Below are 115,343 nucleotides of genomic sequence, written 5' to 3'. Positions count from 1 at the left end.
AAAAATGTGAAGGGCTTGATTGGTTGATTTATAATCAATTGCATATTTCTTGGTTGGAAAACGCAAAGGCGCAATTGAGATGAAGAGAACTTGTTTTAAGGCGCGAGGATTTTATCTTCGATAAAATTGACATTGGATAATATGAGGTTCTGACCTTTTAAATTGATTATTTTTTTTAACCAAAAAAGTAAAAGCCCCTTTACTGAGGCTTTTGTTAATGATGAGAAGGAAAAACTATTTTGTTTGTCTTATGTTTTGGTTTCTTTTTTTTTTGTTTAAATAGATGATAAACCCGGTGATGGGAAGTGAAGTTGCGATAACAGCTGCCAGAAAATAAATAATCCTGGTGGTTAATCCCAGGATACTTCCGGTGTGAAGGGCATAATTTCTTTCTCTTAATGCGGTTCCATATCCGATATTTTTGTTTTTATAAGATTGGGATTTTACAATAGTCCCTGAATACTGATCAAAATTAAACTGTTCATTTCTGTATTGTCTTCCGTCATAAGCGAGCTCGGCATAATACGTTCCTTCTTCCGACCTGGGAAAATTGATAAAGGCTGATTTCTTATCTTGAAGTCTGTTTTCCATGGTATTTCCAATCAGATTGAGAATATGCTCCCGGTTTGAAAGTTCTTCGGAAGGAATCATGCTTTTGACTTTCTTCTCTGTGGGGATGTTTCCATTTAATGTGTTCTTTACCCATTTATCTGCATCCTCAAAATTCCATATCAATGCGGAATAAGAAATAATAAGCAAAGGAATCACGGAATAAAATCCCAGCACATTATGAAGATCATAATTAATTCTTTTCCAGTTGGCTGATAATTTAATGAAAAACATTCCTTTCAGCATACTTTTGCTCATTTTACGGGGATACCATATCACAAGCCCCGAAAAAAGAATAATCGCCAGTACCAATGTGGAATAACCGGTAATTGTTTTTCCTATTTTCTCACCCAGCAGAAGTCTTCTGTGAAGATCCAGCACAATTTCAAAAAAATCCTTTTTCGCATCTTCCACTTCCTGTACTTTTCCGGTGTAGGGATCAACATATATGCGGTAATAATAAAGGTAGGTTCCCCAATACGTCCATGCTTCGTTGTCCATTTTGAGGGTTCGGAATACATAGGTTTGCGCAGGATCAGAAGGAATTATTACCCTTTTGATCTTCAGCCCTTCAGGAAGTGTTTTTTCTGCTTTTTCCGTAAGCTCAGACAGTGAAAGTCTTTTTTGGCCGATATTTTCAACAAAATATCTGTTGGGGTGAACAATATGTTTTAACTCTTCTTCAAAAGACAGGATACATCCGGTAGCTGACATAATAACAACGATAAGCCCGGACGTGAGTCCGAGCCATAGATGTAGCTGATAGGCAATTTTTCTCAATTTTAACTTCATCCTTAAAATTTAAAGCTTACCTCAGCGACGAAATTGCGGGGCATCTGAGCTACAATAACTCCCTGCCCTGCAAAATACTGTACATTACCCAGGTTATTCATTTTAAATCCTAATCTGTATCTTTCTTTTTCGAGGGAAATGGAAGCATTCACCAAAGTATAGGCAGGAAATATAAACTGTCCGGTAACCACTTTGTTTCCGGTAATCTGTTTTCCAACACGGTTTACCCCGAAACCTACTCCTAATCCCTGAAGTCCTTTGATCGGAAGGATATAACTGATCCATGAATTGAATACATTGGCAGGACCTGCAGAGTCCGGACGGCGCCCGTCTACAGCAGGATCAGCTTTTTCATATCTGCTGTGGTTATAGCTATATCCGGCCATAATGTTTAGCCCCTGAACAGGATTCATGATGGTTTCGATTTCAATTCCTTTGCTTCTTTGCTTTCCGTCCTGAACAACAATATTGTACTCTTTTCCGTCACGGATCACTCCGGTTCCTCTCTGGATATTGTCAACAAGGATGTCATAATAAGAAACAGTAAAATTAATCCTGTTTCTCCAAAGGTTTCCTTTCACTCCTACTTCCCACTGATTGGCCATCTGAGGTTTCATTTCTCCGCTATAATCTGCCAGCTGCTGTGTAACGGGTGCTGTATAGCTGAAACCGTTCATATAATTCCCATAGGCAGATAACTGATCTTTAAGAATCTGGTATACAATCCCTACTTTCGGAGACCATGCGGTCTGCTTGAAGTCATCTTTACGTTTGTTATCATTTAAATTCAACTGTCCTTTACTTTCGTAATGATCCATACGTAAGCTTAAAAGCGTAATTAAACGGTCTGTAATATAGGTTACATTTGAAATATAGGCTCCATAAAGGTTTGATGAAGAATTATTTCTTACCAAAGGTGTCTTACCTGCCTTGATCGCTATATCAGTAAAGGCCTGTATTTTCTGAAGTGCCAAATCTCTGGATATGTTACTATATATTCCTGTCACTGGTCCTGCTACAGGCCTGGTAAGATTTGTACCGTCAATAGTATCAAATACCACAATTGGAGAGTGGTTATTATTGATAGACTGGTTGAGATAATCCAGACCGATCAAGACTTTATTTTTAATTTTGCCGATTTTAAATTCTCCATTAAAGTTCTGCTGAATGCTCGTAGAAGAAGCTTCCGTGTTCTGCCATTGTACATTACGTTCCAGCATGGCATCACTTGTATTTCCTCTGATGAACTGGTACTGATATAATCCTTCTGTCTTTCTGAAGTTTCTTGAAAGCAAGGTTTGTGAGGTCCATTGATCCGAAATTTTGTAATTCGCCTCAGCTTTTACATTGATAGACGGAGCTTTTAGCTTCATGTCATTATTGGAATAAGACTTTTTCCAGTCGAAACCAAGTTCATCAGGATTATGAGTAAAATAAACTCTTGATCTCGGAAGGAAGATGATTGGGGTGTTTGTTCCTTCATAATTGTAAATCTGGGCTCCTAAGTTAAATTTAAGCCTTTCATTGACCTGATAACTAACTGTAGGGGCTACAAAGAATGATTTTCTGAATTCGGAATCCCTGAAACTATTCTGATACTGATAGGCTGCATTCAAACGGAATAACATATTTCGGGATTCTGTAATCGGTCCGTAAACATCAGCTGTGACACGGTTCAGATTATAGCTTCCCATGAGATAAGAAGCTTCGCCTCCGAAATAGTCTTTCGGTTTTTTGGTTACAGCGTTGATCAAACCTCCAAAGGAAGTTACCGCGCCTCCATACAATGTTCCGGATGGGCCTTTGACCACTTCCAGACGTTCAAGATCGGCAGGATCTATTTCTCCGTTGGTAGTTGCCGGAACACCGTCTACCATAGATACTTTAGTAGGAAAACCTCTGAGGCTGTAGTAGAAACTTCCGTCTCCGGAACCTCTTCCCGGACTTCCCTGCATTTTTACCATCCCCGGAACATTTTTCAATACTTCCGAAATATCGTAAGTAAGCTGTTCTTTCATGATCTGCTGGTTGATGCTTGTGTAGGCCTGTGGATTTTCAAGAACTTTCAAAGGCATTTTGGCCACCGAAGTGCTGTCTTTATCCAAAAATTTATTTCTGCTCACTGCATATACGGTAATCCCCTCAATCACATTATTGTGTAACGGGGCGTAGATTGCAGGAATTTCATAAACATCTTTCTGAATGTGGATAGGTTCCCTCATCAGTTCAATGTCATTTAAAACCACCTGAAGCGTATATTCTCCAGGCGGTACATTTTCAAAGTAATATTCTCCTGAATTATTGGTTTTTGCCTGATAAGATGTATTGACAAGTCTTAAAACAGCGTTTTTTACCGGTGTTTTTTCAGACAGCATGATTTTGCCATGAATTCTGTCCCCCTGCTGTGCAGAAAGCGGGTTGGAAGATAAAGCAAGACCAAGAAGTAATATAAGGGTTTTAGATGTTTTCATGCTGTAATTTTTGTAACAGGGGATAGTTTATTTTACCGTTTTGTGATAATGGGAATGAGTCTATACGTTCTGTGCATACATATTGTGGATTGATACGCAGTTTATTTTTAATGGTTCCGGTGATGATCTGAGGATCAATGTCCGGATTGTCATACAGCACCACGATTTTTTTATCATTGGCATTCAGGCATACGAAGGTATTGCCCTGCATTTCATTTTTAAGAATGAATTCTACCTCATCCAGATTCAGGCGTATTCCGAAAAGCTTCATGATACGTTTTATTCTTCCTGTGATATAATACATTCCGTTTTCACTTTTTCTGGCAGTATCTCCGGTATGCAGTACAGGAGGCTGCTCATATGCAGTCAAATCTTCCAGCTTATTGGCGTAACCTCCGAAAATACTGATGTGTGAAAAGAGAAGTTCATCGGTTTCAGGATCAATTCTGAAACTTCCGTTGTGTACAGGTGTTCCGATAGAAGTTTCCCCTTCCAGCAAACCTTCTGTAGTAAGATACGCCATTCTTCCTCCTGCTTCAGTCTGCCCGTATTGTGCAAAGAATTCTTTTTTAAATTCATGGCAGTAAGAGAAAATAGTCTTTCTCAATTCAGCATTGATTACACCTCCGGTGTGGGTAAAATATCTCAGACTTGGAGAATCTTTTCTGAAGAATCCTATTCTGTTCAGGTTTTCATAGAGAAAAGGTACTCCACCCAAAGTGCTGTAGCCGTACTCCTCCATTTCGCCCCAGAATGCTTTCTGCATAATGTCTTTATCCGTACAGACAATTCTTCCGGAACGCATACAGTTGGTCGTGAAAATAGAGAATCCGTATACAAAGTTGATAGGAACGTTTAAAGGAACCACATCGGATTCTTTAATGGGCATGTATTGAAGGATGCTCAATGCATTCTGATAAAGACTTTCATCAGATAATTTAACCAGCTTCGGAACACCTGTAGTTCCTGAAGTACTTAGAAGGATTTTAATTTCAGGATGAATGGTAATCTCAGGTTTATAATCATCCTTTGCAAAAATTCTGATATGGTCTGAGAATTCTTTCAGGCTGTATCCTTCAATGGTTTCTCTCTGTGGATCAAAGATATATTTTGGACGGTATTCCGCTTCAATACGTTCTTTGAATTCCTCATGCAGTTTCTGTCCAAGTAACGCAATGGTGTGCGCTGTTCCGTAAAAATTGAGGAGCACCTCAATACTGGGTAGCTGATTGTCATTGTACAAAAAGAGCAGGCCTTTTTCTACGGGGTTTAATCCTAAAGACCGGTACAGTGTTCCCACCGGTATTGTTGTACCGGTGGAAGCATCTGTAAACTCCAAGTTTTTATTGGCAATTACATTTTCTAAAATTTTCATAGGCTTAGTTTTCTACGAATACTTCATATTTTTTCATTTTTTCCCGAATCTTTCCAACGGTTCCCATCTCCAGAATATCATTAAAATCAAATTTGATCTGATAAAACTGTTCAAGTGCTTCTACAATCAGAAGATGAGACATAGAATCCCATTCCGGGATTTCCTGATACGTTAGTTTTTCGTCTACCAATTCTTTTTTTATGGCGATGGCAGAGGCGATAATTTCATAAAATTCTTCTGTAGTGTTCATTTTAAATTTTTATAGTTTTCCATTTTCCATTTCTAAAAATCATTAGGAATAGCACAGCTAAAACAATTTCCGAAGAAACGATAGCGGTAAATATTCCTCTCAGCTCCCATTGAAACCTTACTCCTAAGAGATAAGCCAGAGGAAGCTGTATCACATAAAACATGATGATATAAAGCAGTGTGACCTGCATAATATTTCCGGCTGCATTCAATGCACGGCTGATCACCATTGTGAATCCTAACAGCAGATAAGCCATAGAAACCACATGGATGTATTGCACAGCATATCTTGCAACTTCAGGTTCGGTAGTGAAAAATTTCACCACATATTCAGCAGCAATCTGCCAGAATAAGGCTACAATGACCAGATAAGCCATATTGATTGTTCCTGCTCTCCAGACTGTTTTTTCTGCACGCTCCGGTTCTCCGGCACCCAGATTCTGGCCTGTAAGAACTCCTGCTGCATTTCCTATTCCCCAGGCAGGCATTGTTGCGACCGAAGCAATACGCTGGGCAATAATGTATCCTGCCAGCGCTGTTGTTCCGAAAGTAGAGATAATTTTTACCATAATCAGCCAGCTGGATGTTGGAATGATATACTGAACCAATCCTCCAAAGGCGAGTTTCAGAATCTTCTGCAACAATGGAATATCAAGCTGAAAAGGAACTCTGATGCTGATGCTGGTTTTTCCGGACAGAAATATAAAAGCCTGATATAAAACTCCCAGAACCCTTGATAAAACAGTAGCATATGCCAATCCCATCAATCCGAAAGCAGGAATAAATCCTAATCCGAAAACAAGGATTACAGCCAGTATGATATTGGAAATATGACAGATCCAGAGTGATTTCATGGCAATATCGGCATCGCCGGCACCTCTGAAGAGTCCATTCACCGAAAGGCGGAGAATCACAAGCCCGATGCTCAGAAAGACCAGTCTTGAAAAAGAAATTCCATCTGTTACCGTACTGGCATTAACACCAAGGAAATCAACAATTTCAGCAGAGAAATAGCAGGAAATACCACCAATTAACAGGGCAAAAAACAGGGCGAGCAGGATAATGTACTGAGCCGTTCTGCCCATTCCTTCCTGATCTTTTTCTCCGGCTCTTCTTGCAATAAGGGTTGCTGCTGCGATGCCAAGTCCTACGGCAATGGCATAAGCGAAATTGATGTAGTTATCTGTAATTCCCACAAGACCAAGAACCTTGTCTCCTAATTTTGCAATAATCAATAGATTGACGCTCACAAAAACAGATTCCATGACAAGTTCCATCACCATGGGAATGGCAAGGCTAAAGATGGAACGGTTGATGCTTCCGGAAGTCAGTTCCACTTTTTTTCCGGCGATAGCTCCATAGGCAAAAACCACCCCCTCTTTCAGGATATGCAGGAATTTCCTCATATTGCTGCTACTGAGTTTTTATTGGCAATCTGATACAGTGGATTAGGCAGTGCACCATCTTTTCTGGGAATGGCAAATGCTTTATTCTCACTGTAACCATTGTTTTTCAGACGCAGACTGTTGATATAGAATCTTTTGAATGCAGGCACATACAGGTCGTACTTTTCAAATCGTTCCTGAAGGTGAGTGTTCTCCGCCTTATAATTTTCTACACAGTTGTGAACAAGCTCCCAGAACTTTTCTTCATTAAAGTCAGAATACGTATGTAATGCATTAGACAGATATCTGAAAAAGGCATCAAAAACGCCAAGCAGAATAAATAACGGGATGTTTTCTTTGTTGGAAGACTGAATCAAACCGTCTGCAAGGTGTGCAGGAAGTTTTTCTCTTGCTTCAGTGGTCAAAACAATATCATCTACGAAGTCTTTAATCACAATTCTCTGCGGAACTCCGTTTTTCAGAACAACCATAATATTTTCTCCGTGCGGCGTTACACATAATGAATGCGTGTAATAAATATGTAATAATGGAGTAAGATAAGCATCGAGATAGCTTTCAATCCATTTTTCAATACTCAGACCTGCTTTTTCCGCAAATGCCTGAACCAATGGAACCCCACTTTCGTCTACATACAGTAAAGAAGCCATGGTTACCATTTGCTCATCTTCTTTCAGATAGTTTTCAGCACTTTCTCTCCATAATGCCCCTAGGAATTCATTATATTGGTAAGGAACGCTGGCAATAGCTCCGTATTGAGGATGCAGATAAGTAATAGCAGCTTCTTCTCCTAAGAAAATAGTTTCTTTATTTTTCAGATAGACATCATCTTTTATTAAACCTTTTACCCAATCTGTAATGGCAGGCGCAATTTTCATCTGTTTAGGCGATAATCCCCGGATATTTCCTGTACTCAGAATGGAAACTGCTGTTTTCAGGTATCTTTTCTTCGGATGATCCATATTGAATAAAGTACGGATACTCTGCTGCGGGCTGTAGGTATCACTTCCCTCTCCCAACCGGATTAAAAGTCCGGAAGCAATATCCCCGGCAAAATGAATCTGAAGCTTATGCTCCCACTGCCACGGATGTACAGGAATAAAGTGATAATCTTCTCTGTTTTTACCTTCACTGATAAGTTGCTGTTGAAAATTATTATATAAATCTTCTCCTATTTCAGAACGATAAAACTGCTCTCTGTCAATATGTTCCAGAGACTGGAATGAAGACCTGCTTGTATGGGAAGCCAGCCAGATTACTTTTAAGTTTTCATCGGCTTCAGGGGCAAATGTTTTCAGATCACGCGGCGAAAAACCTAACCGGCTTTTGTTCACAATAACCCACGGATGGCCGGTCATATTGTGCTCTACAGTCTGGTAGTCCGCATCCGCAAGGTCTTTTGAAGACATTACTCCTTTGGATAAAATTAAAGCATCACAATACAGCGTATGCAGTAATTCTTCCGTGTATCTTGCAATTGTATAAGGATCTAAGTCAAAAACCGACTGCATTTCCAGGAAGAAAGCCGCTACATCTACTGAAGACAGGTCTTCACCGTTTTCGGTTTTTGTAATGCTGTTCTTATCAATATGCCAGTAGTCCATCATTCTTTCCTGTCCGCGGAAGCGGTATGAAATATTTTCAAATCCTGTTTCAAGGTTGAAAACGGTATATCCTTCTTTATCTTCAAAGGTTATCACAGGTTTCAGAAGCTCTTCATGCATCAGTTCTGCGATGGTTTTGGCCATTAGGTTTCTGTTGGCCTGATTCCAGTTTTCCTGGCTTACTGTATTTTTTAAGTTGGTGTTCATTGTATGATTAAATTTTGGCAATTGGTAAATCAGCATATTTTTCCACATCGAAATCCTGGAAAGCAATTTTCTTTTCAATTGTATAATGCTCTCTTCCCAGAATATCATTGATGATATAGGAGTTACGGTAAGCAGCCATTCCTAAATCGGTAGAAATATAGCTGTGGGTGTGTACTTCAGCGTGCAGCACATAAATTTCGCCTCCGTTGTGGTCTATTGAATAATTCCTGCTCACATCAAACAATCCGCTGGAATCTCTTTTGATTCTGGACTGGATATTCTTAAGGAATGCAGGCTCGTGATAACGATATCCGGTCCCCAGAATCAGATAATCCGCTTCCTGGTCATAAGGTACCTCCTGTTCCAGCTGTGTGAATTCAAGGTTGATGAAATCCGGATTACTGTTGTCTACTCTATTCAGCTGGCTGTTAGGAATAATTGTAAGATTGGGATCTTCATTATCAATATTCAGATCATAGATAAAATCGTAGATATCATTGATCAGATCGTAGTTGATTCCTTTGAACTGAGCTTGCTGTTTGCTTAAAATAATTTTTCTTGCAGACTCACTTCTGTTATAAAAATATTCTACATAATCCGGAGAAGTAAGTTCCAGTGTCAGCTTAGAATATTCCATAGGGAAAAACCTGTCCGGACGGGAATACCAGCCCAGATGCGTTTCTTCTTTTCTGTTTTGAAGCAGATCATAAAAAACCTCCGCAGCACTCTGCCCGGAACCGATAATCGCAATCTTTTTCCCCTGGGATAACAATTCTTCTTTTCGATACAGATAAGAACTTGTGTGAATAATTCTGGAATCATCTTTCGGAATAAAAGAAGGAATATGAGGCTGTGTTCCCGTTCCCAGAATCAGTCTTTCCGTTTTAAAAACAGTCGTTTCTTTGGTTTTGGTGTGAACTGTAGCCACATGATATAATCCTTCTTCATAAGTGATATCCACTACCTGCATTGAAAAACGGCATTGCGGAAGCTGTCCGATGACCCATTGGCAGTAGCGGTTGTATTCTTTTCTCGGAATGAAAAAGTCTTCTCTGATAAAAAACTTATACAGTCTTCCGGATTCCTTCAGATAGTTCAAAAGGCTTAAAGGATTTGTTGGATCCGCCATGGATACGCAGTCGCATAAAAATGGAGTCTGCAGGGTTACATGGTCGATCATTAGCCCCGGATGCCAGTCGAAACCATCCCGCTGGTCCAGGAAAAGAGTTTTCAGTTCTGAAATCGGATTGGATAATGCGGCAAGTCCCAGATTGAATGGTCCAATACCTATGCCTATTACATTGTATACGGCTTCGTTAGTCATTTTTTGTGATGTTTGTGGTGATTTGTACCTCTTTATTCTGTGGGAATTTTTCCCAGTACCATTCTCTGTAACAGAAGTTCAGATTGGCTTTTTTATGAGGCATTTCAATTACTTTTTCTACCTTGAAGCCTACATGGGCTTTGTTCATCATAGAAGCGAGAGAGTCTACGGATCCTTCTCCTACCATTTTTCCTACCTGTGGCTGTGCAAAAACATAATCAACCATAGATTGTGTGGATGGAGAAACGAATTTTTTCTTTGGATCTGTAGGTGCAATAAACTGGTGCGTTCCGTAATCCGTGGGTAATACGTCATAATAATCTCCCACGATATCTCTGCATGCCCAATACACCTCGATATTACAGGAAGGTTCATCATTTCCGGCAATGATATAGCTATGAGCTTCATCACCTGGAAGCATGAGTCTGTAATAGGTTTCCAGTTCGTCAATAGGCCAGTTCATCTGCCAGATTTTCACGGCATGTTCACGGTTGAACCATTCATGAAGCATTTCAAGGTCATTGTCAAGATCTATAGGGCGCATACTCATGGTCACATCTTCTTTCTGGAAATACCTTGTAAAGAAAACTTCTGTTCCCTGAGGATGGATCAGCTGATCTGAGAAGAAATGCTTGTGAAGAAGGTTCGGAACTTGAGCATAAGAAATCGAAGAAGCATTCACACCTCCGTCTACATCAGACACGGCCGACTGAAGATTTGATTTTACGGCCCAATATCTTTGATTCAGTGCATAATCCGTTAAAGATGATGGCTCAGACTCATGAAGATTTTCAAATTCCCTGTACAGAATATGGATCAGTTTTCGTTCTTTAACCAATCCTGTTTTACCTATGGAAGCGATCAGTGCGCTCAGATTACTCACCAGAAGATGGTGGGAAATAATGTCCAGAAGACGCTCATCCCTAATGAAAAGATCTTCAATTTCAGGATAATTTTTGACCAGAGATTCATATTTCCCTTTAAAGCTTTCTTTGATCAGATATCCTTGTCCGTCTCTCACATAAATAGATTGAGGAAGAAGTTGATGATCCAATTGTACAAGCAGATTCTGCTGATGCACTTCCGGAGCCATTCCCAATTGATTGTACAACCTGTTTAAAGGCGAAAGCAACAGATTTATATATTTTTCAAACCAGATAATTGCTGCTTTTTCCGCATCCAGCCCCAATTGATTCGCAACATTTTTAAAAAAATGGGTTGTGAAGTTGAACCCGTCTGTAGATTCATCCTGGCAAAGTCTTGCTAATAAAATGATTTTATCTTCATTTGTAAAAGGATTTTCACGAAGCAGAATGTTCAGACTGTCTAAATTCTTTCCTTCATAATGAACACTTAATGTTGAAGGTTCCAGCAATAATTTAAAATCCGGGAAATTTTGTTCAAAGGAAGCCTTTACATTTTGCCACCAGATGGCAGAAGCATACCCTCTGTTAAGGTCTTTTAAACTGTTGGTTCTTACAGAGCCTGTCATTAAAATATGCAGAGAGAATTTCAACATCCAGCTGAAATCAGGATTATACACCGTTCTTATGGAAGATGTTGCATAAAAATCCTCACCCAATGGTCCTATATGAATGATTTTCCCTGAACCGAGCATTTCAGGATATTCTTCTGTAGACAGAAGATATTGTGCTTCCCATGGATGACATGGAACAATGTAAAAATCATTGATATTTTCAAAATCGTAACTTTCCGGTATTGATGCCCATTTTTCGAAGATTTCTCTGGCGGAAATGCCGGGAAGAGATTTTTCCATAATGCAGTCTTTATGAATCAGGAAATAGTCCAGCTGAAATCCTTTTCCGAGCTCAGGACCGTATAACAACTGTTCTTCCTCAGAAAATCCCATTCTTGATTTGGTGAAAGGATGCAGATTATGTCCGGCAGGAAGCATTTGCTCAGATTCAAGAAAAGAATAAGTTAAAAGCTGATCATCTTGCAGACATGCTTCTGTGGTCAGTTCCAGATTTCTTAAACTGCTTTGAATTCTTTCTACAAAGTTTCTGAAACCCGTATCGTTTGTAGTTTCAGAAAATTCTTTGTAAACCAATTCTGTCAGTTTTTGATCATTAACTTCAAAAACTTCTTGATTTTGATGGTCTACAGCCCATAAAACAGGTCCATATTCATGAAAAAGAGTTTCTGAACGATAAGAAACCGGAGCAAATAAAAACAGTCCGCTTTTTTTCATTTCAAATCTCATGAACAGTGGATAATCACTGTTCTGAAGAGCTTTTGCTGTGAGAAGATCATATTTCGGAACGCCCTGATAGAATTTTCCGTTTCCCAGTTCTCTCAGCATTCCGTTCAGCAGAATTCTAAAAGTAATTTCCCGGGCTTTTTCTCCTGTTTTATTTTTCTGTATTAAAGTCTTTTCCATGATTTTTGATTGTGGTGAGAATCTGATGAATGTCTTCTGTCGTGGTAATCGGGTTCAGGAAGGTGAATTTCAGATAGAAATTTCCGTCAACCTTTGTACTGGCTACAAGGATTTCTCCGCTGTAGAACAATTTCATCTTGATGTACTGATTCAGGGCATTCAGATCACTGATTTCCGGATTTACATATCTGAAAACAAGAACACTTAAGTCAGAATCTGAAAGAAGTTCAAAATCGGCATCTTCAGTGATCATTGCTGCGGCGTCTTTGGTAAGATCAATGACGGTATCCGTGTACTCTGCCAGCTGTTCTTTGCCCATCATTCTTATGGTAAACCAAAGTTTTAACGCATCAAATCTTCGGGTACTTTGGGTAATGGATTTATTGATTTGTGCCGGAATTTCCTCTTCGTCCATTTCTTTCGGATTCAGATAATCGGCGTGATGTTTTAGAATCAACAGTTCTTTCTTGTTCTTAACAATAAAAGCACTGCTGCTGATAGGCTGAAAGAATGACTTGTGGTAATCAATCGTTACAGAGTCTGCTCTTTCAATACCGTTGATCAGATCACGGTATTTTTCGCTCAATAATAATGCACATCCATACGCTGCATCTACATGCATCCAGATGTTATAATGTTCTGCAATATTGGCAATATCATCCAGTGGATCAATGTTTCCAAAATCTGTAGTGCCGGCTGTTGCTACGATTCCGATAGGAATATTTCCCAGCTGTTCTTCCCTTTTAATATATTTCTTTAAAAGAGTGATATCCATACGAAAACGGTCATCAGTAGGCACTTTAACAATACTTTTCTCACCTAATCCCATAATGGAAGCATTTTTAAGATTACTGAAGTGAGATTTATCCGAAACAAATATTCTGAAACGGCTGGCTTCTGCCGGCAGACCATCCATTTTAATATTGTGATTGTATCTTTTCTGAGAAAAGCAGTCACGCATCATGACCAATCCCATTAAGTTGCTCTGTGATCCTCCTGCTGTGAAAACGCCATCACTTTCATTAGTGTTATATCCAATCTGACCTGCAGTCCAGTCGATCAGTTTTCTTTCCATGAAAGTTCCTCCGGCACTCTGATCATAAGTATCCTGAGAAGAATTGATCGCACTTACAAGGATTTCTCCTGCCAATGCCGGAATCACTACAGGACAGTTAAGGTGAGCTACATATTGTGGAAGATGAAAAGCGGTGGCATGTTTCACATAGATTTCATCTACTTCAGCCAGAAGCTCATTATAATTGGAAAGTTTTTGATTAAGATCAATCTGTTGTACCATTCCTTTCATTGTTCTGGCTTCTATACCACTGAAAGGCTTGTTGTTTCTGTAAAGAAATTCCCGGACAAGGTCTAAAGTACTGTTGACAGCATTACGATAATGATCATAATTGTCAGGGTGAAAAATATTCCCAAAATTCCCCGAAACATGAGGTGAAGTTGTGCTTGTGAGCTCTTCTAGGGATATCAAATTGTTGTTCATAAATGTTTTGTAATGTGATTTTTTTAATCTGTGAATTGTTGTTTTTTTTCAGATATATGATTATATATATCTGATAGTCAGGTTTTTAATTTTTACATTTTTTATTATATTTAATTTGGTGGTTGCGAAATTATTACTAAATTTGACCCGGTTATTGTTATTTAGAATAATTAAAAACAAAGATAAAAATTATTATTAAACACCAAATTTTTTTTAATGAATTCTACAGAAATTTTAGATAAAGACTGTTTAACAGCGGTAAAACTGCTTCCTACGGTCATAGAAGTTACCCCGGAGGAGAGAAGAATGATAAAAGATGCAGCAGTACATCTTCAGAAAAAATATGACACTTATGAAAACCGTGATTTTATAAAGCATGTGCACCAGCTGGCCTCTTATTTCTTACCGGAAAGAATTTTAAGCATAGCAGCTGATTTTGCGAGTGACTTTTCTGAAAATCAGTATGGGGCGCTGATCTTTACAGGATTAATGGATATAAACCAGGAGGAAATAGGTTCTACCCCACCGAACTGGCAATCGGCAGATTATTCAAAATTTAACTTATATGGTTTTGTATGTGCTCTAATTCATGGAGCACTTCCCTCAAAGCCCGTACAATATTATTCACAGCGTAAAGGCGGCGGATTGATCCATGCCATCATTCCTGATGAAAAAATGAAGGAAACACAGACAGGATCAGGGTCTTCAACTGATTTATATGTACATACAGAAGATGCTTTTCTGAAACATCAGGCTGACTTTTTAAGCTTTATGTATATTCGAAATGAAGAGCAGGTACCTTCAACGCTATATTCTATCCGTTCTCATGAATCGATTGGGGAAAATTATAAGCCTCTTTTTGAACCAATTTATAAAATCCCGAAGGACGCCAATCTTGAAACGGGAGAAAATGAAGAAGAAACCCTGGATTCTGTCTTGTACGGTAATACCAATCTTCCTTTTATGCGGTTTGATGCGGCGGAACAGCTTTTCAATTCCAGCATAAGACAATCTGATGAAGCGCAGCATACACTGCATGAATTCTGGGAAGAAGCCAGACATTTGATTTATTCGGGATTTACTCCTCAGGCCGGTGATGTTATTTTGGTTAATAATCACTTATGTGCTCACGGAAGATCGGGCTTCCGTGCGGGAGTAAGAAATATTGACGGTGTAGAACAGCCATGCGAACGAAGAATCATGCTTCGTATGATGAGCAAAGTAAGTCTTATCGATATGAGAGCACATACCCTTACGGAAGATCCGTTCTTTGTGATCGAGGAACATCTGGGGAAAAACTTTCAACATTTTTAATAGAATGCCTGGTTAGTTGGCATTTTTGAACATTCAATCAATCGAAAACCTTTTTGGGCATTGCTCAAAAAGGTTTTTTTCTGGTTAACCCTTTTTAAAGGTTAATAAGGTAAATTTCGGCTAAAGCCAATGGATTTGTTATCTGATTATTTAAACGGGCTAAAGCCCGTTCCTATTGAATATTGATAGTTTTTATATCAATAGAAGCGGGCTAAAGCCCGCTTGTTTTTTTATTAATAATATTGGCTTCAGCCAAAACTTAAAAAAAGGTTTATTGTTTAAAAAATCTGTCAAACAAAGACAACTGTTCAGATAATGATCTGCTCCAATATTCCGGAACATGTCCTCCCAAAGATTCCGTGTAGAGGTGCTGGATCTTCATTTCAGTCAGCTTTTTATGAAAATTCCGGTTCATAGTGATCATTTGTGTGTCTTCCGTTCCGCAGTCGAAAATGTATTGCTGATCTGCTCCGGCCATCAGTTTTATTTTGCTGTCAGTAAGGAAAGCAGGATTAATAGATTCCAGTGGGCCTAAAACCTTATTCACCATATATTTCTGATATCCTTCCCCGAAAGAATTAAAATCCAGGGCACCGCATGAACTTCCCACAATACCGAATGTTTTGTTATAAGTAACTCCGATATTCGTTGCACCATAACCTCCCATGCTCCATCCCATAATTCCGCGGAATTTTTTCTCAGCTTTCACAGGATAATGTTTATCAATGAATTCTACCAGTTCTTTTCCGATAAAAGTCTGATATTGCGAATCTTTAACAACCGGACTGTCTACGTACCACGAACTGTAATGGCCATCAGGAAGTACATAAATGGTTTTAAATTCCTGAGCTTTTTTAACCAGATCCGGAATATCCTGTTTGATAATTCTGTCCGGATTACCGCTGAAACCATGAAGAATATAAACAGACGGATATTTCATATCAGGCTGAAGGTTTGGAGTGATGATCACTGTTTTGATCTTTTTATTCATTTTCGGACTGAAAATTTCCTGATGAATAATTTTTTGTGCGGATAACTGTACAAATGCAGTCATTACAAATACAATGTTGATAAGCTTTTTCATACTGAAAAGTGTTTAATTAATAATAGCTACAGGTATATTTTCTTAAACATATAATATACCAATGGTCTTTAGACAGGACAAAATTGTGAAATTAAAAAAGGGAAAGCCTCAACATATGTTGAAGCTTTTGTAATTTATTTTCCGTTTATATTTATAGTCTCAGCTGATTTCTTTTTTTATGCGGCTGAGCTGTGTAGGTGTAATTCCCAGATAAGAAGCAATGTGATGCTGTTTTAACCTGTTATAAAGAGAGGTATTTTCAAGCAATTGCAGATATCGTTTTTTGGCTGTTTCGTATTTGAGGGAAACTTCCAGAGGTTCTTTGTTTACCACCCAGTTTTTCTCAAGATAGTACATATGAAAAAGGGCAAGGTCATGATGCTTTTCAAGCAGTTCCCGATAGGCTTTTGCAGGATATTGTATTACAGAACAATCTTCCAAGGCAATGATATTGAAATCACTGGGTTCATTTTTAATAATAGCAGCAGTGGAAGCAACAAAACTATTTTCTTCAAAGAAGATTTTGTAAATGGTATTTCCCTGTTCATCTGTTGTGTAGTACCCTATTAATCCAGACTTAAGAAAATAATAATATCTGGCCATGGCACCGGATTCCAGCAGAAGATCATTTTTATGGTAGTATTCTTCCGTACAGATATACAATAAATCTTTAATTGTTTTATCAGATAAAGGGTAATATCGGTTGATCTGATTTACAAATTCAGAGTTTTTCATTTTAATATTCAGAAAGTATAAGAATTATTATGTAATCATCTGGAAAAATCTGTGCAATTTGTGGGTAAAAAATTAATCCAGTATCTTTTTCATCATCAAATCGGTCTGCTCTTCTTCTCCCAACCTGAAAATATGTTTGTCAAATTCAACAAATCCGTTTTTACTGTAGAAATTGATAGCCCTAAGGTTTTTCTCCCACACTCCAAGCCAAAGGTATGATTTACCCAGCTGCTGAGCCGTTTCCAAAGCCTGGTTATAAAGAAGCTGCCCCACTTTTTTCCCGTGATGGCTTTTCTTTACATAGATCCTTTCAATTTCCAGGCTGGTATCGTCCTGAAGCTCGGTCTGCGCCTTCCCGGAATTCACTTTCAGATAACCTACCGGATTGTCTTCTTCCCAGGCAATATAGAAAAGAGAATCAGGATTATTCAGCTCTGATTTCATCTTTTCCGTATTAAAGCTGTCTTCCAGATATTTTCTCATTGCCTCTTCAGTATTATCTTCTGCAAACGTTTCCGTGAAAGTCTGTATACCAATATTTTGTAATATTTCAAGGTCTTCTGTTCCTGATTTACTAATGATTATCGATGACATAATAAGTATTTATTGTTCTAATTTATAAATAAGATTTTTTATTTCAGGCAAGGTTAGTTCTGTTTTTGTTTCTGATGTTATTATATTTTTTAAAATTTTGATGTGAGCCGTCTTTAAAGCATCTTCACTTTTTACTTCCTGATCAGGAATTATACCTGTATGTTCCCAGTTCTTACCATTTGCTAAAGAAGTTATTTTTCCTGCCGGAACAAGCAGTAAATACTGATTTTGAACCATAAAATGATCTACAGGGTTGGCTGCACCACCTGTTTTTTCACCAATTACTTCTGCAAGTTTATATTGCTGCAAAAAATAGGCTACAGCTTCTCCGGCTGAAAAAGTCTTTTTACTGGTAAGAATATAAACCTTTTTATGAAGATATTTTTGTCCTGAAACTTTGGATTGAGTACTGTCGGTAACCGTTTTCTGATCATGTCTGAACCAGGTGGTATAAAGATCTTTTTTCTGATCAAAAAAATAGCTTAAAAATAAAAGAAGCATCCCGTTTTCTCCACCTCCGTTTTCTCTGAGGTCAATAATCAGAGAATGGGTATTGGCAACAAAGTCCATGGTGGCGGCTAATGTTTTTTCACTGGCTTCAGGAGAGGCAAAACCTTTATAATTGATGTACCCGATATTCCCCGGAAGTCGCTGAACTGTTTCAAATCCGAAATTTTCAAGACTATTGTGTTCATTGTTCAATTTCTCTTTCTCTTTTTCACTCATCTGTTTTTCAGGCGTGTAGTTTTCGAGATATTTAACAAAAAAATGTTCGTCTTTAATGGTTGTTCTTAACTTCTGAGTAAGAAGATCCGCAAAATCTTTTTTATTGAGGGCTTTAAAAGTTCCTTTTTTAAGTTCACTTTGAAATAAAGAGTCCACTTTTTTATAAGTTTCTTTATCAATATAATGACTTTTTACTTTTTCTGTAATATCAGAGAGTACTGCTGAAACATCATTTTTCTGGGCAGCAGTGAATAAGGGGATAAAAAAGCAGGCCCCAATGCATATTTTTTTCATTGAAATAAAGATTTAATATTTCAGCAAATGTATTTTAATGAAGTCTGTGGGAATTGTAAAAATGGAAACTCAGATAAACAGCCAGATATTATTTTTCCCAGTATCTACATCATCAAAGAATTTTCCGGGATTTATTCTGGTAAGTTCTTTAAAATCTTTAATAAGGTGGGACTGGTCATAAAACAGGTTCTCATAAGAAAGTTCCGTAAGGTTTCTGAAATTTTTGTTGGTGATCAGCACATTTCGGAAACGCTGGATTTTTCTGAATTCTGAAGCGGGTTTAGCAAGATAGCGCCTGGAAATCTTATTGACATATTGCCTTGTTATTTTGTTTTTGACTGCAATTTCTTCAATGCTCAACTCGGTTTCAAAATCATTCAAAATTGTATAAGCCAACTGTAAATCTTTCTTTATGAATTTTGAAAGCCAGTAATTTTCCAGCATTTCAATTTGTATATTTCTGTCAGATTCTTTCAAAATGGTATTCATCGTTTCTTTAAAATCTGAAATATGAATTTCCTGCTGCAGATCATCACTTTTACCGGCATTATAAAAATGATAAATTCCTAATGGTTTAAAGTAAACGGTAACTTCATTAACGGATTGCTGATAAAGAATTTCAGTTGGAACAGAGCATCTGAATACAAAATCAATCACGATATTCTCGGATAGAGACCTTCTGATTTCAACCCATCCTTTATTCTGGATAATAGAAACATCCTGACAAGCTGACACGATAAAATAATTATCCGGAAACGTAAGGTATCTGATTGGCTGATGACTGTCATCTTTTTCCACAAAATAATATCCTTCAATATATTCTTTAAGAACGGAATGTAAAGGTTGATAAAAAGTAACTTTCATACTAAAGGATTGAAGATAAAAAATAAACAGAAAACAAAATCCTGAATGGTGTTCAGGATTGTATTATTTTATGAAAAGAGTATTTTTTTAAATGCTTCAGAAGCCAGATGCACCTGTACACTCCAGTCTTCTGCGGCATCACTTCCTGCATCATCAGAGATGTATTTCAGGCATAGGAACGGAATGTTTTCCTTTTGGGCAATCAATGCCAGTGGATAGGCCTCCATGTCTACAATATTATAATCTGTTTCTGAGTGGTTCATTTCAAAACTGTCACCGCTACCACAGATTCCTTCTTTTAAGGTATCCATCTTAAGACCGTATTCCAGTACAGGAGGCACTCCGGATAATGGAGTTTCATACAGTTTAAATCCAAGCCCTCTTACATCCATATCTCTCTGGATAAACTTTGTACAGCACACTACTTCTCCTTTATGAAATCCTTTGCTTCCTGCAGAGCCTAAATTCACGATCAGTTTAGGTTTCCTGATATGAATTTCTTTGGTTAGTTCTATAGCAGCATTCACTTTTCCAATGCCTGTAATTAATTTGTTTTTATCATCGAATACAGTTCCTGCTTCAGAATCTAATGCAAAAACAAAAAGAGTATCATCAATTGAATAGTGAGTGTTGTCGTTAATTTTTATCATTGAGAAATCAGATTTACACAGCTATTGGCACTGTATGGCAAAGATACGATACTCTATTAAATTAAAAACCCCAAAACAAATATTTGTTTTGGGGTCCTCATATCTTAAATACTGCATCCGTCAGCATCGCATGCTGCTCCGCTGCCACCGGAAAGATCCTTAAACGGACTCACTGTTTCTTTATAGGTCTGCTGAAGTGCATTTTCAAATACCTCTGCAGGCTGAGCTCCGGAAACGGCATATTTACCGTTCAGCACAAAGAAAGGAACTCCGGAAATCCCATTGTTTCTTGCTTCCTGAATATCCTGATTAACCTCATAAGAGAGCTGATCTGTAGTAACGGCTTCTCTGGCTTCATCTTTATCAATTCCAAGACTTTCTGCAAGAGCAATTAAAACTTCAGTATCACCTACGTTTTTGCCATCAATGAAATGGGCAATAAATAATGCTTCTTCCATTTCATTGGATTTGTTGTGCTTCTTAGCTAAATGAAGCAGCTTATGAGCACTGAAAGTATTAGTGATGAGTGTTTTTCCGAAATTGAAATCAATTCCGGCTCCTTTTCCCATTTGGGTAACCTGCCCCAGCATTTGACTGGCCTGGGCTTCAGCGACTCCTTTTTTCTCTCTGAAATACTGAATGGTATCCTGTGTTTCATTGGGATCTAAAGTAGGATCCAGCTGAAAACTCTTCCATTCCACTTCTACTTCATCTTTGAAAGGTAGTTTACTTAGAGCCTGTTCAAAATTATTTTTTCCGATATAGCAAAACGGACACATTACGTCCGACCAGATTTCTATTTTCATTGTATTTAATTTTAAATCAAGAAACTGTTTAAACTTATATTCAATATATATTAAAACCATTAAGAATCATTCTGATTTTTAAGCCTTATGTGAAGCTTATCTTAATACGCTCATCAACTTACTACAATCTTAATGTTTCAGAAATAAAATTTAAACACGTTTCAAATTAATAGTACAAAGTTACTAAAATTTATTCAATGTAATAAAAATTGTTACAGTTTAATTCTGACAAATGGAAACAACCTGGATTCGTTTTTCAACTCTGCTTTTTAAGATCATCATCAGAAATGCAAGAATCCCAAAAACAACACCTATCCAGGGAATATATGCGACTCCTTTTGTCACAATGATCCATCCTCCTATCGTAGTTCCCAGCGTTACTCCCAGATTTCCGAAAGATGTAGCCAGGCTGTTGGCAAATTCCAGTGAATCCGGTGCGGAAGAGATCATATAAGCTGATGCATTCAGAAAACTTGGTGAATACAGAAAACCCCAGATCCCGATTACCAGAATTGTTGCGAATAAATTTCCATCAGAAAAATATAAAAGTACAGGTACTAAAATGGTTCCCGAAAGAAAAATAGCTGTAGTACCCGCAATATTTTTATTAAGCATTTTTCCGGCAACTCCATTGGCTGCAACTCCGATAAGCCCAAACAGCAGCAGCATATAGCTTACCATTGATGTATCCATTCCTTTGGCTTTATTCAGATAATCAGCAAAATAACTGTAGGTAGAAAACCAAGCCGTAATCATGAAAAAGTTAGTCAGAGTACTTAGAATAAATGGAGGCTGCTTCAGGATTCTAACCTGGTTTCCATAGGATTTCTTTTCTTTCACAGGCATCGGAGGAAGAAGGAAGTAAATGACCCCTAAAGCAATCAGACTTACAGCAGTCTGTATCATAAATGAATATTCCCAGGACCAAAGTCCCGCAATCCATGTTGCAAAAGGAACCGTTGTAACCATCGCAATGGCTACTCCATTAAATACAATTCCCATCAGCTCATTTTTTTTCCGGTCATCTGCCTGGGAGACTGCCACAGATAAAGCTGTTGCAATATATACAGGCTGTAGAAATGCCGGTAAAATCCTAACCAGCATCAATAGCCAGAAAGGAGGTGAAAAAGAAGATACAAAACCTGTAATCAGAAACATAAAAATGGCTGCAAGCATTATTTTTTTACGGTCAAAACCTGAGGTAAGTAAGGTCATAAAAGGGCCTGTAAGAGCAATAATTAATGCAAAAGCACTCAAAAGATACCCTGCTTTGTCTATACTTATTTTGTAATGTTCTGCAACCTGCGGGAGAATTCCAATGACGCCAAATTCTGTTGTAATAACGGCTATAAACCCCAGACATCCAATATATGCGTATTTTTTCATTATACTTTTTCTTCTACAGAATTTAAATTTCGGTGAGCAAAAACAGCCATTTCATCTATTGCAGATTGTACTTCTTCCAGGATTTCTCCCATATGCATAAATCCGTGGACCATATCTTTGTAAAGACTTGTTGTAAGTGTAACGCCTGCATTTTTCATATTTTCAGAAAGCTGTTTCCCGTCATCAAGCAAAGGATCATGCTCTGCAAGAATTATTAAAGTGGGTGGAGTTTCTTTAAAATCTTTGATTAAGACAGGAATTGCCAAAGCATTATCTTTTTCTTCTTTGGGAAGATACCAGTCCCATGCTTCAATCCCGCCCTGCTTATTAAGAACAGGCCCGTTTTCATAAGTTTCCCAGGATTTTGAATTGAGCTGATTATCGGCTGCAGGATAAATTAATACCTGAAATTTCAGATGCTTTCCTATCTGAGTAGAAACAGCCGCAGCCAATGCTGCGCCAGCGCTATCTCCTATTATTCCTATTTTATCAGGATCAATTCCTAAAGATTCTGCCTTTTCTATGACCCATTTTATGCTGTCAAGAGAATCATTTAAGCCTGCAGGAAAAGGATGTTCCGGAGCAAGACGGTAGTCTATAAAGATAACCGCAGATCCGGTTTTATTAGCCAGTTTACGAACTACAGCATCATGGGTTTCATATCCTCCAGCGATGAACCATCCTCCATGAATATAAATAATGGCCGATGAATTCTGAATATCTTTTCCGTTAGGACGATAAATCCGAACAGGAATCTGATGGTTTTCTCTTTGAATCTCCAATTCTTCAATCATTGCAACGGATTCTTTTTTTCCGCTAAGCTGAAAGGACATTGTTTCAAGATATTTACGGGTTCCGTCTAAGGAACTCTGAGGATTGAAAGGTTGTATTTTTTCTAAATGATTTAGAATCTGTGTTATTTTAGGTGTTAATTGCATTATTATTTTGATTTGAGTTACTATTATTTTACAGGGAACGTGAGCGCTATTGTTCCTTACTGCCGCATATTTTCTGCTTTCTGTGTGTAAAATTAAATCTCAAACCTTACATTTGCATTGTATACAGCTAAATGTATGGTACTAACAAATTTGTAAGTAATGGGAAAGCTAAAAGAAAATTCGACGAATAATATCAACAGACAATATATACAGGGATGTGATTTGAGCTATGCTGTATGCAAAATCGGAGGCCGGTGGAAACTGATTATTTTAAACAAACTAAAAGATGAAAAATTACGTTTCAGCGAGCTTAGAAACTCTATTTCAGGAATCACGGAAAGAATGCTTACCCTGCAGCTGAGAGAGTTGGAGAAAGAAAGCTTGGTAAAAAGAACTGTTCATGCAGAAGTTCCCCCAAGAGTAGATTACGAGCTTACTGATATTGCCCGGGAACTGATTCCTATATGGAAACTGCTTGATGAATGGGGAGGAAAACACAGGGAAATGATGCAGGCACAGGAAACAACCGAAGCATAATAAATTCTGCGGATTTTGAATCTGAATAGACTTGAAAATAAAAGGAGCGGGATTTTATCTTTGATAAAATCCCGCTCCTTAAACAAATCCGAAATATAAAAATTTACATCTCTGCGTTTGCTTTATTTACTCTTTTTGAAAACAGAATATGGGCGATCAGAGCCAATACTCCAAATGTAGTTCCTACGAAGCATACACCACCCCATTGAGCTTTCTGCCATGCAATAGAAGCCAGCCAGGTTCCCAGTGATCCGCCAATAAAATAAGATACCATATAAACTGTATTCAGCCTGTTTACGGCATTGGATTTAAGTAAAAAATAATTGGTCTGGTTCATAATATGACTGGACTGTACTCCCAGATCAACAAGAATTACCCCGACAATAAGTCCCCAGTAGGTTTTTCCTGCAAAGTAGGTGAATCCCCAGCTCCCAATAACAATCAGCAGGGAATACAATATAATCCGGTTAATATCAAGGTATTTTTGCAGTTTCCCTACCTTTGCAGCTGCCAAAGCTCCTACCGCGCCGGCCAGTCCAAAACTTCCCACTACAGAAGAACCTGCGTTGAAAGGCGGTTTCTCCATATGGAAAACCAATGTGGTAAACAAAGCACACATGGATCCGAAGGCCATTGCCCCACGGAAAGATGCCAGCTGAAGAACCGGCTGGGTTTTCGCAAGATGGGCAACAGAACGCATCAGTTCTTTATAAGTCCCCTTAAAGTTCGGAGATAACTCAGGCAGCATTTTATACACAGCCAGCCAAACCAGGATCATTAATCCTGCCGCGATACCGAACATAGCTCTCCAGCCCCATACTTCGCCAACAATTCCTCCGACAAAACGGGATAAAAGAATTCCCAGCAGCAATCCTGACATTACCAGCCCGATATTGCCCGATTTTTCTTTATCTGATGAAAGTTCTGCAGCAATAGGCACAAAAAGCTGCGGAATAACAGACGTTGCACCAATCAGCAGACTGGAGGCATACAGCATCCATAGCTGAGTGGCAAAAGTCATCCATAAAAGTGATCCGAAAACAAGAAATAAATCAATTAAAATCAATTTTTTACGAAAAAACTTATCTCCTAACGGCACAATCAGTAATAATCCCAATGCATAACCGATCTGAGTAAGTACAGAAATTTTACTCGCTGAACTCTCAGGAATCTGAAGCTCTTCTGAAATGAGGGCTAACAGCGGCTGATTATAATAATTATTGGCAACTACAAGTCCGGAAATAATAGCCATAAGCCAGATAACCGTCCGGGAAATACCATGGGTAGAACTCTCCTGCATTACGTATAAATTTTTATTTGAAATGAAAACCATCTGACCGTTGATATCGCCAGATTTTTAAGAGTTCAAAGATAATCATTAAAAAAAGAAATTCCCCGGTTTACATTTTTACATTTTTATAAAATAAGGCAGGAACTGCTGTAAGTAAAATGATTTCAATAAACTGCCGGATCATTGTTTTTATTGATGATGTATATCGATGAAAAACCTTTTACATATTGGAAATATTAAAGAAATTTGCAGCATGAAAATCATTCCACTTAAAGAAGGCAATTTTTCGGCAAGCAAAACCAAGGATTTTACACTTTTAACCGATGAAAACTTTGAACAGGTTGGAGGAATTAAAATGTCTGTACAGCCTTTTCTCATCATTACTGAAAATGATTATATTCTTCTGGATGCAGGCATTGGCTGGAAAAACAAGTCCGGGACAACTGTAATTTCCGAAATTCTGGAAAGGGAAAATATTCATCCCGGCCAGATCACTAAATTATTATTTTCCCATCTTCACAAAGATCATATCGAAGGAGCAGTGACACTTACGGATAACGGCTTTGAGGCAACTTTTCCCAATGCTCAGATGTATATACAAAAACGTGAGCTGGATTTTGCTATGGAAAATAAGGGTAATCCTTCCTTTAATTTTGATATGCTGGAAAAATTGATTCAACTGCCTGATATCATCTGGATGAATCAGGATAAAGGACAGATTACAGATGAGATTTCATATGAAGTGGCGGGCGGACATACTCCGTTTATGCAGGTATTCTGGATCAGAGAAAATGAGGAAACGGTGTTCTATGGCGCCGATGATCTTCCACAGGCTTCCTATCTGAAGTATCATCTGGCTTATAAAAGCGATTTTGATGGCAGGAAAGCAATGGAATTAAGGCTTAAATGGGAAAAAGAAGCACAGGAAAACCATTGGAAAGTTCTTTTGTATCATGACCTGGATAAAACCGTTATAGAATTTTAAATAAAAAAATGGTTTAAATTTCATTAAACCATTTGTAGATATCAAATTCCGAAGGAATATTGAGCTTTTTTCTTATCCTGTTTTTCCTGTTTTGTATGGCTTTGGGCGTTACAAAAATACAGGTTGCAATTTCCTTGGTGGTCATATTGAGCTTAAGATAGATACAAAAGATCAGTTCAGAGTTTTTTAACGAAGGCTGTATAGCTGATAACTTTTTAAAAAAATCAGGATAGACAAGTCTGAATTTATTCAGCAAACGGGGAGAATTTGCTTTGGCAAGTGCCATAATTTCGTCTTGTACAAGAATTTTCTGATTCAAATCCTCTATATTCGGTTCAGGGTTTCTATTTTTCATAATACTTTCTCATCTCTACTTATTTCAGATACGGCATCTCTTGCGCATCAGTACAAAGTCTTTTTTTTCTCTGATATCTGTGTTTTGCTGATTAATATTGGAAACAGGATAGTTTTTATATGTTTAAAATTTTATTGTTTTTAATTAATATAATGTAATGTTTCATAGTGTATAGGTTGTAATTATTGAATAAATATGTTAAAAAATCATACATGTGAATTTTATATCATTTTTACATTGGCAAAGAAAGAAAAAATGATTAAAATTTTATTAAAACCGCGTACCACATAGATACCACGTTATTTTTTTCAGTAAATATCATAATAGCTTTTATCAGCCCGTTTCCCACTATTTGCAAGGGTACTTTCTGACAGGCTGTAAATGTAGCAGATTGGCAGTATAACTTTTTATGATCTCAATCAATAACCTGCAAAAGAATTTCTTCAAAAAAAGCAAGTATGTGTGGTATATGAATGGTACCACGTTCTTCAGAAAATAAATAAAATCCATGTTCCTTTATTTTAAGAAAGTTTTTATACAAGAATAGTACAAATGTTTATTTAAAATATTGAAATAGAATATGATCATTGAAAGTTTATTAATTTCATTTGGAGCCGAAATTAAAGATTACAAGGCAGAAGATATTATTTTCCGGGAAGAAGAGTCTCCAATGTATTATTACCAGATTGAAAAAGGTAAAGTTAAACTCAATAATTATACGGAAGACGGAAAAGAATTTATCCAGAATATATTCTCAGACGGTCAAAGCTTTGGAGAATCCCTGTTGTTTGTAGACAGACCATACCCTATGAATGCCGTTGCAATGGAAAATTCAAGTGTATTCAGAATGCCAAGACAGAATTTCCTTGATCTGATCCGGAATAATCCCGAAATTTCATTAAGCGTTTATGAATGCCTCGCGGAAAGGATGTATTATAAATATATCATGCTGTATAATCTTTCTTTTCAGAATCCTGTATCCAAGCTGAAATTGCTTATGGACTACCTGAAAAGCTACCATGAGGAAAAAACACCTTACTCTTTCCAGGTTCCGCTTACACGGCAGCAGCTTGCTTCACTTACCGGATTACGGGTAGAAACAGTGATAAGAACCATAAAACAAATGGAAAAGGATCAGATGGTAAAAATAGAACGCCGGAAGATCTATTATTAAAGTAAAAGCTGGAATAATCCGGCTTTTACTATATTTTGTCTGACAGTGTTCTGCTCACTCCTACTGATCAAGCTGTCTTTGAAATTCTTCCAGGTATCTGGCAATATGAATCCCGTCTGCCAACCCGTGGTGCGCCTCAACAGAAACCGGAAGGTATTTTCTGCCGTCACGGATATTAAATCTTCCAAAGGCAACTTTAGGAACTGATTCCTTCGTATTAAAATCAGTAGGCTGCAATATAGCACTGAAAAAGTTCCAGGGAATGGTGGTATGTCTCACATGATCTTTTCCCAGCCTTTCATTGCTTAGTCTCAGTCCCGAAGTCTGGTGAACCCCTTTTATCTCCTCCTGCAAAGCTGCATTAAACGTTTCAAAATCTTCTGAATAATGAGTAAAAGAAAAACCAAAAGTACCATCCGGTCTTCCGATTGTGCTGCCGGCATGAACCGTATCAAACTGTACAACCTGTCCGTCAACGATTCTGAGTTTTAATTCATCAACTGTATTAATCGCCACCATAGACTTATGAAAATAGTAGGCAAAAAAAGAATATCCTTTTTCTTTGGCTGTCTCATATGCTTTTGTACAGTCTACTTCTGTCGTAAATCCGAAATAAGGACTTGCCATATTAGAGAAAAATTCAAAATGTTCTTTCCTGTTCCAGTTATCTATGTCTACAATCTTCATTAACTCTTATTTTGTGCAAATTTCTGAAAGTTTCTCCGGTTTAAAAAATTTATGACTGAAAATATAATTAAAACTTAACTTTATAAGACCATGATTTGGTAGGCATTTTGCAGCAAAATAACGTATTTGCAACTTACTTATTTGTACGTAACTCCTTTTTCATTCAGGAGATAAACTGTATACAATCTAATTAATAATAAAAATAAAATATGGCAATGGAAAAAATCGGATTCATCGGATTAGGAAATATGGGACATCCTATGGCCAAAAACCTTGAGAAAGCAGGCTTTCAGTTATCCGTTTACAACAGATCTTCTGAAAAAACCAGAGACTTTGAAGAAAAATCATCAGTCTGCACTCAAATTAAAGACCTTGTACAAAACAGTGATATTGTATTCACGATGCTTACCAACGACAGTGCCGTAAAAGCAGTATATGAAGAAATTATTCCTTTAAATATTCAAGGGAAGCTCTTCGTGGATATGAGTACGATCTCTCCCGAAACCTCTACAGAAACTGCAGCCGCTCTGAAAATAAAGGAAGCTTCTTTTATTGACGCTCCTGTGGCAGGAAGTACCGTACCGGCACAGGAAGGGACCCTCATTATTATGGCAGGAGGTGAAGAAAAAGACATCAGGCGAGCCATGCCCTATCTTTTAAAAATGGGAAAATCTGTAAAACATTTGGGGGAAAACGGAAAAGGAATCGCAGGAAAACTATCCATCAATTATTTTCTGTCTGCCATTTATCAGGGGCTGGCGGAAACTGTATTGCTGTCCGGGAAATTAGGTATTGAACGGTCCGATATGCTTGAGATAATCAATGAAAGTGCCAGCGGAAGCGGTGCAACAAAGGTAAAAACACCTCTGTTGATTGCGGACGAGTACACCCCGGCATTTGCTCTTGATCTTATGCTCAAAGACATTCTTCTGGCTAAAAATGCCGGGGCTGATTTCCCTTTATCCGGAGCATTGATTAAAACCTATCAAAATGCACATGATAAAGGATTTGGTCAGGATGACGTGATAGGAATCATCAATTATTTAAAAACAATAGAATAATATGGAGATCATCAATTATAAAGGAAAACATTGGTCTGCAAGAAAAACAGGTCATATTTATATCGTAAGTATTGACAATCATTCCAATATTGTAGAGGTTTTAACGGATTTTATCCGGGACCAGAAAATTCAGGCGGGAGAAGTAACAGGAATTGGAGCGGTGAGTGAAGCAACACTCCGTTTCTTTAATCCGGCTACTAAAAAATATGTGGATAAAGCTTTTAAAGAACAGATGGAAGTCACCAATATTTCCGGAAATGTTTCGGAAATAGAAGGAAAATTGACGCTTCACCTTCATATTACGCTGGGTAGAGAAGATTACACCGCTTTGGCAGGACACCTTTTAGAAGCAAAAATTCAGGGAGCCGCAGAATTTATTTTCTATCCATTGAATACCAGAGTGGTAAAAATTAAAAACGAAGAAACGGGCATCAATCTTTATGATTTTGAAAAATAGAGTGCTGGCAACTGTTGATTGCGTATTGATGCTGTATTTAAATTTCAAAGCTGTTAAAAATGCAAAGACACAAGATTTAGTTCCTGTGCCTTTGTTCTTTTTATCAGCAGCTATACTTATGCTCGAGTTTGTGTTTTTTTAGCGGACTATATTAAATTTCAGTAGTGGTCATCCCGAATTTCTTTTTGAACGAAGAATAAAAGTGCGATAAATTCTCAAAACCCAGATCAAGATAAATATCCGAAGGTTTTTTATCCCTGTTTTTTATTAAATAATAAGCTTCCTTCAATCTTTTTTCTTTCAGCCATTGTTTGGGCGTCATCTGAAATGTTTTACTGAAATCTCTCTTAAATCCTGAAAGACTACGGCCTGTAAGCTTTGCAAAAGCATTTACCGATACATTGAACATAAAATTTCTGTTCATAAATTCTTCAAGATCAATCTTATAAGGTTCTGAGAAATCAAAAAGAAGGTTTTTAAAATCAGGATTACTCAGTAAAAGTAGCTCTATAGCTTCCTTTACTTTTAAAATGGCCAGTTTTGGAGGTATCTCTTTAGTCTTATTGATATAGGGAATAAGAGAAGTAAAATAGCTATTAAAAAAATCATCAGGTTCAAAAAATAACCGCTGATCCCCCGGAAATCCGGTGTGTACCGTTATTTTGTTTTCAGCAGCATATTGTCTCAATGTTTCATCGTCAAGTGTAATGGATATAAACTGATATTTTTCCGTGGCTGAAGGATATTTGACCGTTCTGATCAGCTGGTTTTTCCTGACCAGAACTACTGTATTTTCTTTAATCACTGTTTTTCCGTGTTCATGAAAAGCATGTGTTTCCCCTGAGATCTGAAACCCCAGAAAATAATCAGGGATGAATTCTTCATGACCTTTGTAAGATTCAAAAGCACATGAATAAACCAGTTTGTCAAATATGATCTCAGTAGTATTTTCCATGATACAAATATCTGAAATTTAAGCTATAGCCTGCACTCCTGCTTCTGCTATTTCCTTATCCTGTTCCGGAGTTCCACCTGAAGAGCCTATGGCACCAATAATCTTTCCGGCTGTACTTTTTATGACAACACCCCCTGCAATTGTCAGAAGTCCCTCATTTGAGTTCAGCATTCCATAACCATGAATGCCTGTTTCAGAGATAATTTCTCCTAATATATCACTGTTCACTCCAAACATCACTGCCGTTTTTGCTTTTTTAACAGCAAAATCCATCACTCCGCAGACACTGTCCAGTCTTGCCAATGCAACAAGATGACCTCCGGCATCCATCACAGCAATACTTACAGGAATATTCATAGATAATGCCCTTTCCTTTGCTGCATTTAAAGCCTTTTCAGCAAGTTCATAATTCATTTCCATAGGATTAGCTCTTTGTGTTCCACGCTTCCGCCTGAAGCTGTTTTACAAAATCCTCAGTTTCTTTCGGATGGACATTTCTGAAATTACAATGGTCATCTAAAGCTACATTTACAATCACTTCAGCCATAGACTGCGGATCAAGTTGATGTGCTAACGATTCAGCAGCACCGTCAAATGCAGATTCCGGTGTAAAATTAATTTTAGGATCATACCAATGGAAGATAGAGTCTACACCCCTGTCATTAAATCCAGTTCCGAATACACCCGGATTGCAGGTTGCAATTTTAATATTAAACGGAGCGAGTTCGGTTCTTAACCCTTCAGCAATAGATTCCAGCGCATGTTTGGAAGAACAATAAGCTGCAACGTAAGGAACGGTCCACAACCCTCCCATTGAGGAAGTAAAAACAATCTTACCACTCTTCTTTTCAACAAACTTTCTGATGAAGCCCTGCGCAAGATTCAATGCACCAAACACATTCACTTCAAACATAGCACGGATAATATCTACCGGCTGTTCAGCAATTGGACCGCCTTCCATAATTCCTGCGTTACTGATTAAGATATCTATTTCATACTTTTTCAGGATATAATCAATATCTCTTTGGCTGGTTACATCCAGCTTATCCACTGTAAGATCAATCCCGTGTTCCTTAGCTTCGCGGATTAAATCACTCATCTGAGGATAAACCTGCGCAGTGGCAATTACCTTATGTCCTTTTTTAGCAAGATCAAAAGCAGCAATCTTTCCGAAACCACTTGCTGCCCCTGTAATTAAAATTGTTTTACTCATTGTATTCTTTTTAAATGATGGTACAAATTTCAAAGATTCCCACAAGGATAATGTTGCCTGAAAGTTCATTTTTATATTGCTGGAAAGTTCAGAAAAAAAACGATCAGAGGATGAATAATTTTCTAAATAAGTCCACTTTCACATCATAAAAAAATATATTTATCGTTAGATTTGTAATATAAAACTAAAACCAGTATATGCTTAAAATTAAAACGGTTCTTTTAATTTTTATCTCTTCTTCTTTCAGCTTTGCTCAGAATTGTAATTGTGAAAGTAATTATCAGTGGGTAAAAAAGACATTTGAGGAAAATGATGCCGGCTATCAATATGTGATTGATCAAAAGGGAATTCCTGCTTATCAGGCTCATAGCAATGAATTTCTGAACAAAATCAAAAATGTAAAATCAGATACTGAATGCCAGCAAATCATTTATGACTGGCTTAAATTCTTCAGATCCGGCCATTTTTCAATCTCAAAAATTGACAATGCCAGTCAGCAAAATCCACCTGCAGCTGTTGAAAATTTAAAAACAGAAATGGTAAAAGTTGATCTTGAAAAATTTAAAAATGAAGTTCTGACTAAGAAAGATTCGGAAATTGAAGGGATCTGGGGAACCGGGCCTTACACGATAGGAATCAAGAAATTTGGCGACAGTTATAAGGGTTTTATTATTACATCCGGAGCAGAAAACTGGAAACCTTATGAACTGAAACTGGTTATTAAAGCTGATAAAACCACAGGAACCTTTTATTTGAGAAACAAATCTGCCCAGGAAATAAACAATATAAGGTTCATTGGAAAAAATTATCTTGGATTGGGTGAGTTTACCCTGAAAAGAATTTCGCCCCAATTTGGAAAAGAAGAAGGCGTTGAAACGTACTTTGAAACAATAAACGCACAAAAGCCTTTCCTGAAAGTGCTTAATAAAACTACACTGCTTTTAAGAATTCCTTCTTTCAACGGTGCTTTAAAAAAAGATATAGACAGCGTTATGGCAGCCAATCAATCTAAAATTGAAAGTACAGAAAATCTGATTATTGACATCAGAAATAATGGCGGCGGCAGTGACAGCAGTTTTGATAAAATTATCCCCTATCTCTATACCAATCCTATCAGAAGTATCAGGACACAGTTTTATTCTACAAAACTGAATAATCAGCGAATGCTGGATCTGTATGAGAATTACCAGAAATATGGAATACCGGAGCAAGAAAGAGAATATCTGAAGAAGGCCTATGATAAACTCACCAGGAACTTAGGCAAGTTTGTCAGCCTTCAGGACGACGGAAATATAGTAGGAATCAACAAGCTTGACAAAATTTCGCCTTATCCTGAAAATGTGGGAATTATCATCAATGATGGTAATGGCAGTACTGCCGAAGAGTTTTTACTGGCTGCCAAGCAGAGCAAAAAAGTGAAGCTTTTCGGGACAACGACAGCGGGAGTTCTTGATATTTCCAATATGTATTTTATTAATTCACCCTGTAACGAATTTAAATTAGGATATTCTCTTTCTAAAAGTTTCCGCATTCCGGAAATGGCCATTGATGGAAAAGGGATTCAGCCGGATTATTACATAGACCGAACAATCCCTGATTATCAATGGATTGATTATGTAAGTGAAGTTCTTAATGAAAAATAAAATAACAGGCTGTTTCGAACCGAAGCAGCTTTTTTTTAAGCTCTTTTCATACTTTCAATAATTAAAAATAAACAGTTTGTTGTAAATTGGTTAAGTTTTTGAAGTTATTCTACAAAACCAGTCACACCATTGAAATTAATCACATTTACAAAAAAAGGAATTTACTGTCCGCAGGGAAAATTTTATATAGACCCCTGGCGGCCGGTAGATATGGCGGTCATTACCCATGGCCATGCTGATCATGCCCGCTGGGGAATGAAAAAATACCTGTGCCATCATTTCACAAAACCTATTCTTCATCAGAGAATCGGAACAGATATCGAATGCCGGAGCGTAGAATACGGAGAGGTTGTTACCATCAATGGGGTAAAGCTTTCCCTTCATCCTGCCGGACATATTATCGGGTCTGCTCAGATAAGACTTGAACATAAAGGATATGTAACCGTAATTTCGGGGGATTATAAAGTGCAGAATGATGGACTCAGCACCCCTTTCGAGCTGGTAAAATGTAATGAATTTGTGACGGAAAGTACTTTTGGCCTACCCATTTACAACTGGCTTGAAGTTTTGGATTTAAATAAAAAACTTCAGAACTGGGTACTGAAAAATAAAGAAAACAACAAAACGTCAGTCTTCATCGGGTATTCTCTTGGGAAAGCCCAGCGTATTATGAAGGCGGTGGAAGAACTGGGGAAAATATATGTTCACTATTCCATCGGAAAACTGAATGAAGCCTTTGAAACTGTGGGAATTGATCTTCCGGATTACACGATTGCAGATTTCAGGGAACGTCCCAAGGAAGTGCAGCATGAAATTGTCATTGTACCACCTGCCCTACTGGACAGTAATATCATCAAAAAGATTCCTGATCCTGCTACGGCCATATGCTCTGGGTGGATGCAGGTGCGCGGGGCCAGAAGATGGCGGAGCGCAGACGCAGGATTTGCCATGAGCGACCATGCTGACTGGAAAGGATTATTACAGACTGTAAAAGCCACCGAAGCCGAGCTTGTACATGTTACCCACGGGCAGACAGAAGTCTTTTCAAAATACCTGAATGAGATCGGAGTCAAATCAGATGTTGTGGAAACATTGTTTGGAGATGACGAAGAAGAATCCGAAAAAGAAACCCTTCAAACCCCGGAATCATGAGACACTTTGCAGAACTTATCAACGCGTTGGAAACCACCAATAAGACCAATGCTAAAATTGATGCTATCATTGATTATCTGGAACGCGCTCCCGATGAGGATAAAGTGTGGTTTATTGCCTTGTTTACCGGAAAAAGACCCAAGAGAAATGTGAATACCAATTACATGAAAGAATGGGCACTGGAGATTACGCAGCTTCCCTACTGGCTGTTTCAGGAATCTTATTCTTCTGTAGGAGATCTTGGGGAAACTTTATCATTAATACTGCCTCCTCCGCAGGAAAAAATAGAACGTTCTTTATCAGAATGGATGAATGATATTGTTAATTTAAAAAACAAAACAGATACAGAGAAAAAAGAATTTGTACTGCAGTCATGGAATGGTCTGGATTATACTGAGCGTTTGATTTTCAATAAATTAATTGGCGGAAGCTTCCGTATCGGAGTATCAGATAAAACATTAATCAATGCGCTGACCAGATTTTCCGGTCAGGAATCCAGTGCTTTGATGCACAGCCTGATGGGAAAATGGCTGCCGGATGAAGTGTCTTTCAAAGAACTTATTGATGCAGAAAATGTTAATCCTGATAATTCAAAACCTTATCCTTTCTGCCTTGCCTATCCTTTGGAAAAAGGACCTGAAGAACTTGGAAGCCCTGATGAATGGCTGGTAGAATATAAATGGGACGGAATACGCGGACAGATCATACGGAGAAACGATGAAGTCTTCATCTGGTCAAGGGGTGAAGAACTTGTGACAGAACAATTTCCGGAAATCAGAGAAGTTGTACAGGAAATGAAAGGCAATTTTGTACTAGACGGAGAAATATTGGCAGTAAAAGACGGTAAGGTTTTAAATTTTAATGAATTACAAAAAAGATTAAACAGAAAAACTTTAACTAAAAAAATGCTGTCGGAAATCCCGATAGAAGTTTTTGCCTATGACCTGCTGGAGCTTGAAGGTAATGATCTGAGAGAGAAACCGATCTCTGCAAGACGAGCTTTGCTTGAAGAACTGTTATTGAATGAAAGTCCTCAGAACATCAGCATTTCCAAAAGTCTGGAGTTTGAAAAATGGGAAGAACTGAATACCCTCAGAGAAAATTCACGGGAAGTAAACAGTGAAGGATTGATGTTGAAGCAGAAAAATTCTCCTTACCATTCCGGCCGGAAAAAAGGTGACTGGTGGAAGTGGAAAATCAATCCGTTTACCATTGATGCAGTGCTTATTTATGCCCAGAAAGGAAGCGGCAGACGAAGTGCTTACTATACTGATTATACTTTTGCCGTGAAAAATGGTGATGCTTTAGTAACCATAGCCAAAGCTTATTCCGGACTTACAGATAAAGAAATTATGGAAGTAAGCCGCTTTGTAACCAAAAATGCTATTGAGAAATTCGGTCCTGTAAGAACGGTAAAAGCAGAGCTGGTCTTCGAAATTGCTTTTGAGGGAATTGGTTTCAGCAACCGCCATAAAAGCGGTGTGGCGCTCCGTTTCCCGAGGATTGTAAGATGGCGGAAAGATAAAACAGTAGATGAAATAGACACTCTTGAAGAAATAAAAAAGTTAATACAATAATATTGTAAAGTATTTTAATTCATTAGCAATGATTCGCAGAGTAACTTTGCCCAGCAATAATTTCATACCAGCTCTCAGCATCTTTTGCATTAAAACCAAATCAGATTAAAATTGGCAGCTTTCGAACATACAGACGGATTTAAGATCATTCAGCAATGGATGACCGATAAAGATATTGCCCCTTTTAAATTCCAGCTTGAAACCTGGAAAAAATTCGGAAACGGATACAGCGGAATGGTAGTTGCTCCTACCGGGTTCGGGAAAACTTTTTCTATTTTTTTAGCAATGGTTTCAGACTTCCTGAATCATCCCGAACAATACAAAAAAGGGTTAAAAATGATCTGGATAACGCCTCTCCGTTCCCTTTCCAAAGACATTGCGAAGGCGATGCAGGAAGCTATTGATGAAATAGGGCTGGATTGGGCCGTAGGTGTAAGAAACGGAGATACTGATCCTAAAGTGAGACAGCAGCAGGTAAAAAAAATGCCTGAAATTCTTGTTGTAACTCCTGAAAGTCTTCACTTGCTTCTGGCTCAGAAAAATAATGAAGCTTTTTTCAGGGATATGAAATGTGTGGCTGTGGATGAATGGCATGAATTACTCGGTTCAAAGCGCGGTGTCATGGTAGAACTTGCCATTTCCCAGCTCAGAAAATATGTTCCTAAGGTTAAGATCTGGGGAATTACCGCCACTATCGGGAATCTGGACGAAGCCATGGAAGTGCTTATTCCTTATGATATTAAAAAGACAAAGATTACGGCCAAAGAACATAAGAAAATAGATATTCTGCCTGTTTTCCCGGACGAAATTGAAATATTGCCATGGGCGGGACATCTGGGAAACAAGCTTGCAGATAAAGTCGTTCCTATTATTCTGGAGTCAAAATCCACAATTGTTTTTACCAATACGAGAAGCCAGAGTGAAATGTGGTATCAGCTTCTTTTGGATGCGTATCCTGATTTTGCCGGCCAGATCGCCATCCATCACAGTTCCATTGATGCACACCTGAGAATCTGGATTGAGGAAAACTTAAGTTCCGGAAAATTAAAAGCCGTGGTTTCTACATCCTCCCTGGATCTTGGGATTGATTTTAAGCCTGTCGACACCGTTATTCAGGTAGGATCTGCCAAAGGAGTTGCGCGGTTTCTGCAGAGAGCCGGACGCAGCGGACACTCCCCTTTTGAAACCTCAAAGATATATTGTGTTCCTACGCACTCTCTGGAGCTGATTGAAGTTTCAGCATTAAAAGAAGCGGTAAAACAGAAAGTTGTTGAGCCCAGGGAACCCCAGGTTCTTTGCTTCGATGTATTGGTTCAGTTTCTGATGACGCTGGCTGTAGGAGACGGTTTTTATCCTGATGAACTTTACGAAAGAATCAGAAAAGTATATGCATTTCAGGAAATACTGGATGAGGAATGGAAAAGTATCCTGGAATTCCTTACCATCGGCGGAAGTGTTTTAAAAAGCTATGAGGAATTCCATAAGGTTGTCATTATGGAAGACGGGCTTTATAAAGTAACTTCAAGAAAAATCGCCATGCTTCACAGGATGAATATGGGAGTGATTGTAAGCGATGCCATGCTGAAAGTGAAATTTATATCAGGAGGTTACATTGGGATGATTGAAGAATATTTTATTTCAAAACTTAAAAAAGAGGAAAAATTTATTCTTGCAGGGAGAACGCTGGAAGTCGCCATGATCAAAGATATGACGGTGTATGTAAGAGCTGCCAAAGGAAAAGCCCTGGTACCAAGCTATCTGGGTGGAAGACTTCCTTTAAGTTCCAATCTGGGACATTTTTTAAGAGAAAAACTTTCCCATGCCTTAAGTCCTAAAGCATCAGAAAAGGAACTTAAATTTCTTCATTCTTTATTGATTAATCAGGAAAAAAACTCCCACATTCCCAAAGAAGATGAATTCCTGGTGGAAATGATTAAAAACCGTGAAGGATACCATTTATTTATGTATCCTTTTGAAGGGCGGCTGGTACATGAAGTAATGGCCGCATTAATTGCTTACCGCATCTCAAAGCTGGCGCCTATTTCCTTTTCAATGGCAATGAATGATTATGGATTTGAGTTATTCAGTGATAAGGAAATTCCGCTTAACGGAGAAAATCTGCAACAGTTCCTAACCCGTGATAATCTGATGAATGATGTGATTGCCAGTATCAATTCTGCCGAAATGGCCAGACGAAAATTCCGGGATATTGCCGTAATATCAGGAATGGTAATTCAAAATTATGCAGGACAGCAGCGTTCCAATAAATCACTGCAAAGCTCTGCCGGATTAATTTTTAAAGTGCTGGAAGACCATGATGCCGGTCATTTTTTAATAAAGCAGGCCTATACTGAAGTCTTTAATATGCAGCTCCAGGAACAACGTCTTGTAGAAGCTTTTAAAAGAATTGAAAAGTCTGAAATTATTTTAAAACATTCCCGTTCCTTCACTCCGCTCAGCTTTCCGATTAAAGTGGATAGCCTGAGGCAGACCCTTTCCAGTGAAGGGTTGGATGCAAGAATTAAAAGGATGCTGAAACTCTCCAATATAAGTGATATTTCATAAATATATTTAATACATTTTCCTGTCTTTTTAATCTTATTCATAGCCTAATATTCTGTGTTAATTTTATTGATAATTTTAAATAATCACCGTAACTTAGAGTATAGCTTCTCAGAAGTTTAAATCAATGTAAATAATGGAAAAATTGTTCTTGGTCCGTCACGGACAGTCACTCTGGAACCTTGAAAACAGGTTTACAGGCTGGAAAGATATCGATATAACAGAAGCCGGTATTGAAGAAGCAAAAAAAGCAGGACTTGCTTTAAAAGGAGAAAGAATAGATATCGCTTTCACTTCTGCCCTCATCAGGGCACAGCATACCCTCTCCATCATTCTGAATGAAATAGGAAATCCCAATATCCCAGTTGTAAAAGATAAAGCTCTGAACGAGCGTTCTTATGGAAATCTTGAAGGGTTAAACAAAGCAGAAACAGCACTTAAGTATGGTGATGAACAGGTTCATATATGGCGCAGATCATATGATGTGGTTCCTCCGGGTGGCGAAAGCCTTAAAGATACGTACAACAGGGTAATTCCTTATTTTGAAAGCCAGATAAGGCCGTTATTAAAACAGGGTGAAAATGTATTGATCGTTGCTCACGGGAATAGCCTCCGTGCACTGATCATGTATCTGGAACACCTTTCTCCTGAAGAAATTCTGGAAAGAGAAATTGCCACAGGATATCCCCTGACGTATGTTTTTGATGAAAAATTTCACGTAAGCCGGAGAGTAGGCTGATTCGATTAATAAAGCTTACCTTTGAACATTAAATTTTCAATCCATACAGCGTGTTTATAGCTACCAAAAGCATTTCTATTCAGAACGAAATTTTTATCCTTACCAACCAGCGTGCTGCATTCTGGGAAAAAGAAAAAGCGCTTGTTCTTTCTGATCTTCACATCGGGAAAACTGCTCATTTCCGGAAAAACGGCATTGCACTGACTAACCATATTATGAAAAGCGATCTGGAAAGATTATCTGCGCTGATTGAGTTTTTTCAACCTGAAAAATTCGTTGTGGTTGGAGATTTGCTTCATGCAGGAGACAATTCTGATGTAGATGAGTTCTGTATATGGAAATCCCGATATCCTGGAATACAATTCTATCTTATTGAAGGAAATCATGACCGGATATCACAAGCTTTGGAAGAAAAATTATGTTTCAATCATAAGTCTGAACTGCTCGAGATAGCAGGCATTACTTTTATTCATGATTTTGATACAACAAGAGCGGGATTCCAGGTTACCGGACATATTCATCCCGGAATTGTACTGAATTCTTCAGTCAGGAATATCAGGCTCCCCTGCTTTGCTCTCAGCAGCAACCAGTTATTATTACCGGCTTTCAGTGAATTCACCGGACTGGATACGAAAAACCTGCCTAAGAAAAGTACCTTTTTTGTCTTCACAGATGCGGAGATTTATGAAATCTGATTTTCTGCTTATCTCTGACAATATATCCGTGTCAAGTTTTTAAACCTTGACACAGATGATATATCAGATAGTAAAATCTTACCCTTTCTTACTCAAACGGATACTGTACAGTGTGATCAGGACTGTAATCACCAGAAATAATGCTCCGATCCATGGTGTGCTTGCCAATCCTAAAGATGATGTTACAATAACCCCTCCTGCATAGGATCCGATGGCAATACCAATATTAAATGCTGCAATATTGATCCCGGAAGCGACATCCTCGGTTCCGGGAAGTTCCTTTTCTGCAATCTGTACTACCAGCAGCTGCAATCCGGGAACAGACGCAAATGATAATGCTCCCAGAAGAAAAAGCGTAATGATGCTTAAAACAGGGCTGCTTACCGTAAAGTAAAACGCAAATAATACCAATCCCTGAGCAGCAAACATCCATAGAAGGGCTTTAAGAGGGTTTTTATTCGCTACCTTTCCACCAAGAAGATTTCCCAAAGCAATAGCAATTCCGTAGATCAGCAGGATGAAGGTAACTGTTGATTCCTGAAAACCTGTGATTTTCTGTAAAATTGGTGACAGATAAGTAAAAACTACAAATGTTCCTCCATATCCCATCGCTGTCATTAAAAACGCAAAAATCAAACGTCTGTTTCCCAGTACTTTAAACTGACTTTTTAAAGAAGCTGATTTCCCGTTTTTCAGGTTGTTGGGAACCAGCAATAAGCTGGCCGCTAATCCAATGATTCCCAGGATGGAAACGCCTATAAAAGTTGCTCTCCATCCGAAATGCTGCCCTATGAAAGTACCCAGCGGAACTCCCGTTACAATTGCCAGTGTGAGCCCGGCAAACATAATGGAAATAGCAGTAGCCCTCTTTTCTTCAGGCACCAGAGAAGCCGCGATGGTAGAGCCTATGGAAAAGTAAACCCCATGAGCAAAACCTGTAAGTATTCTTGCCAGCACTAAAGTTATAAATCCGGGCGCTATAGAGGCCAATCCGTTTCCGATAACAAATAGCAGCATGATAGATACTAATAGCATCTTACGGGGAACTTTTCCTGTTAATGCCGTTAATATCGGAGCTCCTATCGCTACTCCTATCGCATAAAGGCTCACTAATAATCCTGCTGAAGGAATGCTGATTCCGAGATCAGAAGCTACTGTAGGAAGCAATCCGACAATTACAAATTCAGTTGTTCCTATTCCAAAAGCACTTATCGTTAATGCCCAAAGTGCCGCAGGCAAACCTTTTTTAATAGTTTGTGATGCTGTATTGACCTGTATTTCTTTTTGATAATTCATTGTCTTGTATTTTGTTGATATTGACGAGACAAATTTCCGATGAATAATTGTATTATAAAAATTATTTAAATTGTAACAAACTATCAGAATAATGATAGTTTTATTTTACACTTAAAATTTGTTCCTTTGCAGAATAATCATAAGTTTTAATGAAGAAATCAGAAGCAACCCGTCTTACTATTCTCCAAAAAGCGTTCGAATTGATCTATGTAAAAGGTTTTCAGACCACGAGCATTGATGAAATTATCGCAACGACTCAGGTGACCAAAGGAGCTTTTTATTATCATTTTAAAACCAAAGATGAAATGGGTCTTGCTATTATTACCGATCTGATGAAACCTAATTTCAGAAAAACTTTTATCGATTCTCTTCAGAACAGCAAAAATCCTTTGGACAGCATCTATGATATCATGCACCATCTTCTGATGGAAAATGATTTTCTGAAAGTTGAGTATGGCTGTCCCACCTCCAATTTCGTACAGCAAATGGCCCCATGGCATACTGCGTTTACACAGGCCTTGCACGATCTTTCAAAAGAATGGGAGCTGGCTCTTGCAGAAAGTATTCAAAAAGGGAAGGAATCTGGTATCATTAAAAGAGAAGTCAGTGCAAAAGAAGTCAGTGTTTTTGTTATTTCAGGCTATTGGGGCGTTAGAAACCTTGGTAAACTTGAGCATTCAAAAGAAGTGTATCTCACTTATTTAAAAGGACTTAAATCGTATTTTAAAACACTTCAATAATTTTTTTGATTAAAAACATACTACTTAGTATGTTTTTATTATACCTTTGTTGTGTTCAAAAAAATAAACGATGTATCAGACCCTTACCTTTTTACATTCCCAAACCCGGTGGCTGGTTTTAATAAGTTTGATCTATGCAATTTTTCGCGCTTTTAAAGGATATTTTTCAAACCGTAAATTTACAGGAACAGATAATTCAGTAAGGCATTGGACCGCTACCATTGCTCATATACAGTTGATTATAGGAATGGTATTCTATCTCAAAAGTCCGGTCATACAATATTTCTGGAAAAACTTTAATGAAGCAAAAGAATCTTTTGAACACCTGTTTTTCGGGATGATCCACATTTCATTGATGATTACAGCCATTATTGTTATCACAATAGGTTCCGCACTGGCCAAAAGAAGGCTTTCTGACAAAGAAAAGTTCAAAACCATGGGAATCTGGTTCTCCATTGCACTGGTCATTATTTTTATTGCGGTCCCGTGGCCTTTTTCTCCTTTTGCAAACAGACCTTATTTCAGATAAATTATGATAGACTTATTGAAAACAAAAATCGGCCGTTTAAGAATTCTGGCAATTCTGGAAGGCATTTCATTACTGAGCCTGGTATGCATTGCCGTTCCTGTAAAATATTGGATGGGAAATCCTTTATTTGTGCGGTTATTAGGCCCCGTTCACGGAACATTATTCCTGCTCTTCCTTTTCAATACGCTGAGTGTTGGCGTAGAACAGAACTGGAAGTTCAGAGAAATAACATGGAAGGTAATCCTTGCCTGTTTCATTCCGTTTGGAACATTTTATATTGACAAAAAAATTCTGAGCAAACTATGAAGAGTCTTATTATCATCTGTGGAGTGGCCTTTATACTGTATGTAGTGTATAAAGTGTACCGGTTTCAGACTTTAGATGACGGTCTTCCGCAATTGCTCAAAAAAGGAGCTGTTATCCTGGACGTAAGAACTGAAAAAGAATATAAAACGGGACATATTGAAGGTTCTGTCAATATTTCACTGGGAACCATCAGGGAACGGTATACAGAGCTGGACCCTGAGAAGACATATATCACGGTCTGTTCTCACGGGCTGCGAAGTGTAAAAGCTGAAAATATACTGAAAGAAAGAGGCTTTAAACATGTTTACAACGGCGGTGCCTGGAGTGACCTCCAGAAAACCATCAGCAAGTAAAGCAATTCAATCCCTCTAAGAGATATAGAGGGATTGAATTTTTAAACTGTTTTATCATCCAGCCATGCTACTTTCTGATCAGATGAATGCTCCTGCCCTATTATATCCCTGTATAATTCAGGCTTTCGGGCTTTAATATAACGGTATCCTCCCGCCTGGATAAGCTTTCGGGGAATCATCACTGCAGATGCAAAACTGTCTTCCCACGAGCGGCATTCTGCAATCACATCTCCGAAGGGGTCTATCATCATGGAACATCCGTTTTTCAGCTGGTCATCATCCATCCCTACAGGATTTGAAAAAACAATATAAGCTCCGTTATCATAAGCTCTTGCCGGCAGCCATTTCATTAACCAGTCTCTACCCTTCATCCCGTCGAACTCAATGCGTAAGGAAGTAGGATCTGCTTCTCTGTTTTCCCAGAGCTGAGGATCTACAAAACCGGCTCCGGGCCTGGTAGAAGGGGTACACATCGTTACGTGGGGCATAAAGATGATTTCTGCTCCAAGCAGCCTTGTAGCCCTTACGTTTTCAATAATATTGTTGTCATAGCAGATGAGAATACCGCATTTCCAGCCCATGATATCAAATACACAATACTCATTACCGGGCCTAAGATGAGGATTGATAAAAGGATGGAGTTTTCTGTATTTAGCCTTCAGTCCGGTTTTATCAACACATACATACGCTTTAAAAAGGTTATCATATTCATCCTTTTCGAATAAACCTGCCAATATCGTAATGTTATTCTGAGCTGCAATCTGCTGTAATTTCCGGATACTTTCGCCTTCCGGAATACGTTCTGCAATATCCATAAGCTGCTCTCTGGAAAGCTTTCGGGCAAATGTATAACCTGTGACGGAGCATTCATGAAATGCAATAACATCAGATCCTTTAGCAGAAGCCTGCTGAGCCAGTTTTTCGATGACAGAGAGATTGTAGGCTTTATCTCCACTTTTATTTTCAAATTGTGCGGTTGAAATTTTAATATTCATTGTTTTTTAAGCAAAGCTAGATGCTATCACTTTTAAAAAATTGTATAAAACCGACATGCTTTTTACAACTCAATGAAATTAACTGCCATTTTATTTTCTGTGTTCAGATATTGTTTTGGAGTAAGCCCGGTATTGTTTTTAAACTCTCTGATAAGATGTGACTGGTCAGAAAATCCTGCTTCATAAGAAAGTAGAGTCATATTTTTATTATCAACACTTCTATTTATCAGTCTCAAAAAGGAATGCAGCCTGATAATATTGCTGTATTTTTTGGGAGACATTCCCATATAATATTCAAATTTTCTTTCCAGATGGCGTTCAGAATATCCTGTGAATTTTTCCAGATCTTTGGATGATACCAAACCTTTGTTCTGAAGAATATATTGTTGTGAAGCGGCAATAATTTGATGATCTGTATTCATCCTTTCAGAAAGAAAGTGAGTAAAAAACACATTCAGATCATTGATAATATGCAAAGGGTTTATTTTATTAAAAAGTTGTTCCTGAAAACTTTGCAGTTTGTTCTTCAGCACATCTTCCACGGAAACAATCTGATTAGAAATCTCTCTGGCGGAAGTATTTAAAATAATATTCAAAAAATAAGGCTGAAATACAACAGCAATAAGGAAAAATCTGTCCCTGGAATAAAAATCTTTATATCCGTTTAAAACGCCGTAAAAAAAGGAAAGCGGCATCCTATCGCCGGAAATACCGGAATACAGACTCATATCTCCGGATAGAATAAGCCCTGAGCTGCCATCAGTAAACAGCCTTAGACTTCTGACTGTTTTTTCAGAATTCTCCAAGAAAATGTAATGCCTGATAAAAGCAGCTAAATGTTTAGGAGGCGGAATCTGCATGCATCAAATGTACATCAAACTTGCCGGCAGAAAAAGAACTGTTTTTTAAATTCCGGCAAATACCTATGAATTTTTGAAAGAAATCAATCTAAGGTACCACATTTTATTTTCTTTTGGTCAGGTATTTGAAAGACTTAATGAAATTATCTCCCATTCCTGAATAAAATCAATACCAATCACTTAAAATATTTAATATGTCAACACAAAATCTTACCCATCTTGAAGCGATCAAAAAGATCAAAGAACTGTCGGAAAATGCCAGAATATGTATGTTCTGTACCGAATTGGAAACCATTCCTGTCAATTCACGACCCATGACCCTTCAGGAAACAGACGACAGCGGAAATCTGTGGTTTATCAGCAGTGGAACCAGCAATAAGAATTTTGAAATCAAAGAAGACCGCAGAGTACAGCTGTTTTTTATGAATAATGGTGATTCCCAGTACCTTTCGGTATATGGAGAAGCTTCGGTTTATAAGGACAAAGCAACCATAGAAGATAAATGGTCTCCTTTGGCTAAAGCGTGGTTTGATGGGAAGGATGATCCCAATGTAACCATTATCCGCGTAGAACCTAAAGAAACCTATTACTGGGACACCAAAGCAGGAAAACTGGTGAGCCTTTTCAGTTTTGTTGCCGCTGCAATTACCGGGAATAAAACCAATAATTCTGACGGTGTAGAAGGGAATGCAACGATTTAGAAAGTTTGGGTAGCAATGAACTCTATCACAGATGTATTGCGGGAAAACAAAAACGGCTCAAGAAATTGAGCCGTTTATACAAGATTAATAATGTTAATTTTTCACCTCTTCCATAGAGGCTCCAAAATTAATATGAAGGACATTACCGTTCGGCGTTACTAAAGCCGGTACAGACTTTACCCCTGCATGTTCAGCCTCTTCAATTTTGTTTTTATCATTTCCCAAATGGATGATTTCAACATTTTCCAAACCTATAAGAGTAATGATATCATGCTCTGCGCTGATGCAGACCGGGCATCCTGCATGATAAAAAATGGATTTTTTCATAAGATTGTATTAATTAATAAGTGTTTTCATTATATTTTTTAATTCTTCCGTTTCCTTTTCGTGTAGTGGTTTCAGAGGGCTTCGTAAATTCCCCCCATCTTCCCCGAGAATATTCAACCCTGACTTCACCGCTCTCGGCAACCCTTTGCTGACAATAAATTTTAAAAGGTCAAACTGCTGATAGAAAATTTCTTTTGCTTTTTCAAGATTTCCTTCTTCCACTGCATTATAAAGACTGATATTCAGTTCCGGGATAAGATTGGGAGCTGCTGTACACCAACCTCTTGCTCCGGCAGAAAATGCGGCCAGGGCCAAAGGATTTGAGCCGTTATAGAATGCAACTTCTTCACCTAATGCTTTTCTCAGATAATGCATCCTCTGAATATCTCCGGTACTTTCCTTAATCATTGTTACATTAGGAATTTCAAGCAGCCTTTTCAACAGGGCCGGTGACATATCCACCCCGCTTGTTGCCGGATTATTGTAGGCCATAATCGGGATAGAAATCTTATTGGCGACAGCATCATAATGGGAAACAATTTCATCGTCAGTAAGCTTCCAGTAGCTCATGGGGATAATCATCACTGCATCCGCTCCTGCTTTTTCAGCAAACTGCGCATGGTGAACCGTTTTTTCTGTTGTAAGATTGGAAACCCCTACAAGCGTTGGAATTCTTCCTTTTACCTGCTGCAAAGTAGCTTCTGTAACTTCTTCTTTTTCTTCATCAGACAGATAAGGCATTACCCCTGTACTTCCTAATGGCGCAATGCCGTGGCTTCCGGAAGTGACCAGCCTTTCTACCAGATGTCTGAAAAGAGGAATATCTACTTTCTCATTTTTGTCAAAAGGTGTTATGGGATAGGCAATAATCCCTTTGAATGGAACATTTTTCATGTTTTACTGATTTAAAAATTGAAAATAATTTTAACCTTTTGCCTTAAAGGTCTCTGCCTTCCTCTTCTCTCAATGCGACTCCCAGGTTCTGCAGCTGAGGAGCATTTTCGCAGGCAATATATTTGGCAGGCTCGGTATCACTAAGGTTCTGATGTTTATGCCATGCCCAGGAAGGAATATATACCGCATCTCCTGCTTCCCAATGTACCCTTTCATCTTCTACTTCTGTCCAGCCTTTTCCCTCAATGACAAATAATACGGTTTCATACGTATGGCGATGTCTGTTGGTCTGCTGGCCGGGAAGAAGTCCGCCGATCGTCATGCTGACATTCTTGCTGGGAAGATCCACAAAGAAAACCGGATGTTTCCTTTCTGTTGAAAACTGATTGTGCTCACCCGCGTTTTCTACATTTTTATGAATCAAATGGCCAGGCTTTACATACTTTGGTCTTGCAAAAGTTTCGTGAAAGTCTTTGGAACTGAATTGTTTCTTGTCCATAATTTAAAATTATTAAGGTTTTGTGCTTTATTGCATGACAAAATTATTTTATATTTGGACTGTTTAAATGATTCAGTTTTTACATAAACAGATAGTCCAGATGCTGCGACCTTGGAAATTAGAATTAGAAATTGATAAAAAGCTTGATAAAGCCGTTTATCTGCAGATTGCCGATACCATTATCACTGACATCCGTTCAGGAAGACTGAAACCCGGTGATGCTCTGCCTGGTAGCCGGAATCTGGCGCAGACTTTAAAGATTAACAGGAATACCGTTGTGGAAGCTTATCAGGTTCTTATTAATGAAGAATGGGTGATTTCCAAAGAACGGAAGGGAATTTTTGTATCAGAAAATCTTCCTGCTTTACATGAGAAAAAAACAGGTAGAATACAGGATTCTTTGAATCAGCAGATGATTTCCAACGGGATGCTAATCAATTATGATGACGGGCATCCTGACAGTAAGATTGCACCTGTAACAGAGCTGGCAAGAGCTTACAGACAAATTTTCAGCATTAAGGCCAAGTGGCAGATGATGGGTTATGGAAATGAACATGGCGATGTTGAATTCCGTAAAATGATTTCTCAGATGCTGAATCATCAGCGTGGAATGCATATTCAGGAAAATGAAATTTCTGTTACCCGAGGCAGCCAGATGGGCATGTTTCTGACAGCTCAAACTCTTTTAACTTCCGGCGACCGTGTTATTGTAGAAGATCCGGGATATCAGCCTGCATGGCATGCTTTTGAATATGCCGGTGCCGAACTGTTACCCGTACCTGTAGATCATGAAGGAATCAGTATTGAAGCTGTTGAAATGCTTCTGACAAAACATCAGAATATTAAAGCCATTTATATTACGCCTCACAGGCAATATCCTACAACTGTCACTTTAAGCCTTTCCAGAAGATTAAAATTAATTGAGCTTTCAAATCAGTATAATATAACCATCATTGAGGATGATTATGACAATGAGTTTCATTTCGGGTACCGCCCCATCCTTCCTGTTTCAAGTTTTGCGGAGCTACAGCATTATGTTTATATCGGAACGCTGAGTAAAGTGGTAGCCCCAGCTTTGAGGATTGGTTATCTGGCCACTAAAAACCAGGAATTACTGAAAAAAATCGGCGCTCTGAGAAAAATTATTGATGTGCACGGAGATGTCATCATGGAACAGGCTGTTCTCCAGCTGATCAGAGAAGGTGCGGTAAAAAAGCATATCAGAAAAGCAACCATTTATTACAGACATAAAAGAGATTTCGTTTATGAGCTGCTAAAAAAGCATATGGCAGCTATTGCAGATTTCACACTGCCTGAAGGTGGGCTCGCCTTTTGGATTGTTCCTAAAGTTCAATTGGATTGGGATGGGGTAACCACTCTTCTATTGGAGAAGAATATCAAAATAATCCATCCGAAACAATACAGTCAAAATAAGGTCAACGGCTTCAGATTAAGCTACGGAGCCCTTTCTGAAGAGCAGCTGGAACAAAGTATTCCTTTGATTGCTGAAATTTTTTCTAACTCCTTTTAACCATTGATTTCACAGACTACAGATGTCCCACAACCAAAATCAAATAAAAATCGAAGATTTTTAAACTTAAGTGAACTCTCAGCAGTTTATCTTTAACCTTAAAATCAACTTAAGTGGTGAAAGCTTTTGTGACTTTTGTGGTTTAGTAAATATTTTCCCACAGATTTCACAGATTTGCACAGATGCTTCTGTATATTTAAAATAATTTCAGGTAATAAAAAATCTTTGATTTTTAAACTTAAGTGAACTTCTTCGCAGTTTATTTTTAGCTTAAAATCAAATTAAGGCATTTGAATTATAGTACTTTGAAGTCTGAATTCATTAAAATCACTCTACTTCAAAAACTGCCTGAATCTCTACAGAAGACCCCACAGGAATTGATGATGCCCCCAGAGTTGCCCTGGCATGTTTTCCTTTGTCTCCGAAGATTTCTACGGCCAGGTCAGAAGCTACATTCATAAGGTCTGCATGCTTTGTATAATCCTCTTTTGTATTGAAAATTCCTGTTAGTTGAACACATTGTTTTACTCTGCTCAAATCCCCTCCTACAGCTTCATTCAATACCGAAATGACGTTAAGCATGGTAACTCTAGTAGCTTCTTTTACCTGCTGTTCATTTACTTCAACACCTAATTTCCCGGGATTGATGATTTTACCGTCTTTCAAAGCAACCTGATTAATGAATACGAGATTTCCGGAACGTACAAAAGGCTGATAATTTCCTGCCGGTTTTGGGACCTGCGGAAAGGTGATATTTTTCTGTTTAAGTATTTCAGCAAAGTTCTGATGATGTTCTGCAGCAAGTGCAGCTCTTTTTGGGCGGGTATCCTTTAATGCCAGCGCTACTCTTGCAAAGTTTTTCCCTTGTAATTCGGCAATATTACGTTCTCCTTTGGTAGGTCTTTCAACATCTTTTAAAGAAGCCATACTCGTTACCCCTAACACGGTATTTCCCTGTGGAATAGCTTTGTTCAGCTCTTCCGTCCCACGGATGCCGTTAGGGACCAATATCATTCCGTGAACCGCAAGACTGTTCCAGAATGCCTGCATGGCCAACTCTTTTCCGGCACCGCTTCCTGCTGACATGAAAACCGAAGCCGGAACACCTTCTAAAGCATGAGTGGTCCAAAGCTGGACGGTTTTAGCTAAAAACTCACTCATTCCCGTACTGATATTTCCGAAATAAACCGGTGAGCCAAAGACAATCCCATCGTAATCTGCCAGCTCGTCTATGGTTGCCACCGGAAGGTTTTTAAGGTTAGGATTTTGTGAAGATTTGACCATTTTGATATAAGGAACTGCATTATTTTCACTTTCAATTCCTTTAGCGATTTCTTTGGCCAGTTCATAAGTCCCGCCATTATCTGAATGGATAAGGACCAATATTTTTGCTTTATTTTGTGCCATAATGGTGATATTAGATAATACAATTAAAATAAAAAAAAGACATCGTTTTTTCATTCTGAACAGGATATAGTTTATTTTTAATAATGTTACTTTATTGACAGTACAAAATTAGTATTGGCGTTTTTATTAAATTTGCCAAAATATATATACAAAACGACAATATGAAATGCGGACTGATTGAAAAAACGGAAACCCACTTTATTGATTCTATTGAAAAAGAGGCTTATGTCTGGTGCGAAAAAAACTGGAAGCATGATGATTATGAACATAGGCATAGCCGTGCTCAGCTGACTTTTGTAGAAGATGGTTACCAGTATTTCCATATCGGCAGGAAAATTTATCTTGTCCCGCAACACCATGTCATATGGATTCCTTCAGAAAAAGGCCATAAAATAACTTCTGAAGCACAAACGGTGAATCTGATGGTATTTCTCTTCAAATCAGTTTTTGAAGACGGATTTTATCAGAGTGTTCAGGTGTTTGCTGCTCCTCCTGTGTTGAGGGAAATGCTTTTATATGCCTCAAAATGGAATCAATCATTAGATAAAAATGAAGAACAGGATGTGTTTTTTAAAGCTATTTTAAAAAGTCTTCCCAATTTCTGTAAGGAAAGCAGCGGTCTGGAAATTCCTGTACCTGCAGATACAAGGCTGATTCCTGTATGCAACGAAATCAATACCCATTTTAAGTATAATTTAGACATTGATGCGCTGGCTGAAAAAGCACAAATGTCTGTCCGGAACCTCCAGAGAATTTTCAAAAACGAAACCGGAATTACCCTTCAAAAATACCTTCAGCTGACAAGAATTTTAAAAAGTATTGAACTGATCGACACCAGACAATATACTTTAAGTGAAGTTGCTTATAAAGTTGGTTATCAAAGTCTATCTGCTTTTATTTCATCCTATTTTACCATCATGCAGGTAAAACCAAAAGTTAAAAAAGGTCATGGTGTTTCATCATGAGGCATGTCAACCGGTTTTGATTCGGGCGAGCCTTTTTCGCGAAGCCATATGGATAAAATAACCAGTGAAGCTACGGCGAGAAATTCACTCTGCCAGTTCTGAAAAGACTCAAACCAGAATCTTGATTCTGAAATATACTGCATTGCCGATACAGCCGGTTTACTGTTCATCAGCTGTTCATCATTAAAATCCTTAAGGCTTCCATAGAAATGTAAGATAAAACTGGCCAGAAAGAGAACGGCAAAAGCAATGGATAAGGAATGTTTATAGAGTTTCAGCCATATTCCTCCTTTTTTGACGGGCCATGGCGCTTTGGGATGCGGTACAGGCTCTTTGTCAACATCTTCCTCTTCAGTCATAGATTTCGACTCACTGGAGCCCTTCTGCCTCAGAGAAATCGTTAATAAAACATAAAGCATCATCTGAAGAAATTCGCTTTCCCAGTTTTCAAAAGTTGCCTGAATAAAATGGCCGCTGTGAATATATTCGCCGATCTTTAAAGCAGGCTGTCCGTTTTCAATGAGTTCTTTGTTTTCTGTTTTCCAGCCCATAAAAAACTGTCCTGCAAGAAAAATGATCATCAGGGTAATCAGAACAATACTTAAGCTGTTGCGATACAAGAAATTGGTGCGTGGCATATTTCTGAGTTTAAAATTTAAAGTTTCAGGTTTAAGGTTTGAGATATAGCGTTTTATGGATCATGTTTCTGATAAGGGAATACTTTCTGCAGATTCCTGGTTGTGGGCCCTGTAAGAATTTTTCCATTCACATTGAATCTGGAGCCATGGCACGGGCAGTCCCAGCTCAGCTCTGCACTGTTCCACCGTACTTCACATCCTGCGTGCGGACAGGTACTTCTCAGGAGATGTAATGTGCCATCAATCTCTTTATACAGGGCATAAGATTCTGATTCGTACCGGATGACTTTCGCCTCTCCTTCTCCAATTTCTGAAAAGGATTCTATTTTATCTTTAAAAATTTTATCTTTTACGAAGTCAAAGGCTACCGCTGCATTTTCTTTCACAAAATCCGAGAATCCGGCAACAGGTTTGATTCTTGAAGGATTGAACAAATCTCCGTATTTGCTTTCTCCTGTAACGATCAGATCATGCAGGATCTGTGATGAAAGTGTTCCGAATATCATTCCGTTTCCTCTGAACCCTGTGGCAACAAAAATTCTTTCCTTACTGCCGGGAAGCTTTCCAATATACGGAAGGCCGTCCACCGGCTCATAATATTGGCTGGACCAGCTATAATACACTGTTTCCACATCAAAGTATTCCCTGACATAGTTTTCAAGCCTTGAAAAACATTCTCCGGTATCTTCAGCATGTCCTGTTTTATGATCTTCACCACCTGCAATCAAAAGGTTTTCACCTTCGATATTCTGAATACGGTAATAATGATAAGGCTCACAGAGATCATAACCCAGTGCCCACGGATAGCGGTCGTTTTTCATGGTAAAAGCCATTGCATAGCTTCTGTAAGGTGCATTCGTAAAATGAAGAACATTGACTCCCGGCGGTATGTGAGTTGCATAAACAACATTTCCGGCCTTTACTTCTCCTTTTGAAGTTTTTAAAGTAACGTATTCTTCCTTCTCATCGTGATCTTCACAGAGACAGTTTTCCTGAATGGAACCTCCCAGCTTTATAAAAGCCTCACAAAGTCCTTTGATATATTTTATCGGATGAAAATGGCCCTGTCCGGGAATAAGTACAGCTTCCCTGAAGGGTATAGGAAAAGGAATTTCATTCACATAGTTCATTTCATGGCCAACTTTATCAGCGCCTTCTACAATATTCTTCAATTGCTCCTGCTGTTTTTCATCCAATGCAAAAAGGTATGCTGATTTTCTGGCAAAATCACAGCTGATATTGTATCGCTGAATGCGGTCTTCGATAATTTCAATGGCATCAACTCCGGATTCGGCATAGAGTCTGGCTTTTTCAAGACCAAAATCCCTGATAGCTTCATTGAAGGTGGTGTCAAAAAAATCATTTAAATGGGCAGTTGTTCCCCCTGTTGTACCGAATCCGATATTGGCAGCCTCCAGAATGATACATTTTTTTCCGGATTCCTGCAGCTTCAGTGCTGTTGACACTCCTGTAATTCCGCCGCCCACTATGGCAACATCAAATATCTGGCTGAGATCAGTTTCTGCAGAAAATTTTCTGATCTCTTCCTGCCATATACTTTTTCTTGCACCGTCTCTGTACATAATTATATTTTTTGCAGTTAAACTTACCTGATGTTCAGGGTATCACTTTCAGCAATTCCTGTTTTAGCAGTGTTGGCAGGATTGTTCTTCTGATCTCTTTTCCTGTTTTCGTCTTCATCAATATTGCATCTGCAGGAAGTAAAAGTAAATAGACTTAGAACGCCTAAAATAAGTGCTGTTGTTTTCATAATGTAATTTTTTTAGTGTTGAATATCTATCCGTTCACAATTAATCCTCCGTTGGGGTGAAGTACCTGTCCGGTAATCTGCGAGGCATCTTTACTGGCCAGAAACAGAAAGCTGAAAGCAATTTCTTCAGGAGTAGCATTTCTCTCGAACGGAGGTTTGTTGGGATTTTCTTCTTTTTCGTCAAATGTTTCTTCAGTAAGCGGTGTTGCTACAGGGCCGGGCGCAACGGCATTGATGCGGATTCCTTTTGGTTTTGCCTGTAATGCCAGTGAACGGGTAAAAGAAACAATAGCTCCTTTTGTAGCGGAATAGTCGATAAGCTCCGGATGACCCTGGTATGCAGAAACCGAAGTTGTATTGATGACACAGCTTCCTTCTTTCAGGTAAGGGAATACGACCTTCGTCAGTAAGATCATTCCCACAATATTGGAATCAAAGGTTTGTCTTATATTCTTTTCCTCAAGATCTTCGATCCTGTCCGCAGGAAACTGAATTCCGGCATTATTGATGAGAATATCAATTTTTCCGAATACCGAAATCACTTCTTTTACCGTTTCTTCACAGAATTCATAGTCATTAATATCTCCTTTGAAAATGATGCATTTTCTATTCAGTGTTTCAATTTCTGCTTTTGTTTTTCCGGCATCATTGTCGCTGGAGTGATAAATAATGGCAATATCGGCACCTTCCAGAGCAAAAAGGAGCGCTACCGCCTTACCGATTCCACTGTCGGCACCGGTAATTAAAACAGTTTTGTCTTTTAATTTTCCGATCATACCGTTATTTATTATTCTTCTGTTGTGGGTTTTTGCATTTCATACATTCTGTGGGCAGCCATACTATCACTTGAAATATTAGCCATGGCTACGGAAAGCTTATTTTTTAAGCCCGATACTATTTTATCATCTCCGTTCATCAGAGCATTATAACCGTCAATGGCCACTTCTTCAGGTGAAGCGAGATTATCCCTGTCTTCAAGTATTTTACTTCTGTTCATATCCGCTTTATTAAAGAAATCTGTGTCTGTAGGTCCTGGTAAAAGCGCAGTCACCGTAATTCCGGAATCTTTTAATTCTTCGCGAATAGCTTCAGACCAGGAGAGCACAAATGCTTTGGTACCATGGTATACCGATTGCCATGGACCAGGAGCTTTACTGGCTACAGAAGCCAGATTTAAAATTTTTCCTGATCCTTTGGGCAGCCGGTCCTTCAAAAACAGTTTGGTCAATATGATGACAGAAATGATATTTAACTGTATAATGTCTACTTCCCTGTGAATATCAGTATCCTGGAATTTTCCATAGACGCCCTGTCCGGCATCATTAACCAGGATTTCAGGGCTTATTCCATTCATTTTCAACTCTGAATAAAGGGAATAAGCTTCTTCTTCCAAAAAAAGATTTTTGGAGATACTGATCACATTCACTCCAAAATTTTTAAATTCATCAGCCTTTTTTTTCAGCTCTTCATGATCTCTGGCCACAATAACAAGGTCATAACCATTCTTGGCAAACTGTTTGGACAGTTCGTAGCCTATACCGCTGGTAGCACCTGTAATGAGTGCAAATTGATTCTTGCGATCCATAGATTTATTTTAAGATTAAGAGTCTGTTCAGTTCACTTTTAAAACAGCCCAAAATGAATTCCGTATAATAGAGCTGAGCATTCAGAGCTTGTGTTTTGGGATGAAGTTCCAGTTTTTTAGTCAGGATAATCTCACCTTTGTAGGAGAAAGAGAAATAGGCGAAAATTTTATATCCTGAATTGCGGATTGGTGTGCAGTAGCCTGTTGTGGCAATAGACCAGTCGGACTCATAAAGCCTGGCTACATTCAATGCCATGGTTTCTGCAATATTTTCTGAAACACAATCGCATTCTTCGGCTTCCTGCCTGTTGACCTTTAACAGTTTTACTTTTTCCTGCAAAGAATAAGCTGTCATGCCTCCTTTATAAAACATAGAGGCGTTCGGCATCTGAGAAAAAGCCAGCTGTAAACATCCTGAGGTAACACTTTCTGCCACCGAAATGGTTTCATCTGTGGTCATCAGTGACTGGCTTATATATTCGAGAAGATTTTTTTGAAAATCCATACTATTAAGTTTTAATGGTTTATAAGTGTATCAAATCCGGTTTATTTCCACGGGTCAAGAACGACCTTTACACATCCGTCTTCTTTTTTATCAAAAATTTCATATCCTTTGCTTACTTCATTAAGAGACAGGCGGTGGGTAATGACATCATCAAGCGTGATTTTTCCGGTCACAACATAATCCATGAGTTTATCTATGATGGGATGAACGTTACATTGTCCTGCTTTAATGGTGATCCCTTTGTCAAAGATCTGCCCGAGTCTGAAATTGTCATAATTGACAGGATAAACTCCCAGAACGGAAACGATACCCCCTCTTCGGACAGCGCTCATGCATGCTTCCAGGACCTTGATTGAGCCTTTTTCAAAGTTCAAAACAGCTTTTGCACGGTCTATAAAGCTCCTTTCCGGCTCAAAACCTACGGCCTCAATACAAAGATCAGCTCCACGTCCGTCCGTCATATCCCTGATCTGTTCTATTGTGCTTTCCGCATCTTCCCACAAAATGGTTTCACATCCTGTAAGCATTTTGATACGGTCCAGTCTGTATTGAAGAGTATCAACAACAATGATTTTTTTTGCATTATACAGAACTGCGCTTTTAGCAGCCATTGTGCCTACAGGGCCTGCCCCAAAAACGACAACGGTTTCCCCTCCTTTAAGTTCTCCCCACATCACGCCTGTATAACCGGTGGGGAAAATATCTGTAAGAAATAAAACCTGTTCATCTGTTAAGTTTTCAGGAACCTTTCTGGGACCAAAATGGGCGTAGGGAACTCTTACATATTGTGCCTGTCCGCCGTCATATCCCCCATACAGATCCGTATATCCGAACAAAGCTCCGCCTTTATCTTTAAAAATGCCTCCTTCCGGGCCATAATAATCCGGGTTACTGTGTTCGCAGGCAGTAGGAAGATCGTGCTGACAGAAGAAACAGCTTCCGCAGGCAACGGGGAAAGGAACTACTACCCGGTCCCCTTTGTTCAGATTGATAATGTTTTTTCCGGTTTCTTCTACAATACCCATAAATTCATGTCCCATTACCATTGGCCTTGCCTGGGGAATTCCTCCGGAATACATGTGCAGGTCACTGCCACAAATAGCGGTGGAGGTTACTCTCAGGATAATATCATTTTCATCCAGAATTCTGGGATCTTCTACGGTGTCACAGGTAATGTTACCCGGTGAGTGAAAAACGGCAGCTTTCATAATTTAAATATTTAAAGTGATTGGTGGTGTGAAGGGTGTTTTTATGATTATGCGTTTCTCTCCATTTCAAGATCCCAGACTCTGTGCTGAGCAATAGCCTGGATGAATTTATTGGCAGGATCTCCGTCTTCCCATGTAATGATTCCCGGATCCTCATGTTGTTTTGTTGCTACATTGGAATTCTGATACAGTACCTCTGTATCTTTTCCGAAATAAATGGCTTTGCAATGTTTATAGGCTTCATTGATGAAATGCAGTACCTGATGTTTGTTTTCTGAAGTCATAAGTTCCTTTACAGCATCTTCTCCCGGGCAGATGGCAAGAGCATCAAAACATACGCTTGCAATACTTGTGAGAGAATGTTTTGGTACAAGCTCAGAGCCGTCATTCAGCCTTACCGGGGCAACACTTGGGGCAATCAGTTCCACTCTGGCGCCTTCTGCTTCAAGCTTTGTTTTAAGATCATTCACCGCACCGCCATCAGCACCGTTAGCCAGGATAAAACCTATTTTACGGCTTTTGATCGTATTTTTTACGGTATGCGCCATGCTCAGTGCACCGGAAGTTTTTGTGTGAGGTTCCCTTTCTTCGCTCTGAAGTTCTATAATATTACTGTCTGCAGGCAAACTTTGATTAGGCCATTCCAGCTTTTTGACTTCAACACCTAATTTTCCTGCAACGCTCCATGCGAGGGACATATCAATATAAGCCAGCTGGCCTACCAGTCTTTCTCTGATTTCCGGACGGGTTACTTTTGACAATTCAAAGACCAATGCATTCTGAAGGTGCGTTTTTTCCGGTGTTGACTGGCTGTTGTAGAATAATTTAGCCTGAGAATAATGATCTACGAAACTCTTGCTTCTTTCTCTGATCTTCACTCCGGAAACTCTTTCCTGCTGGGAGGTAAATCCACCTTCAGACATCATCGCCTGAAAAGGGCATCCTCCACCGATGGAATTCGGTTCATAACTGCTTTTCCCTTTGACGATCTGCTGTCTCATATGACCGTCCCTTTGGTTATTATGAACGGTATTAAGGGATCTGTTAATCGGTATTTCATGGAAATTGGGAGAGCCCAGCCTTGACAGCTGAGTGTCGGTATATGAAAATAATCTTCCCTGCAGCAACGGATCATTGGTAAAATCAATTCCCGGAATAATATGTCCGGGGTGAAAAGCAACCTGTTCTGTTTCTGCAAAGAAATTATCAGGATTTTTGTTCAGTGTTAAAGTTCCTACAATTTCTACGGGAACTTCTTCTTCAGGAACTATTTTGGTAGGGTCAAGAAGATCAAAATCAAATTTATGTTCATCTTCTTCAGGAATCAGCTGTACACCGAAATCCCATTCAGGATAATCACCGTTTTCGATAGCTTCCCAAAGGTCTCTCTTATGGAAGTCAGGATCTACCCCTGAAATCATCTGGGCTTCGTTCCAGGCCACAGAGTGTACGCCTAATCTGGGTTTAAAATGAAATTTTACAAAATGGACTTTTCCTGCCTCATTGATGAATTTAAAAGAATGTACCCCGAAACCTTCCATCATTCTAAAGCTTCTCGGAATGGCTCTGTCACTCATCAGCCACATGATCATATGCATGCTTTCGGGCATCAGTGATATAAAATCCCAAAATGTATCGTGGGCCGATGCAGCCTGTGGAATTTCATTGTCCGGTTCCGGTTTTACAGCGTGCACGAGGTCAGGAAATTTGATGGCATCCTGAATAAAAAATACGGGCATATTGTTGGCTACAAGGTCATAATTTCCTTCTTCGGTATAAAATTTTACGGCAAATCCCCGGACATCTCTTGCCAGGTCTGTACTTCCCTTGCTTCCCGCAACGGTTGAAAATCTTACAAAAACAGGGGTTTCTTTCCCAAGTTCTGTTAAAAATTTTGCTTTGGTGTATTCTGCAAGGCTTTTGGTAAGTTTAAAAATACCGTGAGCTCCGGATCCCCTCGCATGAACTACTCTTTCGGGAATTCTTTCATGATCGAAATGGGTAATTTTTTCCCTCAGAATAAAATCTTCCAGTAATGAAGGGCCCCGTTCTCCCGCTTTCAGAGAATCCTGATTGTTATTAACCTTTAAACCCTGATTGGTGGTCAGTTTTTCATTTTCATTGGAAGTACTGTGCAGGTCAAGCTGTTCTGCTTTTTTGTTGTGTTCGTTGGTTTTCATATTCATAATCTTTTTTGTGGTTGATCTTTTTTCAAAAGCAGTTAAAATAAGGGGGTGGCAGAATTAATCTTTTTTATTTTCCAAAATCTCAAGGAACCTGTTGATATATTCTTCTTCCTTCAACACCTTATAATAAGCCGTTTTGGCATATAGAGTGAAAGAAGGAGACTCAAATTTTATCTCAGCATCCATTGTAGTAGTTTCCATGGTATTTTTAGTATGGAATTCCCGGATATGAAGGAGATATTCTTTTATATAGGTGTCAATTGTATGTTTCAGGATATCACATTTCGCATTATTTTTAATCTTTTCCAAAGACTTGATCAGAAAAGCAGTCACTCCGTAAGAATTGATAATTGGCGGAAATAAAGACTCATTCTCTATCGCATTATTTTTATCATTCAGCCCGGAATGTTGTAAAGTGTCATTTTCAAATATCATATTCAAAAAAATGGTATTAGTTGTGAGGAGCTTTTAAATATTGCTCAAAATAATGGAGGTCGTTTTTATCTTTAATGGACAGATAAAACATGATCTGTTCCGGTTCTTTCAATCCGATACTGCTGAAGCCATCGAAGTGAGCAATTAATGCCTGAATATTTTCAATATCAATATCTTTCAGGATAATGAACAGAAGAAAAATATTTTCTCTGATCTCTTTGGCGTATACTGCTGCTCCGTCTTCAAAGCATTCCCCTGTATGAGGTATTTTTATAAAATCTTTGTGTCTCAGTGTTTTTATTATGCTCTGACAGTCCATATATTTTGATTTCATAGTTAAAATAAGCCACATAGAACTACCTACATGGCTTATTGCATGCTTTAATCTTCCTGTTCTGCATCAAAATTGATGGATGTTTCTGCTATATCGGTAAGCAGGGAATCCGTATCTTCTTCTTCCTGAAGTGTTCTCTCGAGAAGATCAGCGGCTTTATCATGTCCCATGGTAATGGCAAGCTGTGCAAGCCCGCCGTAGGTGGCAATTTCATAATGCTCCACTTTCTGTGCAGCAATGATAAGGGCAACATCTCTTGTTACGGAGCCATCTTCTGTGGCTTTAATCACTTCTTCGCCTTCTTCTATGATTCCTTTGATGGCCTTACACTCTTTTTTCTCAGGCTTTTCATCAATAAGCTGAAATACTTTTTCCAGACGTTTCACGTGTTTTTGGGTCTGAAGATGATGATCCTCAAAGGCATCTTTCAGCTCTTCAGTAGTGGCTGCCTCCTGCATTTTCTCCAGGGCATCCAGGATCGCATTTTCAGCAAAATAAATATCTTTAAGCGCACTCACAAAAAATTTGTGAAGCGGTGAACTCTTCATTTCATCTTCTTTCACAGTTGGCTTATCTGCAGTTCCTTTTTTAGTAGCAGAAACAGCACTATTGGTTTCTAATATTTTATTTGGCATGGTATGAATGGTGTTTTGATATTAAAAGGATTACCTCTTTATATAGGTCTAAAGAGGCAATCCTGGAAAAAGAATTATGAATTACGTCTGCCTCCGAATCCGGAACGACCTGAAGATCTTCCGCCTCCGTGGGAAGCCTGGCCTCCCATTCTGGCTATTCTTGTACGTTCAGCTTTGCTCATAGATGCGAAACCTCTTCTTGAAGTTCCTGAACCAGAATTTGATCCGCCTCTTCCTGAGCTGCTGCCATTATTTCCTGATCTTGATGAGCCTCCTCTTCCTGAGCCTGAGTTAGAAGACCTTCCTCCACCATGGGAAGCCTGACCGCCCATTCTGGCAATTCTTGTACGCTCAGCTTTACTCATAGAAGCGAAACCTCTTCTTGAAGTACCATCTCCTGATGATGACCTGCCTCTTCCTCCTGATCTGGAGCCGGAACCAGAATTTGAACGTCCACGGGAACCACCACCGGAGTTTCCTCCACGAGATCCGCCTCTACCGGAAGTAAATCTTCCCTGGCTGTCTCTTTGCTGGTTTCCGTTTCCTCCTCTGGAACCTCCTCTTCTTCCGCCGCTGCGTCCTCTCTGATCATCATCGTCATCTTCTTCGTCATCATACTCTTCATCATCCTCATCATCGTAATCATCATCGTATTCATCATAGTCATCTTCATCATAATCATCGTCATAATCCTCATTTTCATCAAAATAATCTTCATATTCTGAAAAATCATCATCGTAATCTTCATCTCTTGAGGCATCATTAAAACCATGATCATAGCCTAACTGGTAAACTTCTTCTAAGTTTTCCGGTGAATGTGACTGTCCTCTTGAACTGCGGTTTCTTGAATTTCTAGTGTTCATAACTGAATTTTTTATTATTAATATTTAGTGATGTGTATTGCAGTCCGTGACTAGTATTAGACGGCAACAGTTGGGTGTCGGTAATTTAAATGATAATAAAAGCAAATGCTTTTTACGTTCCTTTTACTAAGGTCTTAAGAATTGGATTGAAAATTTATATTTCAAATGTACATCATAATAATTCACTTTTTTATGACCTGAATCATGTTAATGTAGATTAATACAAAACTTTCTGTTTTTTTATGATAATAATGACTTCTTTTTTTGTTCTTTATATGCTGGGCCTTCAGTCTTGTGAATATTTCCTGATATGCCAAAAAGAATTCAGACTTTTCCTAATTCAAAAAGCATTTCTTATAAAGAATCTTACTTTTTGCTAGTATTCTCTGAAAAAATCTCTTTAGTCTGATGTATTAGTCTTCTGTACATCTTGAACAGAAGACTCTATACATTCACTCAGCTTATTGTTCCTATAATCTTATGAATTTAACAGAAAAAATCACAAAATCATATACGAAACTATTTCTAATATAAAATTTTGCGATTTTCAATTCTCAGGATTTTATTCTTTTCCATATGTTTGATGGTCCTTATTGCGGTTTCTACACAAAGACCTGTAAGACTTGCCATCTGCTGCCTCGTTAATGGAATCAGGAATGAATATGGACGTGCGTCTTTCTGAAAGCTTTTCAAATAATCCATAAGCCCCTTAAGCCGTATAGACGGATTTTGAGATGAAAGATTCTGCATCATGATAAATTTGTAGTAAAGACGCTCAGAAAGAAAGCTGCTTACTTCCATGCATAATTCCGGGTTCTGGTTCAGCAGATTTAAAAAAATGGATTTATGAAGCCTTAAAACAGTGCATTCTGTAATGGCTTCAGCACTCATTGGATAAGGCTTATCTATGAATAGTATAGATTCGCCACAGCTTTCTCCATCGGATAAAATGTTTTGGATAAATTCTTTCCCTTCCTCATTATAATTATTAAGTTTTACTTCTCCCTTAACAATCTGGTAATAATATGTAGGGATATCCCCTTCAAAGAATATAGTTTCTGAAGGGCTATAGTGTCTCGTTTCTGCTCCCGCTGAAATCAAAATATTTTCGTCGATAACCATAATAGTTGTTTTTGGTGTTGTTTTCTTCTTCTCCTCTTCTTTAGTCTTAGTAAAAATATCATTGGGAACTGACAATAACATGAATGCAAAAACTGCACCTTTATGATTGTTTGTAAAGTTAAAAAAAGTTAAAAAATTTAATAAATGTAAATATATTTTTAATTATTGTTTAATTATTTTTATTAAAAATTGATTTAAATTATACTTTTGATACCACATCTTGAAGTTATAATTTCAACTACCTGAAAAAAATATTAGAAAATAAAACCCGTTTAAGAGATTAAAACGGGTTTTTTCAAAGGAATAACAGAAAAAACTGTTATTTTTTTGGAGATTTATTATTAGGGGTTCTTGCGGTATCTGTACTTTTTTTTGTAGAAACTGTATCTGTACGCATTGTATCTGAAGGAACCGGAGCCATAGGGGTAACATTGGAAACGGTATCTGCCCTCATTGTATCTGCAATGACACTATCAGTGGTTACAGATGTTTCTGTTCTTTCTTTTTTACAGCTCAGGACAATGACTCCCATGAGCAGGATTGACATAATGAATTTCATAATAGTATATTTTGTGGTGATGGTTCAAAAGTAGGCCATTATGAATACGCTTTCTTATGACTTAAATCATAATGCTTTATTTTTAATTATTTCGCAAACTTTTTGGTTCCTGCAACGCATAAGATAACTCCTGCTGTCACCCCCAGCATTCCCAGGCTTACCTGTTCATCGAGAAGCCAAGCAGCCAGTGCAAGGCCAAAGAACGGCTGCAGCAGCTGCAATTGTCCTACAGTAGCAATACCACCCTGCGCCAGGCCTTTGTACCAGAATATAAAGCCAATAAACATACTGAAAAGAGAGATATAAGCCATTCCGGACCATCCCTGGAAACTGACACTTCCGATATCATCAGGAAAATAAATAAAAAATAAGGGAATCATAACAGGTAAAGCCAGCACCAAAGCCCAGGAAATCACCTGCCAGCCGCCTAATGTTTTAGAAAGTTTAGCACCTTCCGCATAGCCCATACCACATAAAATAACAGCAAGCAGCATCAGAACATCTCCAGTGGGCGAAGCAGATATTCCTTGCGAAACAGCATATCCGATCACTAAAAGACTTCCTACAACCGAAAAAAGCCAGAATACAGGATGAGGCCTCTCACCACCACGCATTACCCCGAATACAGCAGTTGCCAATGGGAGCATTCCCAGAAATACAATAGAATGTGCGGAAGTAAGATATTGAAGGGCCAGCGCTGAAAGAAGCGGAAAACCTATCACACATCCCAGGGAAACCAGAAGCAGAGGGACTAAATCTTTTTTGACAGGACGCTTTTCTTTCCCTATTCCTAATACGATAAAAGCCAATACTCCTGCCACCGCTGCACGGACTATGGTTACAAAGATCGGACTCATTTCCATTACTGCCAATTTGGTGGCAGGCAATCCCCCGCTGAACAGCAGTACTCCTATAAAGCCATTGATCCATCCACTGATACTTTCATCTTTTGATATTTGTTTTGTCAACATTGTATTCAAGCTTTTAATTGATTTCCAAAATTAGAAAGGATAAACAGATAAACACAGTATCAGTTTTGTATATTTGCATGAGCACAGTTCAGCATTATGGGTAAAGAATTTTTATATACAGAAATTGCAGACGGCATTGCCAGGCAGATTAGAAACGGAATTTTAAAGGCGGGAGATAAACTTCCTTCGGTAAGAATGCTGTGCCAGGAACATCAGGTAAGTATGAACACGGCCAAGCGTGTTTTTCTGGAACTGGAATCACAATCTTTGGTAGAACCCAAGCCGCAATCCGGGTATTTTGTAAGCCAGCTTCTCTCTGCCAGGCTTCCTTTGCCTGAAGTAAGCCGCCCGTCACTCATTGCCAATAATGATGAGCCGGATGAGCTGATCAGTAAAGTATATGAAAATATGGGAAAAAACGGCCTTACTTTTTTCTCTATTGGGATTCCGTCAGGCGATCTTTTGCCCCAGGCAAAACTGAAAAAAGAAATAGTAAACGCTACCAGGGAATTAAAAGACGGCGGAACGGAATATGAAGAACTTCAGGGAAATCTGAAACTAAGAAGAATGATTGCCATACGTTCTTTACAATGGGGAGGAAACCTGAGCGAAAATGACCTGATCACTACCAACGGCGGAATGAATGCCCTTTCTTTCTGTTTAATGGCCTTAGGAAAACCCGGAGATACCATTGCTATCGAAAGCCCCTGCTATCCCGGAATTCTACAACTGGCCAACGGATTGGGTCTTAAAGTCCTGGAACTTCCTACGCATCCCACTACCGGAATCGAAATTGAAGCTTTAAAAAAAGCAATCCCCAAAATCAATATCTGCCTGCTTATTCCCAATTTCAACTCACCTTTGGGAAGCTGTATGCCTGATGAAAATAAAAAGGAAATTGTAAAAATACTTTCTGAAAACAATATTCCTCTGATAGAAGATGATGTGTACGGAGATCTTTATTTCGGGTCCAGCCGTCCGAAATGCTGCAAATCTTTTGATAAAAACGGAAATGTGCTGTATTGCAGTTCTATTTCAAAAACACTTGCTCCGGGGTATCGTGTAGGCTGGATTGCTCCCGGAAAATACAAAGACAGGATTATGAAGCTTAAACTCCTTCATTCTACTTCATCGATTTCCATTGTTAACGAAGCGGTAGCTAATTTCCTAAAATCCGGAAAATATGAAAAGCATCTTCAGCAGCTCCGCAGAACATTGCAGATCAATTATCAGAACTATGTTCAGACCATAGCAGAATCTTTTCCGGAAGGTACCAGAACCAGCCGTCCGCAGGGAGGGTTGTCTATATGGATAGAATTTGATAAAAAGATAAAAACAACAGAATTATATGATCTGGTCATCAAACAGAACATAAGCATAGCTCCCGGAAGAATGTTCACCTTACAGGAACAGTTTGAAAACTGTATGAGGCTCTGCATAGGGCTTCCATGGTCGGAAGATACACAGGCAAAGCTGAGGCAGATTGGACAGCTTGCCCAAAAGATTTATTTAAAGTAAGGAAGATGGAGGCCGGAAGATGGAAGTTCTTATAGTTTTAAGATTACTTTCTCAGTTCTTTTACAAGAACTTCAGGCTTCCCTCTTCCAGCCTATTATTTATTATCCGGAACGAAGTTTTTTCTCGCCAGTTCTTTTCTTACACGGCTCAGACTCTCAGGAGTGATCCCCAGGTAAGAAGCGATCATCCATTGCGGAACTCTCAGCAGTAAATCCGGATACATTTTAATGAATTTCATGTACCTTTCTTCTGCCGTCTCTCCCAGCAGGGAATTGATCCTGTTTTGAAGGCTTCTGATGTGTTTCTGAAGAAGGAAATCACTTCTCTCAATACTGTTCGGAAATTGCTCTACAAGCTTATTGAAAAAATCAGGATGTAAAAACAGAACTTCTGAATCTTCGACAGCTTCTATATAGTAAATGGATTTTTCATTGAAATAAAGACTGCTTCGGTCCGATATCAGCCAGCTTTCCGGAGCAAACTGTATAATATGTTCTTTTCCGTTCTTGTCAATAGAATACATTTTCAGCAGACCTTTTTCCACAAAGAATATATGACGGCATATTTCGCCATACTGAAGAAGAAACTGGTTTTTGGGAATTTTCTTTACTTCATAATGCAGACTGCAGGTGTTCACGTTCTGAAGCGGAACATTTAAAACTTTGGCTAAATAATTATTTATATTCTTCATGGTACAATCTGGCTTAAGGAAATATCCTGGTGTGAAGCACTGTTTACAGGCTTTCCGTTCTCTATTACAATCAGCTGAGGACTTTCATGTCTGATCTCAAAGTCTGCTGCTATTTTGTTGGAAACAGGTCTGTGAGCCAACAGGTCCAGATAATATACATTAACAGGCTGATCTGAACTTTCAATCTCTTTTTCAAAGTTTTTCAATACAGTTCTGCTGATAAAGCAGCTTGTAGAATGCTTGAATATGGCTGTCCTCTTCTGAAAAGAATCTTCTATCGCTCTGGCCAGATCTTCTTCAGATTCTATCTTTTTCCAGAATGTTTTTTGTTCAGGGCTTTCACTTTTTCCACCGAATATTTTATCAAAAAAACTCATACATTAAATTGTTTTAGATGGTGATCAAGATGTTTGTATTCTAAAAATGTCCAGTCTTTTTCAGTCATGTTTCCGAACAACCTGTGACGGCCGGGCAGCCTGGTATTACAACAAACTTCCCGGAATTCTTCCAGCGTTTTCAGCAGATTGGCTTTTGATTCATCAAAATCACACTCAAAATTAACGATTAGTTTTTGAAAAGTAGGCATGTTTCTGGGAATTCCATTATTGAAAACATACATTTCTATTTTAGTACAGATTCCTATGGTCTCAAAAAGGATATTGATACGGGGAAGTTCCAGCTTTTCCAGGGCCACCTGAAGAACGAGATCACAATGCTTCAGCATCTGGCACACGTTCATTTTCCCCCATTTTCTCTGGGAGTTTTCAGATAACATGGAAATTCTGTCTACAATTTCCTTATAGTATATGGGATTATTAAGACTCTTTCTTACCAACCTTTTTCTAACTTCAGATTTTCAATATGAGCAAAATGATGATTACAGTGCCACACATATAAAGCAAGGCTCTCCCTTAGATTATAGTTTTTGTTATGTTCAGGATGATGAAATGTTCTTTCAAACTGTTTATTCGTGAGGCTTTTAAGAAGAACAACCCATCTCTGGTGTGTTCCTTTCAGCATTCTCATAGCAGGTTTTACGGGCATATGAAAACTATCCTGAAGCTCTGCCCATTTTGCTTCATCATAAGGTTTTATGGTAGGATTATCTTCTGTAAGTGCCAGTTTAAAACGGATAAAACTGTTCATATGGCTGTCTGAAAGATGGTTGACGAGCTGTCTGACGGTCCAGCCGCCTTCCCTGTAAGGAGTATCCAGCTGTTCGTCTGTAAAATGTTCAATGAGATTTTTTAACCTGCCGGGAAAGTCTTTGATTACTTTGATATAAGTGTCCAATGTAGTATCACAAATATTTTCAGGGGCTTCAAACGGCCCTATTGGAAACTTTTTCTTTTCTAAATCACTCATTGTTACGGTTTTAATTTTTAAACAGTTCCGGTTTGTCCGATTATATTGTTAAGGACAATTTTTCAAATATCACTTGTGTAAATTTATCAAAATTTCAAGAATATAAAATGAATAAAGCATTAATTGTAGAGATAACAATTTATTGAACAGTATATTTTCATTAAAAACGGCCTCAGTGATGATACTGAGGCCGTTTTTAGAAATTATTTAAGAAATTAATAACCATGCAGATCAATTCCTTCCGTTCTCTGTAAAGGTACTTTCTTACCCATTTTCTTTTGAATTACTCTGAAATGCTGTAGCTCATCATCAGTAAGAATACTGATTGCCGTCCCCTTTTCATTGGCACGGCCTGTTCTTCCGATACGGTGAATATAATCCAAAGGGGAACGTGGCAATTCGTAATTGATAACGCATGGCAGGGACTCGATATGAATTCCGCGACCAATCAAATCTGTGGCAACCAGGATCTGCGCTCCGTTTACTTTAAATTCTTCCAGATTATTTCTTCTTGCCCCCTGAGACTTCTGGCTGTGAATAGCCACTGCTTTGATTTTATTCTTTTTAAGCTTTTCCACCAGGTTATCTGCAGATCTGGTAGATGAAACGAAGACCAAAGCTTTTTCTACTTTCTTTTCTTTAATTAAATACCGCAGAAAAGGGCCTTTGTTTTCAGGAGCAACATGGTATGCCAGCTGCTCAATATTATCAATTTCAACTTCTTCTTTTTTAATTTCAATAATGACCGGATTAATAGACAACCGCTCTTTCATTTCAGACACCTTATCATTTAATGTGGCAGAAAATAAAGTCGTTTGTTTCACTACAGGCATCAGAGCAAAAAGTTTATCCATTTCTTCCCCAAAACCTAACTGAAACATTTTATCCGCTTCATCAACCACCAGATGCCGGATTCCTGAAATACTCAATGCATTATGGTCAATCAGATCCAATAAACGTCCGGGCGTTGCTATCAGAACTTCCACTCCAAACATCCCTTTCATCTGTGGATTAATGGAAACTCCGCCATAAACTGCCATGGTACGGATCTCTCTTTTCAGGTTTCCTGTAAAAGCCTGGAAGACTTCATCAATCTGAATCGCCAACTCCCTTGTAGGAACTAATATTAATACCTGAATATTACGTCCTTTTTTAACGTCTGCATTCTGAAGTTTTTCTAAAATCGGCATCACAAAACAAGCCGTTTTCCCGGAACCTGTCTGTGCAATTCCCATAAGATCTTTCCCTTGTAAAATAACAGGCACAGCCTGCTCCTGTATCGGGAATGGCTTTAAATACCCCAGTTTGTTGACAGAACGAATAATATTGTGTGATAATCCTAACGATTCAAATGACATAAAATACTTATTTCCTGCAAAGATAAACTATTGTTATTTGGTTTATCTCTCAAAATCCCATACTATTCTTATAAAAAATCATTATTCCGGTTTCTAATCCCTTCATTTTACAAGTATTCAAAATTTATGTTGCCGATTTGTCCGATAATTCAGTTTTGGACAAATTTTTGCGGATTAGTTTTGTAAATTTATCAAAAATTCGAGAATTCAAAATATGAAAAAAGCGTTAATAATAGTCGATGTACAGAATGATTTTTGTGAAGGCGGAGCACTTGCAGTCCCTGGAGCCAGCGAAATTATTCCATACATCAATCTCCTGATAGAGGAAAATGAATATGACCAGATTGTTCTGACCCAGGACTGGCATCCCGCAGGTCATAAAAGCTTTGCAAGCAGCAATGGAAGAAAGGTAGGAGAAAGTATTATTTTAAATGGGGTACCACAGTTTATGTGGCCGGATCACTGCATCCAGGGAACTTTCGGTGCAGAGTTCCATAAAGATCTGAACAGAGACAAAGTAACCCATATCGTACAGAAAGGAAAAAATATTGAAATAGACAGCTACAGTGGTTTCCAGGACAATAATCATTTTATGAAAACCGGTTTGGATGACTTTTTAAAATATCATGATATTCAATTGGTAGAAATCGTGGGACTGGCATTGGATTATTGTGTAAAATTTACGGCATTGGATGCTGTTGCCAACGGCTATGTAACCTGTCTGCATTTCAACGGCACACGGGCTGTTAACGTAAAACCTGACAACGCCAGGGATGCCATTTATGAAATGATCGAGAAGGGAGTAACCGTTTTAGGGTAATTCTTTTTAATGATGAGTTATGAATTTTAAAATTTATGACTGACTCATAAAAAAGCGCAGAATTATTTTCTGCGCTTTTTGTTTTTTATTCTAAAGATACTTTTTGAAAGAATGAAGGAAGTTAAAAACTGAATCTGTCATTCGTCATTTATAACTCATCATTCATTATCATTCTAAAGCATTTTAAGATTGTTCACTTCCAGTTCGGTAAGGATTCTCCAGTGTCCTCTTTTGATGTTTTTCTTCGTTAAACCTGCAAACATCACTCTGTCCAACGCTTCCACTTCATAACCCAATCTTTGGAAAATTCTTCTGATGACACGGTTCCATCCGATATGGATTTCAATTCCCACTTCATTCTTTGGTTTTCCTTCAATATAAGAAATCTGATCAACAACAGCTACACCTTCATCAAGACGAATACCTTCTGCTATAAGACGTAAATCTTCACCGGTAAGCTTTTTATCCAATGTTACATGATAAATCTTTTTCGCATCAAAAGAGGGATGCGTCAGTTTTTTCGTCATGTGTCCGTCATTAGTTAATAAGATCACTCCTGTTGTAGAACGGTCAAGCCTTCCAACCGGGAAAAGTCTGTACGGAGAAGCATTGGCTACAAGATCCATAACCGTTTTTCTTGCTTTATCGTCTTTTGTAGTGGAAATATAACCTTTGGGCTTATTCAAAAGTACATACACAGGCTTTTCAGGCGTAATGTTTTGTCCGTCAAAAACTACCCTGTCTGTTTTCTGTACCTGATATCCCATTTCAGTTACCACCTTTCCGTTTACTTCTACCAGCCCCTGGGTAATCAGCTCATCAGCTTCCCTTCTGCTGCAGATTCCTGAATTAGCAATATACTTGTTAAGACGGATGCTGTCTTTATGAACGTCCTTTTCAATTTTGTTCAGTCTTCTTTTCTGTACAAAAGATTTTGCTCTGTCTTCATTTCTTTCATCACCATTAGATGGCCTTCTTCCGTATTTCAGGCTGCCTCTTTCATACTTATCTCTTGTATCAAAATTTCTCCCGCCTCTCTTAGGCTTTCCAAAAGATTTCTTCTCATAGCTCTCACTTTTGTTCGTGATATAAGGTTTTCTTTCAGATTTTGAACCAAAATCATCATTGGAATTTTCGAAACTGTCGGTATTTCTTTTGAAAGGTTTCTTTTCAAATCTTGAGTTGGATCCTTTATGTTCCGGCCCTTTTTTTCCTCCGTCTTTAGAGAAAGGCTTCTTAAAAGGTTTTGATCCTGAAGAATTTCCAGATCTGGAAGCACGAGAATCATCAGAACTTTTCTTGGTTGAAATTCTTGGTCTCTTTGGTCTGTCTGAATTATTATTATCTCTGCTCATTCTAAAAATTTCTGCAAAGATAGTAATTTAGTTACGAGTTAAAAATTAAGAATCATAACTTTGCACTATAGTTTACATTTTTAACTTTACATACAATCGAAGATGATAACAATATTAAACGATAATTTTTCACAGCTCAACGAGTTTCTTCACGAGAGATCTTTCAGTAAAATTTTCATTATTGTAGATGAAAACACCCATGAATACTGCCTTCCTGTTCTTTTAGGAAATATGGAAACAGATCTTGGCTTTGAGATTTTAGAGATTGAAGCCGGAGAAGAAATGAAAAATATCCAGACAGCCAATCAGCTTTGGGAAATTCTTACGGAGATGAAAGCCGACAGAAAAGCATTGGTTATCAACCTTGGTGGCGGTGTCATTACGGATATGGGAGGATTTGTTGCATCTACTTACAAAAGAGGAATTCAGTTCATCAATATCCCCACTACCCTTTTATCCATGTGTGATGCTTCCATAGGAGGAAAAACGGGTATCGATCTGATGCATTATAAAAATATGGTAGGAACTTTTGCTTTCCCCGAACAGATTTTTATTTTCCCGAAATTCCTGGAAACATTGCCATTTAAAGAATTAAGAAGCGGTTTTGCTGAAATGCTGAAACATGGATTAATTACCGATAAAAACCATTGGGACCAGCTGATTCAGATCCGTAAGCTGGAAGTGGAGACTGTAATTCCGCATATTCAGGCCTCAATGCATATCAAACAGAATGTTGTAGATCAGGATTTCCATGAGCAGAATATCAGAAAAACACTGAATTTCGGACATACGATCGGCCATGCTGTGGAAAGCCTATGTTTACAGCAGGAAAATCCTATCCTTCACGGTGAAGCAGTAGCCATGGGTATGATTGCTGAAGCGCATCTGGCTTTTCTTGAAAATCTTATTTCTGAAGAAGATTCAAAAATGATCATTGAAAACATCCAGAGATACTATCCATATCTTGATATCAGTGATTTTAAAGATGAAGATATCACAGCTTTATTACTGAATGATAAAAAGAATACAGACAGTAAAATCAATTTTTCCCTGCTTTCAGGAATCGGCTCTTGTACCTATGATCATCAGTGCAGCCAGAAAAACATTATCGAATCAATAGCTTTTTATAGAAAACTGAACGATGCTTAACTATTTTTCTGAAAAAACACATTAGTTTTAAAGCCATTTTTGACAAAATTGTCAATTTAGACGCTTTCTAAACAAACGTTTATTTGTATTATTAATACATTGAAAATCAAATATATAATTATAAAATCACTTAAACACTAAGTGATTTTTTTATTGATTTTAATCATAAAAAACTTTTTTGGCAAGCAATTTGGAAGATACTCTGCGTTCAGCTGAAAACTGCTGAACAAGTAGTAAAATTTAAAATTAAGAAAGAGTAAAATTAAAAAATTAAAGTTATGAAAAAGTTAATTTTAGGATTAGCGTTAACTGCAGGAACATTCGCATTCGCTCAACAGACAGGAAATACATCTTCTAATCCGGTAACATTCGGGGTAAAAGGAGGAATGAACGTATCTTCACTTTCAAAAGACAGCGGTCTTGATGATCAGAAATCTAAAATAGGATTCAACGCAGGTGTGTTTGCCAATATTCCTTTAGCAGCTTCATTCAGCGTTCAGCCAGAGGTACAATATTCACAATATGGTAATAAATCTGATTACACTTTAGCAGGAACAAAATATTCAGCTTCTACTAAGTTAGATTATATTACAGTACCGGTAATGTTCCAGTATAACTTAATCCCTGATTTATATGTTGAGGCAGGACCAGAATTCGGTTTCATGGTAAGTGCTAAAAACAAGTTTAAAAATGAATCAACTGGTCAGTCAAATACTAGTGATAACTACAAAGACAATTTAAATACTTTTAACTTTGGTATTGGTCTTGGGGCTGGATATTACTTTACTCCAAACCTTGGTCTTACAGCAAGATATGTTGCAGGTTTAACTGACGTAGCGAAAAACAGACCTAGTGGATCTGATGCGGTGAGAAATAACTTATTCCAGGTAGGATTAGCTTATAAATTCAAATAAGCTTATACATTCAATAACAAATTTTATATTCAATAGAAAAGATCAGATTATTTTAATCTGGTCTTTTTTTATATCATAATTTTTAATCCGGCTTTGTTCTAGTTGTACTGATTAACAATTGATTTTAACTTTGGCACAACATTTGATAGTTAAAGAAATGTTAAATAAAACTTAAAAACTATTAAATAATAACTTATGAAAAAGATTTTTTTAGGTCTTGCATTAGTAGCAGGGACTTTCGCATTCTCTCAGAAAACTTCAGCATCTGCTTCTTCAACCTCTCCGGTTAGATTTGGATTAAAAGCAGGTCTTAATATTTCAACCCTTACTGAAAGCGATTTCAACTCTAAAGCAGGATTCTACGGAGGAGTATTTGCTAATATTCCGGTAGCGCAGGACTTCTCTTTCCAACCGGAAGTATTGTACAGCGGAATGGGAGCAAAGATTAAAGGGGCTGATGATCTTAAAGTAAATTTAGATTATATTTCCGTACCATTAATGCTTCAATATAATGCTCTGCCTAACCTATATTTAGAAGCAGGACCTCAGTTCAGCTTTTTGATTAATTCAAAACTTAAATCCGGCTCTAATTCTGCAGATGCTAAAGACTTATTTAAAGGGTTTGACTTCGGAATCGGTCTTGGTGCAGGATATTATTTCACACAGAATATCGGGGTTACGGCAAGATATGTTGCTGGTTTAACAGATGTTGCTAAAAACAGACCTGATCTATCTGATGATAAAGCTAAAAACGGAGTATTCCAGATTGGTTTAGCTTATAAATTCTAAACAACTTTATGTTCAATACAAAGCCGGATTATATTAAATCCGGCTTTTTTGTTTTATAAATGATTTTGGCAAGAAATTTGCGTATTGAGTAATGATTGTACTCTATTCCGGAATTTTCAATTTACAGTTCCTGTTTTACAATGAGTAAGCGTAATTATCTGATTAATTCAATTGGATTTAAAGCTGAAATCTGACTATTACCATAAACTTTTAACGAGAACTGCATTGGGTTGGCCGGAACAACAGAATACTGAAAAGTATTTTGTTCAACGATGAAAATACATTTTGATTTCAATAGAAAAAGTCAGGTTTATTAGTTTAAGCCTGACTTTTTCGCTTGCTGTGTAATTGTGTGACAGCCAGATTTACGGCAGGTATCACAGACATTTTTAAACATGATTATTATAATAATAAGGTAAGAAATAATGCACTTCAGGTTGGAGTGGCTTATAAGTTTACATAGAGATATTTATTTTTCAAAAAATGAATACCGGGCACACAGTCCGGTATTTTTATTTCAGTTCTTAAAATCAATCCAAATATTTCTAAATTTTTGAAAGGAGGCTTTCATTTTTTTTGAATTTTCATTATTTCAATGATCAGCAATAAAGTATTTTTAATATTAAACTCTTTTCATACATAACGGGTTTGGCAGCATATTTATTCAATGAAAAGGGATAAATGTTCAGGAAAAGTCTTTAGAAAAACCGCTTGAAAACCCTTATAAACAGGCGTTTTTAAACTTTGGCAAGCAATTTGCAAAATAATTCGGGTCTGATTGAATGATCGACACACAAATAGTAAAATTAAAAAATAAAATTATGAAGAAGTTATTTTTAGGATTAGCATTAACTGCTGGTGTATTGGCTTTTGCTCAGGAAACAGAAACAAAGACAGAGACAAAAACAGTAACTGCATCACCTCTAAAAAAAGATGTTCAACCGGTTAGATTCGGGATCAAGGCAGGGGGAAATTCATCTTATTTCAGCCAGCAGAAATTCGGGATCAACTCTCAGCAATTAGGTTTCCACGCAGGTGCATTCGTTAATATTCCAATTTCAAAACAATTCAGCTTCCAGCCAGAGGTATTATACAATCAAATGGGAGCAAAAGATGTGATCTCATCTACAGAAACTGACAATGGAATTACGAATGTGAAGACAAAAGTTGAGGACAGAGTAAAAATGAATTACATTTCAGTTCCGTTAATGGTTCAAATGAGACCTGTAGATAATTTTTATATTGAAGCAGGACCTGAATTCAGTTATTTCATCAACGGAAAAAACAAAGGTGAATCAACTGTAGCGAGCACTACCGGAGGTGTTACAACCACTACTACAAGCTCTCATTCTACAGATATCGACAAAGATCAGATCAACAGATTCAATTTCGGATTAGGTCTTGGTTTAGGCTATGATATCACGCCGAACATCGGTATCAATGCAAGATATGTAAACAGTCTGACAAAAATCGATAAGAGCAGACCGGCAGCTGAGAATAACAACAGAGTATTTCAGTTAGGCCTGAACTATAAATTTTAATTAAAGAACCAATTTTTTAACCCTAAGTGCATTAACCAGCACGCATAAAATCGCCGGAAGAATTTCTTCCGGCGATTTATTATTTATAAGTAAAAAGCTGATGTTTATTCAAATATTCTCGGATCGTCACTGATAACGCCATCTATTCCCATATCTTTTAATTCTTTTAATCTTTCTTTGGTGTTTACGGTCCACGGGATTACTTTCATACCCAATGAATGACATTCTTTTATCAATTGCGGTGTTACAAGAGTATGTTCAGGGCTGTAAACTGCAGGAGTGAAGCTCAGGAATTTCATATCTTCGGCTACACCATTCAGGTGATCAGGATACATCTTAAATTTTTTCAGAGGAATATGTTTAAAATAAGCCTGCTGCTGTGCCAGTTTTTTATCATCTACCCTTTCTACAAGCAAAGCAGTCATGATGTCAGGATATTCTTTATGAATTATTTCCAGCGTTCTGGGATCAAAAGACTGAATGATCACTCTATCCTGTATCTTTTTTTCAACAATAATCTTCATCATCAGATCAACAAATTCTTTAGGCTCCGGATGAAATATATTGTCGGAGAAAGGACGCGTTTTGGTTTCTATATTATAATACGGTAACGGTCTTTTCAATTCACGGGCATACGCTTCACAGGCATCTATTACGTCTGAAAAAAGAGGTTTCTGAGCCTTCATTTTCTTTTGATCAGGATATCTGTCAAGCTTTTTTAAGCCTACATCAAAGGTTTTGATCTTCGCATAAGGCATTTCATAAATTTTATAATAAAAACCTGAATCTTTGGGAATATAAGTTCCATCCGGTTTTGTAACCAGTTCCGGCGAAAGGAAAGCATCGTGGGAAAGAATAACCTTTTTGTCTTTCGTGATGGCGAGATCCATTTCCAGTGTCGTTATATTCATCTGTAAGGCGTTTTTCATGGCCGGAATTGTATTTTCCGGATAAAGGGATTTTCCTCCGCGGTGAGCCTGCTTATCAAAAGATTGTGAAGAGTAAAATTGAGCCGCCAGCAGAAAAATACCGGTAAAAAGTATATTTTTCATATCCTGAAGTTTTAATCTGACAAAATTAAAACTCCGCTGTATATTCTATGATACGGGAATATTAAGCTTTTGCTACATTTATAAAGCAAAAGAACCAGGCTGATACCCGGTTCTTTTTATTATTTCATTAAAAGAGATTAATTGAATAAATCTGTTTCTTCTCCTTTTCCTACAGGATATTCTTCTGTAAAACATCCGAAGCAGTGATTAGCAGAACCTAAAATTTCTTTCAGGTTGTCTATGCTCAAAAACTCTAAAGAATCTACTCCCAAATAATTTTTAAGTTCTTCTGTAGTCATATTGGCAGAGATCAGATCATCTTTGGATGGAGTATCAATTCCAAGGTAACAAGGAGCAATAATTGGCGGAGAAACACTTCTGAAATGAATCTCTTTCACTCCTGCATCTTTCAGGATTTTAACCAGCCTTTTTGATGTTGTCCCACGAACGATTGAGTCATCAATGATCACAACTCTCTTATCTTTCATCTCAGAGATAATCGGGTTCAGTTTAAGGTTCACTACCCTTTCTCTCATTTCCTGTGTAGGAACGATGAAACTTCTTCCGATATATCTGTTTTTGATCAGAACCGGACGGAAAGGGATTCCGGAAGCTTTTGAGAAGCCAATGGCAGCAGGAACTCCGGAATCCGGAACTCCAATTACTAAATCAGCTTCTACAGGAGCCTGTTCCCAGATTTTTTCACCGGATTTTTCTCTGATCTCATAAACATTGATGTTTTCAAGTGTAGAGTCAGGTCTGGCAAAATAAATATATTCAAAAGAACAGATTCTCTGCTTTCCTTTCGTCTCATCCATCATATAAGAATGAAGTTTTCCAGGTTCGTTTTCATTGGTATAAATGATCTCACCAGGAAGGATATCACGTACATACTGCGCTCCTACAGCATCTAATGCAACAGATTCCGAAGCTACAACATACGATTTCTCATCAATGGCTCCCAATACCAGCGGACGGATGCCATTGAAGTCTCTGAATGCAAAGAATTTATTTCTCGTCATTCCAACTACGGAATAAGCACCTTCAATCTTTTCCATTGTAGCTTTAATAGCTCCACGAAGACCTAAATCGAGATTTTTCTGGATCAGTCTCAGGATCACTTCAGAATCGGAAGTCGCTCTGAAAACAACCCCTTCGGCTTCCAGTTCTGCTTTTAATTCTTTTGCATTCGTAAGGTTTCCATTGTGTGCTATAGAAAGTATAATCTGGTCATATTCGTTTTTTGCGAAAAATGGCTGGAAATTATATTTCTTTTTATCTCCTGCAGTGGTATAACGGGTATGCCCGATTGCAGAATTTCCCATAAAAGTTTCAGGTTCGTGAATGTCTTTATAAACATCCAGAACAAGTCCTTCGTCTTTCATATTTGTGATTCTTCCATCTTTTAAAACGGAGATACCACAAGCTTCCTGACCTCTGTGCTGCAAAGCAAAAAGTCCGAACTGTGAAAGAGAGAATGTATCCAGATCATTATCCGAATACAATCCGAAGATCCCACACTCTTCATTAGGAGCATCCAGTCTTTCCTCTTCCTGAGTTCTGAAAAGATTTCTTCCGTAAGTCTGGGTTTCAAACTGTTTTAAATATTCACTTTTATGAATGTCTAAACTTTTCATTTCTATTTTTTCTAATGATTAGAAGTTAGATATTAGATGTTAGAAATTAGTCTAAGTTAACTTCAATTATAATTTTAAACTTGCTTTTAATGAATAAAGCATTTTCTGAATTTCAGCTAAAAGTTCTTTTATTGGAGCAATTTTACTTTCAGAAACAAAATTCAAATCAATCAATAACTGAAGTTGAGTTTGTAATTCATAAGTAGAACCAAACGCAATTCCGAGAAACTGATAGAACTCATTTTATTATTTCTTCCGGCTCCTTCAGCCATATTAGAAGGTATTGAAACAGCACATCTTTTGTTTTGAGATTGCAGCCCGAATTTTTCTTCCATTGGTAATCAGCTGAGATCAAATAAATCTCTTTAACTAAAACCATTGATGTATTCTAAACTTTCAAATCTTCTATCCGATGTGATTTCATATTAATTTCTAATATCTAACTTCTAATTTCTGAAATTATTTTGCAAGTAAATTCTTAAGACGGTTATAGATTTCCACATAAGCCTCAGTAACTTCTCCTAAGTCTCTTCTGAATCTGTCTTTGTCTAATTTCTTCATGGTATCTTTATCCCAAAGTCTGCAGGTATCAGGAGAGATCTCGTCTGCTAAGATGATTTCACCGTCTGAAGTTTTTCCTAATTCGATTTTGAAATCCACCAGAATGATATTGATTTTGTCAAACAGTTCGATAAGAATGTCATTGATATCTGAAGACAGCTCATACATTTCGTCAAGCTCTTCATAAGTAGCTGCTCCTAAGAAAACGGCATGGTGATCATTGATAAGCGGATCTCCCAGCTCATCTTTTTTATAGCAGATATCGAAGATGGTTACCGGAGATTTAATTCCTTCTTCCACTCCTAATCTTTGTGCCATGCTTCCAGCCGAATAGTTTCTTACAACCATTTCCAAAGGAATGATAGATACTTTTCTTACCAGCTGCTCTCTTTCGTCTAGTTTTTTGATGAAATGAGTTTTAATCCCTTTTTCATTTAAATATTCAAAAATAAGGGTGGTGATCGCATTGTTCATTTCCCCTTTAAGGTCTACCTGACCTCTTTTTTGAGCGTTAAATGCTGTAGCATCGTCTTTGAAACGTACTACTACTTCATCAGGATTATCGGTTGCAAATACCTGTTTTGCTTTCCCCTCGTACAACATTTCTTTCTTTTGACTCATAATTTTACTTTCTAAATTGTAGTTAGATTTATTGATTTATTTTATTATTATTCCTGTTAAGACAGCCAGTCCGAAACTCAGCAGTGTACCAATTAATACATATTCTGTTAGTTTTCTCTGTTTTGCCTGCGCAAGGTCGCTGAACCTGAAGACAGATTTGGCAGCCACCATGAAACCTACGCCTTCCCAGTGATTCACCATGATAAAAGTGAAGACCATAAGACGTTCTAAAATTCCGATATATTTTCCGGCACTTGATAAAGATTCGGTTTGAATAGTGTTGGGGCCATCCGGAGCGGGTGTCCATGATGACAATAGGATTTTGATAAAAACAGAAGCAGGAGTTGTAAGAAACAACGCCGCCATGATTATCTTTAAAAATTCCTGATTCTGTAAAAACCCGAAGCCGAATTCCTGAAAATAAAAAGAAACTCCTGCAATCACTAAAATGTGCAGCAGCTGGTCAATGAAAAACCATCTTTTCTTAGTCTTTACATTTTGAAATGTAAGCTTGGCTGCATCAATAATAAAGTGAGTGATTCCTACCAGAACGGCTACCCACCAAAGCTGAAGGTCCCAAAGAAAAATAAGGCTTAAAGCGGTGTGTATCAGAACGTGAAGGTATAAAAACTTACTTTTCAGTTTATAGTTCTCCTTATCTGCAACCCATGAATTTGGCTGAAGTGTAAAATCTCCGAGTAGATGTGCCAATATGAGTTTGATGAAGATCATGCTTATAGTTCCGAGATTTTCTTTCTGAAATACTGATTGGTTTCCACGATGAGCTCATAGTTGGCTCGCTTCAGCCTCTGGCTTACCGAAGACTGTGAAATGGCAAATCTCTTGGCAAGATCTTCCTGGGTGATATCCTGATTCATGATCATTTCATGAATAATCTCTGCCGTTGCCATCGTCCAGTTGTCAAAATCCTTGGACGACCATTTCAACAGAATATTAAGATCTCTGTCTACCGGATCACTGGATGTTTTGATAGCAACGGTATGTCCGTCACTTTTAAGGTCATTCAGCAGTCTGCCGGAATTCACATAAGCAGTACCATTAGATTCCGTAATTTTCTCAGAAGAGAAACTTTCTTCACCAATACCTATGGCCATCCTTACATCTAAATTTTCAACACTTTTAATAAGAGATTTTATGGCTAGAAAACGCCAGAAAACGTCATCAATCCTGCACTTGAACTGAAACTCATCTCCCCTGTAGATTTCCCATGTGTGAGGAGCGCTTCCCCATTTTTCGAGAAGATGTTTAAGCCTGGTAATCCAAACTTCAGTGTCCGCATGCTGTGAATTTATAATATCACCGGTAATGACCGCTATCATACTGCAAATATAAGCATAATTACTTATATATAAAAAATATAAGCAGAAACCCTTATAGATATTGATTATTAGTGAATCTGCTTATATCGATAATGTGGTAAACATAAGGTTTTTAAGAATTTATATTAAACTAAAAAAATCAGTAAAAGCAAAAACAAGTAAAATCTTTACAGTTACATTTTATTTTAACTCTACTTTTTCAGGTTTTTTTTACAGGGAGCTTATTCCTGTTATCACTCCTGCTTTAAGAAAATAACCCTAATAGGTTTTAAGAACCTGTTAGGGTTGACATGATCGTATTTAAATCTGATTTTATTTATTTTTTAATAAACTGATGTGCCTTTTCATCAAGCTTTAAGAAGTAAATTCCAGTTGGAATATCTTGTACAGAAATATCTTTCTTATATCTGAAAGGATCTTTTTCAGTATAAATCACTTTTCCGGAAAGATCTATGATCTGGGCTGTTTTCACTTTGTCAGTCTCTCCGTTCACATAAAGATGATCATCAACCGGGTTCGGATAAATGGTAAATTCATTATGATCAGCAATCAGTTCTGTGGCAGACAATGTGCCCAGGTTCTGACAGTAATTGGATGGATAAGAATCCCACTCACTGATAGTAAATGTACTGTTAGGCTGATTGATCGTACTCTTTCTGTATAAAGATACATTACCATTGTTATTGATGGTATATTTTACCCCGATAGCATCTACAGTAACCGTTTTATTATAAGCAAGCTCTACATAATTCTCCCCAGCAAACATCATAGGATCAGAAGCTGTTACAAATCTTGCCTCAGCATTCGTATAGCATGATAACGTTGATTTAGGGTTCAGAATAACAAAAGTTTCATTGTTACCTACTTTCCCTTCCAGCTCATAGGTATCTCCATTATAGATAGCATTTGTAGTGTTATTTTTAAACTGGATATTGATTCTGTAGTTATTCAGATTAACCTCATGTCCGGTTTTATTAACAATTTCCAACGCATTATTCCTGATGAATTCCGTATTTGTTCCGGATATATACTTGGTGATCATAAGATCCGGAGCATAGGTATCAGAAGCAATGGTTGAAGCTGTAACAGTATTGCTGAAAGGTGATTCCAGATATCCTTTATCAAAAGCTTTCACCGTAAAAGTATAATTTGTTGAAGGGTTCAGATGATCTATGCTGACAGAAGTTCCTTTTGTAACCGCAACAGGTGTTGCTGAGCCATTCATATACACTCGATATCCTAAAACATCCGTATCAGGAGAAGCGGTCCAGCTCAGGTTGACAAAATAAGCATTCTGCTGTGTGGAAACCAGTGATCCCGGTGCTGCAGGGGCAATATTGTCAGGACTTTCTGACCAGATCATATCAATCCATTCTGGATGGTCAATAAAAGGATTTCTGTTTTTTTGTATGGTGTAAATGGTATTATTCCGGTCGATTTCTCTTTGTGAAACCGGATCTGAGGCACTCCACTGTTTCAGCATTGCAATATAGGCCAGATCAACAGCCCTTTCTTCAGTTCCATCCAACGGACATTGGTCTGTAGCAGGTGTGATGTTCGCTGATGTACTGTAAGCCGTATTGAATGAACCCAGTTTCCCTTCATATCTCACGGCAAAATACAGAAGCGTCCTCGCAATATCACCTTTAAACTCATTAACAGGCTCGTAAACTCTTCCGGTATAAGGATAATTGGGGATGGCAGCATTGGCTATCCGGGATCCGTTGGTAAAATTATAGAAATTAGTATTACCTCCTACTCCATAAGGATAATTGTTTCTCAGCTGATTGATCCTTGCATCAGCAGGAATAATAAAATTAAGGTCCGAATACATCGGATAATCACTAATGGCTGAGCTGGTACTGAATGTACTTTGTGGCATCATATGTTCCCTGTTGTACCCCATGCCTTCCGTGCTGCCATTACCAATGAGCTGATTTATCTTATACTCATAAGCATCCGGCCCGGCCGGTATTTCCGAATAAATATCCAGCAGATATTCAGTATTGGAGGCATCATGATCATAATATTTATCAAGATCTGTCTGCTCATACAGTCCCGGAAGGTCATTGTAGTGCCAGTTGATCATTTTTTCCGAAATAATAGCATGAAGTTTAGATTTCAATGCATACCCGGTCAATCCGGCAGTACCATTATAATATCCTGGGGGAGCCTGCGCAGAAATATATGAGGAAATTAAGATAACAGGAAGTAGAATTTTTTTCATGCCTTAAAATTGGGAAACCAAAATAGTAAAATAAAAAATGTAAAAAACTGAATATTTATTAAGAAACTATTAATTCTCAAAATTATAAAAAATTGAAAATTAAACGCATTGCCGATAAACATTATGAATAAAATAATTTTTTTTTAGCATTCCATCAATTTGGTTATCTTTGGGAACTAACTATTATTATATGAATACAGAGACTATTGACAACATCAAAATGATAGCGGAGACGGCTAGAGAATTTGCAGAAAAGAATATCAGACCGAACATTATGGAATGGGATGAAAGCCAGACATTTCCAAAAGACTTATTCCACCAGTTAGGTGAGATGGGCTTTATGGGAATCGTAGTTCCTGAACAATATGGGGGTTCCGGATTGGGTTATCATGAATATGTTGCTATTCTGGACGAAATTTCTCAGGTTGATCCCTCTATTGGTCTTTCTGTAGCAGCACACAATTCACTTTGCACCAATCATATCTATGAATTTGGAAATGAAGAACAGAGACACAAATGGCTTCCTCAGCTGGCTTCAGGAAAAGTAATCGGAGCCTGGGGACTTACTGAGCACAACACAGGTTCAGATTCAGGAGGAATGTCTACTACCGCTATAAAAGATGGTGATGAGTGGATCATCAACGGAGCTAAAAACTTCATTACACACGCTATTTCAGGAGATATTGCCGTAGTAATGACAAGAACAGGAGAAAAAGGAGCTAAAAATAATTCTACAGCCTTTGTTTTAGAAAAAGGTATGCCCGGATTTACTTCAGGAAAAAAAGAAAATAAACTGGGAATGCGTGCTTCCGAAACAGCAGAACTCATCTTTGACAACGTACGTGTACCGGATTCTCACCGTTTAGGAGAAGTAGGTGAAGGTTTCAAACAGGCTATGAAAGTTCTGGACGGAGGTAGAATTTCTATTGCCGCATTAAGCTTAGGTACCGCAAGAGGAGCTTACAAAGCTGCTTTGAAGTACGCAAAAGAGAGACATCAGTTTGGAAAACCAATTGCAGACTTTCAGGCTATCAACTTCATGCTGGCAGATATGGCTACGGAAATTGATGCTGCCGAACTTCTTATCCAAAGAGCTTCTACGCTTAAGAATGCAAAACAAAAAATGACAAAAGAAGGCGCTATGGCGAAACTATACGCTTCTGAAGCCTGCGTAAGAATCTCTAATAATGCTGTTCAGATCTTCGGAGGATATGGATATACAAAAGATTTCCCTGCTGAGAAATTCTACAGAGACTCTAAACTTTGTACCATTGGTGAAGGTACTTCTGAAATCCAGAGACTGGTAATCGGAAGAGATATTACAAAATAATTTCAAATCTCAATACAAATGATTAAACAGGCACTCTTAGGTGAATTTCTGCATGAAGCCGAAAACACCAGAAAAATTTTACAGGCAATCCCGGACAGCGCACTGGACTGGAAACCTTCTGAAAAAAACTGGACAACCGGTCAGCTTGCCTCCCACATTGCTGAAGTATACAATTGGTATGAACCTACTTTTAATCAGGATGTTTTTGATATGGGTACATACAAGTATGACAAAGGAGACATTTCCAAAGCGGAAAATATCCTTGCCAGATTTGAGGAAAATGTTGCCAATGCCCAGAAAGCTCTGGAAAACTCTGATGAAAACACGTATTTCAACGAGTGGAAAATGGAAATGGATGGAAATGTATTGTTTCCTCCTATGCCAAAGGTTCAGGTGATAAGAGGTTTTCTTTATAATCATTTGTACCATCACAGAGGTGAGCTGGTGGTTTATTTAAGATCAACCGGAAATAAAGTCCCCGGACTTTACGGACCTACTGCTGATGATAAAATGTAAGTAAGAATTGAATAAATATACTAAGCTGTTTCAAAAATGAAACAGCTTTTTTTGTAAGCAGAATATAGAATATACAGCAACATTTTCGACCATTTAATTTACTAATACCATTTACATTGCATTAAATAATTAACAAATTATATTGTCTCATTTTAGTAAAATAGTAAATAAAATGATAATATTTTATTTATTTAACAAATTAAATTCATTTCAGCATTCTTACTTTTCTTTTATTAATAAGCTTTTTCAATTATATCCAATGTCTCGCATAATATTTTATGTTAAAAGTCTAAAATTTCCTTAAAAAATTCTGTTTTCGATAATATATTTTTTATTAGATTTGGTATTCCACAATCAAATTTAGTATTTAATATGAAAAAACAATTAACGCTGATTGGAATGCTCCTTATTTCGGGTATTTCTTTCGCACAGACTGACCGTCTTTGGACTGAAGGTTCCAGAAAAGCTTCATCAGAGATCTTTGAAAACAAAAACAGCATCAGCAATCCTAAGGTTTACAACCTGGACATCAACGGATTGAAAAATGCTCTGGCAAAAGCTCCCAAAAGATTGGCTGCAGGCGAAAAATCAGAACTCATTATCTCTTTTCCGAATTCTGAAGGCAGAATGGAAAATTTTAAAGTGAGGGAGAATTCCAATTTTGCCCCTGAGTTGGCAGCAAAATATCCGGATATCAAATCCTATGTAGGCCAAGGTCTGGATGATCCTAATTCCACAGTCTACTTCAGTGTTTCTCCACTCGGGCTGTCATCAATGGAAATTTACGGCGATAAATCTGCTGTATTCATTGAACCGTACACAAAAGACCTTTCTTCCTATGTTGTGTACAGAAAATCTGACAAAAAAGACGATCTTAACAAATTTGAATGTACCGTAGTAGAAGCTGCACAGAAAGGCGTTTCAAATTCTTCACTTGCAGCAAGACCAAATGCTGATGATGCCAAACTGAGAACATTCAGACTTGCATTGTCTTGTACAGGGGAATACACCACGTACTTTGGGGGTACCAAAGCACAGGCTCTGGCCGCAATGAACAATACGATGACCCGTGTAAACGGTGTTTTTGAAAAAGATTTTGCAGCAAGAATGGTTCTTATCTCCAACAATGATTCTGTAATTTACACCAATGCTTCTACTGACCCTTATTCTGCAGCTTCAGGAATGAGCAACTGGAATTCTCAGTTACAAAGTACTCTTACATCCGTAATTGGTGAAGCGAACTATGATATCGGACACCTGTTCGGTGCTTCAGGGGGCGGTGGAAACGCAGGATGTATCGGCTGTATCTGTACAAACGGATCCAAAGGAAGCGGATACACCTCTCCGGCTGATGCCATTCCTTCAGGAGACAATTTTGACATCGATTATGTAGCTCACGAGATGGGGCATCAGTTTGGTGGTAATCACACTTTCTCTATGAATAACGAAGGAACAGGTGCCAATATGGAACCAGGTTCAGGATCAACCATCATGGGATATGCAGGAATTACAAGCCAGGATATCCAGCCGCATTCCGATGCATTCTTCCATGCAATAAGCATTCAACAGATTACCAATAACATTAAAGCTAAAACCTGTTCTGTCAATACCAATACAGGAAACTCAATTCCTACTGCCAACGCAGGTTTAGACTATACTATTCCAAAAGGAACTCCATTCGTACTGACAGGTACCGGAACGGATGCCGACGGAGATTCTTTAACGTACATCTGGGAACAAATGGACAATGCCTCTTCTTCTCAGACAGGTGCTAGCTCAGCAGCAAGCGCAACAAAAGCTTCAGGGCCTAACTTCAGATCATGGACTCCAACAACTGTACCTGTAAGATATTTCCCAAGAATGGCTTCTGTTCTGACAGGCGCAACCACTACAGCAGGTTCTGAAATCACCGTAGAAGCGCTTTCTTCTGTTGCCAGAACATTAAATTTCAGATTTACCGTTCGTGACAACAAAGCAGGAGGTTCAGGAAATAATTCTGACGATGCTGTTATCACGGTAAACGGAACTGCCGGTCCATTTAATATCACTTCCCAGAATTCAGCAACAACATATGCCGGAGGAAGTTCTCAGACCGTAACATGGAATGTTGCAGGAACTACAGCAAATGGTGTAAATGCAGCTAACGTAGACATCCTGTGGTCAACAGACAATGGAAATACGTGGACGACGCTGTTGGCAGGAACTCCGAATGACGGCTCACAGGCTGTAACGATTCCTAATGTCAATACAACTACTGGAAGAATTATGGTAAAAGGATCAAACCACATTTTCTTTGATGTCAACAATGCCAATATTTCTGTAAATGCAGGTTCCGGAACTCCTGATACCGTTGCTCCTACAGCGCCTACCCTTGCCGCTTCGGGAACAACTTCTACTACAACCAATCTTTCATGGTCCGGCGCTACAGATAATGTAGGAGTTACAGGCTATGATGTATATCAGGGGACTTCATTAATCGGCTCAACGGCTTCTACAACGTATACTGTAACAGGACTTACTCCTGCAACTACTTACTCTTTCTCTGTGAAAGCAAAAGACGCAGCAGGAAATGCTTCTGTTTCCAGCAATACAGTAAGCGTTACCACTCTTTCAGGCGGAACTGTTACTTACTGTTCTTCTTCAGCATCCAATACTGCTGATGAAAGAATCGGAAATGTAACATTCGGATCTATTAATAATACTTCTACAGGAACTGCAGGTTATGAAAACTTCACTTCAGTTTCCACAAATGTTACAAGAGGAAATGCCTATACAATTTCCATCACTCCGGTTTGGACATCTACAAAATACAGCGAAGCATATGCTGTTTATATTGATTACAACGGTGACGGAGATTTTACAGACAGTGGAGAATTAGCATGGACAAAAGCGGGCTCTACAACCAGTCCGGTAACAGGCTCTATTACGATTCCATCTACAGCAACTGTAGGATCTACAAGAATGAGAGTAATGATGAAATACAGCTCTATCCCTACTTCATCTTGTGAAGCATTCACCTATGGCCAGGTTGAGGATTACACGCTTAACATTGTATCTTCCGGAAAAGGAGATATTCAGAATACCAAAGATCTGATCACAGATGTGAAGCTCTATCCAAACCCTGTGAGAGATATCCTTTATATTTCCAATACGACTTCAGAAGATTATAAGATCTTCGATATGGGTGGAAAACTAATTGACTCAGGAAAACTTCAAAGAGGCTCTGTGAACGTAAGCAATCTTATCAAAGGTGCTTATATGATTCAAATTGGAGAATCTTCTAAGAGATTTATTAAAAATTAATAACTTTAAAATTAAACGATGTGAAAAACTGCTCCGTAAAGGGGCAGTTTTATTTTTAATATAAAATATCATATCAAAAACATTTATGACTGCTATTAATCCTGCATAATTATTTTATTTAAATAAAAATCACCAGTATTTGAGTTTTTTGATTTAAATTTACCAAATAATAATATTTTTTATTGTACCGTTTACCCAGTTTGTATTTAAGGGAGCTCCTAAAACGCTTTTAACACCTGATACCGTTGCTTCTTTTGACTCTGTTTTGGGATAATTTAGTACTTGAACAATTCCGGTTCATAAATCCAATTATATTGACTGCAAAGTATTACTGCTATTCACCTTAGCATTTCCAAAGGCTTATGTAAAGAAATAATGTTTCAAAAAGGCAGCCCTTTAATACCTAATCGTTTAAAATAATTTAATTTTTTATATGAAACATTTATTTAAGTACTTTTTTATCTTAACGATCACCACCTTCTCCATCGCCTGCAGTTCTGACAGAGATGACGAGCCAGAAACCAATTCTGATGTCACCATTGTATTCTATAAAAACGCTGATGAACTGGCGGTAACTTACGATCCGAATAACACTGTAAGCCAGTCTGTCAGAAATCAGGCCTACGATCTTTACAAACAGGGCAAATGGAACGAGCTGGAAGCACTTTTCAAGGCAAACAATTTAAATGGAGGATGGCCTCCTGCCAACGGTGGCTACAACATCGTTGATGATGTTCCTTTGCAGGTTGGACAGAAATTTGACAGATACAGCGGAGCCGTGGGCAATTATACCGGCAATGGAGTTCCTACTTTAGGGGGAAGCTTTACAAGCCCGATCATCAACGGTTATACTTATACTTTCACACAAAGAGCTTTAAATCAGCCTGAAAACAAATATGATTTTTATTACGAAATTGATGTTTTGAATAATTCAATGCAGTTTAAAACCCAGACCGCAGATATTATTCCATGGTTTGGCCAGGCCGGAAAAGGAAAGCAAACCATGTGGAAAATTCCGATTGATATCAATACCGGCTATCAGAAAACCTGGAATAAACTGGCTGAAGAAGGCTATATAAAAGTAACCATTAAGAAAAGCCCCAGCGGAAAATATAATAACTTAGCAGGCACAGTTATTCAGCCATAAATCAGCCCAAATGTATTCAATATCAGAAAAAATAAGCATTACCGGAAAAACTTCTGTTGAAAAAAGCTCTTTCATCAATGATGAGGCTCTCCCTTCAGCAATAACCACTTTCAGCTGCTGTGATTGCGGGAACAAAAACACGATTGCAATAGCTCCCTACGAATCAGGATATCCCATCTTTCAGCTTTATAATGAAAATAAAGTATTATCCAAAGATGAATTATTAAAACAGGGAATTGTCAACGAAACCTCTCAAAGAGTGCTTCATTTCGGAGAACTGACAGTCAATGATCTGCCAACATTATACTTTGGTACGGACTGTACTTCATGTCATTCAAAATACATCTGTGTATTCAGCTATGGAGAAAAACAACCGGGTCTGGAAATATTAACGATTTCCGGTATCTGGAAATACGAATAACTGAAATCATTTCCATTAATATTATAAAGGTCTACAACTTTAAAGTTGTAGACTTTTTCTTAACTTAGCAGACAAACTAATTTCAACCATGAAGCACGTCTACAAATGAGAAAAATAGCCCTATTTCTTTTTGCACTATACTTTGGATCAGTATTTTCACAAAAAACACTGTCTAAATATCCTGAAGGTCAGTTCCCTTATAAAGAAGGTCCTGTCCAAATGTCTGCAGACATGCAGAACTATTTTCTGAAAAGCGGTGCAAAACCTTGTGATAAAAACCAGATGTATTTTGTAACCTTAAAAATTGATAACACCGGTAAACCTTCTTTGGTAAAGAAAAAGAGTGATGATGCTATTATAGAAAAAAATAAATGTGCATTCGATCTCGCTATAAAGTCTATAGGAAGCCTGAAAAACTGGCATCCTGCGGAAGAAAACGGAGAAAAAGCCATTGCTTATTTTGATTTTCCTTTTTTTCCACAAGACTTTTTTGAAAATTATAAACCCGATTACGACCTTTCAAAACTATACCAATATCCTGACCTGCCTGGTGGATCGCATGAGTTGAGAAAACAAATCCATAAAAAACTGGAAGGATATTTAGATCCTACATCATATAGTGCGAACGGAAAATTTATTATTTCTTTCACCATAGATACGGACGGCAGTATTTCTACCGTAGATATCGAACCTAAAATAGATAATAGCGAACCGTTTTTTGAGGATATAAAATTTATTTTGAAAAAAATCAAAGTAAAATGGAATCCCGGAAAAATTAAAGGACAACCTATAAAATCAAAATTCAGAATGCCATTTAATTTTAAATCAAGAGATTTAGATTAAGATTCTCAAAAAGCAGTTCTTTTGTGCTTTGCATTTTATCCCTGTATATTTCACATTTTACAAATCCTTTTCTATCTTTGTGGGAAATAAAAAATTCATGGATAAAATTGATAGTCTGAACCAAGTAGCAGAATTCCATACTACTTTCAAAGCCCCTATTTTAGATACCCCACAAATTCCTTCTCCGGAAAGATGCAATCTCAGAGTAGAACTTTTACAGGAAGAACTTAATGAGTTAAAACAGGCGATTGCCGATAATAATATTGTAGAAATTGCAGATGCACTTTGTGATTTACAGTATGTTTTAAGTGGTGCGGTGCTGGAATTCGGACTTGGCAACAAATTTGTAGAGCTATTCAACGAAGTTCAGCGTTCCAATATGTCGAAAGCATGTGATAATGAAGAGCAGGCAAAAGAAACAGTTGAATTTTACAAGGAAAAAGAAGTAGAATCTTTCTATGAAAAGTCCGGAGAAAAATTTAATGTTTACAGACAGGCAGATCATAAAGTATTAAAAAACAAATACTACTCTCCTGCTGATTTAAAATCAATTATCGAAAAATAAAATATGAAAAAATTTATTACCAATATTGTTGCCGTTTCAAGCTTATTTTTAGCTGCACAACAGCTTAGCGCTCAAAAAGTAGTGGTAAACCGCGAGGTTGACACTCAGAATGACGGCAAAATGCTTTTGGGAAACCAACTGAAAGAGCAGTTTTTAAAAGCGCCTTATGCAGATTGGTACGTAAAAGAACATGATGAATATGTCCTTGACCAAAAAGCAGTCAGTGAATTAAAAAAAGAGAAAATCGGGTCTTATGACATCCTTGTTTTCATGGGAACATGGTGTGAAGACAGCCACAGAGATTTTCCGAGACTGATGAAAATATTGGAAGCCGTAAATTATCCGGAAAACAAACTGACTATCATTGCAGTAAACCGCAAAAAAGAATCTCCTACCGGGGATGAAAGCCTTTACAATCTTCAGAAAGTTCCTACCATTATCCTGAAAAGATATGGAAAAGAAGTGGGAAGAATTGTAGAAATGCCTACCAGCGGATATATTGAAAGAGATTTAGCTGAAATTCTTAAAAAGAATGATTCATCTGTTATCAAAGAAATTTTTAAATAGATTTTGAGAAATTATAGAACCATATTATCCTTTGCAGCCGGTGCCGGCGCTATGGTACTTCTGTTCTTTGGTCTGAAGTCCTGCCTGAATCTTGGAAATAAAACGGAACAGTCGGATTATTATATCCTGACCAATCAGATTTCCAAGATGAATAAAATGGTGGTATTGGAACAGAATACTTCCAGCATGCAGAAAACCAAGATGGGTTATGAAGTTTTTGGAAAAGAAATCTCCAGCAACAGTATTATAACCTATACCAAAACTAATGCACAGGTTTCCTATGATCTTAATAAAATGAAGATTGAAGTAGATTCCATCAATAAAAAGCTGGTGATTACTGAGCTTCCTGATGCTGAGATCCGAATTACGCCAAGTGTTGAGATTCAATCTCTGGATGATTCTTTCATTAACAGAATTTCAGAAAAGGATATTAAAAACGTTACAGCAAAAGCTAAGGAAACAGCAGAAAAATCAATTGACCAGAATCAGCTGAGAAATGAAGGCCGCAAACAATTGATGGAAAACCTGAATAATATTTTTGTTTTGGCAAAAGCCCTGAATTATACCATAGAGGACAAAACCGGTAAAATTGGTATTTTGGGACTTTAAATTTTCCCCTTTGGCAAACCCTTTGAATATTAATTTACATGTTCTTGGAACTTAAAACGTAAAGTCATGGATACAAAAGGAAACACCAAAAAGAAAGAATCTGCCAATACAGCAGAGACCAAAAAGCAAAATCAGGATTTTCAGAATATTCCTGCTGCATCGAAAAAGACCAATCCGCCTGATATTGACAAAGAAGATATACAGAAATCATCAAAGAACAAATCAGGAAAAACGGATAATACAAAAGACAAAAAGTAATAAGACTTTTTATAATTGAAAAGTTCCGTCTCATGTGAGGCGGAACTTTTCGTTCTAACTATCTAACTGAACTTTTGTTTTCTATACAATGGTGGATTTCCCGATCTTTACATTTTCAAAATTATAATATGATGTTTCGGAATATCTGATATGGTCTGCAATAAAGCTTCCCACTTCACTTGTGGAATAATATTGTTTCGTATTAAGATCAACGGTAACATATTTATTTTCAATAGCATGTTCTACAGACTGTCTCAATTTATCAGCTGCAGCCTGTAAATTAAGATGATCCAGCATCATAGCCACACTTAAAATAGAAGCAACAGGATTTGCAATACCTTTTCCTTTAGCCTGAGGATAAGACCCATGGATAGGCTCAAACAGAGCATTCTTCTCTCCTACTGAAGCAGACGGTAACAACCCGATAGAACCACCGATCACACTTGCTTCGTCTGAAATAATATCGCCAAACATATTTTCCGTTAAAATAACATCAAAATGCTTAGGATTAAGAATCAGCTGCATGGCGGCATTGTCTACAAACATATAATCAAGCTGTACATCAGGATATTCAGGGGCAATTTCCTGGCAGGTTTTTCTCCACAACCTCGAAGTATCAAGAACATTTGCTTTATCAATAAGCGTAAGCTTCTTCTTTCTTTTCCGGGCTTCCTGAAATGCCATATGTGCAATCGGAATAATATCTTCACGGCTGTATTTGCAAACGTCATAAGCATATGCTCCATCCGGGTCAGTAAATTTTTCACCAAAATAAATTCCGCTTACCAGCTCTCTGAAAATCTGGATATCAGCACCTTCAATAATTTCCCTTTTCAGCGGACTCTTATCGATCAGTGACGGATATGTCTTCAATGGACGGATATTGGCAAACAGTCCCAGCTCTTTACGAAGTTTTAACAATCCCTGTTCAGGCCTTACTTTTGCTTCCGGATTATTATCAAACACCGGATCGCCGATAGCTCCGAAAAGTACAGCATCTGATTCTTTACATATCTTTAATGTCTCTTCAGGCAGAGGATTTCCTGTCTTAAAAATAGCTTCTGCTCCGATTAATCCGTAGTCAAAATGAAATTTACATTGAAAAACTTCAGCAATAGTATCTAATATTTTAATGCTTTCACTGATAATTTCCGGGCCGATCCCGTCTCCTGGAAGAACCGCGATTTTAAAATAATTGTCGCTCATTTGTTTTTTGTGTTTTTAGTTCAAATTCTGTAATGGCCTGTTTTCTGCTGATTAAGAAATCAATATCATCATAACCGTTCAGCAGGCATATTTTTTTATAAGAGTCCAATTCAAAGGTTTCTGTGGTATCCTTGAAACTGACAGACTGTAATTCTACGTCAATAGCAATTTCCTGATCAGGATTTTCATTGATTCCTTCTAAAATTTCTTTTAAAAACCCTTCGGAAACCTTTACAGGAAGAAGTCCGTTATTCAAAGCATTTCCTTTGAATATATCAGCAAAATAACTTGAAATGATGACTTTAAAGCCATAATCTGTTAACGCCCAGGCCGCATGCTCCCTGCTGCTTCCGCAGCCGAAATTGTTTCCGGCGACAAGAATTTCACCACTGAACCTAGGATTGTTTAAAACAAAATCAGGATTCGGTTCTCCTGTATGAATATTAAACCTCCAGTCTCTGAACAGATTCTCTCCGAAACCTTTCCGGTCTATACTTTTAAGAAATCTTGCAGGAATAATCTGATCTGTATCTATATTTTCTGCCGGTAACGGAACCGCAGTGGATTTTATAATAACTAATTTTTGCATGTACTTTTAAGGGGTTTAGTTTAAACTTTCAAAAGCTGAAATTTTACCTTCTATGGCTGCTTTTGCTGCAGTGAGCGGACTGGCAAGAATAGTTCTTGCCCCCTGACCCTGCCTGCCTTCAAAGTTTCTGTTGGAAGTGGAAACACAATATTCTCCTTCCGGAATCTTGTCATCATTCATTGCCAGACATGCAGAGCATCCCGGCTGACGGATCTGAAAACCTGCATCATTAAAGATTTTATCCAGTCCTTCCTCATAAATCTGTTTCACCACCTGCTGAGATCCGGGAACGATCAATGCTTTTACCGCTTCCGCTTTGCTTTTTCCTTTGATGTACTGAGCTGCAGAACGGAAATCTTCTATCCTTGCATTGGTACAGCTTCCTATAAAAACATAATTAACCCTGATACTGTTAACTGCTTGTCCGGCTTCCAGTCCCATATATTGTAATGCCTTCTCTTCAGATTCATTCTGCGGCGCAGGAATAAGTTCACGGATTGAAATACCCATTCCCGGATTGGTACCGTAAGTAATCATCGGATAAATATCTGATGCATCAAAACTTAGTTCTTTATCAAATACAGCACCTTCATCGGTTTTCAATGTCTTCCAGTACTCTACTTTTTCTTCCCATTCTTCTCCTTCCGGTGCGAATTTTCTTCCTTTTACGTATTCAAAAGTGGTATCATCCGGAGCAATCATTCCTCCTCTGGCCCCCATTTCAATACTCATATTGCACACGGTCATTCTTCCTTCCATCGACATTTCTTCAAATACATTCCCTGCATATTCACAGAAATATCCCGTTCCTCCGTCTGTTCCTATTTTTGAAATGATATAAAGAATCACATCTTTAGGCTGAACATTTTCGTTCAATTTGCCATTGACTGTAATTCTCATTGATTTCGGTTTATTCAGCAATAAACATTGGCTGGCAAATACCTGAGCGACCTGGCTTGTTCCTATTCCAAAAGCGATAGTTCCAAATGCTCCGTGGGTAGAGGTATGACTGTCACCGCAAACAATACTCATTCCTGGCTGGGTAATTCCCAGTTCCGGAGCGATAATATGTACGATTCCTTGATACTGATGCCCTAATCCGAAAAGTTCGATATTATTTTTCTTACAGTTTTCCGTAAGCTGTTCTACCTGATTTCTTGAAAGTTCATCTCTGATAGGCTGCTCCTGATGCAAAGTGGGTACATTATGATCCGCGGTGGCAACAATCTGTTCCGGTCTGAATATTTCCAGGTTTCTGGATTCCAGTTCTGCAAAAGCCTGAGGACTGGTTACCTCATGAATCAGGTGTTTGTCTATATAAATGATCTGAGGTCCGTCAGGAATGGTTTCTACCACGTGAGCGTCCCAAACTTTATCAAAAAGTGTCTTTTTACTGTTGTTCATTGTTTACTTTATCTTGATTTTAAATCAAACCTATCCTATTTTTCTGGCGAAAGAATGCATCATCATGTTGAGATCCTCATTATCTATTTCTTTTTTAAGGTCAGCGATCTTCAGAAATTCCTGGTACAGGTAATCAAGTTCATTCTTGGTAACTTCATACCCGATATGTTTAAAACGATACGCCAAAGCCGAGCGCCCGCTTCTGGCCGTAAGGATAATGGAAGAGGCGTTCACTCCTACTTCTGCAGGATCAATGATTTCATAGGTTTCCCTGTTTTTGATCACTCCATCCTGATGAATTCCCGAGCTGTGGGCAAAAGCATTGGCTCCTACAATAGCTTTGTTGGGCTGCACTGCCATTCCCATCAGATCGGATACCATGGCACTCATCTCATTCAGCATTCTGGAATTTACATTGGTATACAGATTCAGGTCTTTATGCTGTTTTAAAATCATTACAACTTCTTCCAATGCTGTATTGCCAGCTCTTTCTCCCAGCCCGTTGATGGTACATTCAATCTGGCGTGCTCCGTTAATTGCCCCGGCAATAGAATTGGCAGTAGCCAATCCGAGATCGTTATGACAATGGCACGACAATACTGCTTTTTCAATACCCTTTACATTTTCTCTCAGATATTTTATTTTCTGACCGTATTCTTCCGGCAGACAGTATCCTGTTGTATCGGGAATGTTCAGTACTGTAGCTCCGGCTTTAATAACGGCTTCACAAACCCTTGCAAGATATTCATTATCTGTTCTTCCTGCATCTTCAGCATAGAATTCTACATCTTCCACATATGTTTTGGCATACCTTACTGCTTCTGCCGCTCTTTCAATAATATCTTCCCTTGTTGAGTTGAATTTGTATTTAATATGAGAATCCGAAGTTCCGATACCGGTATGAATTCTTGGTCTTTTTGCAAATTTCAAAGCTTCCGCTGCCGTATCAATATCTTTTTTATTGGCTCTTGTTAATCCGCATACCTTAGCATTTCTTACCAGTTTTGAAATTTCTGAAACCGATTCAAAATCTCCCGGACTGGAAATCGGAAACCCTGCTTCAATGATATCAATTCCCAGCTCATCAAGCTTTTCAGCAATAATCAGTTTCTGTTCCGTATTCAGTTTACATCCCGGAACCTGCTCCCCGTCTCTCAGTGTCGTATCAAAAATTTCAATTTTTTCGGAATTCATAAATGAAGTTTTTTACTTAATTTTGATTCAAAACTACAGCTTGCAATATTTTTTCATTTTCACATTTTTTGAAAATTACAATATTCAACAGTTGAAAAAACAATCTTATTTATCTATTAATCAGTAATTTAATTTATAAAAATTTACAATGGCAGAATTGCAGAAAGATTTTTTGTTTGTATTGGTAAAGTCATTGACTACTTCTGAAAAGCGACAGTTTAAGCTGTATGTAAACCGTCTCGGAATTAATGTTGATGCTAAATTTCTTCTGCTCTTTTCTGAGATGGATAAAATGAAGGAATATGATGAAACGGTGATTATTGAGAAAAAAATTTCTACCAAACAACAGCTTTCCAACCTTAAAGCGCATCTTTATAAACAGATTCTGGTAAGCCTTCGTATGAACCCGAGTCATCAGAATTATAGAATTCAGCTTCGGGAACAGCTGGATTTTGCCAATATTCTGTACCAGAAAGGTCTTTATAAGCAGGCTTTAAAAATATTAGATAAGACTAAACAGACTGCGCTGGAGCTGGACGAAAAAAGTATTGCTTCCGAAATTATTGACCTTGAGAAAGTAATTGAATCACAATTCATTACACGAAGTATCGAAGGCCGCGCTGAAGAGCTTATCAAACAGTCTCAGGAGATCAGTAAACAAAACCGCTACACCACAAAACTTTCCAACCTTTCGTTGAAGTTATACAGTGAAATGCTTACCCATGGTTATGTAAAAAATGATACAGACCGGCAGGAAGTCATGGATATTTTCAATGCTGAAATTAAAAATATCAATCCCGAAAAACTGAATTTCACTGAAAAATTATGGTATTATAAAGCTCATGTGTGGAAGAACCAGCTTTTGCAGGATTATAAATACACTCTGAAATATGCTTATCAGTGGGTAGATCTCTTTCATAAGAAGCCCGAAATGATTTACAGTCATCCGGTTTGGTATATCAAAGGAAATACTTATCTGCTCAAGATCCTTTTCCTGTATGGAAATATTGATATTCTGGAGGAGCATTTTGAGAATTTTAATAAAATGGTACATGCGGAGAATTTTGTTCAGAATGAAAATCTTCAGTCCCTTATTTTCCTTACCCAATACAATACATTGATGAATATTCATTTTGTAAAAGGAGAATTTTTTACCGGCACAAAACTTATTCCTGAAGTGGAATTGAAAATGGAAAAGCTGAGAGAGAGAATTGATGAGCATCATTTTATGATTCTTTACCTTAAAATGGCTGCCATGTTTTTCGGCAGTAAAATGTTTGAGAAATCAATTGAGTATTCAATGAGGGTAATAGAATCCAAAGGTAATGTACAGGAGGATCTCCTGTTCCATACAAGAATTCTGATCTTAATGGCGAAATATGAATCGGGTAAAGATGAAGATTATGATGAATTTATTGCTTCTACACTGAAGTTTGCCAGAAAAATGAAAAAACCGGAAGAATTCCATTTTGAAAGCATTCAGTTTTTTAAGATTCTTAATAATCAGCTGCCGGATCAGAGACAGAAAGCCTTTGAAAATTTTGATAAAAAGCTGGAAGAATTCTCAAAAAATGAATATTACAGACGTTCATTATTCTATATTGACATTCATGGATGGATCAAGTCTAAAGTCCAGCATGTGGATGTTATTGAAATTATCAAGCAGAAAGTAAGGTATAAAAGAAAACATTAACCAGCACAAAATAAACACCTGTTTTTAAGCATATTAAAATACATTATTTAATGTAAAATAAAACAGTAAAAAATCCCGCAGATTTAGCTTATGATCACAGATGAATATAAATCTGTTTTAATTTCCAAATCTGCAGGATAATAAAATTATCTTAACGGTATCCTACTTATACATATTTTCTATAAAATTCAGAGCATTTCTGTGGCTGATTTTTTCTGCCAGTTCAGATGAAAATCGTTTTTCAATTTCTTTATTGATTGCAGGGTATCCCGAAGCATTGGAATGTTCAGGAAAGAAAAAAGGATGACGGGATGTCTCAGGATGATCCTTCCAATAGAAATAGTCTGCTCCATAGGCGATACTGTTTTCTCCGCCAAGATCTAACCCATATCGGATATGCTCGTAAACTCTATCCGGGTTTTCCGCATCTACATAATCTTTGATAAAATTCAGACCAATCAGCCCTTTCCTTTTAATTACTTCCTTTACAAGTTCATCAGGAAGATTTCTGTTGTTCTGATAAACAGACCTGTAGTTGGAATGACTTGCCAGAACCGGAATTGAATAGTTTCTCTGATCAATATAAGTGAAAATATCGTAGGCCAGCTGATCACTTGTATGAGCCAGATCAATAGCAATATTGCGGTCAGCAATATAATCAATCAGGACTTTTCCATCATCCTTTAAGCCGGCGGTGGCATTATTTCCCCCTCCAAAACGGTTTTCAAGGTGATGCGTTATTCCAATGTAAAAGACTTTTTCTACATTCTCAATCATCGTTTCCAGATTTTTGAATCCGGAGTCAAGACTTTGATTTTCATCACAGAAAGCGGATGCATTTTCAATGGAAGCAGTAATTCCTATCCGGTTTTCATTGCCAGCCTCTTTGTAATTGTCCTTATTAAATAGAAAAAAGTTCTCATTTTTAGTAAGACTTGAAAATAACCGGCTTTGTTCCAATCCATAATTGGTACTGTTTGCTCCTGTTCCTGCATACATGGCCATCACCTGAACTTTTACATTTCCTTCCTGCAGATAAGGAAGAGAACAGCCCAGCTCTTTATCATCCAGAGTGGTACCTGATCTTAGCAGATAATAAAGTAAATCGCAGTGAAGGTCAATATTCATTGTGCTCATATTAAATTATAATTCGTTCATTATTAAAGTTTTAAATCAGAAAATAAGCTTTACTATTGAGATACTGGATAACAAAAAAACAGAAGATATTTTTCTGTAAAAAACTGATTATAGAATCTGACGAAACAAAAACAGTCCTGATCTTTTTTATTTTAAATATTAATTCTCATTCTAATTGTAAGCTAATATAGTATTTTATCTAAAAAATGCGTATTTTTGCATCTTAAAATTTCTTAGTAAACAATGATAAAAATTACACTTCCAGACAATAGTGTCAAAGAATTCGAGGGAGCAGTTACTCCCCTAGATGTGGCAAAATCTATAAGCGAGGGATTGGCTAGAAATACCATTTCCGCAATTGTTAATGACAAACAAGTAGAAACGACCACACCTATAACCACGGATTCTACGGTACAGCTTTTGACCTGGAATGATGATCTTGGAAAGAAGGCTTTCTGGCACTCTTCTGCCCACCTTCTGGCGCAGGCAATCCTTGAATTTTATCCTGATGCTAAGTTGACCATTGGTCCTGCGATAGAAAACGGATTCTATTATGATGTTGATTTCGGAGATGAGAGCTTGTCTGAAAAAGATTTTGAAAAGATCGAGAAAAAGATCCTGGAAAATGCGAAAAAAGGATCTACCTTCTCCTTATATCCGGTTTCTAAAGAAGAAGCTTTAAAGACTTATGCAGACAATCCGTACAAAGTGGAGCTGATCTCTAATCTTAATGATGGAGAAATCACTTTTGTAACGCATGATAACTTCACAGATTTATGCCGTGGTGGTCACATTCCGAATACAGGAATTGTAAAAGCGGTTAAAATATTAAACGCAGCAGGAGCCTACTGGAGAGGAAATGAAAAGAATCCGCAGTTGACCAGAGTATATGGTATCTCCTTCCCTAAGCAAAAAGATCTTACTGAATATCTTGAAAGATTGGAAGAAGCAAAAAGAAGAGATCACAGAAAATTAGGGAAAGAACTTGGAATTTTTGCATTCTCTGAAAAAGTAGGGGCCGGGTTACCGCTTTGGTTGCCAAAAGGAACTGCCTTGAGAAGAAAACTGGAAAATTTTCTTTCTGATGCTCAGAAAAAAGGAGGTTATGAATTTGTAATGTCTCCACATATCGGAGCAAAAGAATTATATGTAACTTCAGGACACTGGGATAAATACGGAGAAGACAGCTTCCAGCCGATTAAAACTCCGAATGAAGGAGAAGAATTTTTGCTGAAGCCAATGAACTGTCCTCACCACTGTGAAATTTACAAAACTTCACAATGGAGCTACAGAGATTTGCCAAAAAGATATGCAGAATTCGGTACGGTATACAGATACGAGCAAAGTGGAGAACTTCACGGATTAACAAGAGTTCGTGGATTTACCCAGGATGACGCTCACCTTTTCTGTACTCCGGATCAGCTTTCTGAAGAATTTGAGAAAGTAATTGACCTTACGCTTTATGTTTTCAAGTCGTTAGGGTTTGAAGATTTTGTAACTCAGGTTTCATTAAGAGATCCTGAAAACAAACAAAAATATATCGGTTCTGATGAAAATTGGGAGAAAGCAGAAAGTGCCATCATCAATGCTGCAGAAAAGAAAGGTTTAAAAACAGTTATCGAGTACGGGGAAGCTGCATTCTATGGCCCTAAGCTTGACTTTATGGTTAAGGATGCTTTAGGAAGAAAATGGCAGTTGGGAACCATTCAGGTAGATTATAACCTTCCGGAAAGATTTGATCTTCATTATATCGGAAGTGATAACGAAAAGCACAGACCGGTAATGATCCACAGAGCACCTTTTGGTTCTATGGAACGTTTTATCGCTATTCTGCTGGAGAATACAGCTGGTGATTTCCCGTTATGGCTAAGCCCTGATCAGTTTATTATTCTACCGATCAGTGAAAAATATGTAGATTATTCAAAAAAAGTTTCACAATTTTTGGAAAATCACGATATTAGCGGTCAGATTGATGACAGAAACGAGAAGACCGGTAAAAAAATCCGTGATGCGGAATTGAAGAAAATTCCTTTCATGCTTGTAGTAGGAGAAAATGAAGAAAAAGAAGGCACGATTTCTGTAAGAAGACGTGGTGAAGGAGATCTTGGAGTGATGAAGCTGGAGGATTTTGTAGCTTACTTTAAAAAGGAAGCCGCCATATAAAATTGAATTAAAAGATTAAAAAAATTAATAATTAAAAGCTTGATTTACACTTAGTAATTTTTCAATATTTTATTCTTTAATCTTTTAATTTAAAATAAAATAGTAATTAACCAATAAAATTATAATACAATAGCACAAAGATTTAACAACAGGGGCCCACAGAGACGTCCGGTACAAGAGGACGCTCACTTGATCAACGATAAAATTCGTGTGAGAGAGCTTCGTTTGGTGGGCGATAACGTAGAGCCGGGAATTTATCCAATCGACAAAGCAAGACAGATTGCTGCGGAACAGGAATTGGATTTAGTAGTCATTTCTGACAAGGCAGAACCATTTATTGCAAGAGTATTGGAATACAAGAAATTCTTATACGAGCAAAAGAAAAAACAGAAGGAACTTAAAGCCAAGCAGGTAAAAGTGGTAGTAAAAGAGATCCGTTTCGGACCTCAGACGGATGACCATGATTACGAATTCAAAAAGAAGCATGCTGAAAAATTCCTTGAAGAAGGTTCTAAATTAAAAACCTACGTATTTTTTAAAGGACGTTCGATTATCTTTAAGGATCAGGGAGAAATCCTGCTTTTAAAGCTTGCCCAGGAACTGGAGCATGTGGGAAAAGTAGACCAGCTGCCTAAACTTGAAGGAAAAAGAATGATTATGATGATGAGTCCTAAAAAACCGGCAAAATAATTAAGTCATTATTTTACATACAAACCTCAAAGCAATTTGAGGTTTTTTTATTGCTTTTTGAGAAAAAAACCGTTGATCAGGACTACTGAATCAACGGTCAATCCTTTAAAAGATATTTATCCTTCGAAATCTCCGCAATCATGCTCTTTAAAAAGAGGTAAAGCTTTTTGAGTAGTGAAATATTTAGAAACTCTTTTGTTTTTTAATTCCAGCTTCTGGCCTTCTATCACCAGTTCGTAGACCGGAGCCTTATCAATTTGGGTTACAATATATGTTCTTTCCGGAGTTGTAAAGACCGCTTTATTTCCAGCTCCGTCAGAGAACGAAAAATCGTGAATTTCAAAGGTGTCCTTTTCATCACAGACATTTGTCCATTTGATGGTCTTCTTTGTGATAGACAGCCTTGCCAGGTCGCACGAATAACAGTTTCCGGAGAACTCTACCCCATATTTTTCATATACATTGGTGCTCCTGATATTCAATACATCAATAGGAACCAATGATGAAAAATCGCCTGGAATCTCCAATTCCGATATATTCTTTTTTACCTGGGCAGGAGCAGAAATCTGCTTTACGTTTGACTTTGCAGAATCTGTTTTGTCCATTTTTTTATCTGCTGCAGGTGAACAGGAATCTAACAGCATGATCAAAACTGAGAGGCTGGTTATTATGTTTTTCATCTTTAAAATAATTTACAGTATCTGGTTTATCTTTTTGTAAAATTCTCCAAAATCCTTCGTTCAATATATCCCTGTTTTCAGCCATTTCTTCCCTATTACAGGCGGTTTTGCTGTATACCGTCTGAATACAGATACACTCACTGCAAAGAATATCTTCATTTATTAATTTATTTTCCACAGATTTCAAAAATTACGCAGATCAGTATGTTTATTAAATATTGCCGTCCGGATATAAGATTAAAAATCGACATTGTGAAAACATAAATCAAAAAGGCAATTCAAAAACCCCTGAAACCAGCCAGTGCATATGGATATAAAGTCCAATATCTTTGCAGCAATTATTTAAAGAGATACAATGAAAAAATTAAGTTTGACCATCCTTTTTTGTTTGTTAAGTTGTATGGCTTTTGCCCAATCATTAAAAGTCGTTATCAAACAGGATGGAAAAGTTATTGAGCCGGTAAATGATGTTTATGAACTGAAAAAATCACCTTTCCTTTTTGAAATTACATCAACGAATCTGGAGGGCTTTTTAGTGGGTGCCACTACCAATAAGGATATTTATGCAGGAGCTCTTGGCGTTTTAAATACTGAAGTTGAATGGTTTCAGAATACGGGTATGGCAGAGGAATTATATAACAAGGACAAAGAAATGTTTCTGATGGATTCAGCGCCTTCCTACTGGTACTATACAGACGCGAAAGATCACAGGTTTGACAAAAACCCTAAAGGCAATGCCAAGCAATGGACTGCTACACGTACTATTACAAGGTTTTATGATATTATGGTAGATCAGCCAATCAATTTGAAAGATTTTAACGGCAGCGTTTTCATGCTGATGTATCAGCCTGTATATAATGACGAGTATGATTTAACAGATAAGAAAAACCTGTTTCAGGCTGCGTTGAAATTCAGAGATTAGTCAATACACACCAAAATTATTTGATTATATAAGAAAAAGGCTGCTTTCATTATGAAAACAGCCTTTTTTACGATACCTGTTTTATTCAATAATCAACCCGTATTCTATAGCTAATCTGATGGCTGAACTAAGATTGGATGTCTGAAACTTTTCAATAAGATTTTTCCTGTGGCTTTCTACGGTGTGAGGACTTATAAACAATTTTTCTGCCATTTGATTCGTAGTAAGTCCTTTGGCTGCCTCAGCCAGGATTTCCTTCTCTCTGCGGGTCAGTTTCGGAACGTGGTTTAATCCGTCAGCTGATTTTTTCTTCAGAACAGATCGGGTTTGTGAACATAAAAACTGTTCTCCTTCATATACGGCAGTAATACCCTCCAAAATCTCGGAAACAGACGCATTCTTTTGAATATATCCCAAAGCACCTTCAGCTAAAGTACTGTTGATTACAGGCAGTTCATTGTGTACGCTTAGGATTATAATCCGGAGATTTCTGTACTTCTTCTTTAGAGGTTTAATAAGCTCAATGCTGTTGGTATCAGCAAGGTTGATGTCCAGTAATAAAATATCTACAGCCTGTTTTGCAAGGCCTTCATTCATTTCCGAAACATTTTTGAAGCAATCTACCACATCTATTGTGCTGCTGTTTCCTAAAATATTCTTCAATCCTTCCAAAAGAAGTGGATGATCGTCTGTTATGGCTACTTTTATCATGTTTAATGAATAGGGATTTGAATTTCTATACTGGTACCAATATTCAATTCGGACGTGATATTCATCATTCCTTTTAAAAACTGGACCCTTAATTCTATATTGTGAAAACCTGCTGTTTTCCTCACGTCCAGGGCTGCGAGGTCAAAGCCTTTACCATTGTCCTCTACCGTAACGTTCAGCTGGTTTTGTTCTTCGCTTATCTGAATAATAATTTCCGAAGTATCGGCATGTTTTATAGCATTGTTTACCAGTTCCTGAATGATTCTGTAAACGATCAGCTGTTTTTCCTGGGACAACGAATTGCTGTAACTGATAAATTCGGTATGGATATCCAGTGCATTGTTGGATACACGGGAAGCAAACTCTTCAATAGCAACCTCCAAACCGTATTTCATCAGTAAATCAGGCATTAAATTATGTGCGACACGTCTTAACTCTTCTACAGCGCCATCAATCTGTTCAAGTGATTTTGTAATTCCTTCCTGTAAATTTTCGGACTGCAGAGGATTTAAGTAAGACAGCTGATGTTTGGTTCCGGAAAGCAGTCCGCCCAGTCCGTCATGGAGATCACGGGCCAGCCGGCCACGCTCCTGTTCCTGTCCTTCAAGCAAAGCCGTAAGTGTAGAAATCTTTGAGTTCTGTTTCTCCTGCTCCATAGCCAAAGCATGCAGTTCCTCTCTCCTTTTAATGGCCCTGGCACGCTGTTTATAGGCATAAAGCAGCAAGAATATCAGAACGATAAAAAAGATGATAAAGAAGACATAATAGGTATTGATCTTTTCTTTAAAAGCGAGCAGCTTTTTGTAACTGTTGATGTCATTATTTTTTTGCCGGGTCTCTAACTTTGCCAAACGAAGCTGCTGTTCTTTTTTCTCTGATTCAAGTTCTGAAAACTTCAGTCGTTCACGCTGGTTTTCTTCTACCAGTTTTAAGTTGTTGTACACCTGTTCGCGCTGTGCCCGGACTATGTTAATCAACTTGATTTCCTGCGCTTTCTTATCACTTTCAAGCTGCAGCTTGATATACTTCTGTTCCTGCCTTTCTTTATCAAACTGAGATTCCAGTCTTTTGGTAATATCCAGCTTTTCCTGATCGTAAACGCTTTTGTATTGATCAACATAGCTTTTATAATAAGTCAGAGCTTCCTTGTAATTCCCCTGTTCTTCACTAATTCTGGATAAAGATTCAAGAACAGCCAGTTCAATCCTCTGATCTCTGACCGGACTTTTTCCAATTTCCATAGAAGCTTTCAGAAAGTAGGACTTCGCCAAATCATAATTTTTATCCTGTATGGCCAGTTCAGCCAATATTCCGAATGAAGAAGCAATGTGAATGGCATCTCCTGTTTCCAGGCTCACACTATTCGCCAGCTGGGCATACTGCATTGCTTTCTTGCTGTCAAAACCGGTATATAAATTGGCTAAATTGATTGCGGCATATGAAAGACTGCTCCTGCTGAGCATCATATTTTTATTCTTGTTGAATGTAGTAATGGCCTGCAGATAATACTGTTCTGTTTTATTTCTAAACTCCGTATTGGACGGATATTGGGTATATTTTTGTTCATATACATAGCCCATCCGCATATAGGCATCGAAAATAAGATTGGGATCGTTTTGTTTGGATGCCAAGAGCAAAAACTGCTTGCTGTATTTCTCCTCCAGCTGGTATTCATTGAGGTTGGCATAAATAGCAGACAGCTCTTTAGCTGCATTGCCAAATCTTGCATACAATGTAGAGGTCGTTGGTGAGTTTTCGAAATAATCAATAGCTTTTAAATAGGCAGCAACAGCATCTGTTGTTTTATTATTACGTTCCAGAATCCAGCCTTTTGCATAATAGTAATAGCCTTTAGTCTCGGTACTACCCGTTTTTAAACTATATACCCTTGCCATATCGAGGCTTTTCAGGGATTCCGCTGTTTTATTATCCAGCCGGTAATTCATGGCCTGCACAGCATATAAAATTGTGGCATATTTTCCATCAGGCTGCTTTCTGGCGATGGAAATATTGGTCTCTAAAACCTGATAAGATTTGGATTTGAGATCATGAAAAAATAAGGCACTTGCGTATTTGGGAGCAAGATTAAGCTGCTCCGGTATATTTGACGCATGGCTGTATTCCTTTTCTAATTTGCTTAAAACGTCCTGTGCATGAACAAAAAACGGACTGACAAGTAAAGTAAATATAAATAATAGCCTGCGTATCAAATCTTTTTCTTTATAAGTTGTAATATAATAAAGACTGTAAATATAAGTAAATACCTGCTAATCGATCTTAGTCTGTTTCCTGAACCGAAAAGTAACAGCAAACAATTACTTTTACAGCTTCTTTTCCTCCCGATTTTACCTGGCTGTTGTTTTTACCCATATTTTTTTGTTGTGTCCGTTCGAAATAAGAATTTATCATTCAATCGGGTATGAAAAAGAAAGCTATAAAAGTTATACATTCATATTTATCTGAGAAAACAGCTATCAGTAATCATTGTAAATCATGAATTTTAAGCATTTTATCCCTGACAAATTTTTGGATCAAAGATAGCAATAGAGGCTGTATGAAAATATCCCTGATAACAGTGGTTTTTAGTCTGTTCCGTTTCGGTTAGGCTTTATGAAATTCTTTATGGCATATAGGTTCCACCTTGTTCAAATAACATCATATAGCAAAAAGAAACAGCCAGAACAACTCCGATAAGTCCGGAAATAATAAATAAAAGAAGATAGTATGAAGCCTTTTTATTGTTCTTCTGTAAAGAATTAATAATCAAACTAATGAGTGTACACATTAATCCTGCTCCGAAGAATATGATTAACACAGCAAGGAACAATGCTCTTTCAAGGTGTAAATCTGCGGATGAAAGCATAAGTAATTAAATTTATAGGTTAGAATAAAAGCTCCAAAACTTATTTATCGTATTAAATTTCAATATTAGAGAGAATTACCGGATATGACAATCCCGATTATCAGGTATATTAAAATAGTATGTGCAACATATCGGAGAAACCGTTTTATTTAACGCCATTTAAGATTTTTCAGGAGAGATTTCAAAGAGTGATCATTTGGCCAATGAAAAAAAGTATTCACACTTCCTCAAAAAACTGAAATTTTATTTCTAATCTCCATTTTTTATACGAGTTGCCACTCTTAAGCCGAAACACTTCCCAGATATTATCCTTTCAATCATAATTTGTTTATAGTACAATATTACAACACTAACTGCAATTCAAATCAGTAATACACATATTAATACACTAATTAGTGTATTATATTAAATCAAAAACACCATTAAATAAAGCGTTCAACAACAATTATTTAATCTCAAATTTGTGATTTAATATATTATAACTTACTTTTGCCGCGTTAAACCGTAACATATGAAAATTAAATTATTGACTTTATTAAGTCTTCCGATGCTGCTTGCATCTTGTGCTCAGGATGATACTCTTGACAATGTGAATGTGAATGCACAGAATGAGAGAAACCTTACTACAGAAGGAAAGAATTCTACAAATAGAGGGATTTTCGACCTTACACGTTACACGCTTTTAAAGGAAAGTACTAACCACCCTCAAGTATTAGAAGCCGGGCAATCAATCAGTATGGAATATAACGGAAGTACTTATAAATTTGTTATGCAGGCAGATAACAACCTGGTCCTATACAGAGAAAGACCGGGAATCACAAATGTTTTATGGCATTCCAACACGTACAGAAGTACAGGAACACCAAGACTTATCGTACAAAATGATGGAAACATGGTTATTTATAGAGATGGAAGTCCGCTTTGGAGTTCTAACACTGCAGTAAACTATTATGTGGCAAATCCACACGTAAAACTTCAGCTGTATTCAAGAGCAGGAGCTGCTATTCAGACAGGTTTTAGAATTAAGGTTGTTCTTGGTGGAAATAATGAAGAAAGAAATTCAATCATTGTTGAAGACTTCCTGTAAAAACAATATTTTTAACTTATAGCCGTTTCTTTGAGACGGTTTTTTTATTGGATGCGATAAAATCAAACATTATAAAAGTTTGAATTGATTTTTTTTGTATCTTTGCACACTATTATTCCTAATGTCTTTAGGAGTAGCCAAAACAGATATTGATAACAAAAACAATAAAAAAGCAGAACAATGCCAAAATTAAAAACGAAATCAGGTGCTAAGAAACGTTTTGCTCTTACCGGAACAGGTAAGATCAAAAGAAAAAACGCTTACAAAAGCCACATCTTAACTAAGAAAGAAACTAAGCAGAAGAGAAATCTTACTTCTACTTCTTATGTAGCTAAAGTGGATGAGAAAAGCGTTCAACGTCAATTAGCAATTAAGTAGTTTTTATAAATCTATATTCGGTTTATAAGAATTCAAACAAATTCACAATTTTAACCCTGAAACGGTGCCAATAAAGAGTAACATCTGTTACCGCCCTTTTCAAAAAAACAATTTAAATTATGCCAAGATCAGTAAATGCCGTAGCTTCAAGAGCTCGCAGAAAGAAAATTTTTAAGCACGCTAAAGGTTATTTCGGAAGAAGAAAGAACGTTTGGACTGTAGCTAAAAACGCGGTAGAAAAAGCAATGCAATATGCTTACCGTGGTAGAAAAGAGAAAAAGAGAAATTTCAGAGCACTTTGGATCACTCGTATCAATGCGGGAACAAGAGAGCACGGAATGTCTTACTCTCAATTTATGGGAGCTCTTAAAAAGAACAACATCGAACTTAACAGAAAAGTTTTAGCAGATTTAGCAATGAATCATCCTGAAGCTTTCAAAGCTGTTGTAGATCAAGTAAAATAATGTAGAATAGATTTTGTTATCAATATAGTCCCGGGATTTCCCGGGATTTTTTTGTGGTATACTTTTGCTTCAGTTCAAAGTTTAGCTGGTTTCAACAGTGCAAAATTTTAAGAATAATTTGATATAGCACTACTCACATTTATTGGATCAAACATAAAATTGCAAAATATGGCGTTCAAAACAATAAACCATAAGAAAAACTTACATATAAACGACTCATTAAGTTAAATTCAGCCTGGCATAATGATAAATTGTATAAAAAGATAGATCATTATCAAAAAAACAAGAAAATACACATTAACCCGTATGATTACTAACCATAAATTATCATTTATTACTATATTAGCAATCCTAAAGAAAGTATAAAAATGAAAAAAGTTGCAGCTTTTTTACTCACTGCCATTGCACTGCAAAATACGGGTGCTCAGAGTTTTATCCAGGCTTATAAAGACAGGGCGGATATGGTGACTCAAACCAATATTAACACCAACCTTCAGGAATTTGCAGGATTTGGAGTTAAAAAAACAGGTACAGCAGCCAATACCAATGCTCTGAACTGGCTTAAAAACAAATATGCCTCCTATGGATATACCGCGAATGATATTTCTGAGGACACTTTCACTTATGGCAGTAATACTTCAAAAAACCTGATCATTACTAAAACCGGAACTTTATATCCCAACCAATACATCATCATCTGTGGACATTATGATACAATTACAGGGCCGGGAGTAAGTGATAACGGAAGCGGGACTTCCATTATTCTTGAAGCTGCAAGGATTCTGAAAAATGTTCCTACTGAATATTCTATCAAATTCGTCCATTTTTCCGGTGAAGAACAGGGACTTGTGGGAAGCAGTCATTACGTCAATAATGTTGCTTATCAGTCAGGCACAAAAGTTCTGGATATCAAGCTTGTTTTAAATATTGATCAGGTAGGTGGATTGCTTGGAAATAACAACAATACAATCAACTGTGAAAGGGACACAGGAGGAATGTCCGCCAACAATGCGGCATCGGATGTTGCAACACAGGAGCTTATGACGTGTACAACTCTTTATTCCCCTCTTCAGACCAATCTTTCTTATGCTTACAGCTCAGATTATATGCCTTTTGAGGCTAAGGGGTATACTATTACAGGGTTTTATGAAACTATCGAAAGTAATAATCAGCATACCGTGAACGATACTTTTGCCAATCTGGATCCGGTGTATGTTCTCAATGTAGGGAAAGCAGCCGTGGGGGCTTTACAACATTTTGCCGTTGCTTCTACGAGCAATAACCTGCTCAGCACAAATGACACCTCTTTACAAAAATCAGGTGAGATTATCAGGCTTTATCCTAATCCTGCTAAAGATCTGGTAACGGTTGAATTTGCGCAAAAAGTAAAGCAATTCAAAGTTGAAGTGAATGATATGGCAGGAAACCTGGTTTTAAACCTTGAAAATCAGGAAAAAATTAATACCTCGGGATTAAAAAACGGAGTATATACCTTTACCATTAAGACTGAAAAAGGAAATACTACCAAAAAAATAATCATTACTAAATAATATCAGGACGGATATTTTGATCGGAACTGCATTCAAAAGGTATCCATATTACGATTATACAATGAAGAAAATCACTACTTTTTTATTTGCTGCTGTCGCTTTGCAGACTGTTGAAGCCCAAAGCTTCATTCAGGCTTATCAGGACAGAGCGAATATGGTGACCCAGACCAATATTACAACAAATCTTCAGGAGTTTGCCAACCTGGGAGTAAAAACCACAGGTTCAACGGCCAACGCCAACGCCCTGACATGGCTCAAAAACAAATACCTTTCCTACGGATATTCAGCCAGCCAGATTGCAGAAGATCCTTTTACTGCAGGAAGTTATAATTCTAAAAACCTGGTGATTACCAAAACAGGAACTGTATATCCCAATAAATATGTGATCATATGCGGACATTTCGACAGTATTACCGGCCTGGGAATCAATGATAACGGAAGCGGGACTTCCATTATTCTTGAAGCAGCAAGAATTCTGAAAGATGTACCTACAGAATATTCAATTAAATTCATTCATTTTTCCGGTGAGGAGCAAGGACTTCTGGGAAGCCAGCACTATGCCAATACGGTTGCCTATCAGAACGGAACCCGTGTTCTGGACATTAAACTGGTTTTCAATCTGGATCAGGTAGGCGGAGTGATTGGCAACAATAACAATACCGTTTATTGTGATCAGGATCTTGGAGGACTTACTTCCAATAATGCAGCTTCAGCAGCTGTAACCCAGGAGCTCAGAAACTGTACGGCACTCTACTCTCCTCTTCTGACAGCCGTGGATCCGGCCGCGGATACGGATTATATCCCTTTTGAACAAAAAGGTGAAGTGATCACGGGTTTCTTCGAAAGAATCAGAAGTACCTATCCACATACTGTGAATGATACTTTTGCCAATACGGATCCTGTATACATTTACAATATAGGAAAGGCATCTGTTGGAGCTTTACAGCATTTTGCCGTTGCTACCGGTACGTTAGGAACACATGAAGCCACTGTAAAAAACACATTGGAAACTGTAAAAATTTATCCCAATCCTGCAAAGGACATCATCAATATTGAACTTCCCGATTCCGGAATTAAAAATTTCACTTTTGAGATAACGGATTTCCAGGGACGCTCTGTTTTCAGGAGAACGGATGAGACAAAAATTAATGTTTCAGGTTTGGAAAATGGTGCTTACCTCGGTATTTTAAAAACAGGTGATCAAAAGGCCGTAAGAAAAGTAATGATTGAAAAATAGCAGCATGGCTATAAAACTATTAACAGAAACCTCTGAAGTCATTCAGAGGTTTTATTTTTTACTGACACTACAGTTGATGCATTTACAACACACCATCAACATTAGTATGATATTCATAATAAAATTCATGTCATTTTGAAATATTAAACACTTTATTGTGATTTATTTACTACATTCGTGATACCAAAAATAATATCATAATATGAAAAAATTAACAACCCTTTTATGCACTGCACTGATGATGCAGAGTATCGCGGCACAGAGTTTTATCCAGGCTTATAAAGACAGAGCGGATATGGTAACCCAGGCTAACATCACTGCAAATCTTCAGGAATTCGGTAATTTAGGCGTAAAAACTACAGGGTCAGTTGCTAATGCGAATACCCTAAACTGGATCAAAAACAAGTATCTTTCTTATGGCTATACTGCCAGCCAGATTGTAGAAAGCCCTTTTACGTTCGGAAGTACAAGTTCAAAAAACCTGATCATCACCAAAACAGGGACGCTTTATCCTAATAAATATGTCATTATCTGCGGACATTTCGATACTATTTATGGTCCGGGAGTTAATGATAATGGCAGCGGAACATCTATCATCCTTGAAGCCGCAAGAATCCTTCAAAATGTTCCCACAGAATATTCCATTAAATTCATTCACTTTTCCGGTGAGGAACAGGGTTTGAGGGGAAGTACCCATTACGTGAACAATGTCGTATACCAGGGAGGCGTGCGTAAGTTAGACATTAAACTGGTCTTCAATCTGGATCAGGTTGGCGGCGTAAAAGGAAATAACAATAATACGGTATACTGCGATGAAGATCAGGGAGGTCTTTCCAGTAACAATGCGGCTTCCGCAGCTGTTACCCAGCAGCTGAGAAACTGTACGGCACTCTACTCTCCTCTTCAGACTGCTGTAGACCCGGCTGAAGATACCGACTATATTCCTTTTGAACAGAAAGGCGAAGTAATCACCGGTTTTTTTGAGAGAATAAGAAGCAGCTATCCTCACAGCTCAAAGGATATTTTTACCAATATGGATCCTGTTTATGTGTATAATATCGGAAAGGCTACCGTGGGAGCATTGCAGCATTTTGCAAGCGCTTCAACAACGATGAGTAAACCGGTTTCTAAAAATACCCTGGAAACTGCGAAAATCTATCCTAATCCGGCTCATAACGTACTTAATATTGAATTACCGGATGCTAAAACAACGAACTTCAGTTTTGAAATCAGTAATTCTATGGGAAGATCTATGCTGAAAGTAAATAATGAAAGAAAGGTTGATGTTTCCAGTCTTCAGAATGGAGTGTATATCGGAGTTTTAAAAGTTGGCGAAGAAACTCTTGTTAAGAATATCATGATCGAAAGATAGAAGATTGATTGTACCATAATAACAAAACAGCGGGATATTCCTGCTGTTTGTGTTATTGTAAAGCTATTATTTTTTGTATTTCAGATTTTATCCGTTCTGTGATCCAGTCATGGTCTTCAGGAGCCAGATCTTCGAGCAGATTCCCATTATTTTCATTAAAATCTGTAAAAACATCCTGTAAAAACTCATGCTGAATTTCATTAAAACGATCCGGATTGCTTTTATCAAGCGCCCCGACTTTAGAAGTTACACTTTCAAACCGGTTTTGAGTCACATAAGTTCTTAATTCTTCTGTAATAAAAGAAAGACTTTCTGCTTTTGAAGAGATAGCCGGAACAAATGACCATTTTTCTGCTTTGTGAAACTTTTCTTCTTCGTCAAATTCAGAGTTTTTCAATTTGATAACCGGGCGATTAGAAAACAATTCCTTATCTTTTAAATTATAGGGTTTAATAACAACACCTTCAATCAGGTTATGTTCCAGATCAGGAAGTCCAAGCTCTTTTGGGACCTGAGAATTTATTCTGGTATTGAAATTCAAAGCTTCATTGAATTTTCCTATGAATAATGGTTTTACATAGGATATCCCGAATTGTTCAAAATAGGAAGCTGCAGTTTCATAATCCATATAGTTTTTCAATCCTGATTCATCAACAACAGCAATATCAAAAGCATAGAAAAGAATGTCAGGCGTATAATAAACCCCTGTCTGTACAGCCTGTATATTTTCAACAGCAGATACCTCCGGATGCGGATAATGTCCTCCGAATAATTCTCCGTATACAATATACCTGACGCCAGGCAACGTTGTATTCAGATGCTCAAATAAAGCCAGCATACCGTCCTCAAGGGCATTAACAACAAGCTGGAATCCAAAGAAATCA

114 protein-coding genes and 1 pseudogene (2 of these 115 running past the window's edge) are annotated in these 115,343 nt (G+C 37.7%); 46 read left to right on the top strand and 69 right to left on the bottom strand.

Annotation, left to right across the window (positions count from 1 at the left end):
* Window positions 1-27, top strand: the 3' portion of a protein-coding gene (locus ACR1PO_RS18105; protein ID WP_433987670.1) for an aminotransferase-like domain-containing protein. The gene continues 1,464 nt to the left of window position 1, outside the view; only the last 27 of its 1,491 coding nucleotides appear in the window; its start codon lies beyond the left edge, outside the window; the stop codon is at window positions 25-27.
* Window positions 28-234: 207 nt separating this feature from the next.
* On the opposite strand, the gene ACR1PO_RS18100 is transcribed toward ACR1PO_RS18105, so the two are convergent.
* From ACR1PO_RS18100 to ACR1PO_RS18060, 9 genes are read right to left on the bottom strand one after another with little or no spacing between them, the layout of a single operon-like run.
* Window positions 235-1,401: a PepSY-associated TM helix domain-containing protein gene (locus tag ACR1PO_RS18100; protein ID WP_433987669.1), complete on the bottom strand. Its 1,167-nt coding sequence runs from the start codon at window positions 1,399-1,401 to the stop codon at window positions 235-237.
* A gap of 2 nt (window positions 1,402-1,403) precedes the next feature.
* Window positions 1,404-3,872, bottom strand: a complete 2,469-nt coding sequence (locus tag ACR1PO_RS18095; protein WP_433987668.1) for a TonB-dependent siderophore receptor — start codon at window positions 3,870-3,872, stop codon at window positions 1,404-1,406.
* Complete coding sequence (locus ACR1PO_RS18090; RefSeq protein ID WP_433987667.1) at window positions 3,859-5,247, bottom strand: AMP-binding protein; 1,389 nt, start codon at window positions 5,245-5,247, stop codon at window positions 3,859-3,861. Before ACR1PO_RS18090 ends, ACR1PO_RS18095 begins: the two co-directional genes overlap by 14 nt.
* Window positions 5,248-5,251: 4 nt before the next feature.
* Window positions 5,252-5,497, bottom strand: a complete 246-nt coding sequence (locus ACR1PO_RS18085) for an acyl carrier protein (RefSeq protein WP_047374822.1) — start codon at window positions 5,495-5,497, stop codon at window positions 5,252-5,254.
* 1 nt (window position 5,498) lies between these two features.
* Window positions 5,499-6,902 carry an MATE family efflux transporter gene (locus ACR1PO_RS18080; protein WP_433987666.1) on the bottom strand — a complete coding sequence of 468 codons (1,404 nt, stop codon included), beginning with the start codon at window positions 6,900-6,902 and terminating at the stop codon, window positions 5,499-5,501.
* Complete coding sequence (locus tag ACR1PO_RS18075) at window positions 6,899-8,710, bottom strand: IucA/IucC family protein (RefSeq protein ID WP_433987665.1); 1,812 nt, start codon at window positions 8,708-8,710, stop codon at window positions 6,899-6,901. The genes ACR1PO_RS18080 and ACR1PO_RS18075 overlap by 4 nt, the downstream gene beginning before the upstream one ends.
* 7 nt (window positions 8,711-8,717) lie before the next feature.
* A complete protein-coding gene (locus ACR1PO_RS18070; protein WP_332386792.1) occupies window positions 8,718-10,034 on the bottom strand; it encodes a lysine N(6)-hydroxylase/L-ornithine N(5)-oxygenase family protein in 1,317 nt (438 codons plus the stop codon).
* Complete coding sequence (locus ACR1PO_RS18065) at window positions 10,027-12,435, bottom strand: GNAT family N-acetyltransferase (RefSeq protein ID WP_433987664.1); 2,409 nt, start codon at window positions 12,433-12,435, stop codon at window positions 10,027-10,029. Before ACR1PO_RS18065 ends, ACR1PO_RS18070 begins: the two co-directional genes overlap by 8 nt.
* On the bottom strand, window positions 12,407-13,933 hold the full coding sequence (locus tag ACR1PO_RS18060) for a pyridoxal phosphate-dependent decarboxylase family protein (protein ID WP_433987663.1): 1,527 nt from the start codon (window positions 13,931-13,933) through the stop codon (window positions 12,407-12,409). The genes ACR1PO_RS18065 and ACR1PO_RS18060 overlap by 29 nt, the downstream gene beginning before the upstream one ends.
* 216 nt (window positions 13,934-14,149) lie before the next feature.
* Between ACR1PO_RS18060 and ACR1PO_RS18055 the strand changes: the two genes are divergently transcribed.
* Window positions 14,150-15,247 carry a TauD/TfdA family dioxygenase gene (locus ACR1PO_RS18055; RefSeq protein WP_332386798.1) on the top strand — a complete coding sequence of 366 codons (1,098 nt, stop codon included), beginning with the start codon at window positions 14,150-14,152 and terminating at the stop codon, window positions 15,245-15,247.
* Between the two features lie 271 nt (window positions 15,248-15,518).
* On the opposite strand, the gene ACR1PO_RS18050 is transcribed toward ACR1PO_RS18055, so the two are convergent.
* The 9 genes from ACR1PO_RS18050 to ACR1PO_RS18010 form a co-directional block, all read right to left on the bottom strand.
* Complete coding sequence (locus tag ACR1PO_RS18050) at window positions 15,519-16,331, bottom strand: alpha/beta hydrolase (RefSeq protein WP_433987662.1); 813 nt, start codon at window positions 16,329-16,331, stop codon at window positions 15,519-15,521.
* Between the two features lie 159 nt (window positions 16,332-16,490).
* Window positions 16,491-17,066: a Crp/Fnr family transcriptional regulator gene (locus tag ACR1PO_RS18045; protein ID WP_433987661.1), complete on the bottom strand. Its 576-nt coding sequence runs from the start codon at window positions 17,064-17,066 to the stop codon at window positions 16,491-16,493.
* 72 nt (window positions 17,067-17,138) lie between these two features.
* Complete coding sequence (locus ACR1PO_RS18040; RefSeq protein WP_433987660.1) at window positions 17,139-17,660, bottom strand: GNAT family N-acetyltransferase; 522 nt, start codon at window positions 17,658-17,660, stop codon at window positions 17,139-17,141.
* 9 nt (window positions 17,661-17,669) lie between these two features.
* Window positions 17,670-18,680 (bottom strand): S41 family peptidase, encoded by a 1,011-nt coding sequence (locus tag ACR1PO_RS18035; protein ID WP_433987659.1) that lies wholly within the window; start codon window positions 18,678-18,680, stop codon window positions 17,670-17,672.
* Window positions 18,681-18,749: 69 nt separating this feature from the next.
* On the bottom strand, window positions 18,750-19,544 hold the full coding sequence (locus ACR1PO_RS18030; RefSeq protein WP_332386803.1) for a helix-turn-helix domain-containing protein: 795 nt from the start codon (window positions 19,542-19,544) through the stop codon (window positions 18,750-18,752).
* Window positions 19,545-19,612: 68 nt separating this feature from the next.
* Window positions 19,613-20,194 (bottom strand): 5'-methylthioadenosine/S-adenosylhomocysteine nucleosidase family protein, encoded by a 582-nt coding sequence (locus ACR1PO_RS18025; RefSeq protein WP_332386804.1) that lies wholly within the window; start codon window positions 20,192-20,194, stop codon window positions 19,613-19,615.
* A 104-nt stretch (window positions 20,195-20,298) separates the two neighbouring features.
* Window positions 20,299-21,000 carry a DsbA family oxidoreductase gene (locus ACR1PO_RS18020; RefSeq protein WP_332386805.1) on the bottom strand — a complete coding sequence of 234 codons (702 nt, stop codon included), beginning with the start codon at window positions 20,998-21,000 and terminating at the stop codon, window positions 20,299-20,301.
* Window positions 21,001-21,219: 219 nt separating this feature from the next.
* On the bottom strand, window positions 21,220-22,386 hold the full coding sequence (locus ACR1PO_RS18015; RefSeq protein WP_433987658.1) for an MFS transporter: 1,167 nt from the start codon (window positions 22,384-22,386) through the stop codon (window positions 21,220-21,222).
* Window positions 22,386-23,324, bottom strand: a complete 939-nt coding sequence (locus ACR1PO_RS18010) for an alpha/beta hydrolase (protein WP_433987657.1) — start codon at window positions 23,322-23,324, stop codon at window positions 22,386-22,388. The genes ACR1PO_RS18015 and ACR1PO_RS18010 overlap by 1 nt, the downstream gene beginning before the upstream one ends.
* Window positions 23,325-23,483: 159 nt before the next feature.
* Here ACR1PO_RS18010 and ACR1PO_RS18005 point away from each other — a divergent pair, with 159 nt between their 5' ends.
* Window positions 23,484-23,861, top strand: coding sequence for a winged helix-turn-helix transcriptional regulator (locus ACR1PO_RS18005; protein WP_332386809.1), 378 nt, complete (start codon window positions 23,484-23,486; stop codon window positions 23,859-23,861).
* A gap of 103 nt (window positions 23,862-23,964) precedes the next feature.
* On the opposite strand, the gene ACR1PO_RS18000 is transcribed toward ACR1PO_RS18005, so the two are convergent.
* Window positions 23,965-25,161 (bottom strand): MFS transporter, encoded by a 1,197-nt coding sequence (locus ACR1PO_RS18000; RefSeq protein WP_332386810.1) that lies wholly within the window; start codon window positions 25,159-25,161, stop codon window positions 23,965-23,967.
* 244 nt (window positions 25,162-25,405) lie between these two features.
* Between ACR1PO_RS18000 and ACR1PO_RS17995 the strand changes: the two genes are divergently transcribed.
* Window positions 25,406-26,137: an MBL fold metallo-hydrolase gene (locus ACR1PO_RS17995; RefSeq protein ID WP_332386811.1), complete on the top strand. Its 732-nt coding sequence runs from the start codon at window positions 25,406-25,408 to the stop codon at window positions 26,135-26,137.
* A 13-nt stretch (window positions 26,138-26,150) separates the two neighbouring features.
* On the opposite strand, the gene ACR1PO_RS17990 is transcribed toward ACR1PO_RS17995, so the two are convergent.
* Window positions 26,151-26,492, bottom strand: a complete 342-nt coding sequence (locus ACR1PO_RS17990; protein ID WP_433987656.1) for a helix-turn-helix transcriptional regulator — start codon at window positions 26,490-26,492, stop codon at window positions 26,151-26,153.
* A gap of 580 nt (window positions 26,493-27,072) precedes the next feature.
* Here ACR1PO_RS17990 and ACR1PO_RS17985 point away from each other — a divergent pair.
* Entirely contained in the window at window positions 27,073-27,666 is a 594-nt protein-coding gene (locus ACR1PO_RS17985) for a Crp/Fnr family transcriptional regulator (protein WP_332386813.1), read from the top strand.
* 60 nt (window positions 27,667-27,726) lie between these two features.
* Here ACR1PO_RS17985 and ACR1PO_RS17980 read toward each other — a convergent pair whose 3' ends face one another.
* Window positions 27,727-28,353 (bottom strand): CatA-like O-acetyltransferase, encoded by a 627-nt coding sequence (locus tag ACR1PO_RS17980; protein WP_433987655.1) that lies wholly within the window; start codon window positions 28,351-28,353, stop codon window positions 27,727-27,729.
* Window positions 28,354-28,568: 215 nt separating this feature from the next.
* Here ACR1PO_RS17980 and ACR1PO_RS17975 point away from each other — a divergent pair, with 215 nt between their 5' ends.
* Both ACR1PO_RS17975 and ACR1PO_RS17970 read left to right on the top strand, forming a co-directional pair.
* Window positions 28,569-29,414 (top strand): NAD(P)-dependent oxidoreductase, encoded by an 846-nt coding sequence (locus ACR1PO_RS17975; protein WP_433987654.1) that lies wholly within the window; start codon window positions 28,569-28,571, stop codon window positions 29,412-29,414.
* Between the two features lies 1 nt (window position 29,415).
* Entirely contained in the window at window positions 29,416-29,871 is a 456-nt protein-coding gene (locus ACR1PO_RS17970) for a PPC domain-containing DNA-binding protein (protein WP_332386818.1), read from the top strand.
* 151 nt (window positions 29,872-30,022) lie between these two features.
* Here the strand turns inward: ACR1PO_RS17970 and ACR1PO_RS17965 are convergent, their stop codons facing one another.
* The 3 genes from ACR1PO_RS17965 to ACR1PO_RS17955 are packed head-to-tail and all read right to left on the bottom strand — an operon-like array spanning window position 30,023 to window position 32,039.
* Window positions 30,023-30,826: a helix-turn-helix domain-containing protein gene (locus tag ACR1PO_RS17965; RefSeq protein ID WP_332386819.1), complete on the bottom strand. Its 804-nt coding sequence runs from the start codon at window positions 30,824-30,826 to the stop codon at window positions 30,023-30,025.
* Window positions 30,827-30,844: 18 nt separating this feature from the next.
* Window positions 30,845-31,240, bottom strand: coding sequence for a GlcG/HbpS family heme-binding protein (locus ACR1PO_RS17960; protein ID WP_332386820.1), 396 nt, complete (start codon window positions 31,238-31,240; stop codon window positions 30,845-30,847).
* A gap of 10 nt (window positions 31,241-31,250) precedes the next feature.
* Window positions 31,251-32,039: an SDR family oxidoreductase gene (locus tag ACR1PO_RS17955; RefSeq protein ID WP_332386821.1), complete on the bottom strand. Its 789-nt coding sequence runs from the start codon at window positions 32,037-32,039 to the stop codon at window positions 31,251-31,253.
* Window positions 32,040-32,236: 197 nt separating this feature from the next.
* Between ACR1PO_RS17955 and ACR1PO_RS17950 the strand changes: the two genes are divergently transcribed.
* From ACR1PO_RS17950 to pdeM, 6 genes are all read left to right on the top strand, one after another.
* Window positions 32,237-33,682, top strand: a complete 1,446-nt coding sequence (locus tag ACR1PO_RS17950) for a S41 family peptidase (RefSeq protein ID WP_332386822.1) — start codon at window positions 32,237-32,239, stop codon at window positions 33,680-33,682.
* A gap of 129 nt (window positions 33,683-33,811) precedes the next feature.
* Entirely contained in the window at window positions 33,812-34,834 is a 1,023-nt protein-coding gene (locus ACR1PO_RS17945) for a ligase-associated DNA damage response exonuclease (RefSeq protein ID WP_433987653.1), read from the top strand.
* Window positions 34,831-36,411 carry an ATP-dependent DNA ligase gene (locus ACR1PO_RS17940; protein ID WP_433987652.1) on the top strand — a complete coding sequence of 527 codons (1,581 nt, stop codon included), beginning with the start codon at window positions 34,831-34,833 and terminating at the stop codon, window positions 36,409-36,411. The genes ACR1PO_RS17945 and ACR1PO_RS17940 overlap by 4 nt, the downstream gene beginning before the upstream one ends.
* A gap of 111 nt (window positions 36,412-36,522) precedes the next feature.
* Window positions 36,523-38,976, top strand: coding sequence for a ligase-associated DNA damage response DEXH box helicase (locus ACR1PO_RS17935; RefSeq protein ID WP_433987651.1), 2,454 nt, complete (start codon window positions 36,523-36,525; stop codon window positions 38,974-38,976).
* Between the two features lie 133 nt (window positions 38,977-39,109).
* Window positions 39,110-39,712 carry a 2,3-bisphosphoglycerate-dependent phosphoglycerate mutase gene (locus ACR1PO_RS17930; protein ID WP_332386825.1) on the top strand — a complete coding sequence of 201 codons (603 nt, stop codon included), beginning with the start codon at window positions 39,110-39,112 and terminating at the stop codon, window positions 39,710-39,712.
* Between the two features lie 50 nt (window positions 39,713-39,762).
* Window positions 39,763-40,407, top strand: coding sequence for a ligase-associated DNA damage response endonuclease PdeM (gene pdeM, locus ACR1PO_RS17925; RefSeq protein WP_433987650.1), 645 nt, complete (start codon window positions 39,763-39,765; stop codon window positions 40,405-40,407).
* 78 nt (window positions 40,408-40,485) lie between these two features.
* Here pdeM and ACR1PO_RS17920 read toward each other — a convergent pair whose 3' ends face one another.
* A complete protein-coding gene (locus ACR1PO_RS17920) occupies window positions 40,486-41,703 on the bottom strand; it encodes an MFS transporter (RefSeq protein ID WP_332386827.1) in 1,218 nt (405 codons plus the stop codon).
* Window positions 41,704-41,852: 149 nt separating this feature from the next.
* On the opposite strand from ACR1PO_RS17920, the gene ACR1PO_RS17915 reads away from it, so the two are divergent.
* From ACR1PO_RS17915 to ACR1PO_RS17900, 4 genes are all read left to right on the top strand, one after another.
* The gene (locus ACR1PO_RS17915) at window positions 41,853-42,443 is read left to right on the top strand and encodes a TetR/AcrR family transcriptional regulator (protein WP_433987649.1); all 591 of its coding nucleotides are present in this window, start codon (window positions 41,853-41,855) and stop codon (window positions 42,441-42,443) included.
* Window positions 42,444-42,513: 70 nt separating this feature from the next.
* Window positions 42,514-42,972: a hypothetical protein gene (locus tag ACR1PO_RS17910; protein WP_433987648.1), complete on the top strand. Its 459-nt coding sequence runs from the start codon at window positions 42,514-42,516 to the stop codon at window positions 42,970-42,972.
* Between the two features lie 3 nt (window positions 42,973-42,975).
* Window positions 42,976-43,278, top strand: a complete 303-nt coding sequence (locus ACR1PO_RS17905) for a DUF3817 domain-containing protein (protein ID WP_115960890.1) — start codon at window positions 42,976-42,978, stop codon at window positions 43,276-43,278.
* Entirely contained in the window at window positions 43,275-43,631 is a 357-nt protein-coding gene (locus ACR1PO_RS17900; protein WP_433987647.1) for a rhodanese-like domain-containing protein, read from the top strand. The genes ACR1PO_RS17905 and ACR1PO_RS17900 overlap by 4 nt, the downstream gene beginning before the upstream one ends.
* A gap of 41 nt (window positions 43,632-43,672) precedes the next feature.
* Here the strand turns inward: ACR1PO_RS17900 and ACR1PO_RS17895 are convergent, their stop codons facing one another.
* Both ACR1PO_RS17895 and ACR1PO_RS17890 read right to left on the bottom strand, forming a co-directional pair.
* Window positions 43,673-44,626, bottom strand: a complete 954-nt coding sequence (locus ACR1PO_RS17895; protein ID WP_433987646.1) for a nitrilase family protein — start codon at window positions 44,624-44,626, stop codon at window positions 43,673-43,675.
* A 62-nt stretch (window positions 44,627-44,688) separates the two neighbouring features.
* Window positions 44,689-45,486, bottom strand: a complete 798-nt coding sequence (locus tag ACR1PO_RS17890) for a helix-turn-helix domain-containing protein (protein ID WP_433987645.1) — start codon at window positions 45,484-45,486, stop codon at window positions 44,689-44,691.
* Between the two features lie 194 nt (window positions 45,487-45,680).
* Here ACR1PO_RS17890 and ACR1PO_RS17885 point away from each other — a divergent pair, with 194 nt between their 5' ends.
* A complete protein-coding gene (locus tag ACR1PO_RS17885; protein WP_332386834.1) occupies window positions 45,681-46,187 on the top strand; it encodes a pyridoxamine 5'-phosphate oxidase family protein in 507 nt (168 codons plus the stop codon).
* 93 nt (window positions 46,188-46,280) lie between these two features.
* Here ACR1PO_RS17885 and ACR1PO_RS17880 read toward each other — a convergent pair whose 3' ends face one another.
* From ACR1PO_RS17880 to ACR1PO_RS17870, 3 genes are read right to left on the bottom strand one after another with little or no spacing between them, the layout of a single operon-like run.
* Window positions 46,281-46,514 carry a thioredoxin domain-containing protein gene (locus tag ACR1PO_RS17880; RefSeq protein WP_332386835.1) on the bottom strand — a complete coding sequence of 78 codons (234 nt, stop codon included), beginning with the start codon at window positions 46,512-46,514 and terminating at the stop codon, window positions 46,281-46,283.
* Between the two features lie 9 nt (window positions 46,515-46,523).
* Window positions 46,524-47,408 carry a dihydrodipicolinate synthase family protein gene (locus ACR1PO_RS17875; protein ID WP_433987644.1) on the bottom strand — a complete coding sequence of 295 codons (885 nt, stop codon included), beginning with the start codon at window positions 47,406-47,408 and terminating at the stop codon, window positions 46,524-46,526.
* Between the two features lie 43 nt (window positions 47,409-47,451).
* Window positions 47,452-47,907, bottom strand: a complete 456-nt coding sequence (locus ACR1PO_RS17870; protein ID WP_332386837.1) for a cupin domain-containing protein — start codon at window positions 47,905-47,907, stop codon at window positions 47,452-47,454.
* A gap of 100 nt (window positions 47,908-48,007) precedes the next feature.
* On the opposite strand from ACR1PO_RS17870, the gene pdxR reads away from it, so the two are divergent.
* Complete coding sequence (gene pdxR, locus ACR1PO_RS17865) at window positions 48,008-49,438, top strand: MocR-like pyridoxine biosynthesis transcription factor PdxR (protein WP_433987643.1); 1,431 nt, start codon at window positions 48,008-48,010, stop codon at window positions 49,436-49,438.
* A gap of 327 nt (window positions 49,439-49,765) precedes the next feature.
* Here pdxR and ACR1PO_RS17860 read toward each other — a convergent pair whose 3' ends face one another.
* Entirely contained in the window at window positions 49,766-50,899 is a 1,134-nt protein-coding gene (locus ACR1PO_RS17860; RefSeq protein ID WP_433987642.1) for an Atu1372/SO_1960 family protein, read from the bottom strand.
* A 107-nt stretch (window positions 50,900-51,006) separates the two neighbouring features.
* Here ACR1PO_RS17860 and ACR1PO_RS17855 point away from each other — a divergent pair, with 107 nt between their 5' ends.
* The gene (locus ACR1PO_RS17855) at window positions 51,007-51,810 is read left to right on the top strand and encodes an AraC family transcriptional regulator (RefSeq protein ID WP_433987641.1); all 804 of its coding nucleotides are present in this window, start codon (window positions 51,007-51,009) and stop codon (window positions 51,808-51,810) included.
* Here ACR1PO_RS17855 and ACR1PO_RS17850 read toward each other — a convergent pair.
* The 15 genes from ACR1PO_RS17850 to ACR1PO_RS17780 all read right to left on the bottom strand — a co-directional run bounded on the left by ACR1PO_RS17850 (window position 51,792) and on the right by ACR1PO_RS17780 (window position 64,622).
* The gene (locus ACR1PO_RS17850) at window positions 51,792-52,448 is read right to left on the bottom strand and encodes a DUF6766 family protein (RefSeq protein WP_433987640.1); all 657 of its coding nucleotides are present in this window, start codon (window positions 52,446-52,448) and stop codon (window positions 51,792-51,794) included. The two genes, ACR1PO_RS17855 and ACR1PO_RS17850, sit on opposite strands and share 19 nt — an antisense overlap.
* Before the next feature lie 53 nt (window positions 52,449-52,501).
* Complete coding sequence (locus ACR1PO_RS17845) at window positions 52,502-54,031, bottom strand: FAD-dependent oxidoreductase (RefSeq protein ID WP_433987639.1); 1,530 nt, start codon at window positions 54,029-54,031, stop codon at window positions 52,502-52,504.
* A gap of 23 nt (window positions 54,032-54,054) precedes the next feature.
* Window positions 54,055-54,219, bottom strand: a complete 165-nt coding sequence (locus ACR1PO_RS17840) for a hypothetical protein (RefSeq protein ID WP_433987638.1) — start codon at window positions 54,217-54,219, stop codon at window positions 54,055-54,057.
* Window positions 54,220-54,245: 26 nt separating this feature from the next.
* Entirely contained in the window at window positions 54,246-54,995 is a 750-nt protein-coding gene (locus tag ACR1PO_RS17835; RefSeq protein ID WP_332386842.1) for an SDR family oxidoreductase, read from the bottom strand.
* 11 nt (window positions 54,996-55,006) lie between these two features.
* Entirely contained in the window at window positions 55,007-55,804 is a 798-nt protein-coding gene (locus ACR1PO_RS17830) for an SDR family NAD(P)-dependent oxidoreductase (RefSeq protein ID WP_433987637.1), read from the bottom strand.
* 4 nt (window positions 55,805-55,808) lie between these two features.
* The gene (locus ACR1PO_RS17825; RefSeq protein ID WP_002979597.1) at window positions 55,809-56,309 is read right to left on the bottom strand and encodes a CinA family protein; all 501 of its coding nucleotides are present in this window, start codon (window positions 56,307-56,309) and stop codon (window positions 55,809-55,811) included.
* Window positions 56,310-56,350: 41 nt separating this feature from the next.
* A complete protein-coding gene (locus ACR1PO_RS17820; protein ID WP_433987636.1) occupies window positions 56,351-57,517 on the bottom strand; it encodes a zinc-dependent alcohol dehydrogenase in 1,167 nt (388 codons plus the stop codon).
* 47 nt (window positions 57,518-57,564) lie between these two features.
* A complete protein-coding gene (locus tag ACR1PO_RS17815) occupies window positions 57,565-59,703 on the bottom strand; it encodes a catalase (RefSeq protein ID WP_433987635.1) in 2,139 nt (712 codons plus the stop codon).
* 57 nt (window positions 59,704-59,760) lie between these two features.
* Window positions 59,761-60,138, bottom strand: coding sequence for a hypothetical protein (locus ACR1PO_RS17810; protein ID WP_332386847.1), 378 nt, complete (start codon window positions 60,136-60,138; stop codon window positions 59,761-59,763).
* 16 nt (window positions 60,139-60,154) lie between these two features.
* Window positions 60,155-60,457 (bottom strand): hypothetical protein, encoded by a 303-nt coding sequence (locus ACR1PO_RS17805; protein ID WP_332386848.1) that lies wholly within the window; start codon window positions 60,455-60,457, stop codon window positions 60,155-60,157.
* A gap of 62 nt (window positions 60,458-60,519) precedes the next feature.
* The gene (locus ACR1PO_RS17800) at window positions 60,520-61,107 is read right to left on the bottom strand and encodes a ferritin-like domain-containing protein (RefSeq protein ID WP_433987634.1); all 588 of its coding nucleotides are present in this window, start codon (window positions 61,105-61,107) and stop codon (window positions 60,520-60,522) included.
* 74 nt (window positions 61,108-61,181) lie between these two features.
* Window positions 61,182-61,970 (bottom strand): KGG domain-containing protein, encoded by a 789-nt coding sequence (locus ACR1PO_RS17795; protein WP_433987633.1) that lies wholly within the window; start codon window positions 61,968-61,970, stop codon window positions 61,182-61,184.
* Between the two features lie 525 nt (window positions 61,971-62,495).
* Window positions 62,496-63,173: a Crp/Fnr family transcriptional regulator gene (locus ACR1PO_RS17790; protein WP_433987632.1), complete on the bottom strand. Its 678-nt coding sequence runs from the start codon at window positions 63,171-63,173 to the stop codon at window positions 62,496-62,498.
* A 238-nt stretch (window positions 63,174-63,411) separates the two neighbouring features.
* Window positions 63,412-63,651, bottom strand: a complete 240-nt coding sequence (locus tag ACR1PO_RS17785) for a hypothetical protein (protein WP_332386855.1) — start codon at window positions 63,649-63,651, stop codon at window positions 63,412-63,414.
* An 86-nt stretch (window positions 63,652-63,737) separates the two neighbouring features.
* The gene (locus tag ACR1PO_RS17780) at window positions 63,738-64,622 is read right to left on the bottom strand and encodes a DMT family transporter (RefSeq protein WP_332386856.1); all 885 of its coding nucleotides are present in this window, start codon (window positions 64,620-64,622) and stop codon (window positions 63,738-63,740) included.
* Window positions 64,623-64,718: 96 nt separating this feature from the next.
* Here ACR1PO_RS17780 and ACR1PO_RS17775 point away from each other — a divergent pair, with 96 nt between their 5' ends.
* Window positions 64,719-66,140 carry an aminotransferase-like domain-containing protein gene (locus ACR1PO_RS17775; RefSeq protein ID WP_433987631.1) on the top strand — a complete coding sequence of 474 codons (1,422 nt, stop codon included), beginning with the start codon at window positions 64,719-64,721 and terminating at the stop codon, window positions 66,138-66,140.
* A 94-nt stretch (window positions 66,141-66,234) separates the two neighbouring features.
* Here the strand turns inward: ACR1PO_RS17775 and ACR1PO_RS17770 are convergent, their stop codons facing one another.
* The 5 genes from ACR1PO_RS17770 to ACR1PO_RS17750 all read right to left on the bottom strand — a co-directional run bounded on the left by ACR1PO_RS17770 (window position 66,235) and on the right by ACR1PO_RS17750 (window position 69,554).
* Window positions 66,235-66,831 carry a Crp/Fnr family transcriptional regulator gene (locus ACR1PO_RS17770; protein WP_047099259.1) on the bottom strand — a complete coding sequence of 199 codons (597 nt, stop codon included), beginning with the start codon at window positions 66,829-66,831 and terminating at the stop codon, window positions 66,235-66,237.
* On the bottom strand, window positions 66,828-67,208 hold the full coding sequence (gene ytxJ / locus ACR1PO_RS17765) for a bacillithiol system redox-active protein YtxJ (RefSeq protein ID WP_433987630.1): 381 nt from the start codon (window positions 67,206-67,208) through the stop codon (window positions 66,828-66,830). Before ytxJ ends, ACR1PO_RS17770 begins: the two co-directional genes overlap by 4 nt.
* Window positions 67,205-67,666 carry a DUF1569 domain-containing protein gene (locus ACR1PO_RS17760; protein WP_332386858.1) on the bottom strand — a complete coding sequence of 154 codons (462 nt, stop codon included), beginning with the start codon at window positions 67,664-67,666 and terminating at the stop codon, window positions 67,205-67,207. Before ACR1PO_RS17760 ends, ytxJ begins: the two co-directional genes overlap by 4 nt.
* Window positions 67,660-68,196, bottom strand: a complete 537-nt coding sequence (locus ACR1PO_RS17755; RefSeq protein WP_433987629.1) for a YfiT family bacillithiol transferase — start codon at window positions 68,194-68,196, stop codon at window positions 67,660-67,662. The genes ACR1PO_RS17760 and ACR1PO_RS17755 overlap by 7 nt, the downstream gene beginning before the upstream one ends.
* A gap of 215 nt (window positions 68,197-68,411) precedes the next feature.
* A complete protein-coding gene (locus ACR1PO_RS17750; protein WP_332386860.1) occupies window positions 68,412-69,554 on the bottom strand; it encodes a DEAD/DEAH box helicase in 1,143 nt (380 codons plus the stop codon).
* Window positions 69,555-69,768: 214 nt separating this feature from the next.
* Here ACR1PO_RS17750 and pncA point away from each other — a divergent pair, with 214 nt between their 5' ends.
* Window positions 69,769-70,374, top strand: a complete 606-nt coding sequence (gene pncA / locus ACR1PO_RS17745) for a bifunctional nicotinamidase/pyrazinamidase (RefSeq protein ID WP_433987628.1) — start codon at window positions 69,769-69,771, stop codon at window positions 70,372-70,374.
* A 173-nt stretch (window positions 70,375-70,547) separates the two neighbouring features.
* On the opposite strand, the gene ACR1PO_RS17740 is transcribed toward pncA, so the two are convergent.
* Complete coding sequence (locus ACR1PO_RS17740; protein ID WP_433987627.1) at window positions 70,548-71,729, bottom strand: pseudouridine synthase; 1,182 nt, start codon at window positions 71,727-71,729, stop codon at window positions 70,548-70,550.
* Between the two features lie 102 nt (window positions 71,730-71,831).
* Here ACR1PO_RS17740 and aroB point away from each other — a divergent pair, with 102 nt between their 5' ends.
* From aroB to ACR1PO_RS17720, 4 genes are all read left to right on the top strand, one after another.
* Window positions 71,832-72,878 carry a 3-dehydroquinate synthase gene (gene aroB / locus ACR1PO_RS17735; RefSeq protein ID WP_433987626.1) on the top strand — a complete coding sequence of 349 codons (1,047 nt, stop codon included), beginning with the start codon at window positions 71,832-71,834 and terminating at the stop codon, window positions 72,876-72,878.
* 278 nt (window positions 72,879-73,156) lie between these two features.
* Window positions 73,157-73,792: a porin family protein gene (locus tag ACR1PO_RS17730; protein ID WP_332386862.1), complete on the top strand. Its 636-nt coding sequence runs from the start codon at window positions 73,157-73,159 to the stop codon at window positions 73,790-73,792.
* Between the two features lie 195 nt (window positions 73,793-73,987).
* On the top strand, window positions 73,988-74,581 hold the full coding sequence (locus tag ACR1PO_RS17725; protein ID WP_433987625.1) for a porin family protein: 594 nt from the start codon (window positions 73,988-73,990) through the stop codon (window positions 74,579-74,581).
* A gap of 821 nt (window positions 74,582-75,402) precedes the next feature.
* Window positions 75,403-76,122, top strand: coding sequence for a porin family protein (locus ACR1PO_RS17720; protein WP_433987624.1), 720 nt, complete (start codon window positions 75,403-75,405; stop codon window positions 76,120-76,122).
* Between the two features lie 104 nt (window positions 76,123-76,226).
* Here ACR1PO_RS17720 and ACR1PO_RS17715 read toward each other — a convergent pair whose 3' ends face one another.
* The 7 genes and pseudogenes from ACR1PO_RS17715 to ACR1PO_RS17685 form a co-directional block, all read right to left on the bottom strand.
* A complete protein-coding gene (locus ACR1PO_RS17715) occupies window positions 76,227-77,174 on the bottom strand; it encodes a glycerophosphodiester phosphodiesterase family protein (protein ID WP_433987623.1) in 948 nt (315 codons plus the stop codon).
* A 137-nt stretch (window positions 77,175-77,311) separates the two neighbouring features.
* On the bottom strand, window positions 77,312-78,811 hold the full coding sequence (gene purF, locus ACR1PO_RS17710; protein ID WP_433987622.1) for an amidophosphoribosyltransferase: 1,500 nt from the start codon (window positions 78,809-78,811) through the stop codon (window positions 77,312-77,314).
* 66 nt (window positions 78,812-78,877) lie between these two features.
* Window positions 78,878-79,146, bottom strand: a pseudogene (locus tag ACR1PO_RS17705) (four helix bundle protein).
* 124 nt (window positions 79,147-79,270) lie between these two features.
* On the bottom strand, window positions 79,271-79,993 hold the full coding sequence (gene purC / locus ACR1PO_RS17700; protein WP_233333021.1) for a phosphoribosylaminoimidazolesuccinocarboxamide synthase: 723 nt from the start codon (window positions 79,991-79,993) through the stop codon (window positions 79,271-79,273).
* A 36-nt stretch (window positions 79,994-80,029) separates the two neighbouring features.
* Window positions 80,030-80,725, bottom strand: coding sequence for a DUF3307 domain-containing protein (locus tag ACR1PO_RS17695; protein ID WP_433987621.1), 696 nt, complete (start codon window positions 80,723-80,725; stop codon window positions 80,030-80,032).
* A 2-nt stretch (window positions 80,726-80,727) separates the two neighbouring features.
* A complete protein-coding gene (locus ACR1PO_RS17690) occupies window positions 80,728-81,333 on the bottom strand; it encodes a SatD family protein (protein ID WP_110008839.1) in 606 nt (201 codons plus the stop codon).
* A 316-nt stretch (window positions 81,334-81,649) separates the two neighbouring features.
* Entirely contained in the window at window positions 81,650-83,560 is a 1,911-nt protein-coding gene (locus ACR1PO_RS17685; protein ID WP_433987620.1) for an endonuclease, read from the bottom strand.
* Between the two features lie 190 nt (window positions 83,561-83,750).
* Between ACR1PO_RS17685 and ACR1PO_RS17680 the strand changes: the two genes are divergently transcribed.
* From ACR1PO_RS17680 to ACR1PO_RS17635, 10 genes are all read left to right on the top strand, one after another.
* Entirely contained in the window at window positions 83,751-84,890 is a 1,140-nt protein-coding gene (locus tag ACR1PO_RS17680) for an acyl-CoA dehydrogenase family protein (RefSeq protein ID WP_433987619.1), read from the top strand.
* Between the two features lie 18 nt (window positions 84,891-84,908).
* Window positions 84,909-85,406 (top strand): DinB family protein, encoded by a 498-nt coding sequence (locus ACR1PO_RS17675; RefSeq protein ID WP_433987618.1) that lies wholly within the window; start codon window positions 84,909-84,911, stop codon window positions 85,404-85,406.
* 372 nt (window positions 85,407-85,778) lie between these two features.
* Window positions 85,779-88,709, top strand: a complete 2,931-nt coding sequence (locus ACR1PO_RS17670) for a reprolysin-like metallopeptidase (RefSeq protein WP_433987617.1) — start codon at window positions 85,779-85,781, stop codon at window positions 88,707-88,709.
* A gap of 433 nt (window positions 88,710-89,142) precedes the next feature.
* Entirely contained in the window at window positions 89,143-89,856 is a 714-nt protein-coding gene (locus ACR1PO_RS17665; protein WP_433987616.1) for a hypothetical protein, read from the top strand.
* Between the two features lie 10 nt (window positions 89,857-89,866).
* Window positions 89,867-90,277, top strand: a complete 411-nt coding sequence (locus tag ACR1PO_RS17660; protein ID WP_332386876.1) for a hypothetical protein — start codon at window positions 89,867-89,869, stop codon at window positions 90,275-90,277.
* 105 nt (window positions 90,278-90,382) lie between these two features.
* Window positions 90,383-91,120: an energy transducer TonB gene (locus ACR1PO_RS17655; RefSeq protein WP_433987615.1), complete on the top strand. Its 738-nt coding sequence runs from the start codon at window positions 90,383-90,385 to the stop codon at window positions 91,118-91,120.
* A gap of 97 nt (window positions 91,121-91,217) precedes the next feature.
* Window positions 91,218-91,685, top strand: a complete 468-nt coding sequence (locus ACR1PO_RS17650; protein WP_034694493.1) for a pyrophosphohydrolase domain-containing protein — start codon at window positions 91,218-91,220, stop codon at window positions 91,683-91,685.
* 3 nt (window positions 91,686-91,688) lie between these two features.
* The gene (locus ACR1PO_RS17645; RefSeq protein ID WP_433987614.1) at window positions 91,689-92,252 is read left to right on the top strand and encodes a TlpA family protein disulfide reductase; all 564 of its coding nucleotides are present in this window, start codon (window positions 91,689-91,691) and stop codon (window positions 92,250-92,252) included.
* Between the two features lie 3 nt (window positions 92,253-92,255).
* Window positions 92,256-92,861: a DUF4230 domain-containing protein gene (locus tag ACR1PO_RS17640; protein WP_233333014.1), complete on the top strand. Its 606-nt coding sequence runs from the start codon at window positions 92,256-92,258 to the stop codon at window positions 92,859-92,861.
* 66 nt (window positions 92,862-92,927) lie between these two features.
* The gene (locus ACR1PO_RS17635; protein ID WP_232720363.1) at window positions 92,928-93,119 is read left to right on the top strand and encodes a hypothetical protein; all 192 of its coding nucleotides are present in this window, start codon (window positions 92,928-92,930) and stop codon (window positions 93,117-93,119) included.
* 81 nt (window positions 93,120-93,200) lie between these two features.
* Here ACR1PO_RS17635 and leuB read toward each other — a convergent pair whose 3' ends face one another.
* From leuB to ACR1PO_RS17615, 4 genes are read right to left on the bottom strand one after another with little or no spacing between them, the layout of a single operon-like run.
* The gene (gene leuB / locus ACR1PO_RS17630; RefSeq protein ID WP_433987613.1) at window positions 93,201-94,325 is read right to left on the bottom strand and encodes a 3-isopropylmalate dehydrogenase; all 1,125 of its coding nucleotides are present in this window, start codon (window positions 94,323-94,325) and stop codon (window positions 93,201-93,203) included.
* Complete coding sequence (gene leuD / locus ACR1PO_RS17625) at window positions 94,306-94,914, bottom strand: 3-isopropylmalate dehydratase small subunit (protein WP_332386882.1); 609 nt, start codon at window positions 94,912-94,914, stop codon at window positions 94,306-94,308. Before leuD ends, leuB begins: the two co-directional genes overlap by 20 nt.
* Window positions 94,915-94,929: 15 nt before the next feature.
* Entirely contained in the window at window positions 94,930-96,318 is a 1,389-nt protein-coding gene (leuC, locus tag ACR1PO_RS17620) for a 3-isopropylmalate dehydratase large subunit (protein ID WP_332386883.1), read from the bottom strand.
* Between the two features lie 30 nt (window positions 96,319-96,348).
* Window positions 96,349-97,512, bottom strand: coding sequence for a 2-isopropylmalate synthase (locus ACR1PO_RS17615; protein ID WP_433987612.1), 1,164 nt, complete (start codon window positions 97,510-97,512; stop codon window positions 96,349-96,351).
* Window positions 97,513-97,660: 148 nt separating this feature from the next.
* Between ACR1PO_RS17615 and ACR1PO_RS17610 the strand changes: the two genes are divergently transcribed.
* Window positions 97,661-99,205, top strand: a complete 1,545-nt coding sequence (locus ACR1PO_RS17610) for a hypothetical protein (RefSeq protein WP_433987611.1) — start codon at window positions 97,661-97,663, stop codon at window positions 99,203-99,205.
* Between the two features lie 162 nt (window positions 99,206-99,367).
* Here ACR1PO_RS17610 and ACR1PO_RS17605 read toward each other — a convergent pair whose 3' ends face one another.
* Window positions 99,368-100,342 carry a dipeptidase gene (locus ACR1PO_RS17605; protein ID WP_433987610.1) on the bottom strand — a complete coding sequence of 325 codons (975 nt, stop codon included), beginning with the start codon at window positions 100,340-100,342 and terminating at the stop codon, window positions 99,368-99,370.
* A gap of 243 nt (window positions 100,343-100,585) precedes the next feature.
* Between ACR1PO_RS17605 and thrS the strand changes: the two genes are divergently transcribed.
* Window positions 100,586-102,505, top strand: a complete 1,920-nt coding sequence (gene thrS / locus ACR1PO_RS17600) for a threonine--tRNA ligase (RefSeq protein WP_233333008.1) — start codon at window positions 100,586-100,588, stop codon at window positions 102,503-102,505.
* Between the two features lie 189 nt (window positions 102,506-102,694).
* Window positions 102,695-103,195 carry a translation initiation factor IF-3 gene (gene infC / locus ACR1PO_RS17595; RefSeq protein WP_027372223.1) on the top strand — a complete coding sequence of 167 codons (501 nt, stop codon included), beginning with the start codon at window positions 102,695-102,697 and terminating at the stop codon, window positions 103,193-103,195.
* Between the two features lie 116 nt (window positions 103,196-103,311).
* On the opposite strand, the gene ACR1PO_RS17590 is transcribed toward infC, so the two are convergent.
* Entirely contained in the window at window positions 103,312-103,875 is a 564-nt protein-coding gene (locus ACR1PO_RS17590) for a hypothetical protein (protein WP_433987609.1), read from the bottom strand.
* Between the two features lie 355 nt (window positions 103,876-104,230).
* Between ACR1PO_RS17590 and ACR1PO_RS17585 the strand changes: the two genes are divergently transcribed.
* Window positions 104,231-104,797 carry a hypothetical protein gene (locus tag ACR1PO_RS17585; protein WP_433987608.1) on the top strand — a complete coding sequence of 189 codons (567 nt, stop codon included), beginning with the start codon at window positions 104,231-104,233 and terminating at the stop codon, window positions 104,795-104,797.
* A gap of 81 nt (window positions 104,798-104,878) precedes the next feature.
* On the opposite strand, the gene ACR1PO_RS17580 is transcribed toward ACR1PO_RS17585, so the two are convergent.
* The 3 genes from ACR1PO_RS17580 to ACR1PO_RS17570 form a co-directional block, all read right to left on the bottom strand.
* Complete coding sequence (locus ACR1PO_RS17580) at window positions 104,879-105,508, bottom strand: response regulator transcription factor (RefSeq protein ID WP_332386890.1); 630 nt, start codon at window positions 105,506-105,508, stop codon at window positions 104,879-104,881.
* A gap of 2 nt (window positions 105,509-105,510) precedes the next feature.
* The gene (locus tag ACR1PO_RS17575) at window positions 105,511-107,715 is read right to left on the bottom strand and encodes a tetratricopeptide repeat-containing sensor histidine kinase (RefSeq protein WP_433987738.1); all 2,205 of its coding nucleotides are present in this window, start codon (window positions 107,713-107,715) and stop codon (window positions 105,511-105,513) included.
* A gap of 413 nt (window positions 107,716-108,128) precedes the next feature.
* Complete coding sequence (locus ACR1PO_RS17570) at window positions 108,129-108,371, bottom strand: hypothetical protein (RefSeq protein ID WP_332386892.1); 243 nt, start codon at window positions 108,369-108,371, stop codon at window positions 108,129-108,131.
* Between the two features lie 511 nt (window positions 108,372-108,882).
* Here ACR1PO_RS17570 and ACR1PO_RS17565 point away from each other — a divergent pair.
* The 6 genes from ACR1PO_RS17565 (at window position 108,883) to ACR1PO_RS17540 (ending at window position 114,459) form a co-directional block, all read left to right on the top strand.
* On the top strand, window positions 108,883-109,458 hold the full coding sequence (locus ACR1PO_RS17565; protein WP_332386893.1) for a hypothetical protein: 576 nt from the start codon (window positions 108,883-108,885) through the stop codon (window positions 109,456-109,458).
* A gap of 180 nt (window positions 109,459-109,638) precedes the next feature.
* Window positions 109,639-109,836 (top strand): 50S ribosomal protein L35, encoded by a 198-nt coding sequence (gene rpmI, locus ACR1PO_RS17560; protein ID WP_034694453.1) that lies wholly within the window; start codon window positions 109,639-109,641, stop codon window positions 109,834-109,836.
* 119 nt (window positions 109,837-109,955) lie between these two features.
* Window positions 109,956-110,300 (top strand): 50S ribosomal protein L20, encoded by a 345-nt coding sequence (gene rplT / locus ACR1PO_RS17555; RefSeq protein WP_002979659.1) that lies wholly within the window; start codon window positions 109,956-109,958, stop codon window positions 110,298-110,300.
* 368 nt (window positions 110,301-110,668) lie between these two features.
* Entirely contained in the window at window positions 110,669-111,850 is a 1,182-nt protein-coding gene (locus tag ACR1PO_RS17550) for a M28 family peptidase (RefSeq protein ID WP_433987607.1), read from the top strand.
* A 61-nt stretch (window positions 111,851-111,911) separates the two neighbouring features.
* On the top strand, window positions 111,912-113,087 hold the full coding sequence (locus ACR1PO_RS17545; protein WP_433987606.1) for a M28 family peptidase: 1,176 nt from the start codon (window positions 111,912-111,914) through the stop codon (window positions 113,085-113,087).
* Between the two features lie 202 nt (window positions 113,088-113,289).
* Complete coding sequence (locus ACR1PO_RS17540) at window positions 113,290-114,459, top strand: M28 family peptidase (protein WP_433987605.1); 1,170 nt, start codon at window positions 113,290-113,292, stop codon at window positions 114,457-114,459.
* A gap of 52 nt (window positions 114,460-114,511) precedes the next feature.
* On the opposite strand, the gene ACR1PO_RS17535 is transcribed toward ACR1PO_RS17540, so the two are convergent.
* Window positions 114,512-115,343, bottom strand: partial view of an RNA ligase family protein gene (locus ACR1PO_RS17535; RefSeq protein ID WP_433987604.1) — the 3' portion only. Its footprint extends 221 nt past the window's final position; only the last 832 of its 1,053 coding nucleotides appear in the window; its start codon lies beyond the right edge, outside the window — the gene reads right to left on this strand; the stop codon is at window positions 114,512-114,514.

The sequence above is a fragment of the Chryseobacterium amylolyticum genome (assembly GCF_051011775.1).
GTDB lineage: Bacteria > Bacteroidota > Bacteroidia > Flavobacteriales > Weeksellaceae > Chryseobacterium.
This window is presented reverse-complemented; position numbering and strand designations above follow the sequence as displayed.

What these genes read in the sequence shown, in the direction of transcription:
- ACR1PO_RS17990 (WP_433987656.1), bottom strand. Translation starts at nt 26,492, where the DNA reads ATGAAAAATAGAAACCCTGAACCGAATATAGAGGATTTGAATCAGAAA.
- ytxJ (WP_433987630.1), bottom strand. Translation starts at nt 67,208, where the DNA reads ATGAGTTTTTTTGATAAAATATTCGGTGGAAAAAGTGAAAGCCCTGAA.
- ACR1PO_RS17950 (WP_332386822.1), top strand. Translation starts at nt 32,237, where the DNA reads ATGCTTAAAATTAAAACGGTTCTTTTAATTTTTATCTCTTCTTCTTTC.
- ACR1PO_RS17915 (WP_433987649.1), top strand. Translation starts at nt 41,853, where the DNA reads ATGAAGAAATCAGAAGCAACCCGTCTTACTATTCTCCAAAAAGCGTTC.
- ACR1PO_RS18045 (WP_433987661.1), bottom strand. Translation starts at nt 17,066, where the DNA reads ATGAAAAACTCTGAATTTGTAAATCAGATCAACCGATATTACCCTTTA.
- ACR1PO_RS17850 (WP_433987640.1), bottom strand. Translation starts at nt 52,448, where the DNA reads ATGCCACGCACCAATTTCTTGTATCGCAACAGCTTAAGTATTGTTCTG.
- ACR1PO_RS18100 (WP_433987669.1), bottom strand. Translation starts at nt 1,401, where the DNA reads ATGAAGTTAAAATTGAGAAAAATTGCCTATCAGCTACATCTATGGCTC.
- pdxR (WP_433987643.1), top strand. Translation starts at nt 48,008, where the DNA reads ATGCTGCGACCTTGGAAATTAGAATTAGAAATTGATAAAAAGCTTGAT.
- ACR1PO_RS17785 (WP_332386855.1), bottom strand. Translation starts at nt 63,651, where the DNA reads ATGAAATTCATTATGTCAATCCTGCTCATGGGAGTCATTGTCCTGAGC.
- ACR1PO_RS17830 (WP_433987637.1), bottom strand. Translation starts at nt 55,804, where the DNA reads ATGGATCGCAAGAATCAATTTGCACTCATTACAGGTGCTACCAGCGGT.
- ACR1PO_RS17665 (WP_433987616.1), top strand. Translation starts at nt 89,143, where the DNA reads ATGAAACATTTATTTAAGTACTTTTTTATCTTAACGATCACCACCTTC.
- ACR1PO_RS18055 (WP_332386798.1), top strand. Translation starts at nt 14,150, where the DNA reads ATGAATTCTACAGAAATTTTAGATAAAGACTGTTTAACAGCGGTAAAA.
- ACR1PO_RS17985 (WP_332386813.1), top strand. Translation starts at nt 27,073, where the DNA reads ATGATCATTGAAAGTTTATTAATTTCATTTGGAGCCGAAATTAAAGAT.
- ACR1PO_RS17975 (WP_433987654.1), top strand. Translation starts at nt 28,569, where the DNA reads ATGGAAAAAATCGGATTCATCGGATTAGGAAATATGGGACATCCTATG.
- ACR1PO_RS17675 (WP_433987618.1), top strand. Translation starts at nt 84,909, where the DNA reads ATGATTAAACAGGCACTCTTAGGTGAATTTCTGCATGAAGCCGAAAAC.
- purC (WP_233333021.1), bottom strand. Translation starts at nt 79,993, where the DNA reads ATGAGTCAAAAGAAAGAAATGTTGTACGAGGGGAAAGCAAAACAGGTA.
- ACR1PO_RS17775 (WP_433987631.1), top strand. Translation starts at nt 64,719, where the DNA reads ATGGGTAAAGAATTTTTATATACAGAAATTGCAGACGGCATTGCCAGG.
- ACR1PO_RS18065 (WP_433987664.1), bottom strand. Translation starts at nt 12,435, where the DNA reads ATGGAAAAGACTTTAATACAGAAAAATAAAACAGGAGAAAAAGCCCGG.
- ACR1PO_RS17970 (WP_332386818.1), top strand. Translation starts at nt 29,416, where the DNA reads ATGGAGATCATCAATTATAAAGGAAAACATTGGTCTGCAAGAAAAACA.
- ACR1PO_RS18010 (WP_433987657.1), bottom strand. Translation starts at nt 23,324, where the DNA reads ATGCAATTAACACCTAAAATAACACAGATTCTAAATCATTTAGAAAAA.
- purF (WP_433987622.1), bottom strand. Translation starts at nt 78,811, where the DNA reads ATGAAAAGTTTAGACATTCATAAAAGTGAATATTTAAAACAGTTTGAA.
- ACR1PO_RS17680 (WP_433987619.1), top strand. Translation starts at nt 83,751, where the DNA reads ATGAATACAGAGACTATTGACAACATCAAAATGATAGCGGAGACGGCT.
- ACR1PO_RS18070 (WP_332386792.1), bottom strand. Translation starts at nt 10,034, where the DNA reads ATGACTAACGAAGCCGTATACAATGTAATAGGCATAGGTATTGGACCA.
- leuB (WP_433987613.1), bottom strand. Translation starts at nt 94,325, where the DNA reads ATGAGCGACAATTATTTTAAAATCGCGGTTCTTCCAGGAGACGGGATC.
- rplT (WP_002979659.1), top strand. Translation starts at nt 109,956, where the DNA reads ATGCCAAGATCAGTAAATGCCGTAGCTTCAAGAGCTCGCAGAAAGAAA.
- ACR1PO_RS17655 (WP_433987615.1), top strand. Translation starts at nt 90,383, where the DNA reads ATGAGAAAAATAGCCCTATTTCTTTTTGCACTATACTTTGGATCAGTA.
- ACR1PO_RS17820 (WP_433987636.1), bottom strand. Translation starts at nt 57,517, where the DNA reads ATGAAAGCTGCCGTTTTTCACTCACCGGGTAACATTACCTGTGACACC.
- ACR1PO_RS17755 (WP_433987629.1), bottom strand. Translation starts at nt 68,196, where the DNA reads ATGAGTGATTTAGAAAAGAAAAAGTTTCCAATAGGGCCGTTTGAAGCC.
- ACR1PO_RS17860 (WP_433987642.1), bottom strand. Translation starts at nt 50,899, where the DNA reads ATGAAAAAACGATGTCTTTTTTTTATTTTAATTGTATTATCTAATATC.
- ACR1PO_RS18005 (WP_332386809.1), top strand. Translation starts at nt 23,484, where the DNA reads ATGGGAAAGCTAAAAGAAAATTCGACGAATAATATCAACAGACAATAT.
- leuD (WP_332386882.1), bottom strand. Translation starts at nt 94,914, where the DNA reads ATGCAAAAATTAGTTATTATAAAATCCACTGCGGTTCCGTTACCGGCA.
- ACR1PO_RS17565 (WP_332386893.1), top strand. Translation starts at nt 108,883, where the DNA reads ATGAAAATTAAATTATTGACTTTATTAAGTCTTCCGATGCTGCTTGCA.
- ACR1PO_RS17855 (WP_433987641.1), top strand. Translation starts at nt 51,007, where the DNA reads ATGAAATGCGGACTGATTGAAAAAACGGAAACCCACTTTATTGATTCT.
- ACR1PO_RS18025 (WP_332386804.1), bottom strand. Translation starts at nt 20,194, where the DNA reads ATGATAAAAATTAACGACAACACTCACTATTCAATTGATGATACTCTT.
- ACR1PO_RS17960 (WP_332386820.1), bottom strand. Translation starts at nt 31,240, where the DNA reads ATGAATTATGAACTTGCTGAAAAGGCTTTAAATGCAGCAAAGGAAAGG.
- ACR1PO_RS17810 (WP_332386847.1), bottom strand. Translation starts at nt 60,138, where the DNA reads ATGATATTTGAAAATGACACTTTACAACATTCCGGGCTGAATGATAAA.
- ACR1PO_RS17980 (WP_433987655.1), bottom strand. Translation starts at nt 28,353, where the DNA reads ATGAAGATTGTAGACATAGATAACTGGAACAGGAAAGAACATTTTGAA.
- leuC (WP_332386883.1), bottom strand. Translation starts at nt 96,318, where the DNA reads ATGAACAACAGTAAAAAGACACTTTTTGATAAAGTTTGGGACGCTCAC.
- ACR1PO_RS17695 (WP_433987621.1), bottom strand. Translation starts at nt 80,725, where the DNA reads ATGATCTTCATCAAACTCATATTGGCACATCTACTCGGAGATTTTACA.
- ACR1PO_RS17650 (WP_034694493.1), top strand. Translation starts at nt 91,218, where the DNA reads ATGGATAAAATTGATAGTCTGAACCAAGTAGCAGAATTCCATACTACT.
- ACR1PO_RS17715 (WP_433987623.1), bottom strand. Translation starts at nt 77,174, where the DNA reads ATGAAAAATATACTTTTTACCGGTATTTTTCTGCTGGCGGCTCAATTT.
- ACR1PO_RS17965 (WP_332386819.1), bottom strand. Translation starts at nt 30,826, where the DNA reads ATGGAAAATACTACTGAGATCATATTTGACAAACTGGTTTATTCATGT.
- ACR1PO_RS17790 (WP_433987632.1), bottom strand. Translation starts at nt 63,173, where the DNA reads ATGTTATTGTCAGTTCCCAATGATATTTTTACTAAGACTAAAGAAGAG.
- ACR1PO_RS17840 (WP_433987638.1), bottom strand. Translation starts at nt 54,219, where the DNA reads ATGAAAACAACAGCACTTATTTTAGGCGTTCTAAGTCTATTTACTTTT.
- ACR1PO_RS17825 (WP_002979597.1), bottom strand. Translation starts at nt 56,309, where the DNA reads ATGGATTTTCAAAAAAATCTTCTCGAATATATAAGCCAGTCACTGATG.
- ACR1PO_RS17795 (WP_433987633.1), bottom strand. Translation starts at nt 61,970, where the DNA reads ATGAACACTAGAAATTCAAGAAACCGCAGTTCAAGAGGACAGTCACAT.
- ACR1PO_RS17800 (WP_433987634.1), bottom strand. Translation starts at nt 61,107, where the DNA reads ATGCCAAATAAAATATTAGAAACCAATAGTGCTGTTTCTGCTACTAAA.
- rpmI (WP_034694453.1), top strand. Translation starts at nt 109,639, where the DNA reads ATGCCAAAATTAAAAACGAAATCAGGTGCTAAGAAACGTTTTGCTCTT.
- ACR1PO_RS17670 (WP_433987617.1), top strand. Translation starts at nt 85,779, where the DNA reads ATGAAAAAACAATTAACGCTGATTGGAATGCTCCTTATTTCGGGTATT.
- ACR1PO_RS18060 (WP_433987663.1), bottom strand. Translation starts at nt 13,933, where the DNA reads ATGAACAACAATTTGATATCCCTAGAAGAGCTCACAAGCACAACTTCA.
- ACR1PO_RS17875 (WP_433987644.1), bottom strand. Translation starts at nt 47,408, where the DNA reads ATGAAAAATGTTCCATTCAAAGGGATTATTGCCTATCCCATAACACCT.
- ACR1PO_RS17720 (WP_433987624.1), top strand. Translation starts at nt 75,403, where the DNA reads ATGAAGAAGTTATTTTTAGGATTAGCATTAACTGCTGGTGTATTGGCT.
- ACR1PO_RS17635 (WP_232720363.1), top strand. Translation starts at nt 92,928, where the DNA reads ATGGATACAAAAGGAAACACCAAAAAGAAAGAATCTGCCAATACAGCA.
- ACR1PO_RS17585 (WP_433987608.1), top strand. Translation starts at nt 104,231, where the DNA reads ATGAAAAAATTAAGTTTGACCATCCTTTTTTGTTTGTTAAGTTGTATG.
- ACR1PO_RS18095 (WP_433987668.1), bottom strand. Translation starts at nt 3,872, where the DNA reads ATGAAAACATCTAAAACCCTTATATTACTTCTTGGTCTTGCTTTATCT.
- ACR1PO_RS17645 (WP_433987614.1), top strand. Translation starts at nt 91,689, where the DNA reads ATGAAAAAATTTATTACCAATATTGTTGCCGTTTCAAGCTTATTTTTA.
- ACR1PO_RS17955 (WP_332386821.1), bottom strand. Translation starts at nt 32,039, where the DNA reads ATGAGTAAAACAATTTTAATTACAGGGGCAGCAAGTGGTTTCGGAAAG.
- ACR1PO_RS17940 (WP_433987652.1), top strand. Translation starts at nt 34,831, where the DNA reads ATGAGACACTTTGCAGAACTTATCAACGCGTTGGAAACCACCAATAAG.
- ACR1PO_RS18035 (WP_433987659.1), bottom strand. Translation starts at nt 18,680, where the DNA reads ATGAAAAAAATATGCATTGGGGCCTGCTTTTTTATCCCCTTATTCACT.
- ACR1PO_RS17590 (WP_433987609.1), bottom strand. Translation starts at nt 103,875, where the DNA reads ATGAAAAACATAATAACCAGCCTCTCAGTTTTGATCATGCTGTTAGAT.
- ACR1PO_RS18075 (WP_433987665.1), bottom strand. Translation starts at nt 8,710, where the DNA reads ATGAACACCAACTTAAAAAATACAGTAAGCCAGGAAAACTGGAATCAG.
- ACR1PO_RS18085 (WP_047374822.1), bottom strand. Translation starts at nt 5,497, where the DNA reads ATGAACACTACAGAAGAATTTTATGAAATTATCGCCTCTGCCATCGCC.
- ACR1PO_RS17570 (WP_332386892.1), bottom strand. Translation starts at nt 108,371, where the DNA reads ATGCTTTCATCCGCAGATTTACACCTTGAAAGAGCATTGTTCCTTGCT.
- ACR1PO_RS17880 (WP_332386835.1), bottom strand. Translation starts at nt 46,514, where the DNA reads ATGAAAAAATCCATTTTTTATCATGCAGGATGCCCGGTCTGCATCAGC.
- ACR1PO_RS17580 (WP_332386890.1), bottom strand. Translation starts at nt 105,508, where the DNA reads ATGATAAAAGTAGCCATAACAGACGATCATCCACTTCTTTTGGAAGGA.
- ACR1PO_RS17540 (WP_433987605.1), top strand. Translation starts at nt 113,290, where the DNA reads ATGAAAAAATTAACAACCCTTTTATGCACTGCACTGATGATGCAGAGT.
- ACR1PO_RS17685 (WP_433987620.1), bottom strand. Translation starts at nt 83,560, where the DNA reads ATGAAAAAAATTCTACTTCCTGTTATCTTAATTTCCTCATATATTTCT.
- ACR1PO_RS18000 (WP_332386810.1), bottom strand. Translation starts at nt 25,161, where the DNA reads ATGCAGGAGAGTTCTACCCATGGTATTTCCCGGACGGTTATCTGGCTT.
- ACR1PO_RS17890 (WP_433987645.1), bottom strand. Translation starts at nt 45,486, where the DNA reads ATGCAGATTCCGCCTCCTAAACATTTAGCTGCTTTTATCAGGCATTAC.
- ACR1PO_RS17550 (WP_433987607.1), top strand. Translation starts at nt 110,669, where the DNA reads ATGAAAAAAGTTGCAGCTTTTTTACTCACTGCCATTGCACTGCAAAAT.
- ACR1PO_RS17870 (WP_332386837.1), bottom strand. Translation starts at nt 47,907, where the DNA reads ATGGACAAGAAACAATTCAGTTCCAAAGACTTTCACGAAACTTTTGCA.
- ACR1PO_RS17930 (WP_332386825.1), top strand. Translation starts at nt 39,110, where the DNA reads ATGGAAAAATTGTTCTTGGTCCGTCACGGACAGTCACTCTGGAACCTT.
- ACR1PO_RS17750 (WP_332386860.1), bottom strand. Translation starts at nt 69,554, where the DNA reads ATGTCATTTGAATCGTTAGGATTATCACACAATATTATTCGTTCTGTC.
- ACR1PO_RS18040 (WP_433987660.1), bottom strand. Translation starts at nt 17,660, where the DNA reads ATGTCATCGATAATCATTAGTAAATCAGGAACAGAAGACCTTGAAATA.
- ACR1PO_RS17805 (WP_332386848.1), bottom strand. Translation starts at nt 60,457, where the DNA reads ATGGACTGTCAGAGCATAATAAAAACACTGAGACACAAAGATTTTATA.
- ACR1PO_RS17615 (WP_433987612.1), bottom strand. Translation starts at nt 97,512, where the DNA reads ATGAATTCCGAAAAAATTGAAATTTTTGATACGACACTGAGAGACGGG.
- pncA (WP_433987628.1), top strand. Translation starts at nt 69,769, where the DNA reads ATGAAAAAAGCGTTAATAATAGTCGATGTACAGAATGATTTTTGTGAA.
- ACR1PO_RS17905 (WP_115960890.1), top strand. Translation starts at nt 42,976, where the DNA reads ATGATAGACTTATTGAAAACAAAAATCGGCCGTTTAAGAATTCTGGCA.
- ACR1PO_RS17730 (WP_332386862.1), top strand. Translation starts at nt 73,157, where the DNA reads ATGAAAAAGTTAATTTTAGGATTAGCGTTAACTGCAGGAACATTCGCA.
- ACR1PO_RS17605 (WP_433987610.1), bottom strand. Translation starts at nt 100,342, where the DNA reads ATGAGCACAATGAATATTGACCTTCACTGCGATTTACTTTATTATCTG.
- ACR1PO_RS17610 (WP_433987611.1), top strand. Translation starts at nt 97,661, where the DNA reads ATGGCAGAATTGCAGAAAGATTTTTTGTTTGTATTGGTAAAGTCATTG.
- ACR1PO_RS17885 (WP_332386834.1), top strand. Translation starts at nt 45,681, where the DNA reads ATGTCAACACAAAATCTTACCCATCTTGAAGCGATCAAAAAGATCAAA.
- aroB (WP_433987626.1), top strand. Translation starts at nt 71,832, where the DNA reads ATGATAACAATATTAAACGATAATTTTTCACAGCTCAACGAGTTTCTT.
- ACR1PO_RS17910 (WP_433987648.1), top strand. Translation starts at nt 42,514, where the DNA reads ATGTATCAGACCCTTACCTTTTTACATTCCCAAACCCGGTGGCTGGTT.
- ACR1PO_RS17660 (WP_332386876.1), top strand. Translation starts at nt 89,867, where the DNA reads ATGTATTCAATATCAGAAAAAATAAGCATTACCGGAAAAACTTCTGTT.
- ACR1PO_RS17895 (WP_433987646.1), bottom strand. Translation starts at nt 44,626, where the DNA reads ATGAATATTAAAATTTCAACCGCACAATTTGAAAATAAAAGTGGAGAT.
- thrS (WP_233333008.1), top strand. Translation starts at nt 100,586, where the DNA reads ATGATAAAAATTACACTTCCAGACAATAGTGTCAAAGAATTCGAGGGA.
- ACR1PO_RS18090 (WP_433987667.1), bottom strand. Translation starts at nt 5,247, where the DNA reads ATGAAAATTTTAGAAAATGTAATTGCCAATAAAAACTTGGAGTTTACA.
- ACR1PO_RS17740 (WP_433987627.1), bottom strand. Translation starts at nt 71,729, where the DNA reads ATGAGCAGAGATAATAATAATTCAGACAGACCAAAGAGACCAAGAATT.
- ACR1PO_RS17995 (WP_332386811.1), top strand. Translation starts at nt 25,406, where the DNA reads ATGAAAATCATTCCACTTAAAGAAGGCAATTTTTCGGCAAGCAAAACC.
- ACR1PO_RS17780 (WP_332386856.1), bottom strand. Translation starts at nt 64,622, where the DNA reads ATGTTGACAAAACAAATATCAAAAGATGAAAGTATCAGTGGATGGATC.
- ACR1PO_RS17770 (WP_047099259.1), bottom strand. Translation starts at nt 66,831, where the DNA reads ATGAAGAATATAAATAATTATTTAGCCAAAGTTTTAAATGTTCCGCTT.
- ACR1PO_RS17835 (WP_332386842.1), bottom strand. Translation starts at nt 54,995, where the DNA reads ATGATCGGAAAATTAAAAGACAAAACTGTTTTAATTACCGGTGCCGAC.
- ACR1PO_RS18050 (WP_433987662.1), bottom strand. Translation starts at nt 16,331, where the DNA reads ATGAAAAAGCTTATCAACATTGTATTTGTAATGACTGCATTTGTACAG.
- ACR1PO_RS17725 (WP_433987625.1), top strand. Translation starts at nt 73,988, where the DNA reads ATGAAAAAGATTTTTTTAGGTCTTGCATTAGTAGCAGGGACTTTCGCA.
- ACR1PO_RS17815 (WP_433987635.1), bottom strand. Translation starts at nt 59,703, where the DNA reads ATGAATATGAAAACCAACGAACACAACAAAAAAGCAGAACAGCTTGAC.
- ACR1PO_RS17900 (WP_433987647.1), top strand. Translation starts at nt 43,275, where the DNA reads ATGAAGAGTCTTATTATCATCTGTGGAGTGGCCTTTATACTGTATGTA.
- ACR1PO_RS17690 (WP_110008839.1), bottom strand. Translation starts at nt 81,333, where the DNA reads ATGATAGCGGTCATTACCGGTGATATTATAAATTCACAGCATGCGGAC.
- ACR1PO_RS17845 (WP_433987639.1), bottom strand. Translation starts at nt 54,031, where the DNA reads ATGTACAGAGACGGTGCAAGAAAAAGTATATGGCAGGAAGAGATCAGA.
- ACR1PO_RS17545 (WP_433987606.1), top strand. Translation starts at nt 111,912, where the DNA reads ATGAAGAAAATCACTACTTTTTTATTTGCTGCTGTCGCTTTGCAGACT.
- ACR1PO_RS18020 (WP_332386805.1), bottom strand. Translation starts at nt 21,000, where the DNA reads ATGAAAATAGAAATCTGGTCGGACGTAATGTGTCCGTTTTGCTATATC.
- ACR1PO_RS18080 (WP_433987666.1), bottom strand. Translation starts at nt 6,902, where the DNA reads ATGAGGAAATTCCTGCATATCCTGAAAGAGGGGGTGGTTTTTGCCTAT.
- ACR1PO_RS18030 (WP_332386803.1), bottom strand. Translation starts at nt 19,544, where the DNA reads ATGAAAGTTACTTTTTATCAACCTTTACATTCCGTTCTTAAAGAATAT.
- ACR1PO_RS18015 (WP_433987658.1), bottom strand. Translation starts at nt 22,386, where the DNA reads ATGAAAAAATACGCATATATTGGATGTCTGGGGTTTATAGCCGTTATT.
- ACR1PO_RS17920 (WP_332386827.1), bottom strand. Translation starts at nt 41,703, where the DNA reads ATGAATTATCAAAAAGAAATACAGGTCAATACAGCATCACAAACTATT.